The organism is Streptomyces sp. NPDC085946 (genome assembly GCF_044540485.1).
GTDB lineage: Bacteria > Actinomycetota > Actinomycetes > Streptomycetales > Streptomycetaceae > Streptomyces.
This window is the reverse complement of sequence record NZ_JBITSF010000007.1, coordinates 236,058-351,400: the sequence shown is the minus strand read 5'-3', so window position 1 is coordinate 351,400 and position 115,343 is coordinate 236,058. Positions and strand designations below refer to the sequence as shown.

At 73.7% G+C, this 115,343-nt stretch carries 90 protein-coding genes, 2 pseudogenes and 1 riboswitch (1 of these 93 only partly in view); of the genes and pseudogenes, 59 read left to right on the top strand and 33 right to left on the bottom strand.

Annotation, left to right across the window (positions count from 1 at the left end; genetic code table 11):
• The first annotated feature begins 520 nt into the window (after nucleotides 1-520).
• The gene (locus tag ACIF8T_RS17435; RefSeq protein ID WP_400035853.1) at nucleotides 521-3,139 is read left to right on the top strand and encodes a glycosyltransferase family 1 protein; all 2,619 of its coding nucleotides are present in this window, start codon (nucleotides 521-523) and stop codon (nucleotides 3,137-3,139) included.
• A 3-nt stretch (nucleotides 3,140-3,142) separates the two neighbouring features.
• Here the strand turns inward: ACIF8T_RS17435 and ACIF8T_RS17430 are convergent, their stop codons facing one another.
• From ACIF8T_RS17430 to ACIF8T_RS17390, 9 genes are all read right to left on the bottom strand, one after another.
• Entirely contained in the window at nucleotides 3,143-3,661 is a 519-nt protein-coding gene (locus tag ACIF8T_RS17430; protein WP_400035851.1) for a DUF1990 family protein, read from the bottom strand.
• Nucleotides 3,662-3,731: 70 nt separating this feature from the next.
• Complete coding sequence (locus tag ACIF8T_RS17425) at nucleotides 3,732-5,387, bottom strand: M4 family metallopeptidase (RefSeq protein WP_400035849.1); 1,656 nt, start codon at nucleotides 5,385-5,387, stop codon at nucleotides 3,732-3,734.
• A 200-nt stretch (nucleotides 5,388-5,587) separates the two neighbouring features.
• Nucleotides 5,588-7,642, bottom strand: a complete 2,055-nt coding sequence (locus tag ACIF8T_RS17420) for a M4 family metallopeptidase (protein WP_400035847.1) — start codon at nucleotides 7,640-7,642, stop codon at nucleotides 5,588-5,590.
• A 376-nt stretch (nucleotides 7,643-8,018) separates the two neighbouring features.
• Nucleotides 8,019-9,866 carry an ABC transporter ATP-binding protein gene (locus tag ACIF8T_RS17415; protein WP_400035845.1) on the bottom strand — a complete coding sequence of 616 codons (1,848 nt, stop codon included), beginning with the start codon at nucleotides 9,864-9,866 and terminating at the stop codon, nucleotides 8,019-8,021.
• Nucleotides 9,863-11,665: an ABC transporter ATP-binding protein gene (locus tag ACIF8T_RS17410; RefSeq protein WP_400035843.1), complete on the bottom strand. Its 1,803-nt coding sequence runs from the start codon at nucleotides 11,663-11,665 to the stop codon at nucleotides 9,863-9,865. Before ACIF8T_RS17410 ends, ACIF8T_RS17415 begins: the two co-directional genes overlap by 4 nt.
• Before the next feature lie 152 nt (nucleotides 11,666-11,817).
• Nucleotides 11,818-12,321, bottom strand: a complete 504-nt coding sequence (locus tag ACIF8T_RS17405; protein WP_400035841.1) for an ATP-binding protein — start codon at nucleotides 12,319-12,321, stop codon at nucleotides 11,818-11,820.
• Nucleotides 12,322-12,608: 287 nt separating this feature from the next.
• Nucleotides 12,609-13,376 carry an enoyl-CoA hydratase/isomerase family protein gene (locus ACIF8T_RS17400; protein WP_400035839.1) on the bottom strand — a complete coding sequence of 256 codons (768 nt, stop codon included), beginning with the start codon at nucleotides 13,374-13,376 and terminating at the stop codon, nucleotides 12,609-12,611.
• Nucleotides 13,377-13,453: 77 nt separating this feature from the next.
• Nucleotides 13,454-14,701, bottom strand: a complete 1,248-nt coding sequence (locus ACIF8T_RS17395) for an Ig-like domain-containing protein (protein ID WP_400035837.1) — start codon at nucleotides 14,699-14,701, stop codon at nucleotides 13,454-13,456.
• A gap of 163 nt (nucleotides 14,702-14,864) precedes the next feature.
• Nucleotides 14,865-16,112 (bottom strand): Ig-like domain-containing protein, encoded by a 1,248-nt coding sequence (locus tag ACIF8T_RS17390; protein ID WP_400035835.1) that lies wholly within the window; start codon nucleotides 16,110-16,112, stop codon nucleotides 14,865-14,867.
• A gap of 188 nt (nucleotides 16,113-16,300) precedes the next feature.
• On the opposite strand from ACIF8T_RS17390, the gene glgX reads away from it, so the two are divergent.
• The 3 genes from glgX (at nucleotide 16,301) to ACIF8T_RS17375 (ending at nucleotide 20,937) form a co-directional block, all read left to right on the top strand.
• Nucleotides 16,301-18,553 (top strand): glycogen debranching protein GlgX, encoded by a 2,253-nt coding sequence (gene glgX / locus ACIF8T_RS17385; RefSeq protein WP_400035833.1) that lies wholly within the window; start codon nucleotides 16,301-16,303, stop codon nucleotides 18,551-18,553.
• A 120-nt stretch (nucleotides 18,554-18,673) separates the two neighbouring features.
• A complete protein-coding gene (locus ACIF8T_RS17380) occupies nucleotides 18,674-20,083 on the top strand; it encodes a sulfatase (protein ID WP_400035831.1) in 1,410 nt (469 codons plus the stop codon).
• 230 nt (nucleotides 20,084-20,313) lie between these two features.
• On the top strand, nucleotides 20,314-20,937 hold the full coding sequence (locus tag ACIF8T_RS17375) for an ADP-ribosyltransferase (RefSeq protein WP_400035829.1): 624 nt from the start codon (nucleotides 20,314-20,316) through the stop codon (nucleotides 20,935-20,937).
• Here ACIF8T_RS17375 and ACIF8T_RS17370 read toward each other — a convergent pair.
• Nucleotides 20,891-21,553, bottom strand: coding sequence for a GNAT family N-acetyltransferase (locus ACIF8T_RS17370; protein ID WP_400035827.1), 663 nt, complete (start codon nucleotides 21,551-21,553; stop codon nucleotides 20,891-20,893). The two genes, ACIF8T_RS17375 and ACIF8T_RS17370, sit on opposite strands and share 47 nt — an antisense overlap.
• 48 nt (nucleotides 21,554-21,601) lie before the next feature.
• Between ACIF8T_RS17370 and ACIF8T_RS17365 the strand changes: the two are divergent.
• From ACIF8T_RS17365 to ACIF8T_RS17355, 3 genes and pseudogenes are all read left to right on the top strand, one after another.
• Nucleotides 21,602-22,508: pseudogene (locus tag ACIF8T_RS17365) on the top strand (MerR family transcriptional regulator).
• Nucleotides 22,509-22,575: 67 nt separating this feature from the next.
• A complete protein-coding gene (locus ACIF8T_RS17360) occupies nucleotides 22,576-22,788 on the top strand; it encodes an EF-hand domain-containing protein (protein ID WP_400035878.1) in 213 nt (70 codons plus the stop codon).
• 156 nt (nucleotides 22,789-22,944) lie between these two features.
• Nucleotides 22,945-23,607: an NADPH-dependent F420 reductase gene (locus ACIF8T_RS17355; protein WP_400035825.1), complete on the top strand. Its 663-nt coding sequence runs from the start codon at nucleotides 22,945-22,947 to the stop codon at nucleotides 23,605-23,607.
• A 131-nt stretch (nucleotides 23,608-23,738) separates the two neighbouring features.
• Here ACIF8T_RS17355 and ACIF8T_RS17350 read toward each other — a convergent pair whose 3' ends face one another.
• The 5 genes from ACIF8T_RS17350 to gcvT all read right to left on the bottom strand — a co-directional run bounded on the left by ACIF8T_RS17350 (nucleotide 23,739) and on the right by gcvT (nucleotide 28,746).
• A complete protein-coding gene (locus ACIF8T_RS17350; RefSeq protein ID WP_400035824.1) occupies nucleotides 23,739-24,296 on the bottom strand; it encodes a glycoside hydrolase family 25 protein in 558 nt (185 codons plus the stop codon).
• A gap of 87 nt (nucleotides 24,297-24,383) precedes the next feature.
• Complete coding sequence (locus ACIF8T_RS17345; protein ID WP_400035822.1) at nucleotides 24,384-25,751, bottom strand: L-serine ammonia-lyase; 1,368 nt, start codon at nucleotides 25,749-25,751, stop codon at nucleotides 24,384-24,386.
• Between the two features lie 104 nt (nucleotides 25,752-25,855).
• Nucleotides 25,856-27,118, bottom strand: a complete 1,263-nt coding sequence (gene glyA, locus ACIF8T_RS17340; protein ID WP_400035820.1) for a serine hydroxymethyltransferase — start codon at nucleotides 27,116-27,118, stop codon at nucleotides 25,856-25,858.
• A gap of 14 nt (nucleotides 27,119-27,132) precedes the next feature.
• Nucleotides 27,133-27,510, bottom strand: a complete 378-nt coding sequence (gene gcvH / locus ACIF8T_RS17335; protein ID WP_400035818.1) for a glycine cleavage system protein GcvH — start codon at nucleotides 27,508-27,510, stop codon at nucleotides 27,133-27,135.
• A 117-nt stretch (nucleotides 27,511-27,627) separates the two neighbouring features.
• Nucleotides 27,628-28,746: a glycine cleavage system aminomethyltransferase GcvT gene (gene gcvT / locus ACIF8T_RS17330; protein ID WP_400035816.1), complete on the bottom strand. Its 1,119-nt coding sequence runs from the start codon at nucleotides 28,744-28,746 to the stop codon at nucleotides 27,628-27,630.
• 159 nt (nucleotides 28,747-28,905) lie between these two features.
• A riboswitch (glycine riboswitch) is annotated at nucleotides 28,906-29,005 on the bottom strand.
• Nucleotides 29,006-29,224: 219 nt separating this feature from the next.
• Here gcvT and ACIF8T_RS17325 point away from each other — a divergent pair.
• The 10 genes from ACIF8T_RS17325 (at nucleotide 29,225) to ACIF8T_RS17280 (ending at nucleotide 40,524) form a co-directional block, all read left to right on the top strand.
• Nucleotides 29,225-29,893 (top strand): AAA family ATPase, encoded by a 669-nt coding sequence (locus tag ACIF8T_RS17325; protein ID WP_400035814.1) that lies wholly within the window; start codon nucleotides 29,225-29,227, stop codon nucleotides 29,891-29,893.
• Nucleotides 29,894-30,128: 235 nt separating this feature from the next.
• Nucleotides 30,129-30,923: an enhanced serine sensitivity protein SseB gene (locus ACIF8T_RS17320; protein ID WP_400035812.1), complete on the top strand. Its 795-nt coding sequence runs from the start codon at nucleotides 30,129-30,131 to the stop codon at nucleotides 30,921-30,923.
• A gap of 178 nt (nucleotides 30,924-31,101) precedes the next feature.
• Nucleotides 31,102-31,857, top strand: coding sequence for an enhanced serine sensitivity protein SseB C-terminal domain-containing protein (locus ACIF8T_RS17315; RefSeq protein WP_400035876.1), 756 nt, complete (start codon nucleotides 31,102-31,104; stop codon nucleotides 31,855-31,857).
• 386 nt (nucleotides 31,858-32,243) lie between these two features.
• On the top strand, nucleotides 32,244-33,242 hold the full coding sequence (locus ACIF8T_RS17310; RefSeq protein ID WP_400035810.1) for an ABC transporter permease: 999 nt from the start codon (nucleotides 32,244-32,246) through the stop codon (nucleotides 33,240-33,242).
• An 83-nt stretch (nucleotides 33,243-33,325) separates the two neighbouring features.
• Nucleotides 33,326-35,065: an ABC transporter substrate-binding protein gene (locus ACIF8T_RS17305; RefSeq protein ID WP_400035808.1), complete on the top strand. Its 1,740-nt coding sequence runs from the start codon at nucleotides 33,326-33,328 to the stop codon at nucleotides 35,063-35,065.
• 82 nt (nucleotides 35,066-35,147) lie between these two features.
• On the top strand, nucleotides 35,148-36,155 hold the full coding sequence (locus ACIF8T_RS17300) for an ABC transporter permease (protein ID WP_400035806.1): 1,008 nt from the start codon (nucleotides 35,148-35,150) through the stop codon (nucleotides 36,153-36,155).
• Nucleotides 36,152-37,246 (top strand): ABC transporter ATP-binding protein, encoded by a 1,095-nt coding sequence (locus ACIF8T_RS17295; protein ID WP_400035804.1) that lies wholly within the window; start codon nucleotides 36,152-36,154, stop codon nucleotides 37,244-37,246. The genes ACIF8T_RS17300 and ACIF8T_RS17295 overlap by 4 nt, the downstream gene beginning before the upstream one ends.
• Nucleotides 37,243-38,745, top strand: coding sequence for a dipeptide ABC transporter ATP-binding protein (locus ACIF8T_RS17290; protein WP_400035803.1), 1,503 nt, complete (start codon nucleotides 37,243-37,245; stop codon nucleotides 38,743-38,745). The genes ACIF8T_RS17295 and ACIF8T_RS17290 overlap by 4 nt, the downstream gene beginning before the upstream one ends.
• Nucleotides 38,746-38,808: 63 nt before the next feature.
• Complete coding sequence (locus tag ACIF8T_RS17285) at nucleotides 38,809-39,465, top strand: trimeric intracellular cation channel family protein (RefSeq protein WP_400035801.1); 657 nt, start codon at nucleotides 38,809-38,811, stop codon at nucleotides 39,463-39,465.
• Between the two features lie 198 nt (nucleotides 39,466-39,663).
• A complete protein-coding gene (locus tag ACIF8T_RS17280) occupies nucleotides 39,664-40,524 on the top strand; it encodes a thioesterase family protein (protein ID WP_400035799.1) in 861 nt (286 codons plus the stop codon).
• 114 nt (nucleotides 40,525-40,638) lie between these two features.
• Here the strand turns inward: ACIF8T_RS17280 and ACIF8T_RS17275 are convergent, their stop codons facing one another.
• A complete protein-coding gene (locus tag ACIF8T_RS17275; protein ID WP_400035797.1) occupies nucleotides 40,639-41,265 on the bottom strand; it encodes a TetR family transcriptional regulator in 627 nt (208 codons plus the stop codon).
• A gap of 116 nt (nucleotides 41,266-41,381) precedes the next feature.
• Between ACIF8T_RS17275 and ACIF8T_RS17270 the strand changes: the two genes are divergently transcribed.
• The 3 genes from ACIF8T_RS17270 (at nucleotide 41,382) to ACIF8T_RS17260 (ending at nucleotide 43,169) form a co-directional block, all read left to right on the top strand.
• On the top strand, nucleotides 41,382-41,549 hold the full coding sequence (locus tag ACIF8T_RS17270) for a hypothetical protein (RefSeq protein ID WP_400035795.1): 168 nt from the start codon (nucleotides 41,382-41,384) through the stop codon (nucleotides 41,547-41,549).
• Between the two features lie 79 nt (nucleotides 41,550-41,628).
• Nucleotides 41,629-41,895: a DUF4190 domain-containing protein gene (locus ACIF8T_RS17265; protein ID WP_400035793.1), complete on the top strand. Its 267-nt coding sequence runs from the start codon at nucleotides 41,629-41,631 to the stop codon at nucleotides 41,893-41,895.
• Between the two features lie 110 nt (nucleotides 41,896-42,005).
• Nucleotides 42,006-43,169, top strand: a complete 1,164-nt coding sequence (locus ACIF8T_RS17260) for a cysteine desulfurase family protein (RefSeq protein WP_400035791.1) — start codon at nucleotides 42,006-42,008, stop codon at nucleotides 43,167-43,169.
• Nucleotides 43,170-43,476: 307 nt separating this feature from the next.
• Here ACIF8T_RS17260 and ACIF8T_RS17255 read toward each other — a convergent pair whose 3' ends face one another.
• Nucleotides 43,477-44,142: an N-acetylmuramoyl-L-alanine amidase gene (locus ACIF8T_RS17255; protein ID WP_400035789.1), complete on the bottom strand. Its 666-nt coding sequence runs from the start codon at nucleotides 44,140-44,142 to the stop codon at nucleotides 43,477-43,479.
• A gap of 60 nt (nucleotides 44,143-44,202) precedes the next feature.
• On the opposite strand from ACIF8T_RS17255, the gene mnmA reads away from it, so the two are divergent.
• A complete protein-coding gene (mnmA, locus tag ACIF8T_RS17250; protein WP_400035787.1) occupies nucleotides 44,203-45,333 on the top strand; it encodes a tRNA 2-thiouridine(34) synthase MnmA in 1,131 nt (376 codons plus the stop codon).
• A gap of 132 nt (nucleotides 45,334-45,465) precedes the next feature.
• Here the strand turns inward: mnmA and ACIF8T_RS17245 are convergent, their stop codons facing one another.
• Both ACIF8T_RS17245 and ACIF8T_RS17240 read right to left on the bottom strand, forming a co-directional pair.
• The gene (locus ACIF8T_RS17245) at nucleotides 45,466-46,245 is read right to left on the bottom strand and encodes an alpha/beta fold hydrolase (RefSeq protein WP_400035785.1); all 780 of its coding nucleotides are present in this window, start codon (nucleotides 46,243-46,245) and stop codon (nucleotides 45,466-45,468) included.
• A gap of 53 nt (nucleotides 46,246-46,298) precedes the next feature.
• Nucleotides 46,299-46,622: a DUF427 domain-containing protein gene (locus ACIF8T_RS17240; RefSeq protein WP_400035783.1), complete on the bottom strand. Its 324-nt coding sequence runs from the start codon at nucleotides 46,620-46,622 to the stop codon at nucleotides 46,299-46,301.
• Nucleotides 46,623-46,713: 91 nt separating this feature from the next.
• Here ACIF8T_RS17240 and ACIF8T_RS17235 point away from each other — a divergent pair, with 91 nt between their 5' ends.
• From ACIF8T_RS17235 to gatB, 10 genes are all read left to right on the top strand, one after another.
• Nucleotides 46,714-47,517, top strand: a complete 804-nt coding sequence (locus ACIF8T_RS17235) for a class I SAM-dependent DNA methyltransferase (RefSeq protein WP_400035781.1) — start codon at nucleotides 46,714-46,716, stop codon at nucleotides 47,515-47,517.
• Nucleotides 47,514-48,053 carry a TIGR00730 family Rossman fold protein gene (locus tag ACIF8T_RS17230; protein WP_400035779.1) on the top strand — a complete coding sequence of 180 codons (540 nt, stop codon included), beginning with the start codon at nucleotides 47,514-47,516 and terminating at the stop codon, nucleotides 48,051-48,053. Before ACIF8T_RS17235 ends, ACIF8T_RS17230 begins: the two co-directional genes overlap by 4 nt.
• An 18-nt stretch (nucleotides 48,054-48,071) precedes the next feature.
• Nucleotides 48,072-48,770, top strand: a complete 699-nt coding sequence (locus ACIF8T_RS17225; RefSeq protein WP_400035777.1) for an SDR family oxidoreductase — start codon at nucleotides 48,072-48,074, stop codon at nucleotides 48,768-48,770.
• A gap of 29 nt (nucleotides 48,771-48,799) precedes the next feature.
• On the top strand, nucleotides 48,800-49,807 hold the full coding sequence (locus tag ACIF8T_RS17220) for a methionine synthase (protein WP_400035775.1): 1,008 nt from the start codon (nucleotides 48,800-48,802) through the stop codon (nucleotides 49,805-49,807).
• A 15-nt stretch (nucleotides 49,808-49,822) separates the two neighbouring features.
• Nucleotides 49,823-52,021 (top strand): NAD-dependent DNA ligase LigA, encoded by a 2,199-nt coding sequence (gene ligA, locus ACIF8T_RS17215; RefSeq protein WP_400035773.1) that lies wholly within the window; start codon nucleotides 49,823-49,825, stop codon nucleotides 52,019-52,021.
• Between the two features lie 260 nt (nucleotides 52,022-52,281).
• A complete protein-coding gene (locus ACIF8T_RS17210) occupies nucleotides 52,282-54,576 on the top strand; it encodes a putative bifunctional diguanylate cyclase/phosphodiesterase (RefSeq protein WP_400035771.1) in 2,295 nt (764 codons plus the stop codon).
• A 567-nt stretch (nucleotides 54,577-55,143) separates the two neighbouring features.
• On the top strand, nucleotides 55,144-55,440 hold the full coding sequence (gatC, locus tag ACIF8T_RS17205; RefSeq protein ID WP_018531282.1) for an Asp-tRNA(Asn)/Glu-tRNA(Gln) amidotransferase subunit GatC: 297 nt from the start codon (nucleotides 55,144-55,146) through the stop codon (nucleotides 55,438-55,440).
• Between the two features lie 7 nt (nucleotides 55,441-55,447).
• The gene (gatA, locus tag ACIF8T_RS17200; RefSeq protein WP_400035769.1) at nucleotides 55,448-56,941 is read left to right on the top strand and encodes an Asp-tRNA(Asn)/Glu-tRNA(Gln) amidotransferase subunit GatA; all 1,494 of its coding nucleotides are present in this window, start codon (nucleotides 55,448-55,450) and stop codon (nucleotides 56,939-56,941) included.
• Nucleotides 56,938-57,177: a hypothetical protein gene (locus ACIF8T_RS17195; RefSeq protein WP_400035767.1), complete on the top strand. Its 240-nt coding sequence runs from the start codon at nucleotides 56,938-56,940 to the stop codon at nucleotides 57,175-57,177. The genes gatA and ACIF8T_RS17195 overlap by 4 nt, the downstream gene beginning before the upstream one ends.
• A gap of 13 nt (nucleotides 57,178-57,190) precedes the next feature.
• Nucleotides 57,191-58,702, top strand: coding sequence for an Asp-tRNA(Asn)/Glu-tRNA(Gln) amidotransferase subunit GatB (gene gatB / locus ACIF8T_RS17190; RefSeq protein WP_400035765.1), 1,512 nt, complete (start codon nucleotides 57,191-57,193; stop codon nucleotides 58,700-58,702).
• A 62-nt stretch (nucleotides 58,703-58,764) separates the two neighbouring features.
• Here the strand turns inward: gatB and ACIF8T_RS17185 are convergent, their stop codons facing one another.
• Entirely contained in the window at nucleotides 58,765-59,568 is an 804-nt protein-coding gene (locus ACIF8T_RS17185) for an SAM-dependent methyltransferase (protein ID WP_400035763.1), read from the bottom strand.
• 188 nt (nucleotides 59,569-59,756) lie between these two features.
• Here ACIF8T_RS17185 and ACIF8T_RS17180 point away from each other — a divergent pair, with 188 nt between their 5' ends.
• From ACIF8T_RS17180 to ACIF8T_RS17155, 6 genes are all read left to right on the top strand, one after another.
• A complete protein-coding gene (locus ACIF8T_RS17180; RefSeq protein ID WP_400035761.1) occupies nucleotides 59,757-60,173 on the top strand; it encodes a hypothetical protein in 417 nt (138 codons plus the stop codon).
• Nucleotides 60,174-60,375: 202 nt separating this feature from the next.
• The gene (locus ACIF8T_RS17175; RefSeq protein ID WP_400035759.1) at nucleotides 60,376-62,622 is read left to right on the top strand and encodes an MMPL family transporter; all 2,247 of its coding nucleotides are present in this window, start codon (nucleotides 60,376-60,378) and stop codon (nucleotides 62,620-62,622) included.
• Nucleotides 62,600-63,175, top strand: a complete 576-nt coding sequence (locus ACIF8T_RS17170; protein WP_400035757.1) for a GNAT family N-acetyltransferase — start codon at nucleotides 62,600-62,602, stop codon at nucleotides 63,173-63,175. The genes ACIF8T_RS17175 and ACIF8T_RS17170 overlap by 23 nt, the downstream gene beginning before the upstream one ends.
• 35 nt (nucleotides 63,176-63,210) lie before the next feature.
• Nucleotides 63,211-63,768, top strand: coding sequence for a hypothetical protein (locus tag ACIF8T_RS17165; RefSeq protein ID WP_400035755.1), 558 nt, complete (start codon nucleotides 63,211-63,213; stop codon nucleotides 63,766-63,768).
• 205 nt (nucleotides 63,769-63,973) lie between these two features.
• A complete protein-coding gene (locus ACIF8T_RS17160; protein ID WP_400035753.1) occupies nucleotides 63,974-64,147 on the top strand; it encodes a hypothetical protein in 174 nt (57 codons plus the stop codon).
• A gap of 122 nt (nucleotides 64,148-64,269) precedes the next feature.
• Nucleotides 64,270-67,326: an AAA family ATPase gene (locus ACIF8T_RS17155; RefSeq protein ID WP_400035751.1), complete on the top strand. Its 3,057-nt coding sequence runs from the start codon at nucleotides 64,270-64,272 to the stop codon at nucleotides 67,324-67,326.
• 225 nt (nucleotides 67,327-67,551) lie between these two features.
• Here ACIF8T_RS17155 and ACIF8T_RS17150 read toward each other — a convergent pair whose 3' ends face one another.
• Nucleotides 67,552-68,721 carry a PQQ-dependent sugar dehydrogenase gene (locus tag ACIF8T_RS17150; RefSeq protein ID WP_400035749.1) on the bottom strand — a complete coding sequence of 390 codons (1,170 nt, stop codon included), beginning with the start codon at nucleotides 68,719-68,721 and terminating at the stop codon, nucleotides 67,552-67,554.
• A 107-nt stretch (nucleotides 68,722-68,828) separates the two neighbouring features.
• Entirely contained in the window at nucleotides 68,829-69,827 is a 999-nt protein-coding gene (locus ACIF8T_RS17145) for an aldo/keto reductase (RefSeq protein ID WP_400035747.1), read from the bottom strand.
• A gap of 77 nt (nucleotides 69,828-69,904) precedes the next feature.
• On the opposite strand from ACIF8T_RS17145, the gene ACIF8T_RS17140 reads away from it, so the two are divergent.
• The 6 genes from ACIF8T_RS17140 (at nucleotide 69,905) to serA (ending at nucleotide 79,871) form a co-directional block, all read left to right on the top strand.
• Nucleotides 69,905-70,855 (top strand): 2-hydroxyacid dehydrogenase, encoded by a 951-nt coding sequence (locus tag ACIF8T_RS17140; RefSeq protein WP_400035745.1) that lies wholly within the window; start codon nucleotides 69,905-69,907, stop codon nucleotides 70,853-70,855.
• 421 nt (nucleotides 70,856-71,276) lie between these two features.
• Nucleotides 71,277-74,282 (top strand): putative bifunctional diguanylate cyclase/phosphodiesterase, encoded by a 3,006-nt coding sequence (locus tag ACIF8T_RS17135; protein ID WP_400035743.1) that lies wholly within the window; start codon nucleotides 71,277-71,279, stop codon nucleotides 74,280-74,282.
• 213 nt (nucleotides 74,283-74,495) lie between these two features.
• Nucleotides 74,496-76,352: an acetolactate synthase large subunit gene (locus tag ACIF8T_RS17130; RefSeq protein WP_400035741.1), complete on the top strand. Its 1,857-nt coding sequence runs from the start codon at nucleotides 74,496-74,498 to the stop codon at nucleotides 76,350-76,352.
• 20 nt (nucleotides 76,353-76,372) lie between these two features.
• On the top strand, nucleotides 76,373-76,897 hold the full coding sequence (gene ilvN / locus ACIF8T_RS17125) for an acetolactate synthase small subunit (RefSeq protein ID WP_400035739.1): 525 nt from the start codon (nucleotides 76,373-76,375) through the stop codon (nucleotides 76,895-76,897).
• Between the two features lie 119 nt (nucleotides 76,898-77,016).
• A complete protein-coding gene (gene ilvC / locus ACIF8T_RS17120; RefSeq protein WP_400035737.1) occupies nucleotides 77,017-78,015 on the top strand; it encodes a ketol-acid reductoisomerase in 999 nt (332 codons plus the stop codon).
• Nucleotides 78,016-78,281: 266 nt separating this feature from the next.
• Nucleotides 78,282-79,871: a phosphoglycerate dehydrogenase gene (serA, locus tag ACIF8T_RS17115; protein ID WP_400035735.1), complete on the top strand. Its 1,590-nt coding sequence runs from the start codon at nucleotides 78,282-78,284 to the stop codon at nucleotides 79,869-79,871.
• Nucleotides 79,872-80,327: 456 nt separating this feature from the next.
• On the opposite strand, the gene ACIF8T_RS17110 is transcribed toward serA, so the two are convergent.
• From ACIF8T_RS17110 to ACIF8T_RS17090, 5 genes are all read right to left on the bottom strand, one after another.
• Nucleotides 80,328-81,017: an ATP-binding cassette domain-containing protein gene (locus tag ACIF8T_RS17110; RefSeq protein ID WP_400035733.1), complete on the bottom strand. Its 690-nt coding sequence runs from the start codon at nucleotides 81,015-81,017 to the stop codon at nucleotides 80,328-80,330.
• Nucleotides 81,014-81,982, bottom strand: coding sequence for an ABC transporter ATP-binding protein (locus ACIF8T_RS17105; protein WP_400035731.1), 969 nt, complete (start codon nucleotides 81,980-81,982; stop codon nucleotides 81,014-81,016). The genes ACIF8T_RS17110 and ACIF8T_RS17105 overlap by 4 nt, the downstream gene beginning before the upstream one ends.
• The gene (locus ACIF8T_RS17100) at nucleotides 81,972-83,708 is read right to left on the bottom strand and encodes an ABC transporter permease subunit (RefSeq protein ID WP_400035729.1); all 1,737 of its coding nucleotides are present in this window, start codon (nucleotides 83,706-83,708) and stop codon (nucleotides 81,972-81,974) included. Before ACIF8T_RS17100 ends, ACIF8T_RS17105 begins: the two co-directional genes overlap by 11 nt.
• Nucleotides 83,705-85,195 carry an ABC transporter substrate-binding protein gene (locus ACIF8T_RS17095; protein WP_400035727.1) on the bottom strand — a complete coding sequence of 497 codons (1,491 nt, stop codon included), beginning with the start codon at nucleotides 85,193-85,195 and terminating at the stop codon, nucleotides 83,705-83,707. The genes ACIF8T_RS17100 and ACIF8T_RS17095 overlap by 4 nt, the downstream gene beginning before the upstream one ends.
• Before the next feature lie 151 nt (nucleotides 85,196-85,346).
• Nucleotides 85,347-86,618 (bottom strand): PucR family transcriptional regulator, encoded by a 1,272-nt coding sequence (locus ACIF8T_RS17090; RefSeq protein ID WP_400035726.1) that lies wholly within the window; start codon nucleotides 86,616-86,618, stop codon nucleotides 85,347-85,349.
• Between the two features lie 145 nt (nucleotides 86,619-86,763).
• Here ACIF8T_RS17090 and ACIF8T_RS17085 point away from each other — a divergent pair, with 145 nt between their 5' ends.
• On the top strand, nucleotides 86,764-87,690 hold the full coding sequence (locus tag ACIF8T_RS17085; protein ID WP_400035724.1) for a proline dehydrogenase family protein: 927 nt from the start codon (nucleotides 86,764-86,766) through the stop codon (nucleotides 87,688-87,690).
• Nucleotides 87,691-87,740: 50 nt separating this feature from the next.
• A complete protein-coding gene (gene pruA / locus ACIF8T_RS17080) occupies nucleotides 87,741-89,372 on the top strand; it encodes an L-glutamate gamma-semialdehyde dehydrogenase (protein ID WP_400035722.1) in 1,632 nt (543 codons plus the stop codon).
• Between the two features lie 94 nt (nucleotides 89,373-89,466).
• Here pruA and ACIF8T_RS17075 read toward each other — a convergent pair whose 3' ends face one another.
• Nucleotides 89,467-90,414: an NADP-dependent oxidoreductase gene (locus ACIF8T_RS17075; protein WP_400035720.1), complete on the bottom strand. Its 948-nt coding sequence runs from the start codon at nucleotides 90,412-90,414 to the stop codon at nucleotides 89,467-89,469.
• A 52-nt stretch (nucleotides 90,415-90,466) separates the two neighbouring features.
• Here ACIF8T_RS17075 and ACIF8T_RS17070 point away from each other — a divergent pair, with 52 nt between their 5' ends.
• Nucleotides 90,467-90,997: a GNAT family N-acetyltransferase gene (locus ACIF8T_RS17070; RefSeq protein ID WP_400035718.1), complete on the top strand. Its 531-nt coding sequence runs from the start codon at nucleotides 90,467-90,469 to the stop codon at nucleotides 90,995-90,997.
• Nucleotides 90,998-91,260: 263 nt separating this feature from the next.
• Nucleotides 91,261-91,392 carry a hypothetical protein gene (locus tag ACIF8T_RS17065; protein ID WP_086014670.1) on the top strand — a complete coding sequence of 44 codons (132 nt, stop codon included), beginning with the start codon at nucleotides 91,261-91,263 and terminating at the stop codon, nucleotides 91,390-91,392.
• Between the two features lie 52 nt (nucleotides 91,393-91,444).
• Here the strand turns inward: ACIF8T_RS17065 and ACIF8T_RS17060 are convergent, their stop codons facing one another.
• The gene (locus ACIF8T_RS17060; RefSeq protein WP_400035716.1) at nucleotides 91,445-93,007 is read right to left on the bottom strand and encodes a purple acid phosphatase family protein; all 1,563 of its coding nucleotides are present in this window, start codon (nucleotides 93,005-93,007) and stop codon (nucleotides 91,445-91,447) included.
• Nucleotides 93,008-93,139: 132 nt separating this feature from the next.
• On the opposite strand from ACIF8T_RS17060, the gene ACIF8T_RS17055 reads away from it, so the two are divergent.
• On the top strand, nucleotides 93,140-94,183 hold the full coding sequence (locus ACIF8T_RS17055; protein ID WP_400035714.1) for a 3-isopropylmalate dehydrogenase: 1,044 nt from the start codon (nucleotides 93,140-93,142) through the stop codon (nucleotides 94,181-94,183).
• A gap of 251 nt (nucleotides 94,184-94,434) precedes the next feature.
• Nucleotides 94,435-95,523: a branched-chain amino acid aminotransferase gene (locus ACIF8T_RS17050; RefSeq protein ID WP_400035712.1), complete on the top strand. Its 1,089-nt coding sequence runs from the start codon at nucleotides 94,435-94,437 to the stop codon at nucleotides 95,521-95,523.
• Between the two features lie 198 nt (nucleotides 95,524-95,721).
• Here the strand turns inward: ACIF8T_RS17050 and ACIF8T_RS17045 are convergent, their stop codons facing one another.
• Nucleotides 95,722-97,167: a cytosine permease gene (locus ACIF8T_RS17045; protein ID WP_400035710.1), complete on the bottom strand. Its 1,446-nt coding sequence runs from the start codon at nucleotides 97,165-97,167 to the stop codon at nucleotides 95,722-95,724.
• 144 nt (nucleotides 97,168-97,311) lie between these two features.
• On the opposite strand from ACIF8T_RS17045, the gene ureA reads away from it, so the two are divergent.
• From ureA to cimA, 5 genes are all read left to right on the top strand, one after another.
• Nucleotides 97,312-98,007 carry an urease subunit gamma gene (ureA, locus tag ACIF8T_RS17040; RefSeq protein WP_400035708.1) on the top strand — a complete coding sequence of 232 codons (696 nt, stop codon included), beginning with the start codon at nucleotides 97,312-97,314 and terminating at the stop codon, nucleotides 98,005-98,007.
• On the top strand, nucleotides 98,004-99,716 hold the full coding sequence (locus ACIF8T_RS17035; protein WP_400035706.1) for an urease subunit alpha: 1,713 nt from the start codon (nucleotides 98,004-98,006) through the stop codon (nucleotides 99,714-99,716). The genes ureA and ACIF8T_RS17035 overlap by 4 nt, the downstream gene beginning before the upstream one ends.
• Before the next feature lie 11 nt (nucleotides 99,717-99,727).
• Nucleotides 99,728-100,777, top strand: coding sequence for an agmatine/peptidylarginine deiminase (locus ACIF8T_RS17030; protein ID WP_400035704.1), 1,050 nt, complete (start codon nucleotides 99,728-99,730; stop codon nucleotides 100,775-100,777).
• A gap of 62 nt (nucleotides 100,778-100,839) precedes the next feature.
• Nucleotides 100,840-101,442: a TetR/AcrR family transcriptional regulator gene (locus ACIF8T_RS17025; protein WP_400035702.1), complete on the top strand. Its 603-nt coding sequence runs from the start codon at nucleotides 100,840-100,842 to the stop codon at nucleotides 101,440-101,442.
• 389 nt (nucleotides 101,443-101,831) lie between these two features.
• Complete coding sequence (gene cimA / locus ACIF8T_RS17020; RefSeq protein ID WP_400035700.1) at nucleotides 101,832-103,436, top strand: citramalate synthase; 1,605 nt, start codon at nucleotides 101,832-101,834, stop codon at nucleotides 103,434-103,436.
• 63 nt (nucleotides 103,437-103,499) lie between these two features.
• On the opposite strand, the gene ACIF8T_RS17015 is transcribed toward cimA, so the two are convergent.
• Nucleotides 103,500-105,377, bottom strand: coding sequence for a ricin-type beta-trefoil lectin domain protein (locus ACIF8T_RS17015; RefSeq protein ID WP_400035698.1), 1,878 nt, complete (start codon nucleotides 105,375-105,377; stop codon nucleotides 103,500-103,502).
• 239 nt (nucleotides 105,378-105,616) lie between these two features.
• Here ACIF8T_RS17015 and ACIF8T_RS17010 point away from each other — a divergent pair, with 239 nt between their 5' ends.
• Nucleotides 105,617-108,634, top strand: a complete 3,018-nt coding sequence (locus ACIF8T_RS17010; protein WP_400035696.1) for a glycoside hydrolase family 3 N-terminal domain-containing protein — start codon at nucleotides 105,617-105,619, stop codon at nucleotides 108,632-108,634.
• Between the two features lie 116 nt (nucleotides 108,635-108,750).
• Nucleotides 108,751-110,124, top strand: a complete 1,374-nt coding sequence (locus ACIF8T_RS17005; protein WP_400035694.1) for a hypothetical protein — start codon at nucleotides 108,751-108,753, stop codon at nucleotides 110,122-110,124.
• 26 nt (nucleotides 110,125-110,150) lie between these two features.
• On the opposite strand, the gene ACIF8T_RS17000 is transcribed toward ACIF8T_RS17005, so the two are convergent.
• Nucleotides 110,151-111,386, bottom strand: a complete 1,236-nt coding sequence (locus ACIF8T_RS17000) for an HNH endonuclease signature motif containing protein (RefSeq protein WP_400035692.1) — start codon at nucleotides 111,384-111,386, stop codon at nucleotides 110,151-110,153.
• A 103-nt stretch (nucleotides 111,387-111,489) separates the two neighbouring features.
• Between ACIF8T_RS17000 and ACIF8T_RS16995 the strand changes: the two are divergent.
• A pseudogene (locus ACIF8T_RS16995) lies at nucleotides 111,490-112,074 on the top strand (YdeI family protein).
• A 144-nt stretch (nucleotides 112,075-112,218) separates the two neighbouring features.
• On the opposite strand, the gene ACIF8T_RS16990 reads toward ACIF8T_RS16995, so the two are convergent.
• Entirely contained in the window at nucleotides 112,219-112,776 is a 558-nt protein-coding gene (locus ACIF8T_RS16990; protein WP_400035690.1) for a YceI family protein, read from the bottom strand.
• A 742-nt stretch (nucleotides 112,777-113,518) separates the two neighbouring features.
• Between ACIF8T_RS16990 and ACIF8T_RS16985 the strand changes: the two genes are divergently transcribed.
• Both ACIF8T_RS16985 and ACIF8T_RS16980 read left to right on the top strand, forming a co-directional pair.
• Entirely contained in the window at nucleotides 113,519-114,373 is an 855-nt protein-coding gene (locus ACIF8T_RS16985; RefSeq protein ID WP_400035688.1) for an SDR family NAD(P)-dependent oxidoreductase, read from the top strand.
• Nucleotides 114,374-114,564: 191 nt separating this feature from the next.
• Nucleotides 114,565-115,343, top strand: partial view of a polysaccharide lyase 8 family protein gene (locus tag ACIF8T_RS16980; protein WP_400035686.1) — the beginning only. 1,654 nt of this gene lie beyond the right edge of the window; the window shows 779 of its 2,433 coding nt (coding positions 1-779); it begins with the start codon at nucleotides 114,565-114,567; its stop codon lies beyond the right edge, outside the window.

Sequence of the window (115,343 nt, the reverse complement as noted above, 5' to 3'; positions counted from 1 at the left end):
CCGGCGCGGCGCCGCGGTGGCCGCCCGGGCGGAGACCGGCGACCGCGGGCCGCTGCACCCGGCGGGCCGCCCGGTCGATCCCGGCGGTCCCCGGGCCGCGGCGCCCGCGGCACCGGGGACGCGGGCGACACGGGTGATGCGGGTGATGCGGGTGACGCGGGTGCCCCGGGCGGCCGGGGCGACACGCGGGCCGGCGGAGAGCCGCCTCGCCCGCCCTTCGGTCGCCCCGATCGCGCGGCCGTCCGGAACCGTGCCGCGGATATGGCCGATTCTCGCCCGTACCGCCCGTGAGGTCGGTGCGCCGCGGGGCGGACTCCCGTGGGCGTGAAGCGCCGCAAGAGCGTCCATGGGGGCGGAATCGGCCATATCGTTTATGGGTGACACGGGGTGGGCGCGGGTACTGACGGTGCCGAGGACGACAAGCTCCCCGCATCGGGTACTCCTGCACCGGTACCGTCGACAGACAGGACGCGACGCACACTGCCGTGCCGTCGTACAGCGACTCGCGCCGAGGTGGAATGTGAAGGCGATCCGTCGATTCACCGTCCGACCCGTTCTCCCCGACCCCCTCAGGCCGCTCAGCGATCTGGCCCGCAATCTGCGCTGGTCCTGGCACGCGGAGACCCGGGACCTGTTCCAGGCCGTCGACCCCGAACGCTGGGCCGCCTCGGGCGGTGACCCCGTACGCCTGCTGGGCAGCGTCCCTCCCGCGCGGCTGGAGGAACTGGCCGTGGACCGCCGCTTCCTGCGCCGCCTCGCCGCGGCCGAGGGGGACCTGCACGACTATCTGACCGGAGACCGCTGGTACCAGACCCAGTCCGACGAACTGCCCGCCGCGGTGGCCTACTTCTCGCCCGAGTTCGGCGTCACCGCCGCCCTGCCGCAGTACTCCGGCGGCCTCGGCATCCTGGCCGGCGACCACCTGAAGGCGGCCAGCGACCTCGGCGTCCCGCTGATCGGCGTGGGACTGCTCTACCGCCACGGCTACTTCCGCCAGACCCTGTCCCGGGACGGCTGGCAGCAGGAGCACTACCCGGTCCTCGACCCGCACGAGCTGCCCGTGGCCCTGCTCAAGGAGGCCGACGGCACGCCCGCCCAGGTCAGCCTCGCGCTGCCCGGCGGGAAGTCGCTGCACGCCCGTATCTGGCTGGCCCAGGTCGGCCGGGTCCCGCTGCTGATGCTGGACTCGGACGTCGAGGAGAACGACCTCGGCGAGCGCGGCGTCACCGACCGGCTCTACGGCGGCGGCAGCGAGCACCGGCTGCTCCAGGAGATGCTGCTCGGCATAGGGGGTGTGCGGGCGGTGCGGACGTACTGCCGGCTGACCGGCCACCCCGAGCCGGAGGTGTTCCACACCAACGAGGGGCACGCCGGGTTCCTCGGACTGGAGCGGATCGCCGAGCTGTGCGCCGAGGGGCTGGAGTTCGACTCCGCGCTGGAGGCGGTCCGGGCCGGGACCGTCTTCACCACGCACACGCCCGTCCCGGCCGGCATCGACCGCTTCGACCGGGAGCTGGTCGCCCGGCACTTCGGCCCCGGGGCGGAGCTGCCGGGGATCGACGTCGAGCGGGTGCTCCGGCTCGGCACGGAGTCCTACCCCGGCGGCGAGCCGAACCTGTTCAACATGGCGGTGATGGGGCTGCGCCTGGCCCAGCGCGCCAACGGCGTCTCGCTGCTGCACGGGCAGGTCAGCCGGGGGATGTTCGCCGGGCTGTGGCCGGGCTTCGACGCCGAGGAGGTGCCGATCACCTCGGTGACGAACGGGGTGCACGCCCCGACCTGGGTCGCCCCCGAGGTGTTCCGGCTCGGCGCCCGGCAGATCGGGTCCCAGCGCACCGAGGACGCCCTGACGGTGGGCGGCTCGCAGCGGTGGGACGCCGTCGCGGACATCCCCGACCAGGACATCTGGGAGCTGCGGCGGTCGCTGCGCGAACAGCTGGTCATGGAGGTGCGGCAGCGGCTGCGGGCCTCCTGGCGGCAGCGCGGCGCGGGGACGGCCGAGCTGGGCTGGATCGACGGCGTCCTCGACCCGGACGTGCTGACGATCGGGTTCGCGCGGCGGGTGCCGTCGTACAAGCGGCTGACGCTGATGCTGCGGGACCGCGACCGGCTGACGGAGCTGCTGCTGCACCCCGAGCGGCCCGTGCAGGTGGTCGTCGCGGGCAAGGCCCACCCGGCCGACGACGGGGGCAAGCGGCTCATCCAGGAGCTGGTCCGGTTCGCCGACGACCCGCGGGTGCGGCACCGGATCGTGTTCCTGCCGGACTACGGCATGGCCATGGCGCAGAAGCTGTACACCGGCTGCGACGTCTGGCTGAACAACCCGCTGCGGCCGCTGGAGGCGTGCGGGACCAGCGGGATGAAGGCGGCGCTCAACGGCTGCCTCAACCTCTCCGTGCGCGACGGGTGGTGGGACGAGTGGTTCGACCCCGACTTCGGCTGGGAGATCCCCACCGCCGACGGCGTGGGCACCGACCCCGACCGGCGTGACGACATAGAGGCCGCCGCCCTCTACGACCTGCTGGAGAAGCGGGTCACGCCCCGCTTCTACGAACGCGGGCCGCGCGGGCTGCCCGACCGGTGGATCGAGATGGTCCGCCAGACGCTGAGCCGGCTGGGACCGAAGGTGCTGGCGGGGCGCATGGTGCGCGAGTACGTGGAGCGGCTGTACGTGCCCGCGGCCCACGCGCACCGGACCATGGGCCCGGACGCGGCGCGCGCCCTCGCCGAGTGGAAGACCCGGGTGCGGGCGGCCTGGCCGGGCGTCGCCGTCGACCACGTCGAGACGTCCGCCTCGACGGCCACCGCCGAGCTCGGCACGACCCTCGGGCTCCGGGTGCGGGTGGCGCTCGGCGCGCTCGGCCCGGACGACGTCGAGGTGCAGGCGGTGTCCGGGCGGGTGGACGAGGAGGACCGCATCGCCGACGCGACCGCCGTGCCGCTGAAGCCGGTGGGCGCGCCGGACCAGGAGGGGCGCTGGGTGTACGAGGGCCCGCTCTCCCTGGACCGCACCGGCCCGTTCGGCTACACGGTCCGCATCCTGCCCGCCCACCCGCTGCTCGCCTCCGGCGCCGAACCGGGGCTGGTCGCGGTGCCGTCGGAGGAGCTGGTCGAGGCGGCGGGGCTGCTCATGCGGTGAGGGTCAGTCCGTCGCGTCCCGGGTGCTCAGGCGCTGGAGCACGGCCCCGCACCGCCGCGCGTAGGCGTGCTGCAGCCCCCGGGTCGCCGGTCCGCCCGCCTTGGCGTACCACCGGGCGGGCCGGCTGAAGGCCGACACGGTCAGCCAGACCGTGCCGTCGCCGGTGCGGTCCACCACGAAGGACTCCTCGCCGGACTCGGGGTGGCCGGCCAGCGTGCCGTACGCCCACCCGGCCCGGCGGGGTTCCTCCGCCGTCCACACCACCCGGCAGGGCGCCCTGATCACCCCGGCGAGGGTGACGGTGACGTCGACGCCGGGTGCCGCCCGCTCGGCGCTCACGTCGAGGCCGACGCCCAGCCCGCGGTGCATCTCCCAGGTGAGGACCGCCTCGGACGCCCGGCGGAAGACCTCCTCGCCCTCGCCGAGGCGGGTGCGCACGTGCAGGGGGTGGAAGCCCGGCGGGCAGAAACCCGCCCGGCGGGTCGCGCCGACGTCGGCGTAGGTGAAGTCCTCCGAAGACATGGGACCCAAGAGTAGGGCGGCGCCCGGGACGCCTTCCTCCCGGGTGCCGCCCGTCTCGTCAGGCGGTCGGTCAGGCCACGTTGACCGCGGTCCAGGCCGCCGCCACCGCCTTGTACTCGGCGCTGGTGGAGCCGTACAGGGCGGACGCCGCGTTCAGCGTCGCCGTACGGGCACCGGAGTACTTGGTCGTCGACGTCATGTACGTGGTCAGCGCCTTGTACCAGATCTGCAGCGCCTTGGTGCGGCCGATGCCGGTGACCGCGGAGCCGTTGTACGTCGGCGAGTTGTAGGTGACGCCGTTGACGGTCTTGCTGCCGCTGCCCTCGCTCAGCAGGTAGAAGAAGTGGTTCGCGGGGCCGGACGAGTAGTGCACGTCGACGCTGCCGAGGCCGGAGGACCAGTAGTCCTTGGACGAGCCGTCCTTGCTGGGCTTGTCCATGTAGCGCAGCGGGGTGCCGTTGCCGTTGATGTCGATCTTCTCGCCGACGAGGTAGTCGCCCGGGTCGCTCGCGTTGTTCGCGTAGAACTCCACGCCCGTGCCGAAGATGTCGGAGGTGGCCTCGTTCAGGCCGCCGGACTCGCCGCTGTAGTTGAGGCCCGCGGTGTTGGAGGTGACGCCGTGGGTCATCTCGTGACCGGCCACGTCCAGCGAGGTCAGCGGGTGGGTGTTGCCCGAGCCGTCGCCGTAGGTCATGCAGAAGCAGCTGTCCGACCAGAAGGCGTTGACGTAGTTGTTGCCGTAGTGGACGCGGGAGTAGGCCGCCTTGCCGTCGTTCTTGATGCCGCTGCGGCCGAAGGTGTTCTTGTAGAAGTCCCAGGTCGTCTGGGCGCCGTAGGCGGCGTCCACGGCCGCGGTCTGGTCGCTGGAGGAGCTGGAGGCCACGCCGGTGCCCCAGACGTCGTCGGCGTCGGTGAACAGGGTGCCGGTGCCGGAGGTGCCGCGCGCCAGGTTGTACGTCCGGTGGCCGCCGCGCCCGGTGTCGTACAGCTGGTACGACGAGCCCGACAGGGTGGTGCCGAGGGTGACGGTGCCGGAGTACAGGCTCTTGCCGCTGCCGGTCTCGATGCCCTGGTACTCGTACAGCTTCTCGCCGGTGGCCGCGTCCGTGATGACGTGCAGCTCGTTCGGGGTGCCGTCGTGCTGGAGGCCGCCGACGACCGTCTCGTAGGCGAGGACCGGCTTGCCGCCGGCCGCCCAGATCACCTTGCGGGGCGCCGCGTCGGCCTCGGTCTTCTCCGAGCCGGCCGCCTCGGCGAGGGTCACGGCCTGCTTCTCGGCCTTGGCGGCGGTGATCTCCGGCGTCAGGTCCGCGACCTTCAGGGCGGCCTTGACCGCCTTGGTCACGCCTCTGGTCTCGCCGGACGCCGACTCGTGGACGACGAGGTCGCCGCCGAGGACGGGCAGGCCCGCGTAGGTGCGCTCGTAGCGGGTGTGGACGGTGCCGTCGGCGTCCTTCACGACGTCCTTGACGAGCAGCTTCTCCTGCGCGCCGAGGCCTATCTCCCGGGCGGTCCCGGCCGCGTCCGCCTGCTGCTCGCGGATCAGGGCGGTGCGGGCGGGGGCGGAGAGCAGCACGGGGGCGGCGGCGAGCGCGGGCCGTCCGGCCGGGGCCGAGTCGGCCGCGGCGCTGCCGGTGCTCAGGCCGGTGGTGAGCAGGGCGCCGGCGGCGACGGCGGTGGCGACGGCCAGGGTGGTGCGCTGGTGACGCGCGTAGCGGGGGGTCACACGAGCTCCTTTGTGGGGAAGTGGGGGTGCTGGTGCGGCGGGTGGTGGAAGAGTGGCACTTAGGACGCGTACATGTCAGGAGCCCCACGTGATGTTGGCCGAAAGCCGACTGTCCGGTAAATGTTTCGGGGCCGTGAACGGGCGCCGCCCCGGCGGGAGCTCACCCGCCGGGGCGGCGCTGGGCCGTCGGTCGTGACGGCTTACGGGAAGGTCAGCTTCCAGCCGTTGATGTAGCCGGTGTCGGCGGCCGCGTTGTCCTGGACCCGCAGCTGCCAGACGCCGTCGGCCACCTCCGAGGAGGCGTTGACGGTGTACGTGGTGCTGAGGTTGTCCGCGCTGCCGCCGGTGCCGTAGGCCTTCAGCGTGTACGCCGTGCCGTCGGGGGCGATCAGCTGGACGCGCAGGTCACCGATGTAGGTGTGGACGATGTCCACCGCCACCGCGAGGTTCGACGGCGCGTTGCCCGTCCGGCCGGAGACGGTGATCGAGGAGTTGACCGCCGCGCCGTTGTCCGGAATCGCCACGTCGGCCGTGTTCTCGAAGGACGTGCCGCCACCGCCTCCGCCGCCGGAGCGCGGGCCGACGTTGACGCCGGCCCAGGCGTCCTGCACCGCCTTGTACTCGGCGCTGTCCGCGCCGTACAGCTCACCGGCCGCCGCGAGGGTGCCGGTGCGGGCGCCCGCGTAGTTGGTGGTCGAGGTGAACTTCGTGGTCAGCGCGCGGAACCAGATCTTCTCCGCCTTGGCCCGCCCGATGCCCGTGACGGGGAGCCCGTCGGAGGTGGGCGAGTCGTAGGTGACGCCGTTGACGGTCTTGCTGCCGCTGCCCTCGCTCAGCAGGTAGAAGAAGTGGTTCGCGGGGCCCGACGAGTAGTGCACGTCGATCGAGCCGATGCCCGAGTACCAGGCGTCCTTGGACGAGCCGTCCCGGCTGGGCCTGTCCATGTAGCGCAGCGGGGTGCCGTCGCCGTTGATGTCGATCTCCTCGCCGATGAGGTAGTCACCGACGTCGGAGGAGTTGTTCGCGAAGAACTCGACCGTCGAACCGAAGATGTCGGAGGTGGCCTCGTTCAGGCCGCCGGACTCGCCGCTGTAGTTGAGGCCCGCGGTGTTGGAGGTGAGCCCGTGGGTCATCTCGTGCGCGGCCACGTCGATGGAGGTCAGCGGGTTGGCGTTGCCCGAGCCGTCGCCGTAGGTCATGCAGAAGCAGCTGTCCGACCAGAACGCGTTGACGTAGTTGTTGCCGTAGTGGACCCGCGAGTAGGCGCCCACGCCGTCGCCGCGGATGCCGCTGCGGCCGTGCACGTTCTTGTAGTAGTCCCAGGTCAGCGCGGCTCCGTAGTGGGCGTCGGCGGCGGCCGACTCCAGGTTGGACGGGCTGCCGTTGCCCCACACGTCGTCGGGGCCGGAGAAGAGCGTGCCGGTGCCGGACGTACCGCGGTTCAGGTTGTACGTCCGGTGGTTCCCGCGCGCGCCGTCGGTCAGGTTGTACGCCGACCCGGACTGCGTGGTGGTGAGCGGGACCGTGCCGGAGTACACCGTGTTCCCGGTGCCGGTCTCGACGGCCTCCCACTCGTACAGCTTCGCGCCGGTCGTGGCGTCCGTGACGACGTGCAGCTCCCGCGGGGTGCCGTCGTGCTGGAAGCCGCCGACGACCGTCTCGTAGGCGAGGACCGGCCGCCCGTCCGCCGCCCAGATCACCTTGCGCGGCTCCCGGTCGACGGCCGGGTCGGAGGCCCGCTCCGCCCGCGCGGCGGACAGGGCCTGCCGCTCGGCCGACGCGGCGGGCACGGCGGCCTTCGTCGTGGCCGGCCGGACGGCGGCGCGGGTCGCCCTGACGACCGACGCGGTGGCGTCGGCCGCCGTGCTCTCGACGACCAGGTCGCCGCCGAGGACGGGCAGGCCGTCGTAGGTGCGCTCGTAGCGGGTGTGCAGGGTGCCGTCGCGGTCCTTGAGGACGTCGCGGACGACGAGCTTCTCCTTGGCGCCGAGACCCAGTTCCCTGGCCGTTCCCTCCTTGGCGGCGTCCGCCGCGCGGATCAGCGCGGCACGCTGGGCGGGGGAGAGGCGGACCGACTCCGAGCCCGGGGCCGCCTCGCCCGCGGCCCGCGGCGCCCGCTCCGGGGCGGCGGTGGCGGTGCCGGACTGGACGGCCGCGGCGATCAGCGCGGCGACACCGGCGAGGGCGACGGCCGCGGCGCGGCGGTGCGGGGTGCGGGAGCGCGGGGTGCGTCTGTGGGAGGGGCTGCTGCTCAACACTGACTCCTTCTGCGCGGCCGCGGATCGCGCGGCCAGGGGAGACCGGGCGGCGGATGAGCCGGCCGGGCGGAGCGAGGCGGTACGCAGAACCACGTGCGGGCGGAGCGGTGGCCGTGCGGCAACGGCGGGGCGAACCTGTGGGGTTGCTGTGTGCGGGCCGTGGGAAGCGTGGCAGGCGACGGCGGTTTCTGTCAGGAGCGCGTCAGAACATTGGCCGGAAACGGTCCGTTGTCCGGGAGTTCATGTCCGCTATACGGACGTGAGGCCTCAGGGGGAGCGGCCCGGACCACGGTCGTGCGGGCGGCCCGGGCCGTACGGGGGTCCGGACGGCCCGGCCCCCCGTACGCGCCGGTCGTCCCGGGGAGGGCGCCACTCAGGCCAGGCTGTCCCGCCACGCCCGGTGCAGGTCCGCGAAGCGGCCCGTGCCCGCCACCAGGTCGGCCGGGCTGCCGTCCTCCACGATCCGGCCGTGCTCCATCACCAGCACCCGGTCCGCGATCTCCACGGTCGACAGCCGGTGCGCGATGACGACCGCGGTGCGGCCCCTCAGCACGGTGGCCATCGCCCGCTGCACGGCCCGCTCGCCGGGGATGTCCAGCGAGCTGGTCGCCTCGTCCAGGATCAGCACGGCCGGGTCGGCGAGCAGCGCCCGCGCGAAGGCGACGAGCTGCCGCTGACCGGCCGAGATGCGGCCGCCCCGCTTGCGGACGTCGGTGTCGTACCCGTCGGGCAGGGCGCTGATGAAGTCGTGCGCGCCGATCTCCTTGGCGGCCCGCTCGACCTCCTCGCGGGGGGCGTCCGGCCGGCCGAGGGCGATGTTGTCGGCGACCGTGCCGGAGAACAGGAACGCCTCCTGCGTCACCATCACCACGCCGCGCCGCAGTTCGGGCACGGGCAGGTCGCGCAGGTCCACGCCGTCCAGCAGCACCCGCCCCTCGGTGGGGTCGTAGAAGCGGGCGAGCAGCTTGGCCAGCGTCGACTTGCCGGCGCCGGTCGTGCCGACCACCGCGACCGTCTGCCCGGCCGGAAGCGTCAGGTCGAAACGGGGCAGCACCTCGCCGCCGGTGCGGTAGGCGAACCGGACGCCGTCGAAGACCACCTCGCGCCCGGGCCGGTCGCCCGCGAGCTCCGGGAGCCGCCGGGGCACGGCCGGCTCCGGCACCGACGGGGTCTGGGCGAGCAGCCCGGCGATCTTCTCCAGCGAGGCCGCCGCCGAGTGGTAGGAGTTGAGGAACATGCCGAGCCGGTCGATCGGGTCGTACAGCCGCCGCAGGTAGAGCACCGCCGCGGCCAGCACCCCGAGGGCCAGGGTGTCGTCCGCCACCCGGGCCGCGCCCCACAGCACGATCGCCGCGACGGCGGTGTTGGCGACCAGGCGCGACCCCGTCACGTACCGGGCCATCTCCAGCAGCGCGTCGCCGTTGGAGCGCTCGTGGCGCCGGTTCAGGACGCGGAAGTCGGCGTCGTTGGCCGCCTCGCGCCGGAAGGCGCGCACCGGCCGGATGCCGTTCATCGTCTCCACGAACTTCACGATCACGGCGGCGATGGCCGTGGACTTCCGCCGGTACACCCGCTGCGCGCGCCGCCGGTAGGTGCGGACGAGCAGGTACAGCGGCACGAACGACGCCACCGCGACGGCACCGAGCCCCAGGTCCAGCCAGAGCAGCAGCGCCGAGATGTAGACGAACGACAGCACGACCGTGACCAGCTCCTGCAGGCCCTCGTCGAGCAGCTCGCGCAGCGACTCGACGTCGGTCGTGGAGCGGGAGATCAGCCGGCCCGAGGTGTAGCGTTCGTGGAAGTCGACGCTCAGCGCCTGGGCGTGGCGGAAGATCCGGCCGCGCAGGTCCAGCAGCACGTCCTGGCTGACCCGGGCCGACGCGGCGACGAACGCGTACTGCAGCCCGCCCGAGGCCAGCGCGCACCCCAGGTAGCCCAGGCCCACCCCGAGCAGCGGCCCGTGGTCGCCGGCGCGGAACGCGGGCACGGCGCGGTCGATGGCGTACGCCACCAGCAGCGGGCCCGCCTGCACCGCCGCCTGCTGGAGCAGCAGCAGGAGCGTGGTGAGGGCCACGCGGGGCTTCATCGGGGCGAGCAGGGAGCGCAGCAGGGCGGCGGTGGCGCCCGGAGGAGTGGGCAGGACGTCGCGGTCGAAGGGGTCGCCGTCCGCGGGCCGCTCGTCCGGCTGGTCCTGGGCGGGCGCGGTCGTGGGCGCCGTCATCGGCCGTCCTCCTGTGCTCCGACGGGTTCCCCGGACATCAGATGCGCGTACTCGGCGCTGGTGCGCAGCAGTTCGTGGTGGGTGCCGACGGCGGCGATGCGGCCGCCCGAGAGCAGGGCGACGCGGTCGGCGAGCAGCACCGTGGAGGGGCGGTGCGCCACGATCAGCGCGGTCGTGTCCGCCAGGACCTGCCGCAGGGCGGTCTCGACGGCGGCCTCCGTGTGCACGTCCAGGGCGGACAGCGGGTCGTCCAGGACCAGGAAGTCCGGGCGGCCGACCACCGCCCGGGCCAGCGCCAGGCGCTGGCGCTGCCCGCCGGACAGGCTCAGCCCCTGCTCGCCGACCTGGGTGCGGGTGCCCTGCGGCAGGGCGTGCACGAAGTCGGCCTGCGCGACGGCCAGCGCCCGCTCCAGCTCCGCCTCGCCCGCGGCCCGGCCCGCCCCCATCAGCACGTTCTCCCCGACGCTCGCCGAGAAGAGGGTGGGCTCCTCGAAGGCGACGGCGACCCGGGCGCGCAGCTCCTCGCGGGGCAGGGCGGTGATGTCGACGCCGTCGAGGGTGATCCGGCCGGAGGTCACCTCGTGCAGGCGGGGGACGAGCGCGGTCAGCGTCGTCTTGCCGCTGCCGGTGGCGCCGACCAGGGCCATGGACTCGCCGGGGCGGATGTGCAGGTCGACGCGGTCCAGGACGGGCGGGGAGCCGGGCGGGGCGTCGGGGTAGCGGAAGGTGACGCCGTGGAACCGCAGCCCGCCGTCCCCCGGGGCGTCCCCGGGCCCCGCCGGGACCGGCGCGCGGCCTCCGGCGTCCTCCGGCTCCTCGTCCATCACCTCGAAGTACCGCGCGGTGGCCGTCGCCGCCTCCTGGCTCATCGCCAGCAGGAACCCGATCGACTCCACCGGCCAGCGCAGCGCGAGCGCCGTCGACAGGAACGCCACCAGCGTCCCCGCGGACAGCGCCCCGTCGGCCACCTGCACGGTCCCCACCACCAGCGCCCCGGCGATGGCCAGCTCGGGCAGCGTCACGATGACGCCCCAGATCACCGCCAGCAGCCGGGCCTTGCGCAGCTCCGTCCCGCGCAGCGTCCCGGACAGCTCGCGGAAGGCCCGGGCCTGGCTGCGGTGCCGGCCGAACCCCTTGATGACGCGGATGCCGAGCACGCTCTCCTCGACGACCGTCGTCAGGTCCCCCACCTGGTCCTGCGCGCGCCGCGCCACCGTGGCGTACCGCTTCTCGAAGACCACCAGCAGCACGAGCAGGGGCACGGCCGGGCCCAGGATCACCAGGCCCAGCGTCCAGTCCTGCGCCAGCATGATGATCACGCCGACGAGGATCGTCACCCCGTTGACCAGCAGGAACGTCAGCGGGAAGGCGAGGAACATGCGCAGCAGCATCAGGTCGGTCGTCCCGCGCGACAGCAGCTGCCCGGAGGCCCACCGGTCGTGGAAGGCGACCGGCAGCCGCTGGAGGCGCCGGTACAGGTCCGCCCGCATCTCCGCCTCGACGTGCGACAGCGGACGGGCCACGAGCCACCGCCGCAGCCCGAACAGCAGGGCCTCGCCGACCCCGAGCAGCAGCAGCCACAGCGCCCCCAGCCACACGCCCGCCGGGTCCCGCTCGGCGATCGGGCCGTCCACCATCCACTTCAGGACGAGCGGGATCACCAGCCCCACGCAGGAGGCGAGGACCGCGACGAACGCGGCGGTGAACAGCCGGGCCCGCACGGGCCGCACGTACGGCCACAGTCGCAGCAGCGTCCGGACGGAGGAACGGTCCTCGGCGGAGGTGGGTGTCGTGGGCATCAGCAGTGAGCCTACGGATTGCCACTGACACTGCCCACCGGGTTTCGGTCCGAGTGGGGTCAGCCGTCCGACCTAGGACCCGCCGGCGCGAGCCGTCCGGCCGCACGCGCGCCGCGCGCCCCCGGCCGCGCCGGCCGGCGGCCGGCCACCGGTCAGCGGTCGGCCACCCGCATCTCGAACCACGTCGTCTTGCCGCGCGGCAGCAGGTCGACGCCCCACCGGTCGGACAGCTTGTCGACCAGGAAGAGCCCTCGGCCGCTGACGTCCGTCTCCTGCACCGGCATCAGACAGGGCAGCCCCCGGGAGGGGTCGCGGACCTCGACGCGGATCCAGCCGCGGCGGTGCCGCATGCGCAGTCCGAAGACGCGGGCGCCGGTGTGCCGCACGGCGTTGCCCACCAGCTCCGACACGAGCAGGACGGCGTCCTCCGCCGTCCGCGGGCCGAGCCGCCACTCGCGCAGGACCACCACCTGGACCAGCCGGCGGGCGGTGGCCGCGGACTCGGGGCGGGACGGCAGCGGAACCTCCGCCTCCGTCGGGTTGCCGTACCGTTCCAGCGCCTTCAGCGCCCGCTCGTCCTCGACCGCCGGCGACCAGCGCGCCGCGGTCGCACGTCCGTCTCCCCGCGGCTGTCCCGTACCCTCCAGCCCCGCCATGCCCTCATGATGGCCGCCCCGCGCGCCCTCCGGGGCCGTTCCCGGTGAATGCGCCCTGCGCGCGCCCCTGCCGTGCCGCGACCGCCCGGCATATGCCGTCGGTATGAACGCGTCGGCCGTGTCCCGTCCGACCTGCGGTGACGGCTCGCTGGGCGGCAATCGACGGGCTCCCTCGACACGGCGGGCTTCAGGTCGGGCCAAGGCTGCCACAGACCGCCCCATCGAGGGACCCGGATATCAGACATCGCGTCAAGGACAAGCGGCCGGAGGGCCTCTTCGGGTGAGGTTCAGAGGAACTTGGCCTTGCCCGGGCCCTCTTCCACGAAGCTGCGCATCCCCCGCTCCCGGTCCTCGGTGGCGAACAGGCCCGCGAACCAGTTCCGTTCCACGGCCAGGCCCGTCTCGATGTCCGTCTCCAGGCCCGTGTCGACGGACTCCTTGGCCGCGCGCAGCGCGAGCGCCGGACCCTGGGCCAGCTTCGCCGCCCACGCGTGCGCCTGCTCGTACACCTCGGCGGCCGGGACCACGCGGTCCACCAGGCCGAGCGCCAGCGCCTCGTCGGCCCGCACCTGGCGGCCCGTGAAGATGAGGTCCTTGGCCTTGGAGGGGCCGATCAGACGGGAGAGGCGCTGGGTGCCGCCCGCGCCCGGGATCAGGCCGAGCAGGATCTCCGGCTGGCCCAGCTTGGCGTTCTCCCCGGCGATGCGGTAGTCCGCGCACAGTGCCAGCTCGCAGCCGCCGCCCAGCGCGTAGCCGGTGACGGCCGCGACGACCGGCTTGGGGATGCGGGCCACCGCCGTGAAGGAGTCCTGCAGGGCGCGGGCGCGCAGGACCATCGCGGTGTGGTCCATCGCCTGCATCTCCTTGATGTCCGCGCCCGCCGCGAACACCTTCTCGCCGCCGTAGATCACCACGGCGCGCACGTCCTCGCGGCGCGCGGCCTCCTCGGCGAGCTCCTTGAGCCGGTCCTGCGTCGCGACGTCCAGCGCGTTCATGGGCGGGCGGTCCAGGCGCAGCGTGCCGACGCCCTCGGCCACTTCGAGATGTACGGTCATGCCCAGCAGGTTAACGGGCACTAACGACAACGGGCCCGGTGCGGTCGGTCACACCGGGCCCTCGCGTCGGGGACGCCCTACTTCTTCCACTTCTCCCACGACATGTTCCAGCCGTTGAGCCCGTTGTCCGGGTCGACGGTCCGGTCCTCGGAGTTCTTCACGACCACCACGTCGCCGATGAGCGAGTTGTCGAAGAACCACGCCGCCGGGGCCTTCTTGTCCCAGCCGCCGCGCACGTCGCGCAGGCCGATGCAGCCGTGGCTGGCGTTGTACTCGCCGAAGGCGCCGCTCGCCCAGTAGTTGCCGTGCAGGAAGGTGCCGGAGGTGGTCAGGCGCATGGCGTGCGGCACGTCCTTGATGTCGTACTCGCCGCCGTAGCCGACCGTCTCGCCGTTCATCCGGGTCACGGTCAGCCTCTCGCTGATGACCATCTGGCCGTTCCAGGTCTCCATGCCGGGCTTGCCGGTGGTGACGGGGATCGTCCTGACCACCTTGCCGTCCCGCATGACCTTCATCGTGAGCTTCTTGGCGTCGACGACGGAGACCTGGTTGCGGCCGATGGTGAAGGAGACGGTCTTGTCCTGCTCGCCGTAGACGCCCGGGCGGCCCTCGACGCCGTCCAGGCCGAGGTCGACGGTGACCTTGGTGCCGGCTTTCCAGTACTTCTCCGGGCGGAAGTCGAGGCGGTCGTTGCCGAACCAGTGGCCCTCCACCTCGACGGGCGGCTCGGTCCTGATGCGGATGGCCTTCTCGACGGCCCCGGGGTCGGTGATGCCCCGGCTGAAGCGGATCGAGAACGGCATGCCCACGCCCACCTCGGAGCCGTCCTCGGGGGTGAAGGTTCCGATGAAGGTGTTCTCGGGCGTCAGGGTGGTGAAGCTCGTGTCCTCCGCGGCCGTGCGGCCCGCGGAGTCCTCGGCGACCGCGTGCACGGTGTACTTCGTGGCGGCGGCCAGGTGGGCGGACGGCGTCCAGGAGGCGCCGTCCCCGGCTATCTTCCCGTCGATCTTCCTGCCCTTGGCGTCCTTGACCACGACCTCGGTCAGCTTCCCCCCGGCGGCGCCGACCTTCAGGACCCCGCTGGTGTCGACGGAGGTCGCGCCGTCCTTCGGGGCGATCGTGACGACCGCCTCGGACTGCCCGCTCCGCGCGGCGGCCGACTCCCCGGCGCCCTTGCCCTTGCCCTTGCCGTCCCCGGAGTCCGGCCCCCCGCCGCCGCACGCGGTGACGGCGAGCAGCAGCGCCCCGCACAGCAGCGCCGACACCCTCCTGCCGCCCCGTGTCCGCGTGTGGGCCGGTGCCCCCGATATCGGCCGCTCGTTCAATTCCGCTCCCCTCGCGGGGCCTGGTCAGGCCCGCACCCCTGCGCGTCCCGCGCGCGCACCGGCGCATCGTAACCACAGGTCAGGGAGATTCAGCGCGCCGCGAATGTCACCGTTCAGTCCCAACTTCAACGGAACGTCAGGTCACGTTCGCCTCCCGGCCGGCTCACCGTGCCGCACTGCCCGCCTTCCACTCCTGCCAGCTCATGTTCCACCCCCCGAGCCCGTTGTCGGCGGCGACCTCCTTGTCGTTGCTGTTCACCACTTCGACGACGTCCCCGATGAGGCTCCGGTCGAAGAACCAGCCCGCCGGGGTGTCCGCGCCCCCGCCCTTGACGTCGCGCAGCCCCACGCAGCCGTGGCTGACGTTGCTGCGGCCGAAGACGGACTCCGGCGCCCAGTAGTTGCCGTGCAGGAAGGTGCCCGACGCGGTCAGGCGCATGGCGTGCGGCACGTCCGGGATGTCGTACTCGCCCTTGCCGTTCGCCTTCTTGAAGCCGACCGTGGCGCCGTTCATCCGGGTCAGCTCCAGCATCTCGGTGACCACCATCTTCCCGTTGTACGTGGTGGTCTTCGGCGCCCCGGCCGTGATCGGCACGGTGGCCAGCAGCTCGCCGTCCCGCCGCACCTGCATGGTGTGCCTGGACGCGTCGACCAGGGAGACCTGGCTGCGGCCGACGGTGAACGAGAACTTCTTGTGCTGGAGCCCGTACACCCCGGGCGCCCCCTCGACGTCCCGCAGGCGCAGGTCGACGGTGACCTTGGTGCCGGGTTTCCAGTACGCGCGCGGACGGAAGTCCAGCCGGGAGCGGCCGAACCAGTGCGGGCGGATCTCCACGGCCGGCTCCGCGGTCACGCGCACCGCGCGCTCCACCGCCGCCCGGTGCCGGATCTCCCGGTTGAACTCCAGCGACACGATCATGCCCGTGCCGACCGTGGCGCGGTCCTCCGGGGAGACGTACCCGATGAACCGCTCCTCGGGGACGTGCGTCGTGAACGTCGTGTGCCGGGCCGAGCGGCGCCCGCTGCCGTCCAGGGCGACGACGTCGACCGTGTAGCGGGCCGCGAGGGCCAGCCGGTCGTCGTCGGGCGCCCAGCTCGTCCCGTCGGCGGAGACGCGCCCCGGCACCGGGGAGTCCTGCGCGTCCTGCGACCTGACGACCTTCACCGACTCCAGCCGCCCGCCCGGCACCCGCACCCGCAGCTTCGCGCCGGGGCGCACCTCCCTGCTGCCGTCGTCGGGAGTGACCCGGATGACGTCCTCGGGCGCCGGCGGCGCGCCGAACGCCCCGCCGATCCCGCCTCCACCGCCGTCCGAGGTGCAGCCGGCGACCCCGGCGAGCAGTCCTGCCCATGTCATTACGGCGGCCAGCGTGGCCCTCGCGCGCCGTGCGCGCCCTTCTACGTGCCTCACGAGGAGCCCAACGACGGGGCTCGTCCCCGGGAAACGACCATGCCGCCCCCCGGGGAAACGTGAGTGCGAGCCGCCCCCTGGGCAGAACAGTGGGGAGGACGACGCGCGGGGGAGCCGCGGCCGGAGCCGTGGGATGCGGCCGCACACCCCTGTCCCCCGTCGTTCCACGAGCCGCAGGAGGCTGACAGGTGTCCAGCGCAGCCGAGCAGGAGGCGGTGGCCGGCGATCAGGTCACCGAGGACGGGCGCCCAGCCGCCGTCGTGAACGGTGCGCGGCGTGCCGCGCCGCTGCCCGCCGTGCCCGTGTGGCCGGGCGCGGCGACGCCGCTGGGCGCCCGGTTCCGGGCCGGCCCGGACGGCGTGGCCGGCACCAACTTCGCGTTGTGGGCCGGCGGGGCCGAGGGCGTCGAACTGTGTCTCTTCGACGACCGGGGGAAGGAGACACGCGTCCGGCTGACCGAACTGACGCACGAGATCTGGCACGGCTTCGTGCCCGGCGTGCTGCCCGGACAGCGCTACGGCTACCGGGTGCACGGCCGCTGGGACCCGTGGACCGGCGCCCGCTGGAACCCGGCCAAGCTGCTCCTCGACCCGTACGCGCGTGCGGTGGACGGCGACTTCAGCCTCCCGCCGGAGGTGTACGGGCACGTCCGGGACTGGCCGCAGCAGCACGTCGCCGACACCGTCCGCGACGACCGGGACTCCGCGCCCCTCGTCCCCAAGGGCGTCGTGGTCCACGACGACGACGACTGGTCCGACGACCGCCGCCCCAAGACGCCGTGGGCCGACTCGGTCATCTACGAGCTGCACGTGCGCGGCTTCACCCGGCTGCACCCCGGCATCCCCGAGGAACTGCGCGGCACCTACGCCGGTCTCGCGCACCCCGCGGCGATCGAGCACCTGGTGAAGCTCGGCGTGACGGCCGTGGAACTGCTGCCCGTGCACCAGTTCGCCCACGAGGACCACCTGCTGCGCCGCGGCCTGAAGAACTACTGGGGCTACAACTCCATCGGCTACTTCGCCCCGCACGCCGCCTACGCCGCCTCCGGCACCACCGGCCAGCAGGTCGGCGAGTTCAAGCGGATGGTGCGCGCCCTGCACGCGGCCGGCATCGAGGTCGTCCTCGACGTCGTCTACAACCACACCGCCGAGGCCGGCGAGTACGGCCCCACCCTCTCCCTGAAGGGCATCGACAACCGCCGCTACTACCGCCTCCAGCCCGACGCCCGCCGCTACGCCGACTACACCGGCTGCGGCAACACCCTGCACGTCGTCCAGCCGCACGTGCTGCGCCTGATCACCGACTCGCTGCGCTACTGGGTGACCGAGATGGGCGTGGACGGCTTCCGCTTCGACCTGGCGGCGGCGCTCGCCCGCTCCATGCACGACGTCGACATGCTCTCCCCGTTCCTCGCGGTCATCGCCCAGGACCCGGTGCTGCGCCGGGTCAAGCTGATCGCCGAGCCGTGGGACATCGGCTCCGGCGGCTACCAGGTGGGCGCCTTCCCGCCGCTGTGGACGGAGTGGAACGACCGCTACCGCGACGCCGTGCGGGACTTCTGGCGGCACGCCCTGCCGGACGTCCGGGAGATGGGCTACCGCCTGTCCGGCTCCAGCGACCTGTACGCCTGGGGCGGACGCAGGCCCTACGCCTCGGTCAACTTCGTCACCGCCCACGACGGCTTCACCCTGCGCGACCTCGTCTCCTACGAGCGCAAGCACAACGAGGCCAACGGCGAGGGCAACCGGGACGGCACGAACGACAACCGGGCCTGGAACTGCGGCGCCGAGGGCGAGACCGGCGACGAGGACGTGAACGCGCTCCGGCGGCGCCAGCTGCGCAACCTGCTCACCACCCTGCTGCTGTCGACGGGCGTCCCCATGCTGGTCGCCGGCGACGAACTCGGCCGCACCCAGCGCGGCAACAACAACGCCTACTGCCAGGACAACGAGATCAGCTGGGTCGACTGGAGCCTGCTGGAGGAGCCCGGCTGGAAGGCCCTGTTCGACCTGACCGCCCGCCTGATCGGCCTGCGCCACCGCCACCCGGTGCTGCGGCGCCGGGCGTTCTTCTCCGGCCGGGCGCACTCCGCGGACGGACTGCGGGACCTGGCCTGGTTCACCACCCGGGGCACCGAGATGACCGAGCAGGACTGGTACGCGCCCGCCGCCACCCTCGGCATGTACCTCTCCGGGCGGGACATCCCGGGCCGCGACGAACGCGGCGCGAAGGTCCTCGACGACAGCTTCCTCGCCGTGCTGCACGCCGGTGAGGGGCCGGTGGACTTCGTGCTGCCGGGACCGCCGTGGGCGGAGCGCTACGAGGTGGTCGTCGACACCGGCCGGGAGGAGCAGGCCGAGGCACCGGACGAGGAGCACCCGGCGGGCGGGGCGGTCCGGGTGCCGGCGCGGTCGGTGCTGCTGCTGAAGGTGGTTGGCTGAGGCAACGTTGCAGGCCCGTGAACTCCCGGGCGCAGGCCTGGCCCCGGGGCCGGACGGTGATCAGACTGAAGGCGCCCCTCACCCCCCGCCCCCGGCTCCTCCTCCGCCCAAGGATTTCGCATGCCCGACATATCCCGCCGTGTCTTCGGCGGCCTGCTCGGCGGCGGCGCGGTCACGGCCGTCGCCGGCCCGGCCGCCGCCGCCGAGGCGGCCCCCGCCGAGCCCGCCGCCGGCGAACGGCCGTTCGCCGCCCGCACCGCGGGCTCCGGGTCCGCCCGCCCCAACATCCTGGTGATCCTCGGCGACGACCTCGGCTGGGCCGACCTCTCCTCGTACGGCTCCCCGCACATCGAGACCCCCCACCTGGACCGGCTCGCCCGGCAGGGCGTGCGCTTCACCGACGCGTACTCCGGCTCGGCGACCTGCTCCCCGACCCGCTTCAGCCTCTACACCGGGCGGTACCCGGGCCGCACCGAGGGCGGTCTGGCGGAGCCGATCGGCAACCGCACCCAGGGCCTGGACCCCGGCCACCCCACCCTGGCCTCCCTGCTGAAGAAGGCCGGCTACGCCACCGCCCTGATCGGCAAGTGGCACTGCGGCTTCCTGCCCGACTACAGCCCCACCAAGTCCGGCTGGGACGAGTTCTTCGGCAACTTCGGCGGCGCGCTGGAGTACTTCTCCAAACTGGGCCAGCTCGGCGAGTACGACCTGTACGAAGGCGACGCCACCTACCAGGACCTGCGGTACTACACGACCGTCCTGACCGAGCGGGCCGTCGAGTACGTCGGCCGCGACCACGACCGGCCCTGGCTGCTCAACCTCAACTTCACCACCCCGCACTGGCCGTGGCTCGCCGAGGGCGACGAGGAGGCCGGCGCGGAGATCGCCGCCCGGATCAGGGCCGGCGAGGGGCTCGGCGCGCTGCTGCACCACGACGGCGGCTCGGTGGAGAAGTACAAGGAGATGGTGGAGTCCCTGGACGCCGCCGTCGGGAAGGTGCTGGCCGCACTGCGCCGCTCGGGCCGGGAGCGCGACACCGTCGTCCTCTTCGCCAGCGACAACGGCGGCGAGCGGTTCTCCTACCAGTGGCCGCTCAGCGGCCAGAAGTCCGAGCTGCTGGAGGGCGGCATCCGCGTGCCGACCATCCTGCGCTGGCCGGCCCGGATCGACGGACGCCAGGTCAGCCACGAGCCCGTCTACACGCCGGACTGGACGGCGACGCTGCTGGAGGTGGCCGGGGCGCGGCCGGACCCCGCCCACCCGCTGGACGGCACCAGCCTGGCCGGATACCTGCTGCGCGGCGAGAAGCCGCCGGAGCGGGACCTGTTCTGGCGGGTGCGGCGCAACCGGGCGCTGCGGCGCGGGGACTGGAAGTACTACCAGGACGCCGAGGGCCGGGACCACCTCTTCCACCTCGCCCGGGACGCCCGTGAACAGGCCGACCTCGCCGCGGCCCGCCCCGAGCTGCTCGCCGAGCTGAAGGCGGCCTGGGAGAAGACCGCGGCCGGGCTGCTGCCGTATCCCGGCTGAGACCGGCTCGGACCGGCTGAGACCGGCTCGGACCGGCCGACTCCGCCTCGGACCGGCCGAGTCCGGCTGGGACCGGCCGAGTCCGGCTGGGACCGGCCGAGTCCGGTGGGACGTCCGCGGGCCGGGCCCGCGGACGCCCCGGCACCCCGCGCTGACCGCAGGTCAGCTGACACGCCGCCGTACGGGTGAGGAACCACCGCGTGCCGCGGCGGACCGGCCAGGGTGCCTGCATGATCCTCACTCGCCTGCGGCGGCGCGCCGCCGCCGCCGTCCTGTCCCTGTCCGCCGTCCTCGCCACGACCGCCGCCGCCTCCCCGGCCACCGCCCCCGGCGCCGTGCCCGCCTTCGTGCGGGCCGCCGAGGCCGCCGCCTGCCCGGTCCGCTACGACGACCGGATCAAGGCCGCCGCCGACCGCCGCGTCGCCGTCGACCGCATCACCCCGGAGCCGGTCTGGCGCGAGAGCTGCGGCACCCTCTACCGCGCCGACGGCCGGGGCCCCGCGGTCGTCTTCGAGGAGGGCTTCCGCCCCAGGGACGTGACCGACGGCCAGTACGACCTGGAGCAGTACGTCCTCGTCAACCAGCCCTCCCCGTACGTCTCCACGACGTACGACCACGACCTGTACAAGAAGTGGTGGAAGTCCGGCTGGAACTACTACATCGACGCCCCCGGCGGCATCGACGTCAACCGGACCATCGGCGACACCCACAAGTGGGCCGACCAGGCCGAGGTGGCCTTCCCCGGCGGCATCGACCGCAAGTACGTCATCGGCGTCTGCCCCGTGAACAAGACGACCAAGGTCGAGATCATGAGCGGCTGCCAGAGCAACCCGCACTACGAGGCCTGGCACTGAGCAGCACCTCCGCCCCCACCGGCCGGTAGCCGGCCGCCTGGAACGCCCGCAGGCTGCGGGCGTTTCCCGGCGCCACCTGGGCCCACACCGGCTCCCCGGCCAGGTGCCGGGCGGCCGCGGCGAGCCGGCGCCCCAGCCCCCGCACCGGCTCGTCCACCTCCACGGACACCTCCAGCCGCCCGGCGACCCCGCGCCCCGTCACCAGCACGCCGCCCTCCGCCTCCCAGGCCCGCACGCCGTCGCGGCGCGTGCGGGCGTAGCGGACGCGCGGGTGCGCCGCGTCCTCGGTCTCCCGCAGCGCCACGGGCGGCCTGCCCGGCAGGGGAGCCGCGACCAGCAGCGCGTCCACGGTCTCGGACGTGCGCCCCGTGCGGTCCATGAAGGCCGTGAGGAAACGGGCGTTCAGCGGGGCGGCGAGCGCGTCGCACTCCAGCGCCTCCAGCGTGCCGTGCACCCAGCGCGGGTCCTCGTCGGTGAACACCACCGAGTGCGCGGTGAGGGCGAGGACCCCCGCGTCCCGCGCCGAGGGCTGCGGCACCACCGTCGTACGGCCGTCCGCCGGCGGGAAGACGCCGCGCGCCGCCGCGTCCAGAATGTCACGCAGGGTCCGCCCCACCGCTCGCTCCTCGAGTCTCCGCCCACGGGAAGGTCCAGACTCCCAGACATGACCGACGACGGCACCGGACTCCTCACCGTCGGCGAACCGGCCCGCGCCACCGGGCTGACCGTGCGCACCGTCCGCTCCTGGTCCGACGAGGGCGCCCTGCCCCGGTGACCCGCTCCGCGGGCGGCTACCGGCTGTACGGCGCCGCGTCCGTCGCCCGCCTGGAACTGGTCCGCACGCTGCGGGAACCGGGCCTCGGCCTGCACGACGTCCGCGAGGTGCCGGCCGGGCAGCGGACGGCCGCCGAGGCCGCCGCCGCGCACGTGGCGGCGCTGGACGCGCGGATCAGGTCGCTGAAGGTGACCCGGGCGGTGCTGTCGACCGTGGCGCGACGCGGCTCGACCGCGCAGGGGACGACCCTGACGAACAAACTGGCGCGGCTGTCCGCCGCCGAACGCAGACGCGTCGTCGAGGAGTTCGTGGACGAGATGTTCCGGGGACCGGACACCGCCGACGCGGCGATCCTGGAACGGATGCGCCGCACCGCCGCCCTGCCGGACGACCCGACGCCCGAGCAGGTGGACGCCCGGGTGGAGCTGGCCGAGATGCTCCAGGACCCGCGGTTCCGGGCGCAGATGCGGTCGGCCGCGGAGTTCAGCGCGGCCGACCGGGGACAGGACGCCGCCGGCGGGGCGTCCCGGTGGTTCGCCCGCCGCCCGGTCCGGCTGGCCGCCGAGGCCCGGGAACGGGGGATCGCCCCGCAGGCCCCGGAGGCCGGCGAGGTGCTGCGGGACCTGTTCGGCGACGCCGACCGGGCGGCCGTGCTGAACGCCTGGAGGCGGTCTCCCAGGACCGGCCGGCCCGCTGCCGGGAACTGATCGGCGTGCTCAAGGGCGAACCCGTGCCACCGCACCGCGAGGCGTTCGCGTGGGTGGTCGCCGCACTGCGGGCCGGCCCGGGCGGTTAATCTGACCTGCGTCAGCACGGCGGCCAGGACGGCCGAGGCAGAAGAGCACGAGATGAGGGGCGGACCGGTGGCGGACATCGAGGAAGCGCGCAAGCAGTTCGAGCGGATCGATACGGACGGGGACGGACGCATCACCGCCGCCGAGTTCAAGACCGCCCTGGCGCAGGGAGGCGACTGGCACGTCACCGAGGCGGTGGCCGAGGCGATCATCGCCAGCCGCGACCTGGACGGCGACAAGCTGCTGTCGTTCGACGAGTTCTGGGCGCACCTGAACAAGTGACGCCGTACGCGAAGGGGCCCGGTCCGGTGACGGAACGGGCCCCTTCGCCGTGCCGCCGCCCCGGACCGCGCGGGGAGGCGGAATAGCCCGCGCGCCCCCCGGGTTGACGCCGCCGACGGAAAAATATGCAGGCGCATCGATCTCGAAGGGTTCGTCATGAAGATCGGCATCATCGGCGCGGGCAACATCGGCGGCAACCTCACCCGCCGGCTCACCGCCCTCGGTCACGACGTCTCCGTGGCCAACTCCCGTGGTCCGCACACCCTCACGGCCCTGGCCGAGGAGACCGGCGCCACCCCGGTACGGGTGGAGGACGCGGCGCGCGGCGCGGAGGTCGTGGTCGTCACGGTCCCGGTCAAGGCGGTCCCCGACCTGCCCGACGGCCTCCTCGACGAGGCGGCCGACGGCGTGGCCGTCATCGACACCGGCAACTACTACCCCCGCGAGCGCGACGGCCGCATCGCGGAGATCGAGGACGAGGGCATCACCGAGAGCCGCTGGACCGAACGGCGGATCGGCCACCCGGTGATCAAGGCCTTCAACGGCACCTACGCCCAGGACATCCTCGACCGCCACCGCCCCGCGGGCGACCCCGACCGCCTGGCCCTGCCGGTGGCCGGCGACGACGCGGCGGCCAAGGCCAAGGTCCGCGCCCTGATCGACGAGCTCGGCTTCGACACGGTCGACGCGGGCGGCATCGACGACTCCTGGCGCCAGCAGCCCGCCACCCCGGTCTACGGCCTGCGCGCCGGCGTCGAGGCCGTCACCGCGGCCCTGGCGGAGGCGTCCCCGGAGCGCAAGCCGGAGTTCCGCGGGTAGTTCTGCCGCTCGGGCGACGCCGAGAGCGCGGTGCGGCCCGTCCGGCGGCACGACGCCGACCGGATCCCCGGCCGCACCGCGCCCCCGCGCACGACGGTCCCCATCGCCCCCGCCCGCAGGCCGGGGCACGGTCAGGCACCCCCGGCCCACGTCTGCAGCGCCGCCCTGCTCGCGAAGGCGGCCACGTTCGTGTCCACCGGGTCGTCGGTGTACTGGTGGAAGCGCCAGGCCGCCTCGATGCGGGGCTTGCCCGCGGCGACGTAGTCGGCGATCCACAGGCCGTCGCCCGCGTAGGACGTCGTGTCGACGTCGAGCCAGAAGTGCCGGTTGCAGTAGAGCACGACCCGGTGGCCCGGGCGCAGCTCCTTCACCTTCCGGATGAAGCGGTCCTTCTCCGCGTTGCTCGCGTGGGTGCCGTCGCCGGTGGTCTCCCAGTCGACGGCGAGGATGTCGCCCGGCCGCTCCGGTGCCTTGGCGACGAAGTACTCCGCCTGGGCCGTGAGGTTGCCGGGCCACAGGAAGTGGTAGAAGCCGACGACCAGCCCGGCGTCGCGGGCGGTCCTGGTCTGGGCGGCCAGCCGGGGGTTGACGTAGGAGCGGCCCTCCGTCGCCTTGACGAAGACGAAGGACAGGCCGTCCGTGTCGTACGAAGCGGGCTGGTACGAGCTGACGTCGATGCCGCGGAGCATGCGCACTCCCTGAAGTTCCGTCCGGGGTACGGGAGTCCGATGATGCCCGCGGGCCGCCGGATCACACGCCGGGGCGCGGGAGACCGTTCAGCACTCGATGATGTTCACGGCCAGGCCGCCCCGTGCCGTCTCCTTGTACTTCACCGACATGTCGGCTCCGGTGTCCTTCATCGTCTTGATGACCTTGTCCAGGGACACCTTGTGCGAGCCGTCGCCGCGCATGGCCATCCGGGCGGCCGTGACGGCCTTCACCGCCGCCATGCCGTTGCGCTCGATGCACGGGATCTGCACCAGACCGCCCACCGGGTCGCAGGTCAGGCCGAGGTTGTGCTCCATGCCGATCTCGGCGGCGTTCTCCACCTGCTCGGGCGTGCCGCCCAGCACCTCGGCGAGGGCGCCCGCCGCCATCGAGCAGGCCGAGCCGACCTCGCCCTGGCAGCCGACCTCGGCGCCGGAGATGGAGGCGTTCTCCTTGAACAGCATGCCGATCGCGCCGGCGGCGAGGAGGAAGCGGACCACGCCGTCCTCGTCCGCGCCGGGGACGAAGTTGATGTAGTAGTGCAGGACCGCGGGGATGATGCCGGCGGCGCCGTTGGTGGGGGCCGTGACGACACGTCCGCCGGCGGCGTTCTCCTCGTTCACGGCCATCGCGTAGAGGGTGATCCACTCCATGGCGAGGGCCTTGGGGTCGCCCTCCGAGCGCAGTTTGCGCGCGGTGTTCGCGGCCCGGCGGCGCACCTTCAGCCCGCCCGGCAGGATGCCCTCGCGGGACATGCCGCGCGCCACGCACTCCCGCATCACCCGCCAGATCTCCAGCAGGCCCGCGCGGATCTCCTCCTCGGTGCGCCAGGCCCGCTCGTTCTCCAGCATCAGCGAGGAGATCGACAGGCCGGTCTCCTTCGTCAGCCGCAGCAGCTCGTCGCCCGTGCGGAAGGGGTACTTCAGGACGGTGTCGTCCAGTTTGATGCGGTCGGCGCCCACCGCGTCCTCGTCGACGACGAAGCCGCCGCCCACCGAGTAGTACGTCTTGGCCAGCAGCTCGGTCCCGGCGGCGTCGTACGCCCGCAGGGTCATGCCGTTCGCGTGGTAGGGGAGGGCCTTGCGGCGGTGCAGCTTCAGGTCCGCGTCGAAGTCGAACGCGATCTCCCGCTCGCCGAGCAGGTTCAGCCGGCCGCCGGCCTTGACGGCCTCCACCCGCTCGTCGGCGGTCTCCACGTCCACCGTGCGCGGCGAGTCGCCCTCCAGGCCGAGCAGCACCGCCTTGGGCGTGCCGTGCCCGTGGCCGGTCGCGCCGAGGGAGCCGTACAGCTCGGAGCGCACGGAGGCGACCGAGTCCAGCACGCCCTCGCTGCGCAGCCGGCGGGCGAACATGCGGGCCGCCCGCATCGGGCCCACCGTGTGGGAGCTGGACGGGCCGATGCCGATCGAGAACAGGTCGAAGACCGAGATGGCCACGGTCACTCCTCACTACGGGCCGGCGGGGCACCCGGTCGGGGCGCCCCCACCGGGGACTTCCTGGTCCGGCGGGGCGCCCGGTCGGGGCGCCCCCACCGGGGGACTTACTTGGTCAGCGCGGGGTACAGCGGGTGCTTGTCGGCCAGCGCCTTCACCCGCGCCTTGAGCGCCTCGGCGTCGTACGACGGCTTCAGCGCCTCGGCGATGACGTCCGCGACCTCGGCGAAGTCCTCGGCGGTGAAGCCGCGGGTCGCCAGGGCCGGGGTGCCGATCCGCAGGCCCGACGTCACCATCGGCGGACGCGGGTCGTTCGGGATCGCGTTGCGGTTGACGGTGATGCCGATCTCGTGGAGCCGGTCCTCGGCCTGCTGCCCGTCCAGCTCGGAGTTCCGCAGGTCGACCAGGACCAGGTGCACGTCCGTGCCGCCGGACAGCACGTCCACGCCCACGGCCCTGACGTCGTCCCGCACCAGGCGCTCGGCGAGGAGCCGCGCGCCCTCCAGGGTACGGCGCTGCCGCTCCTTGAAGTCCTCGCTCGCGGCGACCTTGAAGGCGACGGCCTTGGCGGCGACCACGTGCTCCAGCGGGCCGCCCTGCTGACCGGGGAAGACCGCCGAGTTGATCTTCTTGGCGAGGTCGGCCGTGGAGAGGATCACACCGCCGCGCGGGCCGCCCAGCGTCTTGTGGGTCGTGGTGGTGACCACGTGCGCGTGCGGCACCGGGTTGGGGTGCAGCCCCGCGGCGACCAGACCGGCGAAGTGCGCCATGTCGACCATGAGGTACGCGCCGACCTCGTCGGCGATCCGGCGGAACGCGGCGAAGTCCAGCTGCCGCGGGTAGGCCGACCAGCCGGCCACGATCAGCTTCGGCCTGGCCTCCTTGGCGAGGCGCTCGACCTCGGCCATGTCGACCCGGCCGTCCTCGCCCACGTGGTAGGCGACGACGTCGTACAGCTTGCCGGAGAAGTTGATCTTCATGCCGTGGGTCAGGTGCCCGCCGTGCGCGAGGTTCAGACCCATGATCGTGTCGCCGGGCTTGAGCAGCGCGAACATCGCGGCCGCGTTGGCCTGGGCGCCCGAGTGCGGCTGGACGTTGGCGTGCTCCGCGCCGAAGAGCTCCTTGACGCGGTCGATGGCGATCTGCTCGACGACGTCGACGTGCTCGCAGCCGCCGTAGTAGCGGCGGCCCGGGTAGCCCTCGGCGTACTTGTTGGTGAGGACCGAGCCCTGCGCCTCCATGACCGCGACCGGGGCGAAGTTCTCCGAGGCGATCATCTCGAGGGTGGACTGCTGGCGGTGCAGCTCGGCGTCGACCGCGGCGGCGACGGCCGGGTCGAGCTCGTGCAGGGGCGTGTTCAGGACGGACATACGGCTACGACTCCTCAGCCGGCGATGTGGGTGTCGTACTCGTCGGCGGAGAGCAGGTCGGCCGGCTCGTCCGTGACGCGTACCTTGAACAGCCAGCCGCCCTCGAAGGGGGCGGAGTTCACCAGCGACGGGTCGTTCACCACGTCCTCGTTGACCTCGGTGATCTCGCCGGAGACGGGGGAGTACAGGTCGGACACCGACTTGGTGGACTCCAGTTCGCCGCAGGTCTCGCCCGCGGTCACGGTGTCGCCGACCTCCGGGAGCTGGACGAAGACGACGTCACCGAGCGCGTTGGCCGCGTGCTCCGTGATGCCGACCGTCGAGACGCCGTCCTCGGCGGCCGACAGCCACTCGTGCTCCTTGCTGTAGCGCAGCTGCTGGGGGTTGCTCATGGCCTGGATTCTCCTGTACGCGGGACATGCTGTTGCCTGGGGGACTGCGGAAACCGCCGGTGAGCGGTGTGAAGGCGCGCGGGGCCGCCCCGGACCGGGCGACCGGGCGTCCAGTGTCTACTTCTGCCGCTGGTAGAACGGCAGCGCCACGACCTCGTACGGCTCGTGGGTGCCCCGGATGTCCACGCCGACGCCCGGCGTGCCCGGTGCCGCGTGCGCCGCGTCGACGTACGCCATCGCGATCGGCTTGCCGAGCGTGGGGGAGGGGGCCCCGGAGGTCACCTCGCCGATCACCTCGCCGCCGGCGACGACCGCGTACCCGGCGCGCGGGACGCGGCGGCCCTGGGCGACCAGGCCGACGAGCACGCGCGGCGGGTTCTGGGCGGAGCGGGCGGCGGCCTCCTCCAGCGCCGCGCGGCCCACGAAGTCGCCCTCCTTCTCGAACTTCACCACCCGGCCGAGCCCGGCGTCGAACGGCGTCAGTTCGGTGGTCAGCTCGTGCCCGTACAGCGGCATGCCCGCCTCCAGGCGCAGCGTGTCGCGGCAGGACAGGCCGCACGGGACCAGGCCGTCGCCCTCGCCGGCCTCGGTCAGCGCCTGCCACAGCTCCACGGCGTGCTCCGGCTTCACGAACAGCTCGAAGCCGTCCTCGCCGGTGTAGCCGGTGCGGGCGATCAGCGCCGGGACCCCGGCGACGGTGCCGGGCAGGCCGGCGTAGTACTTCAGGCCGTCGAGGTCGGCGTCGGTGAGGCTCTTCAGGATGCCGGGGGACGCGGGGCCCTGGACGGCGATCAGCGCGTAGGCGTCCCGGTCGTCGCGGACCTCGGCGTCGAAGCCGGCGGCGCGCTCCACCAGCGCGTCCAGCACCACCTGGGCGTTGGAGGCGTTGGCGACGACCATGTACTCGGTCTCGCCGAGCCGGTAGACGATCAGGTCGTCCAGGATGCCGCCGTCCTCGCGGCAGATCATGGTGTAGCGGGCGCGGCCGGGCCGGACGGCGCCGATGTTGCCGACCAGCGCGTGGTCGAGGAGGGCGGCGGCCTGCGGGCCGGTGACGGTGATCTCGCCCATGTGCGAGAGGTCGAACAGTCCGGCCCTGGTGCGGACGGCGGTGTGCTCGTCGCGCTCGGAGCCGTAGCGCAGGGGCATGTCCCAGCCGGCGAAGTCGGTCATCGTCGCGCCGAGCGAGCGATGCAGGGCATCGAGCGCGGTGTGACGGAGTGCGGTGCTGCTCATCGGTCGGTCGTCTCCCGGGGCGTGGACGCAGGACGGGCGAGGGAAGGTCCTCCCCATCTGTCATCGGAACCTGAGAGGTTCGCCGCGACCGCCACAGGGACGACCTGGCTTGCACCGTGGGTGGGGCCGCTGCGGCAGCGGCCCGCTTTTCAGATGTGCCTCGCCCGCGCGGTAACGGGGCCTGAGAGATTCAAGGGAGGGACTTGCTCCTTCGGCGCCCCAGCTCAGTCGGTGCTGGGGACTCTCCCGCGCGGATTCAAACGGCCGGTATGCAGTTGGCGGGCTCATCATTGCACGCATCGGTCCGGGGCGGCAGGGGGACCTTCCCCAGGAGGAGGGCGGAGCACGCGGGCGGACACAGCGGTCTGTAGCAGCCCTGTTGCAGAAAGCGCACGAAAATGCGAGGCCTGCGGTATTACCTTCTCTTTACACTCGGCGGGGATGGGACTCGTACCTGGCCCCAGGGGAGGACATCACGGTGAACAGGACCACGGCGTACGCCACGACCACGGGCATGGCGGTGCCCGGCCAGCACGCCGCCCAGGCCCGGGAGGCGTGCGGCCCACTGCGGTCACCCGTCGTCCGCGACCTGCGCGAGCGGGGCGGCCGCAGCCCGCGCGCCCTGCTCTTCGGCCCCCGGGACCTCGTCGTCATCACCGGCCTGCCCGGCAGCGGCAAGTCCACCCTGATGCGGCGCGCCGTCCGGGCCACCCGCATCGACTCCCAGGACACCCGCGACCGCTGGGAGCGGCGCATGCCGCGCCTGGTGCCGTACGGGGCCTACCGCCCGCTCGTCCGCCTCGCCCACTACGCCGGGCTGCGCCGCGCCCTGCGCACCGGCGAGGGCGTCGTCGTGCACGACTGCGGCACCCAGGCCTGGGTGCGCCGCTGGCTGGCCCGCGAGGCCCGCCGCCGGGGCGGCACGCTCCACCTGCTCCTGCTCGACGTCGCCCCCGAGCAGGCGCTGGCCGGCCAGCGCGCCCGCGGCCGGGGCGTCTCGCGCTACGCCTTCCTGCGCCACCGCGCGGCCACCACCCGCCTGCTGCGCGCGGTGGAGCGCGGCGAGCTGCCCGCGGGCTGCGGCTCGGCGGTCCTCGCGGACCGCGACGCGGCGAACACCCTCCGCAGGATCGGCTTCATGGGCTGAGCGCCGGCGCCGGGGGCACGGCGCCCACCCGGACGGGGCAACGCCCGCCACCGCGTGCCGGCGGCCCGCCCCGCGCGTCCGTCCGGCCCGGTCGCGGAGGCCGGGGGCGTACCCGCGCACCCGCACGGCGGGTGCGTCTCCCGGCGGCTTCCCCCGCCCTGGCCGGGCCCGTCCTCCCGGGGGCACCCGTTAGCCTTTCCTGCCACAGCAGTGGCTTCAGGCAGGCGGTAGGCAGATGGACTTCCCGGCGGACTTCTCCGCGGACTTCCCGGCGCAGGCGCACCCCCACCCGCACGGCGGGTGGCCCGGCAACGAGCTGGAGGAGGTGCTCTCGGCGTCCCTCGGCGCCGGACCGGCGGCGGCCGGCCGGATCGTCGAGGTGCTGGGACGCAGCTTCGTGTGGGTCCCGCTGCCCAACGGCGGCGGCCCGGACAGCGGCCCCCTCGACCTGCCCGCGCTGGAGATCGAGGGCCAGGCGTACGTGCCGGTGTTCAGCTCCGAGGAGCAGTTCCGCCAGGTCGTCGGCTCCCACATGTCGTACACCATCGCGCCGGCCGTGGAGTTCGCCCGCGGGCTGCCGCCGCAGGCCGGGATCGCGGTGAACCCGGGCGGGGTGGTCGGCGTCCCGCTGCCGCCGCCCGCCGTGGCCGAGCTGTGCCGGGCCGGGCGCACCCCGCTCGACGGCCCCGCCAGTGGCGGCCGGGTCCGCCTGTTCGAACCCGACTGGCAGGACGACCCGGTGGACTTCCTGTCCGCCGCGTCGGCCGAGTTCGACGGCATCGGCGTCGTGCTGTCCGCCCGCCGCTGCCTGGCCGCCATCGAGACCGCCGAGCCGGTGATGTTCGTGGGCGTCGAGCTGTCCGAGTGGGAGGGCGACCTGCGGGCGCTGCCCCTGGAGGCCCTCGGCCGGGCCCTGGCGAAGGTCCCGGTGCGGTGGCCCGTCAACCTGGTCCTCCTCGACGTGGCCCAGGATCCGGTGGCCGACTGGATGCGCGAGCGGGCACGGCCCTTCTATACGCGGGGCCTGTGAGCCAACCTGGAAGGGCGCGGACCGCCGCGCGGCCGGCCACGGACGACCCGCGGCGCACCACGGCGGCGAGTCCCGGGCTCCCGGGCGGGCCTTAAGCTAGGTTCACCGGGTCGAGGCGTTGTACGGAGGGCGATACGAAGTGAGCGCTGGCACCGCCGCGGCCGGCCAGGTCGAGCACATGCTGCGCCAGGTCACGCCCGGGCGTTACGACGCCTACGAGGCGCTCCTGCGCGCGCTCGCGACGCCCGCCACCGGCCAGGTCTGGATGCTGCTCTGGCACGGCCAGGCAGGCTCCCCGGACGCCCAGTACGGCACCATGGAGGTCGACGGCTACGGGTACGCCCCGTGCGTCACCTCCGCCCAGGAGCTCTCGGCCAGCGGCTGGAACCGCTCGTACGAGGTGGTCGACGGCCTGGACGTGGCCCGCGCCCTCTACCCCGACCACTACGGCCTCTGGCTCAACCCGCACGCCCCCGGCGGCGGCGTCGGCATCCCCTGGCTCGACCTGCGCCGCATCGCCACCGGCCTGGACCGGCAGCCCGCGGGCCCGCTGCGGCTGTCCGAACCCGCCATCGAGATCCCGCAGTTCTACGCCCTGCTCGCGCAGAACGCCCACCGCACCCCGGCGGTGCGCTCGTTGCGCCGCGCCTGGGTGCAGCCCGCGCTCGGGGCGCCGTACCTGGCCATCGGCCTCGACGTGTACGACACCTCGCCGCCGGCCGTCGACGCGGTGCGCGCGATGATGCAGCAGTCCATCGGCGCCGTCCCGGACGGACTGCCGGTGTCGACGGTGGCGATGTCCGACGCGCACGACCCGGTCGCCATGTGGCTGCGCGCCCACACCCGCCCCTTCTACGACCGCGAGGCGCACGCCGCTCCCGCGCAGGCTCCGGCGGCGGGGTACGGGTACCCGCCGGCCCAGGGCGGTATCTGATCCTGCGTCAGCGTCCGGGGTCCGCCGGTGAGGCGGTCCCGGACGCTCTTCGCGCGTAGATCGGGGCGGAAGGCACCGCTCCGTCCGTAATGCCCCAACTCGCAGGTGTCCGACCCCCGTTACCCACTGTTCGGATAACGGAATCCCCCAGACAGCATCACGGTTGCGCATACTTTTTCGGTGGGATCTGGCGGGTGATCGTGAAGACGTTGAAGACTCCCCACTCAAGCAGGGGGTCCATCGATCCTGTGAGTGATTTCGACGCGATGCTTTCGACGCACGAGATGCCACCTCACCCGGGGCCCGCCGTGCGGAAGCAGCGAACCAGGCCGTGGACCGCGGCATGTGAAGGCCGGTGACCACCGGCGAGAAGGGGCAGGGCACTTGTGACGGCACCGATCGAGACCACCGGATCGCAGGCCGAGGCCCAGCCGGAGGCCGTGCTGGCGGGCGTCGAGTCCAAGCAGATCGAGGGCCGGTCTCTGGGGCAGATCGCCTGGACCCGCTTCAAGCGCGACAAGATGGCGGTGGCGGGCGGCGTCGTGGTCGTGCTGCTCATCCTGACCGCCGCCCTCTCGCGCCCCCTGCAGTCGCTGCTGGGCCTGGACCCCAACGCCTTCCACCAGGACCTGATCGACCCCAACACCACCCTCCCCAAGGGCGACTTCGGCGGCATGAGCTGGGACCACCCGCTCGGCGTCGAGCCGAAGTTCGGGCGCGACATCTTCGCCCGCATCCTGGAGGGCTCCTGGGTCTCCCTGGTCGTCGCCTTCGGCGCGACCCTCCTGTCCAACGTGATCGGCACCGTGCTGGGCCTGGTCGCGGGCTACTACGGCGGCCGGGTCGACGCGGTCATCAGCCGCCTCATGGACACCTTCCTCGCCTTCCCGCTGCTGCTCTTCGCCATCGCCATCTCGGCGACGCTGCAGGGCGGCGCGTTCGGGCTGGAGGGCCTGCCGCTGCACATCCTCGTGCTGATCTTCGTCATCGGGTTCTTCAACTGGCCCTACATGGGCCGCATCGTGCGCGGCCAGACGCTGGCGCTGCGCGAGCGCGAGTTCGTCGACGCCTCGCGGGGCATGGGCGCCGGCGGTCCCTACATCCTCTTCAAGGAACTCCTGCCGAACCTCGTCGCCCCGATCATCGTCTACTCGACGCTGCTCATCCCGACCAACATCCTCTTCGAGGCCTCGCTCAGCTTCCTCGGCGTCGGCATCCAGCCGCCGCAGGCGTCGTGGGGCGGGATGCTCAACCAGGCCGTCGACTTCTTCGAGGTCGATCCGCAGTACATGATCGTCCCCGGTCTCGCCATCTTCATCACCGTACTGGCCTTCAACCTCCTCGGTGACGGCCTCCGGGACGCACTCGACCCCCGCAGCCGCTGACGTCTGCGGTCGCGGACGGAGTCCGCGTCCAGCCCAAGTGTTCAACTACGAAGGGGAACCCGACCATCATGCGAAGGTCAGTGATGGCCGCAGTGGCGGCCGTGAGCAGCGCCGGTCTGCTCCTGGCAGGCTGCAGCAAGGCCGAAGACAACAGCGACAACGAGGGCAGCAAGGCCAAGGCCAACGCCGCCACCACGTCGGTCGTGAACGCCTCCACGAAGAAGGGCGGCACGGTCACCTACGCGATGTCCGACGTCCCGGACTCCTTCGACCCGGGCAACACGTACTACGCGTACATGTACAACTTCAGCCGTCTCTACGCGCGTCCCCTGCTCACCTTCACCCCGGCCCCGGGCGAGAAGGGCAACGAGATCGTCCCGGACCTCGCCGAGGGCAAGGGCCAGCAGTCCGACGGCGGCAAGACCTGGACGTACAAGATCCGTCAGGGCGTGAAGTACGAGGACGGCACCGAGATCACCTCGGCGGACGTCAAGTACGCGGTGGAGCGCTCCAACTTCGCCCGTGACGTGCTCTCCCTCGGTCCCAACTACTTCTCCCAGTTCCTCGCGGGCGGCGACAAGTACAAGGGCCCCTACAAGGACAAGAGCGAGAAGGGCCTGGCGTCCATCGAGACGCCCGACAAGTACACGATCACCTTCAAGCTCAAGCAGCCGTTCGCCGACTTCGACTACCTGGTCACCGCGCCGCAGACCGCCCCGGTGCCGCGCGCGAAGGACACCGGCGTCGACTACACCAAGAAGATCGTCTCCTCCGGCTCGTACAAGTTCGAGAGCTACGAGGAGGGCAAGCGCGTCGTCCTGGTGCGCAACGACCAGTGGAGCGCCAAGACCGACCCGCTGCGCAAGCAGTACCCGGACAAGATCGTGGTCAACCTGAAGGTCAGCCAGGCCACGATCGACAAGGACCTGATGGCCGGCACCACGACCGTCGACCTCGCCGGCCGCGGTGTGGACACCCAGACCCAGGCCCAGCTGCTGAACAGCGCGGACAAGAAGGCCAACACCGACAACACCTACGGTGGCCGTCTCGTCTACACGGCGATCAACACCAAGGTCAAGCCGTTCAACAACGTCGAGTGCCGCAAGGCCGTGCAGTACGCCATCGACAAGGTGGCCGTGCAGACCGCGCAGGGCGGCCCGGTCCGCGGTGACATCGCCTCCACGGTGATCCCGCCGGACGTGATCGGCTACCAGAAGTTCGACACGTACGCCACCAGCGGCAACAAGGGCGACGCGGCCAAGGCCAAGGAGCACCTGAAGGCCTGCGGCAAGGAGAAGGGCTTCAAGACCTACATCGCCGCGCGCAGCGACCGCCAGCAGGAGGTCGACGCCGCCACCGCGATCATCGACTCGCTGAAGAAGGTCGGCATCAACGCCGAGATGAAGCAGTACCCGTCCGGCAAGTACTTCACCGACTACGCGGGCGTGCCGAAGTTCACCGAGAAGCAGAACATCGGCCTGATCATGATGCAGTGGGGCGCCGACTGGCCGACCGGCTACGGCTTCCTGAACCAGATCCTCAACGGCAAGGCCATCAGCGACTCCGGCAACACCAACCTCTCCCAGTTCGACGACCCCGAGGTCAACAAGCTGCTGGACGAGGCCATCAAGAACAGCGACGAGTCGGCGCGCAACGCCGCCTACGCCGAGGTCGACAAGAAGACGATGGACCAGGCCGTCATCGTGCCGCTGACCTACTTCAAGGTCCTGCTGTACCGCTCGCCGTACGCCACCAACGTGGTGTCGTCGGCCGCCTGGAGCGGTCAGTACGACGCTCTGAACCTCGGCACGACCAAGAAGTAGCGCGAAGAAGCAGCCCCGGAAGGCAGGTGAAGGCATTGGCGCCCGCGGGCCCTTGGACCCGCGGGCGCCGGCGCCGGTCCCCGTGATCTCGTACATCATCCGCCGGACGATCGCGGCAGTGATCTTGCTGCTCGTGGTCACCGCGGTCACCTTCGGCATCTTCTTCCTGCTGCCGAGACTGGCCGGGCAGACCCCCGATCAGCTGGCCGCGCAATACATCGGCAAGAACCCCTCGCCGGAGGACATCCTGGCGGTCAAGCAGAACCTCGGGCTCGACAAGCCGGTCTACGAGCAGTACTGGGAGTTCGTCAAGGGGATCGTCTCCGGTGCCACGTACGACCTCGGCCCCACGACGGCCAAGTGCGAGGTGCCCTGCTTCGGCTACTCCTTCAAGAACCACATCGAGGTCTGGCCGCAGCTCGTCGACCGCCTTCCGGTGACCATCTCCCTGGCCGCGGGCGCCGCCGTCCTGTGGCTGCTGTCCGGTGTCGCCGCCGGTGTGATCTCCGCCCTCAAGCCCGGCTCGGTCTTCGACCGCGCCGCGATGGGCGTGGCCCTCGCCGGCGTGTCGCTGCCCATGTTCTTCACCGGCCAGCTCGCCCTGCTCGTCTTCAGCTACCAGCTGGAGATCTTCGGACGGACCTACGTGCCGTTCACGGAGAATCCGTCCCAGTGGGCCAACACCCTGTTCCTGCCGTGGTGTTCGCTGGCCCTGCTGTACTCCGCCATCTACGCACGGCTCACCCGCTCCGGCATGCTCGAAACCATGAGCGAGGACTTCATCCGCACCGCCCGGGCCAAGGGCCTCAGGGAGCGCAAGGTCGTCCTCAAGCACGGGCTGCGGGCGGCGCTCACCCCGATCGTCACCGTGTTCGGCATGGACATCGGCCTGCTGCTCGGCGGCGCGGTGATCACCGAGTCGGTGTTCTCGCTGCCCGGCATCGGCCAGTACGCCGTCCAGGCCATCACCGACAACGACCTGCCGCCGATCCTGGGCGTCACCCTGCTGGCCGCCTTCTTCGTCGTGCTCTGCAACCTGGTGGTGGACGTGCTGTACGCCACCGTCGACCCGCGGGTGAGGCTCTCGTGACCGAACTGTCCAAGACCGAGGCCGCCGTCGGCGAGCCCGTGCGCACCGGCGCGGCCCCCGGGGCCTTCCTCGACGTGCGCGACCTGAAGGTGCACTTCCCGACCGACGACGGCCTGGTGAAGTCCGTCGACGGCCTCTCCTTCCAGCTGGAGAAGGGCAAGACCCTCGGCATCGTGGGCGAGTCCGGCTCCGGCAAGTCCGTCACCTCGCTCGCCATCATGGGCCTGCACCGGCTCGGCAACCGGGGCAAGAACGTGCAGATGTCCGGCGAGATCTGGCTCGACGGCAAGGAGCTGGTCGGGGCGAGCCCCGACGAGGTGCGCCGGCTGCGCGGCCGCGAGATGGCGATGATCTTCCAGGACCCGCTGTCCGCGATGCACCCGTACTACACGGTCGGCAGCCAGATCGTGGAGGCGTACCGCGTCCACCACGACGTCGACAAGAAGACCGCCCGCAGGCGCGCCGTCGAACTGCTGGACCGCGTCGGCATCCCCGAGCCGCACAAGCGGGTCGACAACTACCCGCACGAGTTCTCCGGCGGCATGCGCCAGCGCGCCATGATCGCCATGGCCCTGGTCAACAACCCCGAGCTGCTCATCGCGGACGAGCCGACCACCGCGCTCGACGTGACCGTGCAGGCGCAGATCCTCGACCTCATCCGGGACCTGCAGAAGGAGTTCGGCTCGGCCGTCATCATCATCACGCACGACCTCGGCGTGGTCGCCGAGATCGCCGACGACATCCTCGTGATGTACGGCGGACGCTGCGTGGAGCGCGGCCCGGTCGACCGGATCTTCTACGAGCCCCAGCACCCCTACACCTGGGGCCTGCTCGGCTCGATGCCGCGCATCGACCGCGAGCACACCGACCGGCTCATCCCGGTCAAGGGCCAGCCGCCCAGCCTCATCAACGTCCCCTCGGGCTGCGCCTTCAACCCGCGCTGCCCCTACGCGGACGTCCCCAAGGGCGGGATCACCCGCACCGAGCGCCCCGAGCTGCGCGAGGTGGGCAGCAGGCACCACGTCGCCTGCCACCTGTCGCAGGAGGACCGCAGCCGGATCTGGACCGAAGAGATTGCGCCGAAGCTGTGAGCGAGACCGACACCCGGGCCGGGACGACGGCCGCGACCCCCGACGACGAGGCACCGCTGCTCAGGGTCGAGGGCCTGGTCAAGCACTTCCCGATCAAGAAGGGCCTGCTGCGCCGGCAGGTCGGCGCGGTCAAGGCCGTCGACGGCATCGACTTCGAGGTGCGCCGCGGTGAGACCCTCGGCGTCGTCGGCGAGTCCGGCTGCGGCAAGTCGACCATGGGCCGGCTCATCACCCGCCTGCTGGAGCCGACCGGCGGCAGGGTCGAGTTCGACGGCACGGACATCACCCACCTCGGCACCGGCGGCATGCGCCCGCTGCGCCGGGACATCCAGATGATCTTCCAGGACCCGTACGGGTCGCTGAACCCCCGGCACACCATCGGCACCATCGTCTCGGCGCCGTTCCGGCTCCAGGGCGTCGAGCCGGAGGGCGGGGTCAAGAAGGAGGTCCAGCGCCTCCTGGAACTGGTGGGTCTGAGCCCCGAGCACTACAACCGCTACCCGCACGAGTTCTCCGGCGGCCAGCGCCAGCGCATCGGCATCGCCCGGGCGCTCGCGCTCAAGCCGCGCATGGTCGTGGCCGACGAGCCGGTCTCCGCGCTCGACGTGTCGATCCAGGCGCAGGTCGTCAACCTGATGGACGACCTCCAGGAGGAGCTCGGCCTGACGTACGTGATCATCGCGCACGACCTGTCGGTCGTCCGGCACGTGTCGGACCGGATCGCGGTGATGTACCTGGGCAAGATCGTCGAACTCGCCGACCGGGACAAGCTGTACCAGTCGCCGATGCACCCCTACACCAAGGCGCTGCTGTCGGCCGTCCCGATCCCCGACCCGAGGCGGCGGCAGGCCAAGAGCGAGCGGATCCTGCTCGAGGGCGACGTGCCCTCGCCGATCGCCCCGCCGAGCGGCTGCCGGTTCCACACCCGCTGCTGGAAGGCGACGCAGATCTGCCGGACGACCGAGCCGCCGCTGAAGGAGCTGCGGGCCGGGCAGCGGGTGGCGTGCCACCACCCGGAGAACTTCGAGGACCAGGCCCCGCACGACACCGTCCTGCTGTCCTCCCTGAAGGACACGGACCGGCCGGCGGAGGACGAGGCCCCGGCCGGGTCCGGGGAGGCCGTCTCCAAGGACGCCGGGGTGTCCGAGGGGGCCGTCTCCAAGGACGCCGGGTCCGGGGAGCCGGTGGCGAAGGAAGCCGTCGCGAAGGACGCTGCGACCGAGGGACCGGTGTCCGGGGACGCCGTGACCGAGGACGCCGTGACCGAGGACGCCGTGTCCGAGGACGCCGGCTCGAAGGACACCGTCTCGAAGGACGCCGGCTCGAAGGACGCCGTGACCGAGGACGTCGGCTCGAAGGACACCGTCTCGAAGGACACCGGCTCGAAGGACGCCGTGACCGAGGACGTCGGCTCGAAGGACACCGTCTCGAAGGACACCGGCTCGAAGGACGCCGTGGCGGCCGGAGGCAAGGCCGACGACGGCGCCGAAGACAAGTAACCCAGTCCCAGCCCCCGCCTTGCTTTGCAAGGCGGGGGCTGACTGCTGGGTGAGAATGGCAGGGTGCTCCAGCAACTGTTCAGCCCGTCCGTCCAGCACACGCTCGACCTGATCGGCATCTTCGTCTTCGCGATCTCCGGCGCCCTGCTGGCCGTCCGCAAGAACTTCGACGTCTTCGGCATCGCCGTCCTCGCCGAGGTCACCGCCCTGGGCGGCGGGCTGTTCCGCGACCTGGTCATCGGGGCCGTACCGCCCGCCGCCTTCACGGACCTCGGGTACTTCGTGACCCCGCTGCTCGCCACCCTGCTGGTCTTCTTCCTCCATCCCCAGGTGGAGCGCATCCAGTCCGCCGTGAACGTCTTCGACGCGGCCGGCCTCGGGCTGTTCTGCGTCGCCGGGACCATCAAGGCGTACGAGTACGGGCTGGGCCTGACCGCCTCCGCCTGCCTGGGCCTGGCGACCGCGGTGGGCGGCGGCGTGCTGCGCGACGTGCTGGCCAACGAGGTGCCCTCCCTGCTGCGCTGGGACCGCGACCTGTACGCCGTGCCCGCGATGGTCGGCGCCGCGATGGCCGCCCTGTGCATCCGCTACGACGCCCTGACCCCGTTGACCACCTCCCTGGCGGTGGCCACCGGGTTCGTGCTGCGGCTGCTCGCGATGCGGTTCCACTGGCGGGCGCCGCGGGCCTGGCACCGGCGTTCCACGGTCCGGGAGGAGTAGGCCGGCCGTGCGCACGCGGCCCGTCCCCCCGGCCGGCCGGCGGAAGGCCCGAACCACCTGCGGCCGCACGGCCGGGTCCGCGGACGGGTGCGGACCCGCCGGGCGACCGGGGAGCCGCGGCGGGACTCCGGACTTCTCGCCCCGGTCCGCCCCAACCCAAAGCTACCGCTTAGTAGTTTGTTGTTGTAGCGTTCAGCCATGCCAGAAGCAGCTTCCGCACCGGCCGCACGGGCCACGATCGGCGACAGCGAGTTCGACCGCGACACGGCGGTCACCCTGCGCGAACCCGGCGTCTACGACATCGACCTCTCCGCCGGATGGACGATCATCAACGCCGTCAACGGCGGCTACCTCCTGGCCGTCCTGGGCCGCGCGCTCGGGGACGCCCTGCCGCACCCCGACCCGTTCACCATCTCGGCGCACTACCTGACCGCCTCCCAGCCGGGACCGGCGGTCGTGCGCACCGAGACGGTCCGCACCGGCCGGACCCTGTCGACCGGCCAGGCCTCGCTCTTCCAGTACGACGACGAGGGGCGCGAGGTCGAGCGCATCCGCGTCCTGGCCTCCTACGGCGACCTCGACTCCCTGCCCGACGACGTCCGGACGACGGCGAAGCCGCCCGCGATCCCGCCGGTGGAGCAGTGCTTCGGCCCGGAGGACGGGCCCGCGCCCGTCTCCGGCAGTTCCGCCATCGCCGACCGCCTGATGCTCAAGCTCGACCCGGCGACCCTGGGCTGGGCCCTCGGGCAGCCCTCCGGCCGGGGGGAGTCGCGGGGCTGGTTCGGGCTCGCGGACGGCCGGGACGCCGATCCGTTCTCGCTGCTGCTGGCGGTGGACGCCCTGCCGCCCACCGCCTTCGAGATGGGGCTGACCGGCTGGGTCCCCACGGTCGAGCTCACCGCGCACGTCCGGTGCCGTCCGGCCCCCGGCCCGTTGCGGGTGGCGATCACCACCCGCAACCTCGCCGGCGGCTTCCTGGAAGAGGACGCCGAGGTCTGGGACAGTGCGGACCGGCTGGTGGCCCAGTCCCGGCAGCTGGCCCGCGTCAGGCTCGGCTGAAACGCCCCAAAGGCGCGGCTCTTCGAGACGCCCTGTGCCGGACCGGCCGGTCCGGCACAGGGCGTCTCGGCGTCGGGCCGGGCGCTCGCTTCGGCGGCGGGGCCCGGCCGGCCGTCAGTCCAGCCAGTGGAGCCGGCCGACGCCGATCAGCCGCAGCTGACGGGCCGCCACCCGGGTGACCCGCTCCCGCTCCTCCGGTGACGCCTCCAGGGCCTCCAGGAAGAGCGAGGCGGTGATCAGCATCTGGTCGACGTAGAGGTTCGCGAGCATCAGCAGGTCGTCGTCGCTCCAGCCCGCCGAGACCGGGTCCTTGGCCAGCTCGTCCCTCACCTCCTCGGCGAACCGCGTCAGTTGGGAGCGGATCGCCTCCCGCACCGGCTGGACCCCGCCATGGCGCTCCCGGGCGATGAAACGGACGTGTGCGGGGTACGCGTCCACGTGACGGGCGATCAACTCAAGGGTGCGCGTGATGCGTTCGTCGCCGTCGCCCGCCGCGGACACCGTGGTCCGGATCATCGGGTGCAGGCTGCCGAGCGCCTCCTCGACCAGCGCCACGCCGAGATCGGCCGTGGACCGGAAGTGCCGGTAGAAGGCGGTCGGCGCGACGCCGACGGCGCGGGTGACCTCCCGCAGGCCCAGGCTGCTCAGGCTCTGCTCCTCCAGCAGTCCGAGCGCCGCGTCCAGGAGCGCCTGCCTGGTCTTCTGCTTCTGGGCCTGCCGGATGCCGAGGGTGTGACTCATGCCATGCAGTTAACAACTGTTCTCCGGAATTGGAAAGCCATGGAGCGCGCTAGACTGGGAAGTCAGTGAACAAGTGTAACTACAACCGTTCACCGAATCGTTGGGGGATCTCGCTCATGCTGTTCCTCGTCGCGGCCCTCCTGCTGCTGGGCGTCGTGCTGGGCACCGTGGCCCACGCCCCGCTCGGCTTCTCCCTCGCCCTCGGGGCCGTCATCGCCGTCTGGCTCGGCGTCTTCGCGCTCCGCGAGCGCCACGGCCGCCGGCGCGGCCCGCAGACCCGCTGAGCGCGGCCCGCAGACCCGCTGACCCGGGCCGCAGAACCCGACCATCCGTACCGCCGACCCGACCGTGGGAGCTGACACCATGCATCTCACCGCACCGGCGTCCCGCCGTACCGGTATCCGCGACACCGACGGCATGGCCGTCGCGTCCTTCGTCCTGGGCCTGCTGGGCCTGCTCGTCCTCAACGTCTTCCTCGGCCCGATCGCCATCGCGCTGGCGAGCGTGGCGCTGTGGCGGGGCACCGGGCGTCCGGGCCGCGCCTACCTGGGCCTCGGCCTGGGCGTCGCCGACCTGGTGGTCCTGGTCGCGTTCATGCAGGCGGACAACACGGTCTCGTGGAGCTTCTAGCGGCCGCGCGGCGGGCCGGGAACGGGCCGCGGGCGCACCGCCGCACCGTCGGTATCCGGCCGACCTTGATCTGAGGTCCGGCGGCGGGTCCCCGTAGAATCGGCCTCACCATGGCTTACCTCGACCACGCCGCGACCACCCCGATGCTTCCCGAGGCAGTCGAGGCACTCACCGCGCACCTGAGCGTCACCGGCAACGCCTCCTCCCTCCACGCGTCCGGCCGCCGCGCCCGCCGCACCGTCGAGGAGGCCCGCGAAACGCTCGCGGAGGCGCTCGGCGCCCGCCCCAGCGAGGTCGTCTTCACCTCGGGCGGCACCGAGGCCGACAACCTCGCCGTCAAGGGCCTGTACTGGTCCCGCCGCGACGCCGACCCGGCCCGCACCCGCGTCCTCGCCAGCCCCGTCGAGCACCACGCGGTCCTGGACGCCGTGCACTGGCTCGGCGAGCACGAGGGCGCCACCGTCGAGTACCTCCCGGTCGACGCCCACGGCCGCGTGCACCCCGACGCCCTGCGCGAGGCGATCGCCCGCAACCCCGACGACGTGGCCCTGGCCACCGTCATGTGGGCGAACAACGAGATCGGCACGGTGCTGCCGGTGCACGAACTGGCCGAGACGGCCCGCGAGTTCGGCGTCCCCCTGCACGCCGACGCCGTCCAGGCCTTCGGTCAGGTCCCGGTCGACTTCGCCGCCTCCGGGCTCGCCGCGATGACGGTGTCCGGCCACAAGATCGGCGGCCCGTACGGCATCGGCGCGCTGCTCCTCGGCCGCGAGCACAGCCCCGTCCCCGTCCTGCACGGCGGCGGCCAGGAGCGCCACGTGCGCTCGGGCACCCTCGACGTGCCCGCCGTCGCCTCCTTCGCCGTCGCCGGCCGGCTGGCGGCCGAGCAGCGCGAGTGGTTCGCGCGGGAGATCGGCGCCCTGCGCGACGCCCTGATCGAGGCGGTCCGCGCGGCGGTCCCGGACGCGGTCCTCGGTGGCGATCCGGTCGACCGCCTCCCGGCCAACGCCCACTTCTCCTTCCCCGGCTGCGAGGGCGACTCCCTGCTGCTCCTCCTGGACGCCCAGGGCATCGAGTGCTCCACCGGCTCCGCCTGCACCGCGGGCGTCGCCCAGCCCAGCCACGTCCTGCTGGCCACCGGCGTCGATCCCGACCTGGCCCGCGGCACCCTGCGCTTCTCCCTCGGCCACACCTCGACGGAGGCGGACGTGGAGGCCCTGGCGAAGGCCATCGGGCCGGCGGTGGAGCGCGCGCGGGCGGCGGGGCTGACCTGACCGCGTCCCGGCCGGGGCGCGGAAGGAACGCCGGGCGCGCGAAAGGACCTACGAGACGGGTTCCCTTCGCCGGCATTGTCCGGATCAGGTGATGGGGGTCGCCTTCCGGTCCCGAAGGACTTTCCGGCCTCTCAGCCCGACCGTCGACGTCGGCAGCGGCGGAAGCCGAGACTTCGCGCCCTTGTCGGCATCTCCGGTTGTGGCTCCCTCGCTCGCCCCGTAGGCCTGAGTCCAGGATAAAACGCCCATCCCGGGATGAAACCCCCTGGTCGAAGATTTTTTCGGCCCAAGTCGGCGGAGGGACCGCTCAGGCCGGTGTCGAGCGCGCCTCCCGCACCAGACGCAGGTAGCGGTCCCAGTCCCAGTGCGGTCCGGGGTCCGTGTGGTCGGTGCCCGGCACCTCCACGTGCCCGATGATGTGCTCGCGGTCCACGGGGATGTCGTAGCGCGCGCAGATGCCCGCCGTCAGCCGCGCCGACGCCTCGTACATCGCGTCGGTGAGGTCCTGCGGCCGGTCCACGAACCCCTCGTGCTCGATGCCGATGCTGCGCTCGTTGTAGGCCCGGTTGCCCGCGTGGTACGCCACGTCCAGTTCGCGGATCATCTGCGTGACCCGCCCGTCCTGGCGGACGATGTAGTGCGTGGCGGCCCGGTGCCCGGGATCCCGGAACGCCTGCACCGCGCTCGCGTAGCTGCCCTGCGTGACATGGACGACGACCATGTCTATCCCGTAGTCGTCGGGCCGGTCCGCGCGCCGCCAGTTCGCGTCCGACGCCGCCACCCAGCGGGCTGCCCGGTGGTCGACCTCGCCCTCCTTGCGCGGCTTCTCGACGCCGGGCGCGCGCCACCACAGCCGGGCCAGCTCGTCACGGGCCAGCACCGCCGACCCCACGGCGGCCGCCGCCCCGCCGGCGAGCAGCGCCCGCCGCCCGATGTGCCGGTCCCCGTCCCTGGATGCTCGTCTCCCGCCCATGTGATCGACAACGGATACCCGGCGGCCCGGGTTCCCGCGCCCCCGTACCCTGGAGGGGCTATGACTGAGACCCCGCAGCGCTCCCGCCCCCTCCGCGTCCTGGCCGCCATGTCCGGCGGAGTGGACTCCGCCGTCGCCGCCGCCCGCGCGGCCGAGGCCGGCCACGACGTCACCGGCGTCCACCTCGCGCTCTCCGCGAACCCGCAGTCGTTCCGCACGGGCGCGCGCGGCTGCTGCACCATCGAGGACTCGCGCGACGCCCGCCGCGCCGCGGACGTCATCGGCATCCCCTTCTACGTGTGGGACCTCGCCGACCGCTTCCGCGAGGACGTCGTCGAGGACTTCGTCGCCGAGTACGAGGCCGGCCGCACCCCGAACCCGTGCCTGCGCTGCAACGAGAAGATCAAGTTCGCGGCCCTGCTGGACAAGGCGCTCGCCCTCGGCTTCGACGCGGTCTGCACGGGCCACTACGCGAAGATCGTCACCCTCCCCGACGGCTCCCGCGAACTGCACCGCGCCTCCGACATGGCCAAGGACCAGTCGTACGTCCTGGGCGTGCTGGACGAGAAGCAGCTCGCCCACGCGATGTTCCCGCTCGGCGACACGGTCACCACCAAGGAGGAGATCCGCGCGGAGGCCGAGCGGCGCGGGCTGGCGGTCGCCAAGAAGCCGGACTCCCACGACATCTGCTTCATCGCCGACGGCGACACCCAGGGCTTCCTGGCGCAGCGGCTCGGCCGGGCCGAGGGCGACATCGTCGACGAGTCCGGCACCCGGCTCGGCACGCACGACGGGGCGTACGGCTTCACCATCGGCCAGCGCAAGGGCCTGCGGATCGGCACCCCGGCCCCCGACGGCAAGCCGCGCTACGTCCTGGACATCTCCCCGGTCACCAACACGGTCACGGTCGGCCCGGCGTCCGCCCTGGACGTCAGCGGCCTGACCGCGGTCAAGCCGCGCTGGTGCGGCGCGGCCCCCGCCGGCCCCGCCACCTACACGGCCCAGCTGCGCGCCCACGGCGGCGAGACCGAGGTGAGCGCCGAGGTCGTCGACGGCGAGCTGCACGTGCGCTTCACCGAGCCGGTCCGCGGGGTCGCCCCCGGCCAGGCGATCGTGCTGTACGACGGCACGCGCGTCGTCGGCTCGGCGACCATCGCCTCGACGCGGCGGGTGACGGCGGGCGTGGCCTGAGCCGCCCGCCGGGCCGGCCGCCCCGGGAACGGCACGCGCGCGTGCCGCCCGCACCCGGGCCGGGCGGCCGGTGCGGACGCGCGCGGGCTCCGCGGCGGCGGGGCGGTGACCCGTACGCGCCGGCGGGTCCCGTCACCCCGCGAAGAACTCCGCCAGCACCGGCGCCAGCACGTTCGGGTCCACCACGTGGGTCTGGCCCTCCAGCACCCGGTACGTCCCCTCCGGGGCCGCCTGCGCGACCGCCCGGGCCGCCTCCCGCATCCAGGCCGGGCTCTCGCCGCCCGCCAGGGCCAGCACGGGCACGGTGAGCGAGGCCAGCCGCTCCCGCGGCGGCCGTCCGTCGCCCATCACGGCGTCGTCGTGGGCGAGGCTCGGCGCGAGCGCCTCCATGTCGGCCCACATGGGGGACTGGCGGGCGCCCTGGATGACCGCCTCGGCCAGGCCCGTCAGGCGCAGGAACAGCTCGACCGCGTCCCCGCGCCGGTCCTGCCCGAGCGCCTCGGTCAGCCGCTCGGTGTAGCGGGCGCGCTCCGCGGCGTCCTCCTCGCTCATCGCGAACGGCACCTCGTACACCGCGACCCGGCGCACCGGCAGCCCGCTCGCCGCCGCCCGCAGGGCCAGCGCGCCGCCCGAGGAGACGCCGTACAGGGCCGCCTCGCCGCCCGCCGCCTCGATCAGCGCCGCCAGGTCCTCCACCTCGCGCTCCACCGCGTACGGCGCCGTGTCCCCGCTCCCGCCCCGGCCCCGGCGGTCGTACACGACGACCTGGAAACGCCGCGCCAGCGGCCCGGCCAGCGGTGCCACCGTGGCCCCCGTCGACATCGCGCCGCTGATCAGGACGACCGCGGGCCCCCGTCCGGTGCTCCGGTACGCCAGGGAGGTGCCGTCACGCGAAAGGATCTTCTTGTCCATGCCAGTGCAGACTGCCGCACGGCACGCGGCCTACCCGCTCGCGACACCGCCGCTCACGCGACTTCCACCTCGTAGAAGCACAGGTGGTCCTTGATCGGCGCCACGTCCGGCTCGGGGTCCGGGTACGCCCAGACCAGGTCCGCCGCGTCCGGCAGGGACCAGTAGGAGGCGGTGCCTTTGAAGGGGCAGTACGTCTGCGTCCCGGACGGGGTCAGCAGGTCCAGGCGCACGTCCTGCGGCGGGATGTAGTACCGCACGGGACAACCGGTCTCCCTCAGGACCAGCGGCCGGTCCGTCTGCGCGAGGACCCGGCCGCCGTGCACGACCCGGACGCGCTGTGTGCCCTGCTCGATGGTGATGCGGTGCCCTGCGGTCACGCCGGTGCCTCCCTGAGGTAGCCGTCCATGCCGGGTACAGCGCACGCTGGAGCGGAGTTCTTCCCGGCACCCCCGCCCTCAGGAGGTCCTCATGGGACCCGCAGATCCGTCCGTGAACCGCCGGCGCCTCGCCCACCAGGTCCGCTACGCCCTCCGGCACCCGGACCGGGTGCCCGCCCACCTCCGCCGCGCCGCGCGCGACACCTGGCTGCGGCTGCGCCACCGCGACCACATCGCGTACTACCGGGCGGTCATGGCCTCCGACACGGCCCGCGGCGCCGAGGCCGCGGTGGGGCACAACCCGTCGCGGCAGAGCTGGGAGCGGATCGGCCGGATGCAGTTCGACTACCTGGTGCGGCACGGCCTGCGGCCCGGGCACCGGATGCTGGACATCGGCTGCGGCAACCTGCGCGCCGGACGGCTGTTCATCGACCACCTCGACACCGGCCACTACTACGGCATCGACATCTCGCCGCACATCCTGCTCGCCGCCCAGGACACCCTCGTCCGCGAGGGGCTCCAGGCCAAACTGCCCTACCTGTCCCTCGCCGACGACCTCACCTTCGCCTTCCTGCCCGACCGGCACTTCGACGTCGTGCACGCGCACAGCGTCTTCTCGCACTCGCCCCTGCACGTCATCGAGGAGTGCTTCGCGCACGTCGGCCGGATCCTGGCGCCCGGCGGGTTCTTCGACTTCACGTACGACCGCACGGAGGGCGCCGAGCACCAGGTGCTCCACGAGGACTTCTACTACCGGACGCGGACCCTGGCCGACCTGGCCGCGCGGCACGGCCTGTCCGCCCGCTTCATGGACGACTGGGAGGAGCTCCCGCACCGCCAGTCCAAGATGCGGGTGACGGTGACGTCCGAGCCGGCCCGTACGGTGGGGGGATGAACATCTGCGTCTTCCTCTCCGCCGCCGACCTCGACGAGCGCTACACCCGCCCCGCGCGGGAGTTCGCCGAACTGCTGGGCAAGGGCGGCCACACCCTCGTGTGGGGCGGCTCGGACGTCGGGCTGATGAAGGTGGTCGCCGACGGCGTGCAGGAGGCGGGCGGCCGGCTGGTGGGCGTCTCCGTCGCGTTCCTGGCCGCCAAGGCGCGCGAGGGCGTCGACGAGATGGTGATCGCCCGGGACCTCGCCGAACGCAAGAGGCTCCTGCTGGAGAAGGCCGACGCCGTGGTCGTCATGGTGGGCGGCACCGGCACCCTCGACGAGGCCACCGAGATCCTGGAGCTCAAGAAGCACGGCCACACCGACAAGCCGGTGGTCCTGCTCAACACCGCCGGCTTCTACGACGGCCTCGAGCAGCAGTTCCGCCGCATGGAGGACGAGGGCTTCCTGCCCCGGCCGCTGACCGAGCTGGTGTTCTTCGCGGAGGAGCCGGCGAGGGCGCTCGCCTACCTGGAGGAGAGCCAGGGGACCGAGTGACCCCGGGATGATGCGAGCATGGCGGGCATGGCTACACATGTGATCACCGGAGCGGGCTCCGGCATCGGCGCGGCCGTGGCCCGCCGGCTGCACGCGCGCGGGGACGACCTCGTGCTGCACGCGCGCGACGCCGCCCGCGCCAAGGAACTGGCGGCCGCCTTCCCCGGCGCCCGCACCCTGGTCGGCGACCTGGCGGACCCCGACCGGCTCAGCTGGGCCTTCTCCCACCAGACCCTCCCCGAGCAGGTCGACTCGCTGCTGCACATCGCCGGCGTGGTCGACCTCGGCCCGGTCGGCGACCTGACCCCGAAGACCTGGCGCCACCAGCTCAACGTCAACCTGATCGCGCCCGCCGAGCTGACCCGCCACTTCCTGCCCCAACTGCGCGCCGCCCGCGGCCAGGTGCTGTTCGTGAACTCGGGCGCGGGCCTCAACGCGCACGCCGAGTGGTCCGCGTACGCCGCCTCCAAGCACGGCCTGAAGGCCCTCGCCGACTCCCTGCGCCACGAGGAGCACGCCAACGGCGTCCGCGTCACCTCCGTCTACCCGGGCCGCACCGCGAGCCCCATGCAGGCCAAGGTGCACCAGCAGGAGGGCAAGGAGTACGACCCGGCGCGCTGGATCGACCCCGAGTCGGTGGCCACCACGATCCTGATGGCCCTGGACCTGCCCCGGGACGCGGAGGTCAACGACCTCACGGTGCGGCCGGGGCGCTGACCTCCCGCGCGGTTCCGTAGGCTGCTCCGGTGAGCGAAAACAGCCAGTTCAGTTTCGGTGCCGCCACCGGCGTCGGCTCCCTGCCGGGCGGCGACGCCCGCGAGGCCGCCAAGACCGTCACCGGGACGTTCGAGGACTTCCCGTTCCTGCCCGAGCTGCCCGCCCGCGGGCCCGGCGCGGACATGATCGGGCGGACCGCCGGGATGCTCGTCGAGCTCTACGCGCGCGTGGAGCCCAGCGGGTGGCGGCTCGGGGACCGGCCGGGGCGGGACACCAGACGGGCCCGCGCCTGGCTCGGCGAGGACCTCGACGCGATCGAGGAGTTCCTCCAGGGGTACGAGGGGCCGCTGAAGGTGCAGGCGGTCGGCCCGTGGACGCTCGCCGCGAACCTGGAGCTGCGCAACGGCGAGGCGGCCCTCTCCGACGCCGGCGCCTGCCGCGACCTCGCCGCCTCGCTCGCCGAGGGGCTGCGCCTGCACCTGGCGGAGGTCGCCCGGCGGGTGCCCGGCGCCCGGCTCGTCCTCCAGCTCGACGAGCCGTCCCTCACCGCCGTCCTGCGCGGCCACGTCAGGACCGCCAGCGGCTACCGCACCCACCGGGCCGTGGACCGGCAGGTCGTCGAGGCCGCCCTGCGGGACGTCCTGGGCGTGCACGCCGGCGGCCCGGCCGTGGTGCACTCCTGCGCGCCGGACGTGCCCTTCGCCCTGCTGCGCCGGGCCGGCGCGGCCGGGATCTCCTTCGACCTCTCCCTCCTCACCGAGCGTGACGACGAGGCGATCGGCGAGGCGGTGGAGGGCGGCACCCGGCTGTTCGCCGGCGTCGTGCCGGGCACGGACGGCCCGTTGTCGGACCCTGCCGGTAGCGTCATGGGTGTCAGGACGCTGTGGCGCAGGCTGGGGCTGTCACCGGGGCTTCTCGCGGAGGCGGTCACGGTCACCCCGGCGTGCGGGCTCGCGGGGGCGTCCCCGGAGTACGCGCGCCGGGCGCTCGCCCACTGCGTCCGGGCGGCGAGATCCCTTGCGGACAACCCAGAGTAACGGGAGGACAACACGGTGGCCGGCGACAAGCAAGCGGAGACCACGAACGTGCCCGCCGAGGCGCGGGAGAAGCACGTGCAGCTCGCTGAGCAGATCGAGGAGCACCGCTTCCGGTACTACGTGAAGGACGCTCCCGTCATCAGCGACGCCGAGTTCGACCGGCTGCTGCGGACCCTGGAGGAGCTGGAGGAGGAGTTCCCCGAGCTGCGCACACCGGACTCGCCGACGCAGAAGGTCGCCGGGTCCTACGAGACGGAGTTCACCGCCGTCGAGCACCGCTCGCGCATGCTCTCCCTGGACAACACCTTCAACGACGACGAGCTCGCCGCCTGGGCCGACCGCATCGCCCGCGAACTGGGCGACCAGGCCTACCACTTCCTGTGCGAGCTGAAGGTCGACGGCCTCGCCGTGAACCTCACCTACGAGCGGGGCCGCCTGGTCCGCGCCGCCACCCGCGGCGACGGCCGCACGGGCGAGGACATCACCCCCAACGTCCGCACCATCGCGGAGATCCCGGACCGCCTCAAGGGCGACCGCGTCCCCGACCTCGTCGAGATCCGCGGCGAGGTGTACTTCCCGATGGAGAAGTTCGAGGAGCTGAACGCCCGTCTGGTCGCGGCCGGCGACAAGCCGTTCGCCAACCCGCGCAACGCGGCGGCCGGTTCGCTGCGCCAGAAGGACCCGCGGGTCACCGCCACCCGGCCGCTGCACATGGTGGTGCACGGCATCGGCGCCCTGGAGGGCTACGCGGGCATGACCCGCCTGTCCCAGGCGTACGGACTGCTGGCCGAATGGGGCCTGCCCACCTCCCCGCACAACCGGGTGGTCGACGGCCTCGACGGGGTCCGCGCGTTCATCGCGCACTACGGCGAGCACCGGCACTCCGTGGCCCACGAGATCGACGGCGTGGTCGTCAAGCTCGACGAGATCCGCCTCCAGGGGCGCCTCGGCTCCACCGCACGCGCGCCGCGCTGGGCGATCGCCTACAAGTACGCGCCGGAGGAGGTCAACACCAAGCTCATCGACATCAAGGTGGCCGTCGGCCGCACCGGCCGCGTCACCCCCTACGCCCAGGTCGAACCGGTCACGGTGGCCGGCTCCGAGGTGGAGTTCGCCACCCTGCACAACCAGGAGGTCGTCAAGGCCAAGGGCGTGCTCATCGGGGACACCGTGGTGCTGCGCAAGGCCGGTGACGTCATCCCGGAGATCCTCGGGCCGGTCATCGACCTGCGCGACGAGGACGCGGTGCGCCCCTTCGTGATGCCCTCGGAGTGCCCCGAGTGCGGGACCCCGCTGCGCCCCATGAAGGAGGGCGACATCGACCTGCGCTGCCCCAACGCCCGCACCTGCCCGGCGCAGTTGCGCGGCCGCGTCTCCTACCTCGCGGGCCGGGAGTGCCTGGACATCGAGCACTTCGGCGACGTCGCCGCGGCCGCGCTGACCCGGCCGCTGGAGCCCGCCGACCCGCCGCTGGTGGACGAGGGCGACCTGTTCGACCTGACCGTCGAGAAGCTGCTGCCCATCAAGGCGTACGTCCTCGACCCGGACAGCGGGCTGCCCAAGCGCGACCCCAAGACCGGTGAGGAGAAGGTCGCCACGGTCTTCGCCAACCGGGAGGGCGAGCCGAAGAAGAACGCGCTGGCCCTGCTGCGCAACATCGAGGCCGCCAAGGACCGCCCGCTCGCCCGCTTCCTCAACGGGCTCTCCATCCGCCACGTCGGCCCGGTCGCCGCCGAGGCGCTCGCCCGCGAGTTCCGCTCCATCGACCGCATCGAACAGGCCGAGGAGAAGGAGCTCGCCGCCACCGCCGGCGTCGGGCCCATCATCGCCGCGTCCCTCAAGGAGTGGTTCGCCGAGGAGTGGCACCGCGAGATCATCCGCAAGTGGAAGGCCGCCGGCGTACGCCTGGAGGACGAGGCGTCCGGGGAGGACGAGGGACCGCGCCCGCTGGAAGGGCTCACTGTCGTCGTCACCGGCACGCTGGAGCGCTTCACCCGGGACGGCGCCAAGGAAGCGCTGCAGAGCCGGGGCGCGAAAGTCACCGGTTCGGTCTCGAAGAAGACCTCGTTCGTCGTCGTGGGTGACAACCCCGGCTCCAAGTACGACAAGGCGATGCAGCTGAAGGTGCCGGTCCTGAACGAGGAAGGCTTCGAAGTCCTGCTGGAACAGGGCCCGGAGGCCGCGGCCGAAGTCGCCCTTTCGGCCGAGGAATAGCGGTTGAAGGCCACCCGATCGGCGCATACCAGATGCATACGGGTGGCCGGGGCGCATTCGGGCAACCGTCGGCGACCGCTGCCCGTGGAAGCCGTCCGCGGCCTACTGTTGAGATGTGCGCCTGCCGTGCCCAGCTGCGGTCGGGGCATTCCTCTGCTCCCGTGGAGCGGTAGGAAGGGTTTTCCAACGCGGAGCCGTTGATGGTTGTCGGGCACCGGGCCGCGTGGCGTGGGCACCGCCGGCTGTGAGAGGGACGGGTAATGGAACCGACCGAGAGCGCCGCTCCGGACCCACGGCTGCGCCTGCGCCGCATGGCGGTGGCATGGCGCGCGGTCCGTGGGGCCGGGCGGCCCCCGGGGCGTCCGGGCGCGGAGGGGCGCGCCGCCGGACGGCGCCCCGGGGACGGACGCGCCGCGGGACAGCGCGCCGTCCCGGACGGCCGCGCCGCCGGACAGTCCCGGCCGGCCGACCACGCCGGCGGTCTGCCCGGCGCGGACAGCGAACGGCACCTGTCCTGGCCCGCGTTGCCCGCGGCGGTCGTCGCGGCGGCCGGGTTCGTCCTGGGCGCCGGGTTCTACCGGGCGTTCACCGGCGGCCACGCGCTCTTCCCCGCCGGCACCGCCGGCTGGTCGCTGGCCGTGCTGACCGGCATCATCGTCGGCCACCTCGTCATGCTGGGCCGCGCCCGCTGGTGGGGCGGCACCGGCTCGGGCGCCGCCCTCACCCTCGCCGTGCTGCTGATGTACGGCTGGGTGCCGGCCGGCCTGGTCAGCCTCACCGTCGTCGTCCTGGTCGGCATAGCCCGGCGGGGCCGCTGGCGGCAGGGCGTGCTGCACGGGGCGGTCGACCTCCTCGGCATCGGCGCCGGCGCCCTGGTGCTGGGCGTCTTCGGCTCCGTCCCGTCCGTCGAGCGCCCCTCCGACCCGGAGACCTGGACGGCGTACACCGCGGCCGAGGTGCTGCTGGTCGCCGTCGCCTACCTCGCGGTCAGCCGCGTCCTGCTGTGGCACCTGCAGGCCCCGCGCGCCGGGCTGCCCACCGTCGCCCGCACCGCCCTGGTCCGGCAAGGGCTGGTCGCGGTCGCGCTGCTCGGCATCGCGCCGCTGATCTGCGTGGTCGCCTTCGCCCAGCCCGTCCTGCTGCCGCTGTTCGCCATCCCGCTGATCGCGCTCGACTCCACCCTGTGGATAGCCCGGGCCCGGGCGGAGGAGCAGCTGCGCGACCCGCTGACCGGGCTTCCCAACCGCCAGTGGCTGCTGGAGCGCATCTGGACCGCGCTGGACGACGCCGAGCGCATCGACGCCCGCGCCGCGCTGATGCTGATCGACCTCGACCGGTTCCGGTCGGTCAACGACACCCTCGGCCACCTCGCCGGTGACCGGCTGCTGCTCCAGATCGCCGACCGGCTGCGGCTGGCGCTGCCGCGCGGCGCGGAGGTCGCCCGGCTCGGCGGCGACGAGTTCGCCGTCTTACTGCCGGTCGCCGACTCCACCACCTCGGCGACCCGCATCGCCCGCGGCCTGGTCGCCGCGCTCAGCTCCCCGCTCGACCTCGACGGGCTCACCCTCGTGCTGGAGGCCAGCGCCGGCGTCGCCGTCTTCCCGGACCACGCACTGGACGCCGAAGGGCTGCTGCGCCGGGCGGACGTGGCGATGTACCAGGCGAAGCGGGACCGCACGGGCGTCGAGGTCTACGAGTCCAAGCGCGACTCCAACACCCCGGACCGGCTCGGACTGCTCGGCGATCTGCGCCGGGCCCTGGACGCGCACGAGGTCCAGCTGCACTACCAGCCCAAGGTCCGCTTCGACGGGCAGGTCGCCGGCCTGGAGGCCCTGGTCCGCTGGGTGCACCCCGAGCGGGGGAAGGTGCCGCCGGACGAGTTCATAGCCATCGCCGAGTCCTCGGGGCTGATGCCCCACCTCACCGAGTACGTGCTGGAGACGGCCCTCGCGCAGGTCGCCGAGTGGCGGACGCAGGGGCTGTTCGTACCGGTCGCCGTCAACGTCTCCCCGCGCGACGTGCACACCCCCGGCTTCGCCGGCTCCGTTGCCGCCCGGCTGGCCCGCCACGGCGTCCCGGCCGGCTCGCTCCAGCTGGAGATCACCGAGCACGTCCTCCTGGAGGACCCGCAGCGCGCCGCCGACACGCTCAACGCGCTCACCGGCCACGGCGTGAAGATGTCCCTGGACGACTTCGGCACCGGCTACTCGTCGCTGGTGCACCTGCGGCGGCTCCCGGTGAGCGAGCTGAAGATCGACCGTTCCTTCGTGGCCCGGCTGGCCGTCGACACCGAGGACGCCGAGATCGTGCGCTGCACCGTCGACCTCGCCCACTCCCTCGGCCTGCTCGTCGTCGCCGAGGGCGTCGAGGACGACGAGACCTGGGAACGCCTGCGCGACCTCGGCTGCGACGCCGTCCAGGGCTGGCTGGTCGCGGCCGCGATGCCCGCCGACGAGACCACGGCATGGCTGCGCGCCCGCGGCTCGCGGGGCTGGCAGCGCCCGGCCGCCGCCCTGCCCGCGGCGACGGTGGACGACCCGGGGCGGGTCGGCTAGCCACCCGCCGCGCCCCCACCCGGTCCCGGCCGGGACGCCCGGCCCGCTGCCCGTCCGGCGACCGCCGGCGCTCGGGCCGTAAGGCCCGGCCGGCAGGCATGCCCGGTCTGGGAAGCTCGGCCAGCAGGCACGCGCGGTCAGGGAGGCCCGGGAAGCCCGGTCAGCAGGCACGCCCGGTTCGGGAGGCCAGGCCGGCAGGCATGCCCGGTCCGGGAGGCCTGTTGGTAGGCATGCTCGGCCCGGGAGGCCCGGGAGGCCCGGGAGGCCCGGGAGGCCCGGGAGGCCCGGGAGGCCAGGCTGGCAGGCACGCCCGGTCAGGGAGACCCGGTCGGCAGGCACCCGCCACCCCTCTCAGGCGTCCGCCGCCCCCGCCGTGAAGTGGCCGGTCTGCTGTTCGCCGTCTGATCACGGGCCCGCGGCCGTCCGGGCGCCGGCCGCGGGATCCGTCCGGCCGCCGCCCGGGGAAACCGTCCGGCCGGCGGCCGGACGAACCGTTTCACGGGCACGGGCCCCCGCCCCCTAGGATTGGCGGCAAACACACACACACTCACCCCAGAGGATCGCTGCATGCCTGGCATCACGCGCGAGGAGGTCGCCCACCTCGCCCGGCTGGCGCGTCTGGAGCTGAAGCCCGAAGAGCTTGACCACTTCGCCGGCCAGCTGGACGACATCATCGGCGCGGTGGCCCGCGTCAGCGAGGTCGCCGACCAAGACGTACCGCCGACCTCCCACCCGCTGCCGCTGACGAACGTCATGCGCGCGGACGAGGTCCGTCCGTCGCTCACCCCCGAGCAGGCGCTCTCCGGCGCCCCGGCCCAGGAGCAGCAGCGTTTCAAGGTGCCGCAGATCCTGGGGGAGGACTAAGACCACCATGACGGACATCATCAAGCTCACCGCGGCCGAGACCGCCGCGAAGATCGCCTCCGGCGAGCTGACCGCGGTCGAGGTCACCGAGGCCCACCTGGCCCGGATCGAGGCCGTCGACGAGAAGGTGCACGCCTTCCTGTACGTGGACCGCGAGGGCGCGCTCGCGCAGGCCCGCGCCGTCGACGAGAAGCGGGAGCGCGGCGAGAAGCTGGGCCCGCTGGCCGGCGTCCCGCTCGCCCTGAAGGACATCTTCACCACCGAGGGCGTGCCCACGACCGTCGGTTCGAAGATCCTGGAGGGCTGGATCCCGCCGTACGACGCGACCCTCACCAAGAGGCTGAAGGCCGCCGACGTCGTCATCCTCGGCAAGACCAACATGGACGAGTTCGCCATGGGGTCCTCGACCGAGAACAGCGCGTACGGCCCGACCGGCAACCCGTGGGACCTCACCCGGATCCCCGGCGGCTCCGGCGGCGGTTCCTCCGCGGCGCTCGCCTCCTACCAGGCCCCGCTCGCCATCGGCACCGACACCGGCGGCTCCATCCGCCAGCCCGCCGCCGTCACCGGCACGGTCGGCGTCAAGCCGACGTACGGCGCGGTGTCGCGCTACGGCATGGTCGCCTTCTCCTCCTCCCTCGACCAGGGCGGCCCCTGCGCCCGCACGGTCCTGGACGCGGCCCTGCTGCACGAGGTCATCGCCGGGCACGACCCGCTGGACTCCACCTCCATCGACGCCCCGGTCCCGCCGGTCGTCGAGGCCGCCCGCAACGGCTCGGTGGAGGGCATGCGCGTCGGCGTCGTCAAGCAGTTCCGCGGCGAGGGCTACCAGGCCGGCGTCATCCAGCGGTTCGACGAGTCCGTCGCGCTGCTGAAGGAGCTGGGCGCCGAGATCGTCGAACTGGACTGCCCGTCCTTCGACCTGGCGCTGTCGGCGTACTACCTGATCGCCCCGTCCGAGTGCTCCTCCAACCTCGCCCGCTTCGACGGCCTGCGCTACGGCCTGCGCACCGGCGACGACGGCACGCACTCCGCGGAGGAGGTCACCTCCCTGACCCGCGAGGCCGGCTTCGGCCCCGAGGTCAAGCGCCGCATCATGCTCGGCACGTACGCGCTCAGCTCCGGCTACTACGACGCGTACTACGGCAGCGCCCAGAAGGTCCGCACGCTGATCAAACAGGACTTCGACAAGGCGTTCGAGCAGGTGGACGTGATCGTCTCCCCGACGACCCCGACCACCGCCTTCCCGATCGGCGAGCGCGCCGACGACCCGATGGCGATGTACCTCGCCGACCTGTGCACCATCCCGACCAACCTGGCGGGCAACGCGGCCATGTCGCTGCCGTGCGGCCTCGCGCCGGAGGACAACCTCCCGGTCGGTCTGCAGATCATCGCCCCGGTCATGAAGGACGACCGCCTGTACAAGGTGGGCGCCGCCGTCGAGGCGGCCTTCGTGGAAAAGTGGGGCCACCCGCTGCTCGAGGAGGCTCCGTCGCTGTGAGCGCACTGTCCAAGGCCAAGGGCTTCAAGAAGTCCAAGTCCGGTCTGTACGTGTCGATGGCCACCTCGGCCTTCGGCGTGATCGGTGTCGTCAAGCAGATCAAGAAGGCCCGCACCGACAACGACACGCTGCGGCTGCTCGACGCCGTGGTGACCGGTGCCGCTGTCGTCACCAACCTCGCCATCATGTACCGCGAGCTGAAGCGTCTCGGCGACGACGACGTCCTGCTGGGCTGAGAGGGAACTTCCAGTGACCACCACGACCGACCTGGTGTCGTACGAGGACGCGCTCGCGTCCTACGACCCCGTCATGGGCCTCGAGGTCCATGTCGAACTCGGCACCAAGACCAAGATGTTCTGCGGCTGTTCGACGGCGCTGGGCGCCGAGCCGAACACCCAGACCTGCCCCGTCTGCCTCGGCCTGCCCGGCGCGCTCCCGGTCGTCAACGCGACCGGCGTCGAGTCCGCCATCAAGATCGGTCTCGCGCTGAACTGCGAGATCGCCGAGTGGTGCCGCTTCGCCCGGAAGAACTACTTCTATCCGGACATGCCGAAGAACTTCCAGACCTCCCAGTACGACGAGCCGATCGCCTTCGACGGCTGGCTCGACGTGCAGCTGGAGGACGGCGAGACCTTCCGCGTGGAGATCGAGCGCGCCCACATGGAGGAGGACACCGGCAAGTCGACCCACGTCGGCGGCGCCACCGGCCGTATCCACGGCGCGTCCCACTCCCTGCTGGACTACAACCGCGCCGGCATCCCGCTCATCGAGATCGTCACCAAGCCGATCGAGGGCGCCGGCGAGCGCGCCCCCGAGGTCGCCCGGGCGTACGTCCGTGAGCTGCGCGAGCTCATCCGGGCGCTCGGCGTGTCCGAGGCCCGCATGGAGATGGGCCAGATGCGCTGCGACGTGAACCTGTCGCTGCGCCCGAACGGCACCGAGAAGTTCGGCACCCGCTCGGAGACGAAGAACGTCAACTCGCTGCGGTCCGTGGAGCGCGCGGCCCGGTACGAGATCCAGCGGCACGCGGCCGTGCTCTCCTCGGGCGGCACCATCGTCCAGGAGACCCGCCACTTCCACGAGGACACCGGGTCGACGACCTCGGGCCGCGTGAAGGAGGAGGCCGAGGACTACCGGTACTTCCCGGAGCCCGACCTCGTCCCGGTCGCCCCCTCGCGCGAGTGGGTCGAGGAGCTGCGGGCCACGCTGCCCGAGCTGCCGCTGGTGCGCCGCAACCGGCTCCGCGAGGAGTGGGGCGTCTCCGGCACCGACATGCAGGCGATCCTCAACGCTGGCGCGCTGGACCTGATCGTCGCCACGATCGACGCCGGTGCCGACGCGGCCGCCGCCCGCAAGTGGTGGATGGGCGAACTGGCGCGCAGCGCCAACGAGTCGGGCAAGGCGCTGGACGAGCTGGCGATCACGCCGCAGCAGGTGGCCCGGGTCACCGAGCTGGTGGCGAAGGGCGACCTGAACGACAAGCTGGCCCGCCAGGTCATCGAGGGCGTCCTCGCGGGCGAGGGCACCCCGGACGAGGTCGTCGAGAAGCGCGGCCTGAAGGTCGTCTCCGACGAGGGCGCGCTGACCGCCGCCGTCGACGAGGCCATCGCCGGCAACCCGGCCGTCGCGGACAAGATCCGCGGCGGCAAGGTGGCCGCGGCCGGCGCCCTGGTCGGCGCGGTCATGAAGGCCACCCGCGGCCAGGCCGACGCGGCCCGCGTGAAGGAACTGATCCTTCAGAAGCTGGGCGTCGAGGGCTGACCCCCGCACCCGCCGCAGGGGGACGCGCCGCAGGCCGGTGCGTCCCCCTGCGGCGTGCCGGGTCAGAGGCGGCGCCCCACGACCCGGGCGAAGCCCAGCGTGCGGCCCCGGTCGGCCCGCAGCATCCCGGCGCACCGGCCGGCCGCCTCGACGTGCCACCGGTCCGTGCTGTGCTCGGCCACGACCTCGCACCACAGCAGCCACTCGCGCCAGCCGTCGGTCAGCCAGTCGGCCGTCTCGACCTCCACGGCCCCGCTGCGCGTCCAGTGGCGCCGCCACCAGCCGGCGGTGTGGAAGCACCAGTAGCCGGGCTCCCAGAACGGCTTCAGGTGCTCCGGCGGCTCCACGCCGTCGATCTCCTCCCGCAGCGCCGGTACGACGATCCCGATCCGCCCGCCCGGCTTCAGCAGCCGGGTCAGCGTGGGCAGGTACAGGTCGTCGGTGCCGAAGTACTGGTAGGCGTCGATGGAGACGACCGTGTCGAAGCTGCCCTCGCCGAAGGGCAGGTCGTGCGCCTCGGCGGACACGGGCAGCACCCGGTCCGCGACACCCGCCTCGGCGAGGCGCGCGGCGTTGTCGTCCGGCCCGATCCACAGGTCGGCGGCGGTGACCTGGGCGCCGTACTCCCGCGCGAGGAAGACGGAGGTCATGGCGCGGCCGCAGCCCAGGTCGAGCACGCGCGCCCCGGGGGGCGCGGTGTCGAGGCCGAGGGCGGGGGCCAGCCACTCCAGCAGCCACAGCGCGTGCGGGCCCATCTGGTTGTCGACGGTCCAGCGGACGTCGTAGGCGGCGCTGCGCGGGTAGCGGGCGAGGGTCAGGCGGCTAGCGAGGTCATCGGACGGGGTCCTCGGGGTGATGCCGGACATCGGTGAACGGGCTCCTCGGGTTCTGGGGGGAGAACGGGATCGCGTCGGAGCTCGGTCGGACCGTCAAACAACACACCTGCTTCGGCCGGGCGGCGGTGGGCCGCGGGGGGCTGACCCGCGGGAAGCTAGCAGCCGCGGCCCGACCCCGCACCCCGGTTTCCCCGCCCCGGGCGCTACGCTCCCGCGCCATGAGGGGACGCGCCGATTCCGAGATGTCCGGACCGCTGGAGGAGCGGCACCGGGAGCAGCCCGACGACGGCCACGACGACATCCCCCACGGCGAGGACGACGTCCCCCACGGCGAGGACGACGTCCCCCACGGCGAGGACGACGTCCCCCATGGCGAGGACGGCGGGGCGCACGACGCGCGGCGGGCGCGCTGGACGGCGGCCGTCACCGGGGCGGTCCTCGCCGTCGCCGGCCTCGCCGCGGCACTGCTCCGCCTCACCGGCTCCGCGCCGGCCCTCGTCCCGGCCGCCTACGCCCTCGGCGCCGCCGGATGCGCCGGCGCGACGCTCCTCGGTTCGCGGGGACACACCCGCCGGGCGCTGTGGCTGATGGTCGGCGGGGTGATGGTGATGGCACTGGGGGACCAGTTCGACTGAGCGGAGCGGGGCGGTGACCCGGTGAGCAGGGCGCCTGTGAATTCCCTCCCCATCCTGTGAAAAAGCCCACGAACACGGCCGAACCGTCACCGTCGCCTGCAAGAGTGGCCGGACATCGCTCATGCGTTCTTTGCGGGCTGTTCTCTTCATGAACGACTGTTCCCGGCCAAAGATCCACGAAAGCAACTCTGGGAGCTCGTCCGTGGCAGCTCTTGCACGCTGGTGCGTCCAGCACCGCCTGGTCGCCGTCCTGCTGTGGCTCGCCGCCTTCGGCGGGGCCGCGGCCGCCGCCGCCGTCGCCGGGGCCGCGTACTCGAACGACTACGACGTGCCCGGCACCGAGTCCGGCCGGGCCGCCCGGCTGCTGCACGACGGCTTCCCCGGCCTGGGCGGCGACAGCGTCACCGTCGTGTGGCACACCCCGTCCGGCACGGTCCGCGCCGCCGACGTCGAACAGGACATGGGCCGCGCCCTGGACCGGGTGCGGGACCTGCCCGGCGTGGCCGCCGTGACCGGCCCCCACGGCCACCGGGGCGCCGGCCGGATCAGCGAGGACGGCCGGACCGCGTACGCCACGGTCACCTTCGCCGAGCGGGCCGGGGACGTCTCCGAGCGCGAGGCCGCCGCCGTCGTCGGCGCCGCCCGGGCCGCCGCGGGCGACGGCCTGCGGGTCGAGGTGGGCGGCGCCGCCGTCGCGGGCAGCCCCACCTCCGGCGGGCACCTCGCCGAGGCCGTCGGCGTGGCCGCCGCCGCGGTCGTGCTCTTCCTGGCCTTCGGCTCCCTGGCGGCCTCGCTGCTGCCCATCGCCACCGCGCTGGTCGGCGTCGGCACCGCCTACGCCGGGATCGTGCTGCTCGGCCACGCCATGACCGTGGCCGACTTCGCGCCCATGCTCGGCATGCTCATCGGGCTGGGCGTGGGCATCGACTACGCGCTGTTCATCGTCACCCGGCACCGGCGCGGACTCAAACGCGGCCTGCCGGTCGCCGAGGCCGCCACCCACGCCGTGGCGACCACCGGACGCGCGGTGGTGTTCGCGGGCGCCACCGTGTGCATCGCCCTGCTGGGCATGCTGATCCTGCGGCTGGGCTTCCTCGACGGCGTGGCCGTCGCCGCCTGCCTGACCGTGGTCCTGACGGTCGCGGCCTCCGTCACCCTGCTGCCCGCCCTGCTCTCCCTCATCGGCATGCGCGCCCTGAACCGGCGCGAGCGGCGGCGGCTCGCGCGGCACGGGCCCGAGCCCGAGCTCCCGACCGGGTTCGCCGCCCGCTGGTCGGCGTTCGTGGAGCGCCGCCCCAAGGCGCTCGGCGCGCTCGCCCTGGCCGTCATGACCGTCCTCGCGCTGCCCGCCTTCTCCCTGCACCTGGGCACCTCCGACCAGGGCAACGACCCCGGGACGTCCACCACCCGCCGGGCCTACGACCTCCTCGCCGACGGCTTCGGCCCCGGGGTCAACGGCCCCCTCACCCTCGTCACGAAGGTGCACGGCGCCGAGGACCGGCTCGCCCTCGACAACCTCGACAGCGCGCTGCGCGCCACCGGCGACGTCGCGTCGGTGACACCGGCGACGTACGGCTCGGGCGGCCGCACCGCGTACCTCACCGTCGTACCGGAGTCCGCCCCGCAGTCCGAGCGGACCAGCGAGCTCGTCGACCGGCTGCGCGCCGAGGTGCTGCCGCGCGCCGAGGCCGGCACCTCGCTCGACGTGCAGGTCGGCGGCGTGACGGCCGGCTACGACGACTTCGCCGCCGTCATCGTGGACAAGCTGCCCGTCTTCGTCGGCGTCGTCATCGGCCTGGGCTGCCTGCTGCTCCTGCTCGCCTTCCGGTCCGTCGGCATCCCGCTGAAGGCCGCCGCGATGAACGTCGCCGCCGTGGCCGCCGCCTTCGGCGTCGTCGTCGCGGTCTTCCAGTGGGGCTGGGGCAGCGAACCGCTCGGCCTGGGCAGCGCCGGGCCGATCGAGCCCTTCCTGCCCGTGATCATGGTGTCGGTCCTGTTCGGCCTGTCCATGGACTACCAGGTGTTCCTGGTCAGCCGGATGTACGAGGAGTGGCTGGAGACCGGCGACAACCGGCGCGCGGTGCGGGTCGGCCTCGCCGAGACCAGCCGCGTGATCAACTCCGCGGCCGTCATCATGATCGCGGTCTTCCTCGCCTTCGTCCTCAGCGGGGACCGCGTGATCGCCATGTTCGGCATCGCGCTGGCCTCCGCCGTCGCCCTGGACGCCTTCGTCCTGCGCACCCTCCTCGTGCCCGCCCTGATGCACCTGCTCGGCGGCGCCAACTGGTGGCTGCCCCGCTGGCTCGACCGGCGCCTGCCGCGCATCAGCATCGAACCGCCCGAGGCCCGGACCGCCCATGAGAGGCTGGCCGCCGCGGCGGACGCCGAGGTGGCGGACGTCCTGGCGGAAGAGGAGCGCACGCGCGATGTACGCGATACCCCTGGGTGACGACGGCGCCGAACTGCGGCCCCTGGAGCCCTGGCGGGCCGAGGAGTTCCTGGCGCACCTGGAGCGGGGCCGGGAGTTCATCAACCAGTACGTGCCGTTCGGCTCCCGGGCCACGGACGTGGCCGGCGCGCGGGAGGTCCTCCAGCGGTACGCCGACATGCGCGCGGCCGACACCGGCTCCCTGCACGGCCTGTGGCTGGAGGGCACACTGGTGGGAGGAGTGCTGTTCCTCAACTTCGACGCGGCGCAGCGCACCTGCGAGGTCGGCTGCTGGCTGGAGCCCGCCGCCACCGGGCGCGGCCTGGTCACACGGGCCATGCGGGTGCTCCTGGACTGGGCGGTCGAGGGACGCGGCATCCACCGCGTCGAATGGGTCGCCGCCTCCGGCAACCGGCCCAGCCTCGACGTGGCCCGGCGGCTCGGCATGACCCGGGACGGGGTGCGGCGCGAGGCCCATCTCCACCACGGCGTGCGGCACGACCTCGAGGTGTGGTCGGTCCTCGCGCCGGAGTGGCGGGCGGCCCGCGCGCGTGCCGCTCACAACGACCGTTAAGCAACCTCTCAGAGAGCGTCCGTACGGTGCGAGACATGGGAACGAAGACAGTGGACGAGACCGAGGCCGGCAAGGCCGCCCAGTCCGACGAGGTGACCGGCGCCGACGAGGCGACCACGGCCGACGAGGCGACGGAGTCCGGGGAACCGGCCGAGGCCGCCGACGGGGACGGCGAGCGGGCCGGACGTGAGGAGGGGGCCCCCGGAGTCGGGCAGGGCGCCGGCGCGATCCTGTCCGTGGCGCTCGGCGTCGTCTCGCTGACCGGCAGCTGGATCGGCACGGTGGCCGCCGCGCGCGAGACCCTGATCGGCCAGCTGGAGACCTCGTCCTCCGCGGGCGTCGCCCAGCAGATCAAGGAGGTCTACGGCGACGCCTGGAAGACCTCCGCGCTGTGGGCCGGCCTGTTCGCGCTGGTCGCGCTGGTCGTCGCCGCCGTGGTGCTGGCCCGGCCCGCCTTCGGAGCGCCCGGCCGGCCGCAGGCCGCCTGGATCAAGTCGGTCGCCTGGGCCGGTCTCACGCTCGGGGTGATCGGCCTGTTCCTGGCCGTCCTGAAGTACACCGACGTCCTGCTGGGTCTGCCGTCGGCGAGCTGAGCCGGCCGTGACCGAGGGGTCCGCGGTCTCCGTAAGCACCTTACGGAGACCGCGAGGCCCCTTACGCGTGTCCGAGGCCCCGGTAAGGCCCCCGGCCCGGGCGAAGATGCGGAACCCTCCCGATGCGGCGGCCCCGCCCGTACGACGAAGGTGGAGGCACCACCGCCGGCCACGGCCGGCACCCGCCGTCACCAGGGGAGACACCGTGTACGACTACGAGCTGCACCAGCTCCGCTCCGCCGACCTCGTCCGCCGCGCCGAGCGGCAGCGGCTGGTCCGGCAGGCCCTCCTCGCCCGCCGGGACGCCGCCCCGCACGCCGCCGAGGCGGAGAGCCATACCCGCCGCTCCCGCCGCCACCGGTTCGCCCGCGCGGCGTGACCGGCGGGCCGGGGGCGCGGGACGCCGGGCGGAGCACGGGAGCCGCTGCCGTGCTCCGCCCGCGCACGCCCGCGGCGGCCCCCGCGCCGAAAAGCAGTGCCGGGCCGTCGGCGTCGCGTGCGATGCTCGGGGCCGTGGAGACCAGGTCCGTCAGTCCCGTGTTCGTCGGCCGCGCCGGCGAACTGGACACGCTGAACGACGCGCTCACCCGGGCGGCGGCGGGCGAGCCGCAGGCGCTGCTGCTCGGCGGGGAGGCCGGCGTCGGCAAGACCCGCCTCGTCGAGGAGTTCGCCGACGCCGCCCGCCGCCGCGGCGCGGTCGTCGCGCTCGGCGGCTGCGTCGAGATCGGCGCCGACGGGCTGCCCTTCGCGCCCTTCTCCACCGCCCTGCGCGCCCTGCGCCGCGAGCTGCCCGGCCTGCTCGCCACCGAGGCCGCCGGGCAGGAGGAGGAACTCGCCCGCCTGCTGCCCGAACTCGGCTCCGCCGCGGTCCGCGGCGGGGCCCGGGACGACGAGGAGGGCATGGCCCGCCTCTTCGAGCTGACCGCCCGGCTGCTGGAGCACGTCGCCGCCGACCGCCCCGTGCTGCTGGTCCTGGAGGACCTGCACTGGGCCGACGCCTCCACCCGCCACCTGCTCGCCTACCTCTTCCGCACACTGCGCACCGGACGCCTCGTCGTCCTCGCCACCTACCGCTCCGACGACATCCACCGCCGCCATCCGCTGCGCCCCCTGCTCGCCGAACTCGACCGGCTGCGCACGGTCCGCCGCATCGAACTCGGCCGCTTCACCCGCGACGAGGTCGGCCGCCAGATCGCCGGCATCCTCGCCCGGGAACCCCGGCCCGAGCAGGTCGACGAGATCTTCGAACGCTCCGACGGCAACGCCTTCTTCGTGGAGGAACTCGCCGTCGCCGCCCGCCAGGGCTGTTCCACCGGTCTCACCGACTCCCTGCGCGACCTGCTGCTGGTCCGCGTGGAGGCCCTGCCGGAGAGCGCCCAGCGGGTCGCCCGGATCGTCGCCGAGGGCGGCTCCACCGTCGAGTACCGGCTGCTGGCCGCCGTCGCCCGGCTCGCCGAGGACGACCTCATCGAGGCGCTGCGGGCCGCCGTCAACGCCAACATCCTGCTCGCCGCGCCCGGCGGCGACGGCTACCGCTTCCGCCACTCCCTGGTCCGCGAGGCCGTCAGCGACGACCTGCTGCCCGGCGAACGCTCCCGCCTCAACCGCCGCTACGCCGAGGCCCTGGAGGCCGACCCGACGCTCGTGCCCGCCGACGAGCGGGCGATGCGCCTGGCCAGCTACTGGTACCACGCCCACGACGCCGCCAAGGCCCTGCCCGCCGTCCTGGACGCCTCCGTCGAGGCCCGCCGCCGCCACGCCTACACCGAGCAACTGCGGCTGCTGGAGAGGGCCATGGACCTGTGGGACGCGGCCCCCGCCGACGTGCGGGGGACCCTGCGCCCGGCCGACTACACCGAGGCCTACCCGCCCAGCGGCGGCGACCCGGCCACCACCCCGCTGCGCTACCTGGACCTGATGGCCGAGGCCGCCGTCGCCGGACGGCTGTGCGCGGAGCGCGAGCGCGCCCTGAAGATCACCAAGCGGGCGCTGCGGCTCCTGGACGAGGAACCGGACCCGGTGCGCGCCGCCTGGTTCTGGAGCCAGCGCTCCCGGCTGGTGCAGGGCCTGGCCCGCGGCGACGGCTGGGCGGAACTCGCCACCGCCCAGGACCTGGTGCGCGGGCTGCCCCCGTCCGAGGTGCACGCCGAGGTGCTCGCCATGGTCGCGACCTGGTCGATGCTGCACGAGCCGGGCGGCGCCACCATGGCCGCCGCCGAACGCGCCGTCGAGTACGCCCGCATGGTCGGCGCCCACCACACCGAGCTGAACGCCCGGCTCACCCTCGGCGGCCTGATCGTCGACGCCGGCGACATCGAGGCCGGGCTCGCCGAGATGTACCGGGTCAAGGACCGGGCCGCGGATCTGGGCGCGACCGGGGTGCTGAGCCGCGCCTACATCAACCTCCCCTCGATCCTGGAGGGCGTCGGCCGCTCGGAGGAGGCCGTCGGCATCCTGCGGGAGGGCGTGGCGTTCACCCGCCGGCTGGGCCGGCTGGACTCCGACGGGTGGGTGTGGGGCAACCTCGCCGAATCGCTGCACGTGCTCGGCCGCTGGGACGAGGCGGCCGAGGCCGCGGCCCACGCGCAGCGCGCCGAGCACAGCGCCAAGCCGCGCACCGGGGGACTGCTGCGCCTGGCCCACCTCGCCCTCGACCGGGGCGACCTCGCGGCGGCCGCCCGCCACCTGGGCGCCGCCCGCTCCTGCTTCGGCACCCACGACCCCATGCCGCAGTACACCCTGCCGATGAGCTGCCTCGCCATCGGCCTGGCCGCCGCCGAGGGCCGCCTGCCCGACGCCCGCGCCGAACTGCTCGCCGTCCTGGACGCCGGTTTCCCGCCCGGCACCCAGCGCTACGGCTGGCCGCTGCTGCTCACCGCCGCGACCGCCGAGGCCGACGGCTTCGGGAACCCGGCCACCGAGCCCGGCCGCCCGGAGACCGTGCGCCGCCTGCGCGCGGCCGCGAAGACCCTCACCACGGGCGTCCCCGTATGGAAGGCATACGACCAGTGGCTGCGCGCGGAGCTCCTGCGCGCCGAGGGCCGCGTCCCGCCGGACGAGTGGAGCGCGGCCGTCGCCGCGGTGGAACCCCTGGAGCGGCCCTACGACCTCGCCCGCGTCCGGCTGCGCCTGGCCGAGGCGCTGCTGGTCCGCGGAGCCGGGGAGGACGAGCGGGCCCGGGCCACGGAACTGCTCCGCCTCGCCCACGCGGTCGCCGGCCACCTCGGCGCCCGGCCGCTCGCCGACGCCGCCGCGCTGCTCGCCCGGCGCGCCCGCCTCCCGCTCGGCCGCGCGTCCGGCCGCTCCCCGGCCCCCGCCGACCCCGCCGAGGCCCTCGGCCTGACCAGCCGGGAACGCGACGTCCTGCGCCTGGTCGCCGCCGGCCGCACCAACCGCCAGATCGCCGAGGAGCTCTTCATCTCGCCGAAGACGGCGAGCGTCCACGTCTCCCGCATCCTCGCCAAGCTGGGCGTCTCGGGCCGGGGCGAGGCGGCGGCGGTGGCCCACCGGCGGGGACTGTTCCCGGCCGGAACGCTCACCGCGCGGACGGCGGGCTGAGGACCGCGCCGCGAGGGACGCCGCGGCCCGGGGGCTTTCGTGTCCGCCGGCCCGGAAGACCCGCTCGCACCGGGCCGCGGGCACACCCCCGACGGGCGGAACCGGCCGGAGCCGGCCCGCGGGGACGCCGGGGACGGTGATCCGGGACGCGGGCCGCACGTCCGGGAAGGCCGCCGTCCGCCCGCCCGGAGACCGGGCCCGGCGGCCGGGCGGGCGACGGGCCGGCTACCTCACCCGCACCTCCAGGACGCGGTCGTCCGCCTCCCCGGGGTCGCCGCGGCCGTCGGTGTTGCTGGTCGTGACCCACAGCCGGTCGCCGCCCGCCGCGGCCACCGACCGCAGCCGGCCGTACTCGCCCTCCAGGAAGGCCTGCGGCTCCGCCGACGCCCGCGTGCCGTCCAGGGGCACGCGCCACAGGCGCTGGCCGCGCAGACCGGCCATCCAGACCGAGCCCTCGGCGTAGGCGATGCCGCTGGGGGAGGCCTCGTCGGTGCTCCACTGCGCCACCGGGTCGCGCAGGCCCTCGTCGCCGGACCGGCCCTCGGTCCGCGGCCAGCCGTAGTTGCCGCCCGGCTCGATCGCGTTCAGCTCGTCCCAGGTGTCCTGGCCGAACTCCGCGGCGAAGAGCCGCTGTTTCGCGTCCCAGTCCAGGCCCTGCACGTTGCGGTGGCCGTAGGAGAGGACAGGGGAGTCCGGGAACGGGTTGCCGGGGGCCGGGTCGCCGTCCGGGGTGAGGCGCAGGATCTTGCCGCCGGTGGACTCCTTGTCCTGGGACAGCCCGGTGTCGCCGCTCTCGCCGGTGCCCACGTACAGCATCCGGTCCGGGCCGAAGGCGATCCGGCCGCCGTTGTGGATCACGCCCTTGGGGATGCCCCTGAAGACCGTGTCGGGCGCGCCGAGCTGCTCGCCGGGGGGCTTGTCCTCGTCGTGGAGCATGCGGACGACGCGGTTGTCCGAGGCGGAGGTGAAGTAGGCGTAGACCATGTGGTCCGAGGCGTAGTCGGGGGAGAGGGCGATGCCGAGCAGGCCGCCCTCGCCGGCCGGGGAGACCCCCGGCACCTCGCCCAGTTCGGTCTTCTTCCCGGTCTTCTCGTCGATCCGGACGATCGTCCCGTCGTCCCGGGAGGAGACCAGCAGGCCGCCGCCCGGCAGCGGGGCGAGGCCCCACGGCGTCCGCAGGCCCGTGGCGACGGTCCGGACCACCTCCGCCGAGCCCTTGGCGGGCGGGGTCTCCTCGGCGGCCTGCCGCGGCGGGGACGACGGCGGTGCCGTACGGCTGGGGGAGGCGCTCCGCTCGCCGCCCGCCGCTCCTCCGCCGTCGGAGGAGCAGCCGGCCGTCAGCAGGAGCGCGGCGACGGCCATCGCGGCCGGCACGGCTCGACGTTGCACGATCATGGTCCCTTCGACGCGGGCGGGTTCTCCCTGTCTTACACCGCCCGCGCCCCACAGGTTCCCGGTCGGCGGAAAACCGAACCGCCGGCCCCCGCACCGGCGCGGGCCCCTCAGTCCCACGACCCCTGCGCCGCCGGCAGCTCCGCCACCTCGGCCAGGTCCTCGGCCGTCAGCCGCAGTTCCGCCGCGGCCGCGTTCTGCGCGACCCACCGCTCCTGCTTGGTCCCGGGCACCGGGACCACGTGCGGACCCTGCGCGAGCACCCACGCCAGCGCCACCTGGGCCGGGGTGACGTGCGCGCCGTGCCGGGCGGCGATCCGCCGCAGCCCCACCACGATCGGCTGGTTGGCGGCCATCATCTCGGCCGTGAACCGCGGGTGCCGGGCCCGCGGGTCGTCCGCCTCGAAGCCCTCGCCCGGGGTCAGCGTGCCCGTCAGGAAGCCGTTGCCGAGGGGCATCGCGGCGAGGAAGCCGACCCCGCGCGCCTCGCACCACGGCAGCAGCGCCTCCAGGGCCTCCGGCGACCACACCGACAGCTCCGCCTCCACCGCGGTCACCGGGAAGACCTGCTGCACCCGTTCCAGCTGGCGGATCGTCGCGTCGTGCAGCCGGGCCCCCGGCCGCCGCGCCGACCGCGCGCCCACCGCGCACAGCCCCAGCGCCCGCACCTTCCCGGCCCGGACCAGCTCCGCCATCGCGCCCCAGGTCTCCTCGACCGGCACCTCGGGATCGGCGCGGTGCAGCTGGTAGAGGTCGATGACGTCGGTCTGGAGCCGGCGCAGGGAGGCGTCGCAGGCCCGTCTGACGTATCCCGGGCGGCCGTTGGCCACGATGTGCTGGTCGCCGACCAGCAGCCCGACCTTGGTCGACACGAAGGCGTCGGCCCGCCGCTCCTTCACGGCCCGCCCCACCAGCAGCTCGTTGGTGAACGGCCCGTACATGTCCGCGGTGTCCAGCAGGGACGCACCCAGGTCGAGGGCCCGGTGCACCGCCCTGAGCGACTCGTCGCCGCGCCGGCGCGACGCGCTGTACGCCCAGCTCATCGGCATGCACCCGAGTCCGACGGCCCCCACCGCGAGCGCCCCCGCGCCGATCGTCCTGCGCTCCACCTGGTCGTGACCCTCCCTCGTACGGCCACCCCAACCTAACCTCTGCCGTCATACGCTCCTGACATAGCCTCCGGAGCATGACTGCTGACGTGTGGCTGCCCATCCCGCCGGACGAGATCGAAGGGCTCCCCGAGGGGCCGGCGTACCGCTTCTGGGACGGGTCCGGGGACTTCCCCGCGGACCCGGCCGACTGCGCCTTCTACGTCGTCCCCTACATGAAGCCCAGCCCGCTGTGCGTACGGCCGCTCCCCCTGATGAGCTCGGTGCAGGTCGTGCAGACCCTGTCGGCCGGCATAGACCACGTGGAGCCCGGCTTGCGGGACCTGCGCGACGGGGTGCGGCTGTGCAACGCCCGCGGGGTCCACGAGGCGAGCACCGCCGAGCTCACCCTCGCGCTCGTCCTGGCGTCGCTGCGCGGCATCCCGGACTTCGTCCGCGCGCAGGACCGGGGGGAGTGGCTGGGCGGGTTCCGGCCGGCCCTGGCCGACAAGAACGTGCTCATCGTCGGGTACGGCTCCATCGGCGCGGCGATCGAGGACCGGCTCGTTCCCTTCGAGGTGGCGCGGGTGGCGCGCGTCGCGCGCTCCGAGCGCACCACGGCGCGCGGTCCGGTGCATCCGCTCACCGCCCTGCCCTCCCTGCTCCCGGAGGCGGACGTCGTCATCCTCTCCACGCCGCTGACCGAGGACACCCGTGGCCTGGTCGACTCCGGTTTCCTGGCGCGGATGAAGGACGGCGCGCTGCTGGTGAACGTCGCCCGCGGGCCCGTCGTCGACACCAAGGCCCTGCTCGCGGAGGTGGAGAGCGGCCGGCTCACCGCGGCCCTCGACGTCACCGACCCCGAGCCGCTGCCCCGCGACCACCCCCTGTGGCGGGCGCCGGGCGTGCTCGTCAGCCCGCACGCGGGCGGTCCCACCTCGGCCTTCCCGCCGCGTGCCGCGCGGCTGCTGGCGGACCAGCTGTCCCGGTTCGTGAACCGGGAGCCGCTGCGGAACGTGATCCTGACGACGGGTGCGCCCCGCGCGTGACGCGCTTCGAGTACCGTCCGCGACCTTCCGGACGCGGCGGGTACTCGCATATCAGCTGATCGTCACGGAGAGTAGAGAACCTATGTCCCTGAGTGACGAGACTGGTGTATCGTCCCGACAGGGGCTGCGCCGCGCACCGTTCGGCGCCGGGGACGGACTTCAGACTGTGAGGGGGGCGACGGGCGATGCACGGTCAAGGGACGAGCGATCCGACGCGGCGGAGTCACCGGCTGCGAACCTGGCGCACCGCCGCGCGCAGACGCGGTCGTCACGGCACCGTCGGCGGCCGCCACACGCACCACGACGGCCACCACACCAACCACGGCCACCACCACCGCAGGCACGGCAGCCGCAAGCGGCAGGCCCAGCCGGCGCACCGGGACCCGCGGGGCCCGGGTGCGACGCGGAGCGGGAGGGACCGGTGAGCGCGCCCTCCCCCACCCCGACCCTCGACGGAACGCTGCGGACGCAGCCTTCGCCGAAGACGCTGCTGCCCCTGCCGCCGGCCTCCGGCCCCCGGCCGGGCCCGGTCCCCCAGCTCGTCCTGGCCCTGGTCTGCGGGGCCTACGCCGTCGGCTCCGCGCTCGGCTGGGGCTCCCGGCAACTCGCGCTGGTCATGGGCGACTTCGGGCTGAGCGCCGCGGCGGGCACCGCCGCCGTCTCCTGCGCCCTGTACGCCCGCAGGCGCCGCACCCGCTTCCGCTCCGCCTGGCTGCTGTTCGGCCTCTCCTCGGCGATGGCGGCCCTGGGCAACCTGGTCTGGGGCTGGTACGAGGTGGTCCTCGGGCAGCCCGTGCCCAGCCCCAGCTACGCCGACCTGTTCTTCCTCTGCTTCGCGCCGCCCGCCATCGTGGGACTCCTGGTGCTCGCCAAGCGGCCGGTGACGAAGGCCGGCTGGGGCTGCCTCGCCCTGGACGCGTGGCTGATCGGCGGCTCGCTGCTCACCCTCGCCTGGAGCCTGGCGCTCGCCCAGGCGGCCAAGTCGGAGGGGCCCGGCGTGGCGCACACCGCGCTGTCGCTGGCCTACCCGCTGCTCGACATCGCCCTGGTCAGCATGGTGCTCGCGCTGCACTTCCGGCGTTCGGCGGTGAACCGCTCGGCGGTCAACACCGCGATCGGCGCCCTGGCGCTGACCGTGATGTGCGACGCCCTGTTCACCTCGCCCCTGCTGCACAACGACTACCGCTCCGGGCAGCTGCTGGACGCGGGCTGGTTCGCCGGCTCGCTGCTGCTGGCGTACGCCCCGTGGGCGGGGTCCCGCGGCGGGCAGCCGGAGGACGAGGGCCACACCCGCGTGGTGCACGAGCACGTGCCCGGGCAGCGCAGCGGACCGCACCCCCAGCAGCCCGGACCGGGCGCCGACCCGATCCGCTACCCGGCCGCCCGGCCCATCGCCGGCTCCCTGGCCGCCCTCACGCCGTACCTCGCGGCCGCGGTGTGCACCCTGGGGATCCTCTACAACGTCCTCAACGGACGCAGCGTCGACCGCGTGGTGCTCATCACCGGGGGCACGGTGGTGCTCGCCCTGGTCGTGCGGCAGGGCATCATGCTGCTCGACAACATCACCCTCACCCAGGAACTGGCGCAGAAGGAGAACCACTTCCGCTCCCTGGTGCAGGGCTCCAGCGACGTCATCATGATCGCCGCGCCCAACGGCATCCTCCGCTACGTCTCCCCGGCCGCCGCCGGCGTCTACGGCCGCCCCGCGGAGGACCTGGTGGGCACGGAACTGGCCAACCTGATCCACCCGGAGGACCTGGGCTGCGTCGTGCACGAGGTGCGCCGCTTCCTCGCCGCCGACCCGGTCGAGGAGCCCACCACGCGCATCGAGTGCCGCTTCCGGTCCGGCGCGGGCGGCTGGCTCAACGTCGAGTCGACCGTCAACCGCCACCAGGGCGGCCTGATCTTCAACAGCCGGGACGTCACCGAACGGGTGCGGCTGCAGGCGCAGTTGCAGCACAACGCCGAGCACGACCCGCTCACCGACCTGCCCAACCGGGCGCTGTTCACCCGGCGCGTGCAGCAGGCGCTGTCCGGCCGCCGCGCCTCCGACCGGGGCGTGGCCCTGCGCAACACGGCCGTGCTCTTCATCGACCTCGACGGCTTCAAGGCCGTCAACGACACGATCGGGCACCAGGCCGGCGACGAACTGCTGGTGCAGGCCGCCCGCAGGCTCCAGGACGCCGTCCGGCAGGGCGACACCGCCTCCCGGCTCGGCGGCGACGAGTTCGCCGCCCTGATCGTCGGGGACAACACCCGCGACCGCGCCGCCCGGGAGCGGCACATCCTGGAGCTCGCCGACCGGCTCCGCGGGACGCTGTCGCAGCCGTACCTCATCGACGGCAACGATGTCCGGGTCAACGCCTCCATCGGCGTCGCCTTCGCCGAGCAGGGCCTGGGCGCGGGCGAGCTGCTGCGCAACGCCGACCTCGCCATGTACCGCGCCAAGGCCGGCGGCAAGGGCCGCGTCGAGCTGTACAAGCCGCAGATGCAGCAGGACGTCGTCCGCAAGGCGGAGCTGGCCACGCGCCTGCGGGCCGCGCTGCACGACGGCGAGTTCGCCCTGCTCCACCAGCCGGTGGTGTCCCTGGAGGACGGCCGGATCACGTCGGTCTGCGCCCACCCGCGCTGGCGCTCCGCCCAAGGGGTGCTCTTCACCCCCGCGGAGTTCCTGCGGGCGTCCGACGACGGCGGCAGGACCGCCGAGCTGGGCCGCTGGATGCTGGAGGCGGCCGTGGAGCAGGCCGCCGAACGGCACGCGGCGGGCCTCTCGGTCCCCGTGGCCGTCCGCACCGGCGCCCGGGCGCTGCTGGACCGGTCCCTGCCGCCCGGCTCGATCGAGGCGCTGCTGACCCGGCACGGGCTGCCGTCCGGCTCGCTGGTCGTCGAGCTGACCGACATCGACCACCGGGTCCCCCTGGAGGAGCTGGAGCGCCGCCTGAACGCGCTGCGGCGGGTCGGCGTCCGGATCGCGCTCGACGGGTTCGGCAACGGCTGCGCGGCGATCACGGCCCTGCGGCGGCTCCCCGTCGACGTGCTCAAGCTCGACCGCGGCCTGGTCGAGGGCGTCGTCGAGTCCGCCCGGCTGCACAAGATCACCAGCGGGCTGCTGCGCATCGCCGGCGACCTGGGCCTGCAGTCCGTGGCCGAAGGCGTGGACCTGCCCGAGCAGGTCGTCGCGCTGCGCGCGATGGGCTGCACCCACGGGCAGGGCATGGCGTTCTCCGGGCCGCTGGACGAGTACCGGCTGCGCCGGGCGCTCGGCACCGGGCACTACCCGGTGCCGCACGAACCGGCCGAACCCGCGTTCGCCGGGGGCTCCCCGCGGGTGTACACCGGAGGGGCGACCGGCGCGAACGTGTCCACCGTCTTCGGAGGCGGCACGGCCCTGCGCTCACATAATGAGACTCCTGTCCCACCCACTTGACAGTGAGTGCGCGCCGGGGGGAGGGTCAATGCCATGCGCACCCGAATTCTCGTACTTGGACAGCGCGTCGGCTGACGCTGAGCCCTCGATCGCTCAGCGACCCCACCCGGCGCGCTCCCCTCGCTTGCCCTACGGCACGAGGGGTTTTTTGTTGCACACGCAGCAGACGCACTTCGCCCAAACTTCGCAAAAACCCTCAGCATCGAGAAGAGAATGCCGATGACCGAGCAGGCCACCGGGGCCCATCACCCGCAGCCGCGGCCCCGATCCTCAGGACAGCACTCCGCCCCCGAGCACGTCACGGGTGCGCAGTCCCTCATCCGCTCTCTCGAGGAGGTCGGCGCCGACACGGTATTCGGTATCCCCGGCGGTGCGATCCTCCCGGCGTACGACCCGCTGATGGACTCGACCCGGGTGCGCCACGTCCTGGTCCGCCACGAGCAGGGCGCCGGCCACGCGGCCGAGGGCTACGCGCTGGCCACCGGCAAGGTCGGCGTCTGCATGGCGACCTCCGGACCGGGTGCGACCAACCTGGTCACGCCGATCGCCAACGCCCACATGGACTCGGTGCCGCTGGTCGCGATCACCGGCCAGGTCGCCTCCGCGTCGATCGGCACGGACGCCTTCCAGGAGGCGGACATCGTCGGCATCACCATGCCGATCACCAAGCACAACTTCCTCGTCACCCAGGCCGAGGACATCCCCCGGGTGATCGCGCAGGCGTTCCACATCGCCTCCACCGGCCGCCCCGGCCCGGTGCTGGTCGACATCGCCAAGGACGCCCTCCAGGCGCAGACCACCTTCTCCTGGCCGCCCACCATGGACCTGCCCGGCTACCGGCCCGTCATCAAGCCGCACGCCAAGCAGATCCGCGAGGCCGCCAAGCTGATCACCGCCGCCAAGCGGCCCGTCCTGTACGTCGGCGGCGGCGTCCTCAAGGCCGGCGCCACCGCCGAGCTGAAGGTGCTCGCCGAGCTCACCGGCGCGCCCGTCACCACCACCCTGATGGCGCTCGGCGCGTTCCCCGACAGCCACCCGCTGCACGTGGGGATGCCGGGCATGCACGGGGCGGTCACCGCCGTCACCGCGCTGCAGAAGGCCGACCTGATCGTCGCCCTCGGCGCCCGCTTCGACGACCGCGTCACCGGCAAGCTGGACAGCTTCGCCCCGTACGCCAAGATCGTCCACGCCGACATCGACCCGGCCGAGATCGGCAAGAACCGCGCCGCCGACGTGCCGATCGTCGGCGACGCCCGCGAGGTCATCGCCGACCTGATCCAGGCCGTGCAGAAGGAGCACAGCGAGGGCCACACGGGCGACTACACCGCCTGGTGGAACGACCTGAACCGCTGGCGCGAGACCTACCCGCTCGGCTACGACCAGCCCGGGGACGGCTCGCTCTCCCCGCAGCAGGTCATCGAGCGCATCGGGCAGCTCGCCCCCGAGGGCACGGTCTTCGCGGCGGGCGTCGGCCAGCACCAGATGTGGGCCGCGCACTTCATCCAGTACGACAAGCCCGCCACCTGGCTGAACTCCGGCGGCGCGGGCACGATGGGCTACGGGGTCCCGGCCGCGATGGGCGCCAAGGCCGGCGCGCCGGACCGCACCGTCTGGGCGATCGACGGCGACGGCTGCTTCCAGATGACCAACCAGGAGCTCACCACCTGCGCCCTGAACAACATCCCGATCAAGGTCGCCATCATCAACAACGGCGCCCTCGGGATGGTCCGCCAGTGGCAGACCCTGTTCTACAACCAGCGGTACTCCAACACCGTGCTGCACTCCGGCCCCGAGGCCGACGGCAGGTCGCCGAGCGCCGGCACCCGCGTCCCCGACTTCGTGAAGCTGGCCGAGGCCATGGGCTGCTACGCCATCCGCTGCGAGGACCCGGCCGACCTCGACAAGGTCATCGAGGAGGCGAACTCCATCAACGACCGCCCCGTCGTCGTCGACTTCATCGTCCACGAGGACGCCATGGTCTGGCCGATGGTCGCCGCCGGCACCTCCAACGACGAGATCATGGCCGCCCGGGACGTCCGCCCCGACTTCGGCGACAACGAAGACGACTGAGCGAGAGAGACGAACGAGACATGTCCAAGCACACGCTCTCCGTGCTGGTGGAGAACACGCCCGGCATCCTCGCCCGGATCGCCGCCCTGTTCTCCCGCCGCGGCTTCAACATCGACTCGCTCGCGGTCGGCGTCACCGAGCACCCCGACATCTCCCGCATCACCATCGTGGTGAACGTCGAGGACCTGCCGCTGGAGCAGGTGACCAAGCAGCTCAACAAGCTCGTCAACGTGCTGAAGATCGTCGAGCTGGAGCCCGCCCAGGCCGTGCAGCGCGAACTCGTCCTGGTGAAGGTGCGCGCCGACAACGAGACGCGCGGCCAGATCGTCGAGATCGTCCAGCTGTTCCGCGCCAAGACCGTCGACGTCTCCCCGGAGGCCGTGACCATCGAGGCCACCGGCTCCGGCGACAAGCTGTCCGCGATGCTGAAGATGCTGGAGCCGTACGGCATCAAGGAACTCGTGCAGTCCGGCACCATCGCGATCGGCCGCGGCGCCCGTTCGATCACGGACCGGTCGCTGCGCGCCCTCGACCGGTCGGCCTGACGACACGTCCGGGCGGCCGGGGACACACCGGCCGCCCGCATACCGAGACCCCGAGCCTTCCCTTCCGCCCGCCGTCATACGGTGGGACGCAACACCTGCACTCAAGGAGAGAACCCAAAGTGGCCGAGCTGTTCTACGACGCCGACGCCGACCTGTCCATCATCCAGGGCCGCAAGGTCGCGGTCATCGGGTACGGCAGCCAGGGCCACGCCCACGCGCTGTCGCTGCGCGACTCGGGCGTCGACGTGCGTGTCGGTCTGCACGAGGGCTCCAAGTCCAAGGCCAAGGCCGAGGAGCAGGGCCTGCGCGTGGTGAGCCCGTCCGAGGCCGCCGCCGAGGCCGACGTCGTGATGATCCTGGTGCCGGACCCCATCCAGGCCCAGGTCTACGAGGAGCACATCGCCCCGCACCTGAAGGACGGCGACGCGCTGTTCTTCGGCCACGGCTTCAACATCCGCTTCGGCTTCATCAAGCCCCCGGCCGGCGTGGACGTCTGCATGGTCGCTCCGAAGGGCCCGGGCCACCTGGTGCGCCGTCAGTACGAGGAGGGCCGCGGCGTTCCCTGCATCGCCGCCGTCGAGCAGGACGCCACCGGAGGCGCCTTCGAGCTGGCCCTGTCGTACGCCAAGGGCATCGGCGGCACCCGCGCCGGCGTCATCAAGACGACCTTCACCGAGGAGACCGAGACCGACCTGTTCGGTGAGCAGGCCGTCCTGTGCGGTGGCACCGCGGCGCTGGTCAAGGCGGGCTTCGAGACGCTGACCGAGGCCGGCTACCAGCCGGAGATCGCCTACTTCGAGTGCCTGCACGAGCTGAAGCTGATCGTCGACCTCATGTACGAGGGCGGCCTGGAGAAGATGCGCTGGTCGGTCTCCGAGACCGCCGAGTGGGGCGACTACGTCACCGGCCCGCGGATCATCACCGACGCCACCAAGGCCGAGATGAAGAAGGTCCTCGCCGAGATCCAGGACGGCACGTTCGCCCGGCAGTGGATGGACGAGTACCACGGTGGCCTGAAGAAGTACAACGAGTACAAGCAGCAGGACTCCGAGCACCTGCTGGAGACCACCGGCAAGGAGCTGCGCAAGCTCATGAGCTGGGTCGACGAGGAGGCGTGAGCCGACCGCCCGAGGGGCCGGAGCACCGCGCTCCGGCCCCTTCGGCGAACCCCGGGTAACGTCGGTGGTACGGCGTTGTCCACCCCGTCCAGCCACGGACGGGTGATCCTTCCGCAGAGGCGTAAGACGACCCGCGCCGCGCCACTACACTGCTGCACAACATACGCGTCAGGCCCACAGCGTCGTGCGTCTTCCACGCGGCCACCACCCCTCCACCGCCTGCGGCCGTCGGGACGGCCGTCCGCAATGGACATGCGAGGACTCACGTGAGCTCGAAACCCGTCGTACTCATCGCCGAAGAGCTGTCGCCCGCCACCGTCGACGCACTGGGGCCGGACTTCGAGATCCGCCACTGCAACGGAGCGGACCGGGCCGAGCTGCTCCCGGCCATCGCCGACGTGGACGCGATCCTGATCCGTTCGGCCACCAAGGTCGACGCCGAGGCGATCGCCGCCGCGCACAAGCTCAAGGTCGTCGCACGAGCCGGCGTCGGCCTGGACAACGTGGACGTCTCCGCCGCCACCAAGGCCGGCGTGATGGTCGTCAACGCCCCGACCTCCAACATCGTGACCGCCGCCGAGCTCGCCTGCGGCCTGATCCTCGCCACGGCCCGCAACATCCCGCAGGCCAACGCCGCGCTGAAGAACGGCGAGTGGAAGCGCAGCAAGTACACGGGCGTCGAACTGGCCGAGAAGACCCTGGGTGTCGTGGGTCTGGGCCGGATCGGCGCCCTCGTCGCACAGCGCATGTCCGCCTTCGGCATGAAGGTCGTCGCCTACGACCCCTACGTGCAGCCCGCGCGCGCCGCGCAGATGGGCGTCAAGGTGCTGTCGCTGGACGAGCTGCTGGAGGTCTCCGACTTCATCACCGTGCACCTGCCCAAGACCCCCGAGACGCTGGGTCTGATCGGCGAGGAGGCGCTGCGCAAGGTCAAGCCGGGCGTGCGCGTCATCAACGCCGCGCGCGGCGGGATCGTCGACGAGGAGGCGCTGTACTCCGCCCTCAAGGAGGGCCGGGTCGCCGGCGCCGGCCTCGACGTGTACGCCAAGGAGCCGTGCACGGACTCGCCGCTGTTCGAATTCGACCAGGTGGTGTGCACCCCGCACCTCGGCGCGTCGACCGACGAGGCGCAGGAGAAGGCCGGCATCGCCGTCGCCAAGTCGGTGCGGCTCGCGCTCGCCGGCGAGCTCGTGCCGGACGCGGTCAACGTCCAGGGCGGTGTCATCGCCGAGGACGTCAAGCCGGGCCTGCCGCTCGCCGAGCGCCTGGGCCGGATCTTCACCGCGCTCGCCGGCGAGGTCGCGGTCCGCCTCGACGTCGAGGTGTACGGCGAGATCACCCAGCACGACGTGAAGGTGCTGGAGCTGTCCGCGCTCAAGGGCGTCTTCGAGGACGTCGTCGACGAGACGGTGTCCTACGTCAACGCCCCGCTGTTCGCGCAGGAGCGCGGCGTCGAGGTGCGGCTGACCACCAGCTCCGAGTCGCCCGACCACCGCAACGTCGTCACCGTGCGCGGCACCCTCGCGGACGGCGAGGAGGTGTCGGTCTCCGGCACGCTGGCCGGTCCGAAGCACCTGCAGAAGATCGTCGCGGTCGGCGACTACGACGTCGACCTCGCGCTCGCCGACCACATGGTGGTGCTGAAGTACGAGGACCGCCCGGGTGTCGTCGGCACCGTCGGCCGCATCCTCGGCGAGGCGGGCATCAACATCGCCGGCATGCAGGTCGCCCGCGCGGCCGTGGGCGGCGAGGCGCTGGCCGTGCTGACCGTGGACGACACGGTGGCGGCCGGGGTGCTGGCCGAGCTCGCCGAGGAGATCGGCGCCACCTCCGCCCGGTCGGTCAACCTGGTCTGATCTGAGCCGAGCCGACGCCGGACGGGCCGAGTGCCCGTCCGGCGTTTCTCGTGCGCGGCGCCGTGCCGGGGAGGCGGTGCCCCGCGCACGGGTCGCACGGGCCCCTTCGCCGGACCCGTGCCTTTCTCCGCGGCCGCCCGCCGCAGGGTGACCGCCGCCGGCACCGCGGCCCCCGCGAGAACCGCCGCCCCGCGAGCGAGGCACCCCGCATCCCGCCGGTGGACGCCTCCCGCGCCGCCGTCGCCGGGGTGTCCCCGCTCGGCCCGGGCGCGGCGCGGGGCCGGGCGGGGACCGGTCCCGCCGCTCACGGGCGGACGGGAGGAGGACGTGTCCGACGGGACCGCCGGCACCCTCGGCGCCTTCTGCGTGATCCCGATAACGGGCCTGATCGCCCGGTGGTCCTTCGACCCGGGGACCGCCCCGGGGCCGGCCGGCTCACCGCGGGACCGCGCCGGGCTACCGGGGCCGCCACTCGGCGGTGAGCCGCCCGTCGCGCATCTCCAGCACCCGGTCCGCGACGTGCCTCAGGACCGCCCGGTCGTGGCAGATGAACAGGTAGCCGAGGCCGAGGTCGTCCTGGAGGTCGGCGAGCAGGTTGAGCACCCCCGCCCGCACCGACGGGTCGAGGGACGAGACCGGTTCGTCGAGGACCAGCAGGCGCGGCTCGGAGGCCAGCGCGCGGGCGATGCCGGCGCGCTGGCACTGGCCGCCGGACAGCTCGTGCGGACGGCGGTCGCCGCAGGACGGGTCCAGCCCGACCCGGTCCAGGAGCGCGGCGACGCGCGCCGGGCCGTCGGCGTCCCAGCGGCCCTGGACCTTCAGCGGTTCCGCGAGCGCGTCCCGGATGCGGTGGCGCGGGCTCAGCGACCCGTACGGGTCCTGGAAGACCGGCTGCATGCGCGGGCGCAGCGGGCGCAGCGCGCGCTCGGGCAGCGCCGTCAGCTCGCGGCCCTCGAAGCGGACCTCGCCGGCGTCGGGGCGGCGCAGCTGGAGCACCGCCAGGGCCGTGGAGGTCTTGCCGCAGCCGGACGGGCCGTTCAGGGCGAGGGTCTCGCCGGCGGCCAGGGTGAACGAGACGCGGTCCACGGCGGTGCGCCGGCCGTGGCGGACGACGAGGTCGCGGACGTCGAGCAGGGGACCGGTCATGCGGACGGCCGCTCCCGGAGGAACAGCCCGGTCGCCGGGTGGGGGATCTCCTCCCGGCGGTGGCACGCCACCAGGCGTCCGTCCGCCTCCCGCGGCTCCGGGTCCGTCTCGTGGCACACGTCCGCCGCGAGCGGGCAGCGCGGGGCGAACGCGCAGCCCGGCGGCAGGGCGTCCGGGGCGGGCGGCGTGCCGCGCAGGGCGGGCAGGCGCCGTCCGCGCGGCGCGTGCCGCGGGAGGGAGGCGAGCAGGCCCGCCGTGTAGGGGGCACGGGGACGGTCCAGGACGGCGGCGGCCGGGCCGAGTTCGGCGAGCCGCCCGGCGTACAGGACCAGTACGCGGTCCGCGTGCCGCCGTACGGCGTCCATGTCGTGGGTGACCAGGACGAGCGCGGCGCCGGTCGCCTCGCGCCGCTCGGCGAGGACCCGCAGCACCTGGTCGCGGTGGTCCTCGTCGAGCGCGGTGGTGGGTTCGTCGGCGACCACGATCTCCGGTTCGTTCACCGTCGCCATGGCGATGACCGCCCGCTGCCGCATGCCGCCGGAGTACTCGTGCGGGTAGGCCCGCGCCCGGCGGGCGGCGTCCGGGATGCCGACGCGCTCCAGGGCCGCGACCGCCCGGGCCCTGGCCTCCCGCCGGGAGACCCGCGCCACCGACCGTACGGCGGCGGCCAGTTGGTCGCCCACCGGGTGCACGGGGGAGAGGGCGGACAGGGCGTCCTGCGGGATCAGGGAGATGTGGCGGCCGCGGTGGGCGGCCAGGTCCGGGCGGATCCCGCCGCCGCGCACCGCGCCGCGCGGCAGCATCCCGAGCAGGGCGCGGGCGGTGAGGGACTTGCCCGCGCCCGACTCGCCGACCAGCGCGAGCACTTCGCGCGGGCGCACGTCGAAGGAGAGGCCGCGCACGGTCTCCACGCCGTCGAAGGCGATACGCAGATCGCGGACCGAGAGCAGGACGTCAGACGCCAACGGTGGCCTCCTTCGGGTGGGGGACGTGCCGTGCGGCGCGGCCCCGCGCGAGGGACGCGGCGGACACCGCCAGCCCCGTCAGCAGGGCCAGCGCCACCGCCGGGGCGAGCGCGGCCCACGGCGCCCGCTCCACGTAGGCGCGGGACTCGTCCAGGAGCAGGCCCCACTCGGGGGCGGGCGGCCGGGCGCCCAGGCCGAGGAAGCCCAGCGAGGCCAGCGCGAGGGCGATGCCGGGCAGCCGCAGCAGGGCGTGCCGGGCGACGGGCGCGGCGACGGACGGCAGGACGTGCCGGGTGAGGATCCACCACGGCGGGGCGCCGATGGCCCGCTGGGCGGTCAGGAACGCCGACGCCCGCACCTCCTGGGTGAGCGCCGCCGTGTGCGCGGCCAGCGGCGGCCAGGAGACCAGCGCGACCGCGAGGGCCGCGCCGCCGGTGCCGGGCCCGGCGGCGGCCGCGACCAGGATGCCGACGATGACCGGGGGCAGCGCGTTGGCGATGTCCGCCGCGCCCGCCGCGACGCCCGGCAGGAAGCCGAGCGCCAGACCGGCCACCAGGCTGAGCAGGCAGACGGCGGCGGCCGTGCCGACCGTCGACGCGGCGCCGTGCCCGAGCCGGGCCAGCACGTCACGGCCGAGGCCGTCGGTGCCCAGCGGGTGCGCCCAGGACGGCGCGGCCAGCCGCAGCGCGGTGTCGACCGTGTACGGGTCGCGCAGCAGGCCCCAGCCGACGGCCCCGGCGAGCGCGGCGAGCAGCGCCGCCGGGACCGCCGGATGGGTGCGGACCGGGCGGGCCGGGGGCAGGGCGAGCCCGGCGGCGTCCAGGGCGGGACCCAGCAGCCGGCGGCGGACGACCGCGGCGGCGGCGCCGGTGACCAGGCCGAGCAGCAGCAGCGCCAGGACCGCGCCCTGGAGCAGCGGCAGGTCCTGCGCCTTGGCCGCGCCGAGCGCCGTACGCCCGATGCCGGGCACGGCGAACACGGTCTCGACGGCGACCGCGCCGCCGGCCAGCCCGACGGCGGCCATCGCGCACTGCGGGGCCAGCGACGGCAGGACGCGGCGCAGCGCGGCGCCCGCGATCCGGGCCCGGCCCACCCCCGCGCCCCGCCAGAGCTGGGCCCACCGCTCGTCGAGCACGGCGGGCAGCGCGTCCGCGACCAGACGGCCGAGCAGCCCGCCCGCGGGGACGCCGAGGGCGAGGGCGGGCAGCACCAGGTGCGACGGGCCCTGCCAGCCGGACGTCGGCAGCCACCCCAGCCAGACACCGCAGACCAGCAGCGCGACGGTGGCCAGCAGGAACTCCGGCACGGCGGCCGGCATCGCGGCGAGGGCCCCGGCCGAGCCCCGCCCCCGCACCAGCACGGGCGCGACCAGCGCGCACGCCAGCAGCACCGCCACGGCCAGCGCGGCGCCCATCAGCGTCAGCGACACCTGGAGCCCGGAGATCACCGAGGGCAGGACGTCGGTGCCCGACACCCAGGAGGTGCCGAGGTCGCCGCGCACCAGGCCGGACGCCCACCCGCCCAGCAGCCCCACGGGCCCGGCGTCCAGGCCGAGGTCGCGCCGTACGGCGTCCAGGGCCTCCCGGGTCGGCTCCTGCTCGGCGGAGCGGGCGCGCAGCACCGTCAGGGCGGGGTCCCGGCCGGAGAGCCAGGGCAGCAGGCCGACGGCGGCCAGGACGGCGAGGAGGGACAGGGCGCGGGTCGTCCCCGCGGCGGTGGGCCTCACCTGACGTAGGTGTCCGCCGTGACGAGCTCGCGCTCGCGGGGGTCGTGGGCCGCGCCGACGACCCCGGCGGCGTCGCCCTGGATCACGCGCTCGTGGAGCAGGGGGACGGCCGCGTCGGTGGCGAGCACGGCGGCCTCGGCCTCGACGACCGCCCGGCGCCGGGCGTCCCCGGTCGGCGTCCCGCCCGCCTTCTCCAGGGCCTTGTCCACCCGCGGGTCCGCCAGCCGGGAGATGTTGAAGGAGCCGTCGGAGGCGAAGTCGCTGTAGAGGTAGGCGGCCGGGTCGCCGGAGTCCAGCACGGTGGCGCGGGAGAGGACGAAGGCGTCGAACGCGCCCGCCAGCGCGTCGGACTCGATCGCGGCGTACTCGCGCACGTCCAGCTTCACCTCGAACCCGGCCTTCTGGAGCTGCTGTTGCAGGGCGGCGGCGACCTCGGGCAGTTCGGCGCGGTCGGTGAAGGTGCCGATGGTGATGGTCCTCCCGGCCGGGTCGCCGGCCTCCGCCGTGCGCCGGACCGGCTCGCGCAGTCCGGCCGCCCAGGGCAGCGCGGGCCCGAGCAGCCCCTCCGCGACGTCGGCGCGGCCCTCGTACACGCCCGTCACGATCGACTCCGCGTCGACGGCCTCGCGGGCGGCCGCGCGCAGGGCGGGGTCCTCGAAGGCGCCCTTCCCGGTGTTGAGGTAGAGGGTGTTGGTGCGCGGCATGGGGACCTCGGTGACCAGGTCGCGGTCGAGGACGGCGGCCTGCGAGACCGGCACCGCCTCGACGATGTCGGCCTCGCCGCTGCGCAGGGCGGCGGCGCGTGCCGTGCCGTCCGGCACGAACCGCACGTCGATGCCGGGCGCCTTGGCCCTGCCGCCCCAGTAGGCGTCGTAGCGGTCCAGGCGGGCGGCGGAGGTGCCGTCGACCTCCACCAGTTCGAAGGGGCCGGTGCCGGCGCCGACGGGGTCGACCGTCTTCCCCCGGTACGCCTTCGCCGCGAGGACCGCCAGCTGCGGGGAGCTCAGCCGCTGCGGGAGCAGGGGGTCCTCGGCGGCGGTGGTGACGGTGACCTCGTCGCCGTCGGCCCGCGCGGTCAGGTCGACGCCGTCGAGGATGCGGGGCTTGGGGGAGGCGCCGGCGGCCCGGGTGAGGGAGGCGACGACCGCGTCGGCGGTCAGCCGCGTGCCGTCGTGGAAGGTGACCCCGTCGCGGATCGTGAAGGTCCAGCTCCGGCCGGACCGCCGCCACCCGGTGGCCAGCGCCGGCCGCGCGTCGCCCTCGGCGTCCAGCTTCACCAGCGTCTCGGCGGTGGCCCAGCGGGACAGCTTGAACGCGTCGTCGGAGAGCGGGGAGAGGCCGGAGCGCGGGGGCTGCATCATCGCGACGCGGATCCGCTTGCCCCCGGTGCCGGTGTCCGACGGGCCGGCCGGCGCGAAGCATCCGGTGAGCAGGACGCAGGCCGCGGCGGTCGCGGGCAGCGGGACGAGACGGGCGGGGACGCGCACGGAACACTCCGGTCAGGGGCGGGGCGAGGGGCGATGAGGGGGGCGCGGTGATTGAGCGCGCAACGACCGTAGCACGATGACAATCGTTTTCAATACCGGGCCCGATCGCGCCCCTGCCGCCCGGCGGCCGGCCCGCGGAGGCCGGCGCCCCTCACAGGCGGGCGGTCTTGAGCGCCATGTGCAGCAGCAGCCGGTCCTCGCCGTCGTCCAGGTCCAGGCCGGTCAGCTTCTCGACGCGGGACAGCCGGTAGTAGAGGGTCTGGCGGTGGATGCCCAGCTCGGCGGCCGTGCGGGCGGCCTGGCCGGCGCAGTCGAGGTAGACCTCGGCGGTACGGGCGAGGTCGCGGTGGACGGCGGAGAGCAGGGGGCGGACGGCGGGGTCGTGGGCCGCCTCCGCCGGAAGGGCGGTGAGCAGCCGGAACGGACCGATCGACGCCCACCGGGCGACCGGGCCGAAGCGGGGCTCGGCCAGCGCCGCGCGAGCCGCCGCCGACGCCTCCCGCCAGGCCGCGCCCAGGTCCGCGAGCCCGCTGCGCGGGGTGGCGACCCCGGCGGCCGGGCCGGACGCCCGCGCGGGACCCGGTGCCGTTCCGGCGCGGGGCGCCGCGCCCGGCTCCCGCGTCCCGCCCCCGGCCCGCTCCAGCAGCCGCGTGGCCGCCGCCGTCGCCGGGGCCAGGACGTCCGCCGAGCGCAGCCGGAGCAGCAGGGCCAGGCTCTGGCCGGTGGCGCCCCACGGCACCGTGCACAGCGCCGTCGCTCCCGGCACGGTCCGCACCGAGGGGGCGTCGTCGGGGTCGGCCGAGGGCCAGGGCGCCACGCACACCACCGTGTGGAGGGCGTCGGCGCGCACGCCCAGGGCCGTGCGCAGCTCCGCCACCGCCATGTCGCGCTGCCAGTCCCGCTCGGCGGTCAGCACCGCCCGCAGCTCCCGGCTGAGGTCCGCGCCGTGCTGGGCCTCGTCCGCGAGCAGCGCGCCGATCCGGGCCGCGACCCCCATGGCCGCCGCCAGCTGCGCCGCGCCCGGCCCCGGGTCGTCGTCCAGCAGCCAGACGTAGCCGAGGACCACGCCCCGGTGGCGCACCGGCAGGCAGACCCGGCCCCGGTACACCCCGGCCTCCGGGGACGGCGGGATGCGGACCGGGCCGGTGGCCCGGGTGATGCCGAAGCCCTCGAACCAGGCGCGGACGGCGGGCGTCGAACGGCGGGTGAGGATCGAGCGGGTGCGCACCGGGTCCAGGGCGGACGGGTCGAGGTCGCCCTCGCTGTCGTACGCGCCGAAGGCGATCAGCTCGAAGTCGCGGTTCTCCAGTGTCGCCGGCGCGCCGAGCAGCTCCGAGATCTCGTCGACCAGCTCCTGGTAGGCACCCCTGAAATCCGACGTCACCCCGCCATTGTCCCGTACGGCCGCCGGGCCTTCATACATCTGTCTGAGATCCGCGGCACGGATGCGTGACAGCTGTCGATGGCCGACGATCGGAGGGATCCTTAGGTTTCACGGTGGTTCTCCGTGCCGTACCCGAATGGTCGGGCAACGGCCCCTTCGGTGCTTGTGTCTGTGGAGGTGCCCCGTGCTGGGTCCCGTGATTCTCGCCGCGTCGCGCAGCGACCGGATGCGCCGTCTGATCTCGGCGGCTCCCGGGACCAGGCAGGTCGTCGACCGGTTCATCCCCGGCGAGACGGTCGACGACATCCTGCCGGTCGTCGAGGAGCTCACCGGCAAGGGCCTGGAGCTGACGATGGACGTCGTCGGCGAGGACATCACCACCCCCGAGCAGGCCGCCGCCGCCCGCGACGCCTACCTGGAGCTGATCGACCGGCTCAAGCCGCTGGAGCTCGGCACCCGCGCCGAGATGTCGGTGAAGCTGTCGATGTTCGGGCAGGCCCTGCCGGGCGGCCACGAGCTGGCCCTCGCCAACGTGCGCCCGGTCGTCGAGGCCGCCGCCGCGATCGGCACCACGGTCACCCTCGACGCCGAGGACCACACCACCCTCGACTCGATGTTCGCCATCCACGAGGAGCTGCGCAGGGACGTCCCGCAGACCGGCTGCGTCATCCAGGCCTACCTCTTCCGCACTGAGGCCGACGCCCGCCGCCTCGCCGACAGCGGCAGCCGCGTCCGCCTGGTCAAGGGCGCCTACAAGGAGCCCGCCTCCGTCGCGTACCAGGACAAGCACGAGATCGACAAGGCGTACGTCCGCGTCCTGCGGACCCTGATGGACGGCGACGGCTACCCGATGATCGGCTCGCACGACCCGCGCCTGATCGCCGTCGCCCAGGAGCTCGCCCACCGCGCCGGACGCAAGCTCGACGAGTACGAGTTCCAGATGCTGTACGGCATCCGCTCCGAGGAGCACCTGCGGCTGGCCGCCGAGGGCCACCGCATGCGCGTCTACACCGCCTACGGCACCGACTGGTACGGCTACTTCATGCGGCGCCTCGCGGAGAAGCCGGCGAACCTGCGCTTCTTCGCCCGCTCGCTCGTCACCAAGGGCTGAACCACCGGCCGAGCCCGCCCCACCGCTCACCTCAAGGAGTTACGGAAAACATGGACGCTGTGACCCAGGTCCCCACCCCCGTCAACGAGCCGGTGCACGGCTACGCGCCCGGCTCGCCCGAGCGCTCCCGGCTGGAGGCCAAGCTCAAGGAGCTGGCCGACAACCCCATCGACCTGCCCTGCACCATCGGCGGCGAGCAGCGGATGGGCGGCGGCGAGGCCTTCCAGGTCGTCCAGCCGCACAACCACCGGGCCGTCCTCGGCACCTACCGCAACGCCACCCAGCAGGACGCCCGGGACGCCGTCGACGCGGCCCTGGCCGCCGCGCCCGCCTGGCGCGCGATGTCCTTCGACGACCGCGCCGCGATCATCCTGCGCGCCGCCGAGCTGCTGGCCGGCCCCTGGCGCGAGACCCTGGCCGCCTCCACCATGCTCGGCCAGGGCAAGACCGCCCAGCAGGCCGAGATCGACACCCCCTGCGAGCTCGTCGACTTCTGGCGCTTCAACGTCCACTACGCCCGCCAGATCCTGGCCGAGCAGCCCCCGGCCAACGCGCCGGGCGTGTGGAACCGCCTCGACCACCGCCCGCTGGAGGGCTTCGTCTACGCGATCACGCCGTTCAACTTCACGGCGATCGCCGGCAACCTGCCGACCGCGCCCGCGCTCATGGGCAACGTCGTGGTGTGGAAGCCGTCCCCCACCCAGACCCACGCCGCCGTGCTGCTGATGCGGCTGCTGGAGGAGGCCGGTCTGCCCAAGGGCGTCATCAACCTCGTCACCGGCGACGGCATCGCGGTCTCCGAGGTCGCCCTGAACCACCGCGACCTGGCCGGCATCCACTTCACCGGCTCGACCAAGACCTTCCAGTACCTGTGGAAGACGGTCGGCGCCAACATCGAGAAGTACCGCGCCTACCCGCGCCTGGTCGGCGAGACCGGCGGCAAGGACTTCGTGGTGGCCCACCCGTCGGCCGACCGCGCGGTGCTGAAGACCGCCCTGACCCGCGGCGCCTTCGAGTACCAGGGCCAGAAGTGCAGCGCCACCTCCCGCGCCTACATCCCGGCCTCCCTGTGGAACTCCGGCTTCAAGGAGGAGTTCGCGGCCGAGGTCGACGGCATCAAGATGGGTGACGTCACCGACCTGTCCAACTTCATGGGCGCCGTCATCGACGAGCGCGCCTTCGCCAAGAACAAGGCCGCCATCGACCGCGCCCAGGAGGACCCCGCCTGCACGATCGTCGCGGGCGGCACCTACGACGACTCGACCGGCTGGTTCGTCCGCCCGACCGTCATCGAGTGCACCGACCCGGAGAACGAGGTCTTCCGCACCGAGTACTTCGGCCCGATCCTCGCCGTGCACGTCTACGAGGACGACCGTTACGACGAGATGCTGACCCAGATGGAGTCGGTCTCCGACTACGCCCTGACCGGCTCGGTCATCGCGAACGACCGCGCGGCGGCGGCGTACACCATGGAGAAGCTGCGCTACGCCGCCGGCAACTTCTACATCAACGACAAGTCGACCGGCGCCGTGGTCGGCCAGCAGCCCTTCGGCGGCGGCCGCGCCTCGGGCACCAACGACAAGGCCGGCGCCCCGCAGAACCTCACGCGCTGGACCCTGACCCGCGCCATCAAGGAGACGCTGGTCCCGCCGACCGACTACACCTACCCGCACATGGGCTGACCCCCCACGGCGCCGACGGGCCGGGCCGCACGGGCCCGGCCCGCCGTCGTGTCCGCCCGGCGAGCGGCCGGACCGGGTCCCGCACCGGGGAGGGTCAGCCGGCCGGGACGAGCACGATGCCGCCCCGCGCGCGTCCCGTCTCGCCCAGCTCGTGGGCCCTGGCCGGGTCGGTGAAGGGAGGGGTCGCCGCCACGTGGAGCCGGATCCGCTGGTCGGCGAGCAGGGCGGCGACCCGGGGCAGGCGCTCGTCCGGGGCGTCCGCCTCCACGACCGCGCACCGCATGCCGCGGGCCTCGGCGTCCTCGGGCGCCAGGCCCAGGTCGGCGGGTACGGCGCAGAGCAGCAGGCCGCCCGGGTGCAGGGTGTCGAGGGCGCGGGGGCCGTGGTCGCCGCCGGCCAGGTCGAGGGCCGCGTCCAGGCCGTGGACGGTCTCCGTGAAGTCGGTGTCCGTGTCGTCGACGAGCGCGTCGGCGCCCAGTTCCCGCACGAAGCCGTGGTCCTCGGCGCGGGCGGCGCCGACGACGTACGCGCCCTCCGCCTTGGCCAGTTGGACCGCCACGTGCCCCGCGCCGCCCGCCGCCGCGTCGATCAGGACGCGGCTGCCCGGGCCGACCCGGGCGGTCTCGACCAGGGCCTGCCAGGCGAGCAGCGCCGCGGTCGGCGCGGCGGCGGCGTGCACGTGGTCCAGCCCGTGCGGCTTGGCGGCGAAGCGCCCGGCGGGCGCCGTGACGTACGTGGCGTGGCCGCCGCCGTCGACCCGGCCGAAGACCTCGTCGCCGGGCCGGAACCGGGTGACGCCCGCCCCGGTCTCCACCACCTCCCCGGACACGTCCTGCCCGGCCGTGAACGGCGGCTCCCCGTAGCGCGGCACCGCCCCCGAACGCGCCAGCCAGTCCGCCGGGTTGACGCCCGCCGCACGGACCCGGACCAGGACCTCGCCGGGAGCGGGCGCGGGGCACGGGCGCTCCTCGATCTCCAGCACGTCCGGTCCGCCGAAGCGGTGCTGGGTGATCACCTGCGCGCGGGGCTGCTGCGCCGACATCGGGTCTCCCTCCGCAAGCCGGACCCTTCCATCGTGCTCGCATACTGAGGTGATGACCACCCGACTGCGCACGGCCCACACCGCGGACCTCGCCCCGGCGCAACTCCGCGCCGTCCGCGCCCTGTTGCACGACGCCTTCGACGGCGACCTCTCCGACGACGACTGGGACCACACCCTGGGCGGCGTGCACGCCCTGGTGGACGACGAGCACGGGCTCGCCGCGCACGGCGCGGTGGTCATGCGGCGCGTGCGGTACGGGGGCCGCTGGCTGCGGACCGGATACGTCGAGGGCGTCGCCGTCCGGCGCGACGTGCGGCGCACCGGACTGGGCGGCCGGGTCATGGACGCCCTGGAAGGGATCGTCGCCCGGGCCTACGCGTTCGGGGCGCTCTCCGCGAGCGACGAGGGCGCCCGGCTGTACGAGGCGCGGGGCTGGCGGGCGTGGGACGGGCGGGTCCTCGCCCTCGGCCCGGACGGGGTGGTGCGGCTGCCGGAGGAGGAGGGCTCCACCTACCTGTGGGCCGCGCCCGCCGGGGCCGACGACGAGCTGGTCTTCGACTGGCGGGACGGCGACGTGCTCTAGGCGTCACCGCAGGTCAGGGCGGTACGGGCCGCCGCCCCGTCTCAGATAGTAGGAAGTCCGAGTAATTGTGGAGACAGATGCCTTTCCCTCGCCTACGTTTGTAGGAGCCGAACGTCTCGCCGACCCAGCGAACGGCGGTCGTGAGCCGGACCCCGTCAGGCAACCCCTGCGGCACCGCTCCCCGCCCATCTGGGGGCCCGCCCACGCCCATGAGGCGGTGGGGGAGTCTCGCACCTCCCTTTCCTCGAAGGAGCCGATCTCCCATGGCCGAGACGACCGTCCGCCGCCGCGTGCGCCACGCCTCCCGCACGACCGAGTCCGACCGCAAGAACGCCGCCGCCGCCCTCCAGCGCGCCCTCGACCGCCGGGACAACGGCGGCTCGACCGGCCACTGAGCCGCCCCCCAATACCGGGAGCCGCACCCGCGCTTCGGGGTGCGGCCCGGCCTCACCCGCCGCGCCGCACCTCGAAGTGGTCGATCCGCTCGCCGCTCTGCGCGAGCGCCGACACCTTCAGCCGCGGGGCCGCACCGCTCACCGCCTCCACCGCGAGGAACGAGAAGCCGGTGTAGCGCACCCGCGACCACCCCACCGTCTCGTCCCTGCGGTCCCTCGACCGGGTCCACGCGAAGGACGCGACCGACTCGCGGTCCCTGACGTGTCCCTCGTAGCTGTCCTCGACGCCCGCGGGGAAGCCGTAGAGGGTCTTGCCGCCCCCGCCGGCGGTGACGTACACGGTCCCGTCCCGCCGCGGGTCCGTCGACGCGCCGATCGGCACCGGCTTGCCGACCTCGCCGTTCCTGACGGCGTCGGTCCGCTCGTACACGTGGTTGTGCCCGTTGATCACCAGGTCCACCTGGTGCCGGGCGAACAGCGGCACCCACTCGGCGCGCACCCCGCCGTCGGAGGCGTGCGTCGACGTGGAGTAGGCGCAGTGGTGGAAGAAGACGACCACGAAGTCGACGTCCCGCGCCGCCCGCAGCTCGCCGAGCGTGCGGTCCAGCCACCGCGTCTGCCGGCCGCCCGAGCAGCCGAGGTTGGCGGGGATCTCGTACGACACGTCGTTCGCGTCCAGCGCGACCACGCCGACGTTGCCGTAGGTGAACGCGTACACGCCCGGCGCGGTGCGCGGGTCGAAGCCGCTGTCCGGCAGGGCGAAGCGGGCGTACTGGCCGCCGTAGCCGTCCGGGGAGTACCAGGCCTCCATGTCGTGGTTGCCGGTCGTCACCATCCACGGCACCGACCGCGCCACCGGCTCGGTCTGCTTCAGGAACAGGTCCCACTGGGTGGCGTCGAAGGCGTCCGCGTCCTTGCCCCGGCCGGTGGGGTTCGCGTAGCAGATGTCCCCGGCGTGCAGGTGGAAGGCGGGGTTCTGGCGCAGCAGCACCGGGTTGTTGGCCGCCGCGTCCCCGCTCACCCCCTGGTCGCCGAAGGCGGTGAACACGAAGCTCTCCGGCGGGGCCGCGGGCGCGGTGCGGAAGGAGTGCACGGTCGACCGGCGCCCGGACGAGGCCGGGTCGAAGCCCTCGTGGCCGACGCCGTAGTAGTACGTCGTGCCCGGCCGCAGGCCGTCCAGGGCCGCGTGCACGTAGTACTGCTCCACCGCCGGCCGCGTCCCCCGCACCCCGGGCGTGTACAGGTCGCGCAGCTCCGCCTCCACCCTGGCGCCCAGGTCGTCGGGGCGCAGCCCGACGCGCACGAACGGCGCGCGCACCGCGAGCGGCACCTGCCAGGAGACGCGCATCTGCGTCCTGGGGTCGGCGCCGAAGGCGAGGTGGCGGCCGAACGGGGTGACGACGGAACCCGGGGCCCTGGAGGTGGCGGGCGCGGGGCGGGTGCCGGCCGTCGCCGGGCCCGGCCCCGAGCACCCCGTGAGCAGTCCGCTCGCCACCGCCCCCGCCGTCACCAGCGTGCGGCGCCGGGACAGCCGTGTCCGCAGGTACTCGTGCTGCTCCGCCATGCTCATCCGCTGCGCGAGCCGGGGCGGGATGCCGAAGTCGGGTATCTCCATGACGGCGAATGTCCCAGCACCGGCCGACGCCCGCCCCACCCCTGGGTGAACGGCGGCCGACACCCTGGCGCGGCCTGTCCGTATGACGGACGGTGCGTGTCATCCCATGGGACGAGGAGTAGGGTGCCCCGCATGTCTCGCAGCATCAATCTCGCAGTGATCCCCGGTGACGGCATCGGCCAGGAGGTCGTGGCCGAAGGCCTCAAGGTCCTCTCCGCCGTCCTTCCGCAGGATGTGAAGCTGGAGACCAAGGAGTACGACTTCGGCGCCCGGCGCTACCACGCCACCGGTGAGACCCTCACCGACGCCGACCTCGACGCCCTGAAGAAGCACGACGCCATCCTGCTCGGCGCGATCGGCGACCCGAGCGTCCCCTCCGGCGTCCTGGAGCGCGGCTTCCTGCTCAAGCTCCGCTTCGCCTTCGACCACCACGTCAACCTGCGGCCCTCCAAGCTGCTCCCGGGGGTGGACACGCCGCTGAAGGGCGAGCCGTCCATCGACTTCGTGGTGGTCCGCGAGGGCACCGAGGGCCCGTACACCGGCAACGGCGGTACCATCCGCAAGGGCACGCCCCACGAGGTCGCCACCGAGGTCTCCGTGAACACGGCCTTCGGTGTCGAGCGCGTGGTCCGCGACGCCTTCGCCCGGGCCCAGGCCCGCCCGCGCAAGAAGATCGCGCTCATCCACAAGAACAACGTGCTGACCTTCGCCGGCCACCTGTGGACGGACGTCTTCACCAAGGTGGCCGCGGAGTACCCCGACGTCACCACCGAGTACATGCACGTGGACGCGGCGACCATCTACCTGGTCACGCAGCCCGAGCGCTTCGACGTGATCGTCACCGACAACCTCTTCGGCGACATCGTCACCGACCTCGCCGCGGCCGTCTCCGGCGGCATCGGCGTCGCCGCGAGCGGCAACATCAACCCCTCCGGCGAGTACCCCTCGATGTTCGAGCCCGTGCACGGCTCGGCCCCGGACATCGCGGGCCAGGGCAAGGCCGACCCGACCGCCACCGTGCTGTCCGTCGCCCTGCTGCTGCGCCACCTCGGCCACGAGGCCGAGGCCGCCCGCATCGAGGACGCGGTCGCCGCCGACCTCGCCGAACGCGTCGGCAAGCCCGCCCGCAGCACCTCGCAGATCGGCGACGCGCTCGCCGTACGAGTAGCCGGCTGACCCGCCGCGCTTCTCCTCCAGCACACGAAGCCGCCGGGTCCCTTCCGCGCCCGGCGGCTTCCCCCTGTCCCCGCCGGGTGCCACCATCGACCCCCGGGCCGCGTTCACACCGATTTCTTCCGCCGACTCCGCTTGCGATAATCGAACGCGGAGCCGCCGAATGAGGGAATGCTCGGACGTCCTAGCACTGGCCACCGGCCGTACGGGCGTGGACGCGGCCCGTCACTACAACCGGTGAAGGACATCAATCCATGACGACGCCCACGATCGAGCTCAAGCCCTCCGCCAGCCCCCTCGCCGACGCCGAGCGCGAGGCGATCCTGGCCGCCCCCGGGTTCGGCCGCCACTTCACCGACCACATGGTGACGATCAAGTGGACCGAGGGCCGCGGCTGGCACGACGGCCAGCTCGTGCCGTACGCGCCGATCTCCCTGGACCCGGCCACCACCGTCCTGCACTACGCGCAGGAGATCTTCGAGGGGCTGAAGGCCTACCGCCAGCCCGACGGCTCGGTCGCCACCTTCCGCCCGGAGAAGAACGCCGAGCGCTTCCGGAGCTCCGCCCGGCGCCTGGCGATGCCCGAGCTGCCGGTCGAGACGTTCATCGAGGCGTGCGACGCGCTGGTGCAGCAGGACAAGGCGTGGGTGCCGGCGCACGGCGGCGAGGAGTCGCTCTACCTGCGCCCGTTCATGATCGCCACCGAGGTCGGGCTGGGCGTCAAGCCCGCCAACGAGTACCTGTTCCTCGTCATCGCCTCCCCGGCCGGCGCCTACTTCCCCGGCGGCGTCAAGCCGGTCTCCATCTGGGTCTCCGAGGACCGCGTCCGCGCCGTCCCCGGCGGCATGGGCGACGCCAAGACGGGCGGCAACTACGCGGCCTCCCTGCTCGCCCAGGCCGAGGCCGCCAAGCAGGGCTGCGACCAGGTCTGCTACCTCGACGCGGTCGAGCACCAGTGGGTCGAGGAGCTCGGCGGCATGAACCTGTACTTCGTGTACGGCGACCGGATCGTCACGCCGTCCCTCACCGGTTCCATCCTGGAGGGCGTCACCCGCGACTCGCTGCTCACCGTCGCCCGCGACCTCGGCTACACGGCCGAGGAGGGCCGGATCTCCGTCGACCAGTGGCAGCGGGACGCGGAGGACGGCTCCCTGACCGAGGTCTTCGCCTGCGGCACGGCGGCCGTCATCACCCCGGTCGGCACCGTCAAGCGCGCGGGCGCCGAGTGGCACCAGAGCGGCGGCGAGCCCGGCGAGGTCACCCTCCGCCTGCGTCAGGCCCTCCTGGACATCCAGCGCGGCACGGCCGAGGACCGGCACGGCTGGATGCACAAGCTGGGCTGACCGGGAGACCCGGCCGGCTCCGGCCGGCCGGGCCCTCGTCCTCCGTCGCGGGCGGGACGCCCCCGCCCGTCGAGCGGCTCGCCCCCGGTGCTCCGGCCGGGCTCGTGACGCGTCCGCCTCCCGGGCGGGACGCGGACGGTGAGGCCCGGGCCGGACGGCCGTCCCCGTCCGGCCCGGGCCGCTCGTGTGCCGGGCCGTCTAGCGTCCGGCGGTTCCCGCCGCGGCGGGGGCGGTGTCCGGGGCCGTCGCCGCGGGCGCCGGGCCGGCCTCCCGGGCCGTCCAGGCGAGGTAGACGACGCCCCCGACCAGCCCCGACAGCAGGAAGCTGCAGTCCACCCCGCCGGTGTACGCCAGCAGCGGGCCCTCGTACGAGGGCAGGGCCACCGCGAGCAGGCCGACGGCCGCGCCCAGGGCCCAGGACACCGTGGCGGGGACGTGCCAGCCGGCCGTGTACCAGTAGGTCCCGCCCCGGGCGCGGCGGTTGAAGACCTGGAGGGCGTCGGGGTCGTACACCCCGCGGCAGCGGGCGAAGCCGATGAGGGTGATGACCGCCCACGGCGTGCCGATCGCCGTCAGCAGCAGGACGAAGGACGTCATCGCGTCCTGCGCGGTCGAGGCGTAGTGGCCCGTGAAGACGCAGGCCGTGGCGATGACGGCGACGACGTGGGTGGCCGTGGCGCGGGAGGCGCGCGGCACGATGGCGTCCAGGTCCAGGCCCATCGAGTACAGCATCAGGCCCGCGTTGCCGACCGATCCGGCGGAGGCGGCCAGCAGCAGCGGGACCAGGTACCAGGTGGGCGCGGCGTCGACCAGCGGGCCCGCGTAGTCGAGCGCGGCGCGGGCCGCGTACGAGGTGAAGGTGCCGAACAGCTGCGGCACCAGCAGGCCCAGCATCAGGCCCAGCCAGGTCGCGTGCAGGACGCGCCGGGAGGAGTGGCGGGCCGGGGAGATGTAGCGGGTGTAGTCGCCGAGCAGGGTGATGAAGGCGATCGGGCCGGACAGGCCGGCGGCCACCGCCGCCAGCAGCCAGGTCGGCCAGAAGGAGCCCAGCAGGTAGCCGCCCGCCTCCGGCAGGGCGGCCGTCGTGAAGTCCGGGGCGTACGCGACCAGGCCCAGCACCAGCAGGGCCGTCATGCCGACCGCCAGGACCCGGGACATCGCGAGCAGCACCCGGTAGCCGTACACCGCGCCCGCGACCGTGGCCGCCGCGAGGAGCCCGTAGACGACGGCGTACGACGCGTCGCCCGTCGGCAGCCCCGTCAGCCGGCCGAGCACGCCCACCACCACGTCGCCGCCGATCCACACGGTCAGCGCGGTGTAGCCGAGGGCCAGCAGCAGGCCGACCACCGAGCCGACGAGCCGGCCGCGCACGCCGAACTGGGCGCCGGAGGAGGTGGAGAGGTTGGTCGCGGTGCGCAGCGAGATCAGCGCCAGCGGGGCGGTGAGGGCGGTGCCGACGACCGTACCGGCCACGACCGAGCCGACCGACGCCCACCAGCCCAGGCCGAAGGAGGGCGGCAGCCAGCCGAAGACGATCACGCCCAGGCAGAGGTTGGAGCCGAGCAGGATCGACACGAGGTCGCGCGGCCCGCTGGTCCGCTCCTCCTCGGGGATGGTGTCGACCCCGTGCTGTTCGATCGGCATGACTGGTCTCCTTCGGCGGCCGCGCTGTGCTTTGAACGCCGCTCAATGTGACGTGCCCCTTGTCCACCCGTCAATGGTTGGCTTGCGGGAACCTGATGTTTAGAGTGATGCTCTAAACCCCGGAAGGCAAGGAGGTGCCGGGACGTGAGACTGACCCCCACGGAGCGCGACCGGCTGCTGCTGTTCTCGGCGGCGGAGCTGGCCCGGGCCCGCAAGGCCCGCGGCCTGCGGCTCAACGTGCCGGAGGCGACCGCGCTGATCGCCGACACCGTGTGCGAGGCGGCCCGTGACGGCGCCCGGCTCGCCGAGGCCGTGGCACGGGCCCGCGCGGTCCTCGGCCCGGACGACGTGCTGCCGGGCGTCGCCGACGTCGTCACCGAGGTGCACGTGGAGGCCGTCTTCGACGACGGCTCACGGCTCGCGGTCGTCTCCGACCCGATCGGGGGCGGGCTGGGAGAGCGGGCGCCGGGCGCCCTGCTGCCGGGACCGCAGCACGCCGACCCCGAGGCCGTGGTGCGGCTGACGGTCACCAACACCGCGGCCGTACCCGTCTCCGTCACCTCCCACTTCCACTTCTTCGAGGCCAACCCGCGCCTGGACTTCCCGCGCGCCCGGGCCTACGGCATGCGGCTCGCGGTCCCCGCCGGATCGTCCGTCCGCTTCGGGCCGGGCGAGAGCGCGGAGGTCGGGCTCGTGCCGATCGGCGGCGAGCGGATCGCCGTCGGCTTCGCCGGACTCGTCGACGGGCCGCTGGACGCCCCGGGGGCGAAGGAGGAGGCCCTGCGGCGGGCCGCGGCCTGCGGATACCTGGGCGTCGCACCGGAAGGAGACGGGCGATGAGCCGCTCGAAGGGCCGGGAGATCAGCGAGTCGGTCCGCATCGACCCGTACGCCTACGCCGCCACCCACGGCCCCCGCGCCGGCGACCGGATCCGGCTCGGCGACTCCGGGCTGGTGATCCGCGTCGAGTCCGACTCCCAGCGCCCCGGCGACGAGTTCCTCGCCGGGTTCGGCAAGACCGCCCGCGACGGGCTGCACCTGAAGGCGGCGGCGGTCCGGGAGACCTGCGACGCCGTCATCAGCAACGTCGTCGTGATCGACGCCGTGCAGGGCGTGCGCAAGGTGTCCATCGGCATCCGGGAGGGCCGGATCCACTCGATCGGGCGGGCCGGCAACCCCGACACCCTCGACGGCGTCGACGTCGTGGTCGGCACCGGCACCTCGATCGTCTCCGGCGAAGGGCTCATCGCCACCGCCGGGGCCGTCGACACCCACGTCCACCTGCTGTCGCCGCGCATCATGGAGGCCTCGCTCGCCTCCGGCGTGACCACGGTCATCGGGCAGGAGTTCGGCCCGGTGTGGGGCGTCGGCGTCAATTCCCCGTGGGCGCTGCGGCACGCGTTCGGCGCCTTCGACGCCTGGCCGGTCAACATCGGCTTCCTCGGCCGCGGTTCGTCCTCCCACCCCGCCCCGCTGATCGAGGCGCTGGCCGAGGGCGGCGCGTCCGGCTTCAAGGTCCACGAGGACATGGGCGCCCACACCCGCGCGCTGGACACCGCGCTGCGGGTCGCCGAGGAGCACGACGTGCAGGTCGCCCTGCACAGCGACGGCCTCAACGAGTGCCTGTCGGTGGAGGACACCCTGCGCGTCCTGGAAGGCCGCACCATCCACGCCTTCCACATCGAGGGCTGCGGCGGCGGGCACGTCCCCAACGTCCTGAAGATGGCGGGCGTCCCGAACGTCATCGGCTCCTCCACCAACCCCACCCTGCCCTTCGGCCGGGACGCCGTCGCCGAGCACTACGGCATGATCGTCTCCGTCCACGACCTCAAGACCGACCTGCCCGGCGACGCCGCCATGGCCCGCGACCGGATCCGCGCCGGGACCATGGGCGCCGAGGACGTCCTGCACGACCTGGGCGCCATCGGCATCACCTCCTCCGACGCGCAGGGCATGGGCCGCGCCGGCGAGACGGTCCGCCGCACCTTCGCCATGGCCGGGAAGATGAAGGCCGAGCTCGGCGCCCCCGAGGACCACGACAACGAGCGGGTCCTGCGCTACATCGCCAAGCTCACCATCAACCCCGCCATCGCCCACGGCCTCTCCCACGAGGTCGGCTCGATCGAGACCGGCAAGCTCGCCGACATCGTGCTGTGGCGGCCGGAGTACTTCGGTGCCAAGCCGCAGCTCGTCCTCAAGGCCGGCTTCCCCGCCTACGGCGTGGTCGGCGACCCGGGCGCGGCCACCGACACCTGCGAACCCCTCGTCCTGGGACCGCAGTTCGGCGCGCACGGCGCGGCCCCGGCCGACCTCTCGGTCGCGTTCGTCGCGCAGGCCGCCCTCGACCAGGGCCACGACAGCCTGCCGACCCGCCGCCGCCGGGTCGCGGTGCGCGGCACCCGCGGCATCGGCCCGGCCGACCTGCGGCTGAACTCCCGTACCGGCAGCGTCGACGTCGACCAGCGCACCGGCCTGGTCACCCTCGACGGCGCACCGCTGCGCTCCGAGCCCGCCGACTCCGTCTCCCTCAACCGCCTGTACTTCCTGTGAGGACCCGCCCGATGACCACGCCTGCCGCCGACGGCTTCCGCATGCCCGCCGAGTGGGCCCCGCACGAACGGACCTGGATGGCCTGGCCGGGCGCCAACGCCACCTTCGACGACGCCGGGGACCTGGCCGCCGCCCGCGCCGCCTGGGCGTCGGTCGCCCGCGCGGTGCGCCGCTTCGAACCGGTGACGGTGGTGTGCGGGCCGGGGCAGTCCCCGCAGGCGCGGGCCCTGCTCGGCGAGGGCGTCGAGACGGTGGAGCGCGAGCTCGACGACGCCTGGATGCGCGACATCGGCCCCACCTTCCTCACCGACGCCGCGGGCCGGCTGGCCGCCGTCGACTGGACGTTCAACGGCTGGGGCGCCCAGGACTGGGCGAGCTGGGAGCACGACGCGAAGATCGCCGCGTACGTCTCCGACCTCGCGGGGGCGCGGACGTACACCTCGCGGCTCGTCAACGAGGGCGGCGGCCTCCACGTCGACGGCGAGGGGACCGTGCTGCTCACCGAGACCGTGCAGCTGGGTCCCGAGCGCAACCCCGGCTGGACGAAGGAGGAGGTCGAGGCGGAGATCCACGCCCACCTCGGCACCCGCAAGGCGATCTGGCTGCCGCGCGGCCTGACCGGCGACTACCCCCCGTACGGCTACGGCACCCTCGGCCACGTCGACATCGTCGCCGCCTTCGCCCGGCCCGGCGTCGTCGTGGCCCACGTGCAGCCCGACCCGGCGCACCCCGACCACGAGGTGACGAAGGAGACCGTCGGGCTGCTGAAGGCGCAGACGGACGCGCGGGGCCGCCGCCTGGAGGTCGTCGAGGTGCCCGCCCCGACCGTCCTGGAGGCCGACGGCCACTGGGCCGACTACTCCTACATCAACCACTACCTGTGCAACGGCGGCGTCGTCCTGTGCGCCTTCGACGACCCGCGCGACGAGCTCGCGGCGGACATCTTCCGCCAGCTCTTCCCCGGGCGGACGGTGACGCCGGTGGACGCCCGCACGATCTTCGCGGGCGGCGGAGGCATCCACTGCATCACCCAGCAGCAGCCGAAGACGGCGGTCCGGTAGAACGTACGGGTGAACGAACGCCACGGGACCCCCCTCCTGCCCGCGGCGGGGCGGGCCGCCGGATGAGCCCGCCCCGGCGCACCCCCGCCCCGCCGCGCGAGCAGGTCCTCGCCGCCGCCATGGAGATGATCGCCGGGCGCGGCCTGGAGAAGCTCACCATGGCCGCGCTCGGCCGCGAGGTCGGCATGAGCAGCGGCCACCTCCTGTACTACTTCCACTCCAAGGACGAGCTGCTGCTACGGACCCTGGAGTGGAGCGAGGGCCGCCTCGGCGCCGAACGGGCCCGCCTGCTCGCCCGCCCCGCCACGGCCCGCGAACGCCTCGACGCCTACGTCGACCTGTACGTGCCCGACGGCCACGGCGACCCGCACTGGACGCTGTGGATGGAGGTCTGGAACCGTTCGAGGAACGCCGGCGACGACGCCCGCGACCGGCAGGCCGCCATCGAGGGCGCCTGGCACCGCGACCTGGTCGCCCTCCTCGCCGAGGGCGTCTCCCGCGGCGAGTTCCGGACCGTCGACCCCGACCGCTTCGCGTCCCGGCTGCGCGCCCTCCTCGACGGCTTCTCCATCCACGTGGCGATCGGCCTGCGCGGCACCGACCGCGCGCAGGTCCTCGGCCACGTCGGGGAGTTCCTCGCGGAGAGCCTCCTCGCGGACGCGTGAGCGCACGCCCGGGCCGCACCCGCCACGTCGGACCGGCCCGGGCCGGCGGCGCCCGCGACGGGTCCGCCGCCGGCCCGCGCCGGCCGGCCCTCCGCCCGCATCCTGAGACGGACGGCGAGCACGGGGACGGGGTGTGCCAGACTGCCCCCGTGCTCTCGTTCGCCACGATTATTGGCAGCAGGCGCGCCGGTCCGCAGTGACCGCCCAGCACGAACCGGTGCGGGCGGACACCGTCGTCCTCGACCCGCGCGCAAACCTCTCGCACCCGCGAGAGGTTTTTCGCTTTTCTGGCCCACCCACAGCCGGAGGCGAAGGCGCGAGGGATCATGGGGGGATGGTGGAGCCGGTCATTCCGGTAGACCGAGATCCCATACAGGAGCCTTCAGATCATGACCGCAACCAGCGAGCTCGACGATTCCTTCCACGTCTTCGACACGACGCTGCGCGACGGCGCGCAGCGCGAGGGCATCAACCTCACCGTCGCGGACAAGCTGGCCATCGCTCGGCACCTGGACGACTTCGGCGTGGGCTTCATCGAAGGCGGCTGGCCCGGCGCGAACCCGCGGGACACCGAGTTCTTCGCCCGCGCCCGGCAGGAGATCGAGTTCCGGCACGCCCAGCTGGTCGCCTTCGGCGCCACCCGCCGCGCCGGTGCCACCGCCGCCGAGGACCCGCAGGTCAAGGCGCTCCTCGACTCCGGCGCCCAGGTGATCACCCTGGTCGCCAAGTCCCACGACCGGCACGTCGAGCTCGCCCTGCGCACCACCCTCGACGAGAACCTGGCGATGGTCCGCGACACCGTGTCGTTCCTCAAGCACCAGGGCCGCCGGGTCTTCGTCGACTGCGAGCACTTCTTCGACGGCTACCGCGCCGACGCCGAGTACGCCAAGGCCGTCGTACGGGCCGCCTCGGAGGCCGGCGCGGACGTGGTCGTGCTGTGCGACACCAACGGCGGCATGCTGCCCGCGCAGATCCAGGCGGTCGTCTCCACCGTCCTCGCCGACACCGGCGCCCGGCTCGGCATCCACGCCCAGGACGACACCGGCTGCGCGGTCGCCAACACCCTCGCCGCCGTCGACGCGGGCGCCACCCACGTGCAGTGCACGGCCAACGGCTACGGCGAGCGCGTCGGCAACGCCAACCTCTTCCCGGTCGTCGCCGCCCTGGAACTGAAGTACGGCAAGCGGGTCCTGCCCGAGGGCCGGCTGCGCGAGATGACCCGCATCTCGCACGCCATCGCCGAGGTCGTCAACCTCACCCCCTCCACGCACCAGCCCTACGTCGGCGTCTCCGCCTTCGCCCACAAGGCCGGCCTGCACGCCTCCGCCATCAAGGTCGACCCGGACCTGTACCAGCACATCGACCCCGAGCTGGTCGGCAACACCATGCGGATGCTGGTCTCCGACATGGCCGGCCGCGCCTCCGTCGAGCTCAAGGGCAAGGAGCTCGGCATCGACCTCGGCGGCGACCGCGAGCTGGTCGGCCGGGTCGTGGAGCGCGTCAAGGAGCGCGAACTGCAGGGCTACACCTACGAGGCCGCCGACGCCTCCTTCGAGCTGCTGCTGCGCGCCGAGGCCGAGGGCCGGCCGCTGAAGTACTTCGAGGTGGAGTCCTGGCGGGCGATCGTCGAGGACCGCCCCGACGGCACCCACGCCAACGAGGCCACCGTCAAGCTGTGGGCCAAGGGCGAGCGCATCGTCGCCACCGCGGAGGGCAACGGCCCGGTCAACGCCCTGGACCGGGCGCTGCGCGTGGCGCTGGAGAAGATCTACCCGCAGCTCGCCGCGCTGGAGCTGGTGGACTACAAGGTCCGCATCCTGGAGGGCAAGCACGGCACCCAGTCCACGACCCGGGTGCTGATCGCCACGTCCGACGGGACGGGGGAGTGGTCCACCGTGGGTGTCGCCGAGAACGTCATCGCGGCGTCCTGGCAGGCCCTGGAGGACGCGTACACCTACGGGCTGCTGCGGGCGGGCGTCCAGCCCGCGGAGTAGGCGCGTCCGGCACGAGCCCCGGCGAGCCGCTCGGACTCGCCGGGGCAGGCCGCCCGCCGGGGGCTACTGCTGCAGCCGCCACTTCTGGTTGGCGGCCCCGGTGCACGACCAGATCTGCGCCCGGGCCCCGTTCGCCGAGGAGTTGTCGGTCACGTCCAGGCACTTGTCCGCCGCAGTGTTGACCACGTCACCGGTCGCCGCGTCGTACGACCACTGCTGCGCGCCGGTGCCGTTGCAGCCGTACAGCTGCGTCTTCGCCCCGTCCGCCGTCGAACCCGAGGCGACGTCCAGGCACTTGCCCAGTGCCCGGACCGTGCCGTCCGCCCCGACGGTCCAGCGCTGGGCCGCCGAGCCGTTGCAGTCGTGGAGCTGCACCGCGGTGCCGTCGGCGGCCGAACCGCCCGCCACGTCCAGGCACTTGCCGGCCAGTCCGGTGAACGACCCGGTGCGGTCCCCGCCGCCCGACGGCGTCCCCGACCAGACGAAGGTCGCCGACGTCCGGCCCGGCAGGGAGTAAGTGGCGTTCTGGCCGCCCCAGTTGACGGTGACCGTGCGCGCGGACGCGGAGTCGTTGTACGCGATCAGCGCCTTGGAGCCGTCCGGGTTGCGCCAGGCCACGTTCGGCACCGCCGAGGACGCCGTGGAGGCGATCCGGTGCGCGCCGGGCTTCACGAACTTCGTCAGGTGGCCCATCGTGTAGTACTCGACGGTGTAGTCGACCTGCCCGTGCCGCGCGTCGCCGTTGTGCACGGTGATCAGCCCGCTGCACGTGCCGCACCCGCCGTTGTGCGGGCCGCGGTCCTGGTCCACGGCCAGGGACCACTTCGTCACCGACTTCGCCCAGTTCCGGGTGTAGTCGATGATGTTCATCATGTCCTCGCGCTGCTGGTGGGCGATCCAGGTGCCGCCCGAGTGCTCGGTGCCGAAGGCGTCCAGCTGCGGGTACCGGTCGTGCACCGCCGTCTGCTTGGCCACGTCGCCGCCGTAGCCGTGCCAGGCGATGCCGCCGAAGTTGGGGTGCGCGCGGACCGCCGCGTCGTCCACGGTCGGGGCGGCGTAGGCGTCGTAGGTGTCCCAGTTCCAGTCGTGCGCCAGGACCTTGGCCGGCAGGCCCGCCGCCTGCAGCTTGGGCAGCAGCTCGTTCTTGGTGAAGTAGGCCAGCCCGGAGGCGTTCCAGCTCATCGACGGGTACCCCGCGCAGCACGTCGGCTCGTTCTGCGCCGTGACGTAGGCGACCGGGATGCCCTGGTCGCGGTAGCCCTGGAGGTACTTCACGAAGTACGAGGCGTACGCCCCGTAGTACTCGGCCTTCAGCCAGCCGCCGTCGAGCCGCCCGCTGTCCTTCATCCAGGCCGGTGCCGTCCACGGCGAGGCCATCACCGTCAGCGCCGGGTTCAGCTGCCGGGCCCGGCGGGTCAGCGGCACCACGTCGGCCAGGTCGTGCGCGAGGGAGAACCGGGTCAGGCCGGGGTCGGTCTGCCCGGCGGGCAGGTCGTCGTAGGTGTAGCCGAAGCGGGCCAGGTCCGAGCCGCCCATCGGATTGCGCAGGAACGACAGGCCGATGCCGTCCGTGGGGGAGAACAGCTTGCGCATGGTCTCGTCGCGGGTGGCCTGGTCGAGCGCCCCGCTGCTGTTCATCAGCCAGGCCGCGGTGTCCGTGAAGGACGCGCCGCCGCCGGTGAAGGTCTGGTAGCGGGTGTTCTCGTCGACGGTGATGTTCTCGCCGCCGCCGCCGGTGCCGGACCGGAAGGCGAACGGGGCCTGCGCCTGCAGACCGCGCACCACGTGGCGTCCGGCGTCGTCGTCCGTGGTGGTGAGCCAGGCGGTGACCTGTTCGCCCGCGGCCTGCGCGGGGGTGGCCGCGGTGACCCCGGCGGCGGTGAGCAGCCCGGCCAGCAGCAGCCCGAGCGTCCGCCGCGCTCTCTTCGTCGGTCCCGTCATGGAGCGCCGCCCTTCTGGAGTGGGGGATGGAGGGGGCGTGCGAGGCGTGAGTAAAGGACTCCTTCGTGAACACGTCAAGGGGTTGTGCGTTCACCTTCCGAACGGACGGCCACCGGCGGGGCGCCGCCGGACGGCTGTGCACCGGTCCTGACGTGAAGTCTTGACGGCGCTGCGCGGCCCCAGTTAACTCACGCCGTGATCTAAGTCGTAAGTGGACTAAGAGAGTAGAGGGACGTTCCATGCGAAGAACCGCCCTGCTCGCCTGTGCCACCCTGCTCACCGGGCTGCTGCCGCTGGCCTCCGCCCGCGCGGCCCCGGCCGACGACCCGGCGCCCGTCCCCGTCGACCGGTTCGAGGGCGAGGTCCCCTTCGCCGGCCCGCCCGCCGGGGGCCTGTTCACCTGGGGCTCCGACACCGACGACCCGCCCGCCCTGGAACTGGCCGCCCGCGCCGACGCCCCGGAGGGCGACAAGGTCCTCACCGGCACCTACGACATCAGCGGCTACGGCGGTTTCACCCACGGCTTCGCCTCCGCCGAGCCCGCCCACGACTGGTCCGCCCACCGGGGCGTCCGCTTCTGGTGGGAGGGCCGCGGCAACGGCCGGAAGATCGCCTTCGAGATCAAGGACGGCGGCGCGCACGGCGAGGCCTCCGAGCTGTGGACGACCTCGTTCACCGACGACTTCACCGGCTGGAAGCGGATCGAGATCCCCTTCACCGACTTCACCTACCGCACCGACTACCAGCCCGTCGGCGGCATCGACCAGGTCCTGGGCCTGACCGCGATGTGGGGGTACGCCGTCACGCTGCCGGCCGGCACCCGGGGCGACTTCGCCCTGGACGGCGTCGAACTGTACGGCCGGGCCGACCAGTCCGCGCGCGCCGCCGTCACCACGGACGCCGCCGTGTACCCGGTGGCGGAGGGCGGCACGGCGGCCGTGGAGGTCACCGTCGCCACCACCGGCGCCGTCCCGCTGACCGAGCCCGTGACCGTCGCCTACGAGACGGCCGGCGGCACCGCCGACCCGGGCCGGGACTTCACCCCGGTCGCCGGGGAGATCACCTTCCCGGCGGGCACGGCCTCCGGCACCACCCGCACCCTGCGCGTCCCCACCCGGAAGGACCGGTCCGCCGAGGCGGCGGAGACCGTCCCGCTGAAGCTCGCCGTCACCGGCGCCAAGCCCCCGGCCGAGACCCCGCAGGTCGTCGTGGACGCGCACGGACTGCCGTACCTGGACAGCCGCCTGCCGGTCGCCCGGCGCGTCGCGGACCTGCTGGGACGCCTCTCCCTGGAGGAGAAGGCCGGCCAGATGACCCAGGCCGAGCGCGGCGCGCTCACCGCACCCGGTGACATCGCCTCCTACGCCCTCGGCTCGCTGCTGTCCGGCGGCGGCTCCACCCCGACGCCCAACACCGCCGAGGCGTGGGCCGAGATGACCGACTCCTTCCAGCTGCGGACCCGGGCCACCCGCTTCCAGATCCCGCTGATCTACGGCGTCGACGCGGTGCACGGCCACAACAACCTGGCCGGCGCCACGATCATGCCGCACAACATCGGCCTGGGCGCCACCCGCGATCCCCGGATCGCCGAGCGGGCGGGCGCGGTGACCGCCGCCGAGACCCGGGCCACCGGCGTCCCCTGGGACTTCGCGCCCTGCCTGTGCGTGACCCGCGACGAGCGGTGGGGCCGGACGTACGAGTCCTTCGGCGAGGACCCCGCCCTCGTCACCTCCATGGAGACGGTGATCCGGGGCCTGCAGGGCCGGGCCGACGGCAGCGACCTGGACCGCTCCGACAAGGTCCTCGCCACCGCCAAGCACTTCGTCGCCGACGGCGGCACCGCCTACGGCTCCTCCACCACCGGCACCTACACCATCGACCAGGGCGTCACCAGGGTCACCCGGCAGGAGCTGGAGGCCGTGCACCTGGCGCCGTACGCCGACGCCGTGCGGCGGGGCGTGGGCACGGTCATGCCGTCCTACTCCTCCCTCGACCTGATCGGCGACGGGCAGGGGCCGGTGAAGATGCACGCCCGCGCCGACATGATCAACGGGGTGCTCAAGGACCGCATGGGCTTCGACGGCTTCGTCATCAGCGACTGGCAGGCCATCGACCAGCTCCCCGGCGACTACGCCTCGGACGTCCGCACGTCGGTCAACGCGGGCCTCGACATGATCATGGTCCCGTACGCCTACCGGGACTTCCGCGCGACGCTGGCCGACGAGGTGCGGGCGGGCCGCGTCAGCGAGCGGCGGATCGACGACGCCGTCGCGCGCATCCTCACCCAGAAGTTCCGGCTGGGCCTGTTCGAGAAGCCGTACGCGGACACCCGCGGCATCGCCCGGATCGGCTCCGCCGCGCACCGGGCCGTCGCCCGGGACGCGGCCGCCGCCTCCCAGGTGCTGCTGAAGAACGCGGGCGGACTGCTGCCGCTGAAGAAGACGCAGAAGGTGTACGTCGCCGGCTCCAACGCCGACGACATCGGCAACCAGAGCGGCGGCTGGACCATCACCTGGCAGGGCGCGTCCGGGGACATCACCCCGGGCACCACGATCCTGGAGGCGATGCGCGGCGCCGGCGGCGACCTCACCTACTCCCGGGACGCCTCCGCGCCCCTGGCCGGCCACGACGTCGGGGTGGTCGTCGTCGGCGAGACCCCGTACGCCGAGGGCATGGGCGACGTCGGCAACGGCCACGACCTGGAGCTGTCCGCCGCCGACCGGGCGGCCGTGGACAAGGTGTGCGGCGCCGTGCGGTGCGTGGTGCTCGTCGTCTCCGGCCGCCCGCAGCTCCTCGGCGACCGGCTCGGCGACATCGACGCCCTGGTGGCGTCCTGGCTGCCGGGCACCGAGGGCGACGGCGTCGCCGACGTGCTCTACGGCCGCCGGCCCTTCACCGGGCAGCTCCCCCTGACCTGGCCGAGGACCGAGGCGCAGCTGCCGGTCAACGTCGGGGACGCCTCGTACGACCCGCAGTACCCGTACGGCTGGGGCCTCACCACGCTGACCGCGGTCCCCGAGGGCGGGGTGGCGACGCTGAAGGCGCTCGGGCGGGCGGCCGCCGCGGCGGAACGCGCGGGCGCCGACGCGACGGGCCGCGCGCTGGTCACCAAGGCCCGGCTCATCGTCCAGCGGCAGGCCGGGCAGGAGATCACGGCGGCGGTGGCCAAGCCGTTCGCCGACGCCGACCACCTGCTGCTGACCGGGAAGTACGGGAAGGCGGTGGCGAAGCTGACGGAGGCGTACCGGGCCGTCTGAGCCGGCCGGGTACGGATGTCGGTCCCGATCCGGGGTACCCCGTGGGAACGTCCCGCGGGAAAGTCCCGGTCGGGACCGATGTCCCTTTCTATGACGATTCGGGTAGTTTCGAACATATGAAGGCCAAGGCCGCATGGACGCGTACCGTGGTACGCCTGCTGATCGTGCCGGTCGCCGCCGTCCTGGCGGTGCTGCTGGCCGGTGCGCCCGGCGCGCACGCGGCCACCGACCTCTCGCGGATCGCCGCGGCGCTGCGCGAGAGTCCCGTCTACGTCGACCCGGCCGCGACGGACATCCTGTCCGAGGCGGACGCCGAGGCACTCGCCGACAAGATCGAGGACGCCGGTGAGCCCGTCTTCGTGGCGGTCCTCCCGGCCGACTACCCGACGCAGAACCTCTTCCGCAACCTGCGCACCGAGACCGGCATCACCGGCCTGTACGGCATCCGCCTCGGCGACCGCTTCGACGCGCGCGCCGACCGCGCGGTGCTGAGCAACCAGGGCGTGCGGAACCTGGTCACGTCCGCGCAGGGCGCGGGCGACGCCAAGGCCCAGCTGAACGACTTCGTCGACGACGCGCTGCGCAGCGGCCTGGGCGGCTCGGCGCCCGGCACCTGGAGCGAGGGCTCCGGCGATGCGGGCGTGCCGGCCGGGACGCTGATCACCGTCGGCGCGGTGCTGGCGGCCGGCGGCGCGGGCGCCTACGCGCTGGCGCGGCGCAACCGGCGCCGGCACGAGGAGGAGCAGCGGGCCGCGCTGGACAAGCTGCGGGTCGTCGTCGACGAGGACATCACCGCCTTCGGCGAGGAACTGGACCGCCTCGACTTCCACCCCGCCGAGCCCGGCGCCGACGACGCGATGCGCGCGGACTACGAACGCGCCCTGGACGCCTACGAGCAGGCGAAGTCCCTGATGGCGTCCGCGCAGCGGCCCGAGGACGTCAAGGCCGTCACCCAGGCCGTCGAGGACGGCCGCTTCTGCCTGGCGCAGCTCGCCGCCCGCCGCGAGGGCCGCCCGCTGCCCGACCGCCGCCCGCCGTGCTTCTTCGACCCGCGCCACGGCCCCTCGGTCGCCGACGCGACCTGGACCCCGCCGGGCGGCACCACGCGCGAGGTCCCGGTCTGCGCGGCCGACGCCACGCGCCTGGCCGACGGCCGCGACCCGATGATCCGCGAGGTCGACACCGAGTACGGCCGCCGCCCCTACTGGGAGGCGGGCCCCGCCTACGGCCCCTGGGCCGGCGGCTACTTCGGCGGCGGCCTCCTCCCCGGCCTCCTCGTCGGCACCATGCTCGGCAGCATGATGGCCGGCCCCGCCTACGCGGCCGACTACGGCGCCGGCTACGGCGACTTCGGCGGCTTCGAGGGCGGCGACGTCTCGGGGGCCGACTTCAACACCGACGACTTCTCGGGCGGCTTCGGCGGCGGAGACTTCGGCGGCGGCGGCGACTTCGGCGGGGGAGGGGGCGGGGACTTCGGCGGGGGCTTCTGACCGCCTGCCGGGGCCGGGGGCAGAGGTCACCCCGTCCGGGGCCCGGACAGCCCGGGCCCCGGACGTTCCGTGAACCTCCTGTGCCGCTCCGCGGCCACCCGGAGCAGTGCCTCCCGCAGGGCGTCCCGGGTGCTCCCGCGGGTCTTGACGGCATGGCAGTTGGGACAGAGCGCCACCATCTGGCTCGGGTGGTCCCGGCCGCCCAGGGCGAGGTCCACCACGTGATCGACCTCCAGTATCGGCTGTCCGCGGTCGGTCACGTCGGAGGGCTGACCCGCGCACCCCGGGTTCTCGCACCGGCCCCGGCTGCGGCTCAGCACCAGAAACCGGGCGGCACGGGAGCGTCCGCGGCTCCGGACGGTCCGCGCGACGCGCTCGCCACGGATCCGCTCCTCCCGCTGCTCGACCAGCAGACAGCCGCGCTCGTACTCGGCCGCGGTGACCAGCCACCGCTCCGGCGGCGCTGCCGACGAGCCGGGAGCGTCCGCCGGCATGACGTCCTCGTCCAGACCCGTGTCGCGCAGCAGCGGGGCGGCGTCGAGGCCTTCGAAGAAGGTGCCCAGCAGTTCGTCCAGCACGGCGAGACGGGTCACGGGGTCCCCGAACAGCGCGTACACCGGCTCGGCCGGGCCGCCGAGCGGCTGATGGGCGGCGAACCACCGGCGCAGCGCCGCGTCCCCGTGGGCGGTGGGCACGGGATCCGGGCACCCGTGCAACGCCCAGATCCCGTCCCGGTGCAACGACGCGACGGGGTAGTCCGGGCGAGGGCGCTCGCCCCGCATGCCGTGCCGGCGCAGGAGATCCGCGAGGGCCTCCTCGGTCGCCGCCCAGGGCAGCAGCCGCGGCTCACCGCGCAGCGCCCGGCCCATGGCCCAGAGCAGCACGATGGGCTTGTAGAGGGCGGGGTGGCCGCCGGAACGATTCACCTTGAGGTGGGTGACGAGGTGCAGCAGTGCGTCACGGCCGCCGGGGCCGTTCGGCTCGGAGTCCTCCGTGAGGGCGTAGCCGAGCTCGCGCAGCAGCCCCGCGGCGTGGGCCGCGCCCCCGGAGAACGCGCTCGCCGCCAGAGGGCTTCTGCCGGGCAGGAACCCGTGGGCGGCACCGACGATCGCCTTGGAGTCGTAGAGCTTCCCCCCGTGCGCCAGCAGGTAGCGACGGGCCCGCCGGAAACCGTAGCGCCGCAGGAAGGCCTCGCGGCCCAGCCGGTCGCACTCGTCGATCGCCTGTTCTATCTCGCGGCGTGTGATGTCGCTCAGCGCCATGGCGGAACCCTAAGGCACGCCACTGACAGCGCATCAGGCCGGGATTCCGGACCGCGTGGCTGCCAGGACGGCACCCGTCCTGCATCCCTCCTGCGGTGGTCCCATGACCTCATCCGGCGGCGCCCGCCCCCTCCCCCTCGCGCCCGTCGCCCGGCTGGACGCCAGGCTCTCCCGGCATCCCGCCCGGCGGTCCCGGTCCCTGGGTGAAGGTGGCCAGGAAGGGGGCGGGGATCGCGTCGGTCACCGCCGCGGAGGTCAATGACGTGGCTCTGTGCCACGGGTGGATCACCGGGCAGCGCAAGGGGCTCGACGGGTCGTTCCACCTGCGGCGGATCACTCCGCGGCGGCCGGGCGGCCGGGCGGCCTGTGGTCCGCGGCCAACGTGCGGCGGGTGGCGGAGCCGGCGGCGGACGGGCGGATGCGGCCGGCGGGGCTCGCCGAGGTGGCGGCCGCGCGGGCGGACGGGCGGTGGGAGGCGGCGTACGTGTCGCAGCAGGAGGCCGTCGTGCCGGACGACCTCGCGGCGGAGCCCGCCCGCCGTCCCGGGGCCCTGGCCCGCTTCGAGGCCCTGGGGCGTACGGACCGGTACCTCGTCATGCTCGGCGTGCTCCGCGCCCGGACCCCGGGGAGCCGGGCCGCCCGGGTCGGGGCCGCGATCGCGGGGCTGGAGGCGGAGAGGGCCGGCTGAAGCGGAGCGGGCGGAGGGCGGTCCCGGGCGGGCGCCGGCGCGGGCGGGCGTCCGCGGGGCGGATACGCCGAGCGCCCGCCTTCCCGTACGGGGGAGTGGAAGGCGGGCGCGCTCGGGGCGTGGCACCGGTCCGGCCGGACGCGGTCACGCGTTCTTGATCGCCGAGACGTCGAAGGCGAGCTTGATCTTGTCGGACACCAGGAAGCCGCCGGTCTCCAGCGCGGCGTTCCAGGTCAGGCCCCACTCGGAGCGCAGGATCGTGGCCCGGCCCTCGAAGCCGACGCGCTCGTTGCCGAAGGGGTCCTTGGCGACGCCGTTGAACTCCAGGTCGATGGTGATCGGCTTGGTCACGCCGAGGATGGAGAGGTCGCCGGTGACGCGGTAGTCGTCGCCCCCGAGCGCCTCCACCCCGGTCGAGCGGAACGTCATGGTCGGGAACTCGTCGGTCTTGAAGAAGTCCGCGCTCTTCAGGTGGCCGTCGCGGTCCGCGTTGCCCGTGTCGATGCTGTCCATCGCGACGTCGAGGGTGGCGGTGGACCGGGACGGGTCGGTGCCGTCCAGGTGCAGCGCGCCGGTGAAGTCGAGGAACTTGCCCTTGACGTTGGTGACCATGGCGTGGCGGGCGGTGAAGCCGATCGTGGTGTGCGCGGGGTCGATCGTGTAGTCGCCGGTCAGGGTGGCCAGGTTCGCGGTGGTGGTCATGGGGTGCTCCTGAGGGGTGAGGGCCGGTAGCCGTTTAAGATTCAACTACCTCAACGGGACCCACCGTAGACCTATTCCGTTCAGCGTTCAACATCTTTGGCGTCTTTGGCGGGGTCTCTCGCCCGGTTCACCGGTCCGGGTGACACCCGGCGCCCGGGCCCCCGGCCGCCGCCCTGGCCGGGCCGCTGCGCCGCGGCACGTCGAGGGGCCGCGGCGAGCGCCGGGAGCGCTTCGCGGGGAAGACCGCCCCGGCCGCGGTCGGCGGCCGCACGGGGCCCGGCGGCCCGCACGCCAGGTCCGGCGACCGGAACCCGCAGGCCAGGGCGGCCGGCCCGCCGCCCCGCCGCCCTGCCGGGTCCCGGACCGGCCGCCCGGTCCCGCCCCCGACCGGGCCGCCGCACGGCCCCGGTACCCGCGGGCGCCTCCCCGCCCTCCTTCGTCCCTCGCCCCGCCCGTACCGCCGCCTGGCCGCACCGGACGGCCCGCACGGGTGGTCTTGCGGCGCGCCGCGCGGGCGAGCGGTGCGGCGCCTTCCGCGCTGCCCGACGGGGCAGCGGCACACGCCGGTCCGGGTGAGCCCCGCTGCGGCGAACGGCCGCAGAACTGGCGCGGTGCGGGCAGGTGGCGGTGTCCTGGAAGACGAGGATCCGCACGACGGGGATCCGTGCCGCGGAACGGACCGGCGACGGTCCGCACCGCGCAGGACGAGACCACGGGACCGACAGCGCAGGGAGACCGACTCGTGACACACACCGGCCCCGGCCCCACCTACGACCCGCCGGCGCACCCCGCACGCCGTCCCGTGGACGCCGCCCCCGACAGGGCGCGGGGCCACGGACCGCGCCCGCGCACGGACCGGCCCGTGGTCCTCGTCACCGGGGCGTCCTCGGGCATCGGCGCCGCCACGGCGCGGCGCTTCGGCCGGCACGGCTGGCAGCTGCTCCTCAACGGACGGGACCGCCGCCGCCTGGAGGAGACCGCCGCCGGCTCCTCGGCCCTCGTGCTGCCCGCCGACCTCGCCGCCCCGGAGGGGCCCCGCCTGCTGGCCGAGTCCGCGCTGCGCGCGACCGGCCGGATCGACGTGCTGGTCGCCGGGGCGGGCATCGGCTGGTCGGGCCCCTTCGTCACCATGCCGCACACGGACATCGACCGGGTGCTGAGCCTGGACCTCAACGCCACGCTGCACCTCGTCCGCGAGGTCCTGCCGTCGATGGTGGCGGCCGGCCGGGGGCGCGTGGTGCTGCTCAGCTCGATCGCCGGGACCCTGGGCGTACGGGAGGAGGCGGTGTACTGCGCCGCCAAGGCCGGGCTGGCCGCCTTCGCCGAGGCGCTGCGGCAGGAACTGCGCGGCACGGGGGTGGGCGTGACGCTGATCGTGTCCGGACCCGTGAGGACGGCGTTCTTCACCCGCCGCGGCAGGCCCTACCAGCGCACCTTCCCGCGCCCCATGTCGGCCTCCCGCGTCGCGGGCGCGGTCTGGGACGCCGTGCGGCACGAGCGGAACGAGGCGTACGTGCCCGGGTGGACGACCCTGCTGGGCCGGGCGCGCGGCATCACGCCCCGGCTCTTCCGGCGCCTGCTCGACCGCTTCGGCTGACACCGCCCCACGGCCCCGACGGGCGGAACGGCGCCCGGCCCCGCCTCCGCCCGGCCCCGCCTCCGCCCCGTCCCGCCTCCGCCCGGCCCCGCCTCCGCCCCGTCCCCCGCTCGCCGCGGCGACCGCGACACCACCCGCCCCCCCGGCGCGGCCCGCCCGGCACCCTCCGCCGGCCCTGGTAGGCCAGGACCGTGACCGCCCAGCCCCCGACCCCCCGCCAGGGCCCGCCCCGCCGCGCCCTCCTGCTCACCGCGGCGGCCCTCGCGGCGGCCGGAGCCACCCGGCCCCAGGCCCTCGCCGCGCCCCGAACCCCCCGGCCCCACCCGACCACCACCGACCCCGCACCGGCCCCTTCGCCCCTCACCGGCCCACCCGCCGAGCTCCCCGCCCCCGACTCCGACCCCGACCCCTGCACCGCCCTGCGCCACCGCTGGCTCGCCCTCGCCCTCGGCACCGGCTACGACCCCGCCGCCGAGCCGTACGCCTCCCGCCTCGCCGAGACCGGCGCGCACGCCCGTGCCCTGCGCGCCGGCATGACCCCGACCCCCGCCTCCCTGTGGCCCGGCCACCCCTTCGACCCGCCCGCCGGCATCACCCTCGCGTACGGCCGCCTGTGGACCATGACCCGGGCGTACGTCCAGCCGGGCACCGGCTCGACCGGCGACCCGGACCTCCTCGCGGCCGTCCTGCGCGGCCTGGACCACCTCTCCGCCACCGTCTACCACCCGGCCACCACCCCCTACGGCAACTGGTGGGAATGGCGGATCGGCAGCCCGCGCCTGCTGATGGACATCACCGCCGCCCTCCACGACGACCTCGGCCCCGACCGCACCGCCGCCGCCTGCGCCGCCGTCCGGCACTTCGTCCCCGACTCCGCGCTCGGCGACCCCTCCGGCACGTCGACCGGCGCCAACCGCGTCGACCTGTGCCGCTCGGCCGCCCTGAGCGGCGTCCTCGGCCGCGACCCGGC

What these genes read in the sequence shown, in the direction of transcription:
- ACIF8T_RS17245 (WP_400035785.1), bottom strand. Translation starts at nt 46,245, where the DNA reads ATGGACAAGAAGATCCTTTCGCGTGACGGCACCTCCCTGGCGTACCGG.
- ACIF8T_RS16990 (WP_400035690.1), bottom strand. Translation starts at nt 112,776, where the DNA reads ATGACCACCACCGCGAACCTGGCCACCCTGACCGGCGACTACACGATC.
- mnmA (WP_400035787.1), top strand. Translation starts at nt 44,203, where the DNA reads ATGACTGAGACCCCGCAGCGCTCCCGCCCCCTCCGCGTCCTGGCCGCC.
- ACIF8T_RS17405 (WP_400035841.1), bottom strand. Translation starts at nt 12,321, where the DNA reads ATGGCGGGGCTGGAGGGTACGGGACAGCCGCGGGGAGACGGACGTGCG.
- glyA (WP_400035820.1), bottom strand. Translation starts at nt 27,118, where the DNA reads ATGTCCGTCCTGAACACGCCCCTGCACGAGCTCGACCCGGCCGTCGCC.
- gcvT (WP_400035816.1), bottom strand. Translation starts at nt 28,746, where the DNA reads ATGAGCAGCACCGCACTCCGTCACACCGCGCTCGATGCCCTGCATCGC.
- ACIF8T_RS17410 (WP_400035843.1), bottom strand. Translation starts at nt 11,665, where the DNA reads ATGCCCACGACACCCACCTCCGCCGAGGACCGTTCCTCCGTCCGGACG.
- ACIF8T_RS17065 (WP_086014670.1), top strand. Translation starts at nt 91,261, where the DNA reads ATGGCCGAGACGACCGTCCGCCGCCGCGTGCGCCACGCCTCCCGCACG.
- pruA (WP_400035722.1), top strand. Translation starts at nt 87,741, where the DNA reads ATGGACGCTGTGACCCAGGTCCCCACCCCCGTCAACGAGCCGGTGCAC.
- ACIF8T_RS17415 (WP_400035845.1), bottom strand. Translation starts at nt 9,866, where the DNA reads ATGACGGCGCCCACGACCGCGCCCGCCCAGGACCAGCCGGACGAGCGG.
- ACIF8T_RS17055 (WP_400035714.1), top strand. Translation starts at nt 93,140, where the DNA reads ATGTCTCGCAGCATCAATCTCGCAGTGATCCCCGGTGACGGCATCGGC.
- ACIF8T_RS17010 (WP_400035696.1), top strand. Translation starts at nt 105,617, where the DNA reads ATGCGAAGAACCGCCCTGCTCGCCTGTGCCACCCTGCTCACCGGGCTG.
- ACIF8T_RS17015 (WP_400035698.1), bottom strand. Translation starts at nt 105,377, where the DNA reads ATGACGGGACCGACGAAGAGAGCGCGGCGGACGCTCGGGCTGCTGCTG.
- cimA (WP_400035700.1), top strand. Translation starts at nt 101,832, where the DNA reads ATGACCGCAACCAGCGAGCTCGACGATTCCTTCCACGTCTTCGACACG.
- ACIF8T_RS17380 (WP_400035831.1), top strand. Translation starts at nt 18,674, where the DNA reads ATGCCCGACATATCCCGCCGTGTCTTCGGCGGCCTGCTCGGCGGCGGC.
- gatC (WP_018531282.1), top strand. Translation starts at nt 55,144, where the DNA reads ATGCCTGGCATCACGCGCGAGGAGGTCGCCCACCTCGCCCGGCTGGCG.
- ACIF8T_RS17005 (WP_400035694.1), top strand. Translation starts at nt 108,751, where the DNA reads ATGAAGGCCAAGGCCGCATGGACGCGTACCGTGGTACGCCTGCTGATC.
- ACIF8T_RS17430 (WP_400035851.1), bottom strand. Translation starts at nt 3,661, where the DNA reads ATGTCTTCGGAGGACTTCACCTACGCCGACGTCGGCGCGACCCGCCGG.
- gatA (WP_400035769.1), top strand. Translation starts at nt 55,448, where the DNA reads ATGACGGACATCATCAAGCTCACCGCGGCCGAGACCGCCGCGAAGATC.
- ACIF8T_RS17130 (WP_400035741.1), top strand. Translation starts at nt 74,496, where the DNA reads ATGCCGATGACCGAGCAGGCCACCGGGGCCCATCACCCGCAGCCGCGG.
- ACIF8T_RS17280 (WP_400035799.1), top strand. Translation starts at nt 39,664, where the DNA reads ATGCCAGAAGCAGCTTCCGCACCGGCCGCACGGGCCACGATCGGCGAC.
- ACIF8T_RS17070 (WP_400035718.1), top strand. Translation starts at nt 90,467, where the DNA reads ATGACCACCCGACTGCGCACGGCCCACACCGCGGACCTCGCCCCGGCG.
- ACIF8T_RS17350 (WP_400035824.1), bottom strand. Translation starts at nt 24,296, where the DNA reads ATGCTCCGCGGCATCGACGTCAGCTCGTACCAGCCCGCTTCGTACGAC.
- ACIF8T_RS17140 (WP_400035745.1), top strand. Translation starts at nt 69,905, where the DNA reads ATGACTGCTGACGTGTGGCTGCCCATCCCGCCGGACGAGATCGAAGGG.
- ACIF8T_RS17025 (WP_400035702.1), top strand. Translation starts at nt 100,840, where the DNA reads ATGAGCCCGCCCCGGCGCACCCCCGCCCCGCCGCGCGAGCAGGTCCTC.
- ACIF8T_RS17030 (WP_400035704.1), top strand. Translation starts at nt 99,728, where the DNA reads ATGACCACGCCTGCCGCCGACGGCTTCCGCATGCCCGCCGAGTGGGCC.
- ACIF8T_RS17355 (WP_400035825.1), top strand. Translation starts at nt 22,945, where the DNA reads ATGAAGATCGGCATCATCGGCGCGGGCAACATCGGCGGCAACCTCACC.
- ACIF8T_RS17075 (WP_400035720.1), bottom strand. Translation starts at nt 90,414, where the DNA reads ATGTCGGCGCAGCAGCCCCGCGCGCAGGTGATCACCCAGCACCGCTTC.
- ilvN (WP_400035739.1), top strand. Translation starts at nt 76,373, where the DNA reads ATGTCCAAGCACACGCTCTCCGTGCTGGTGGAGAACACGCCCGGCATC.
- ACIF8T_RS17035 (WP_400035706.1), top strand. Translation starts at nt 98,004, where the DNA reads ATGAGCCGCTCGAAGGGCCGGGAGATCAGCGAGTCGGTCCGCATCGAC.
- ACIF8T_RS17165 (WP_400035755.1), top strand. Translation starts at nt 63,211, where the DNA reads ATGGGAACGAAGACAGTGGACGAGACCGAGGCCGGCAAGGCCGCCCAG.
- ACIF8T_RS17400 (WP_400035839.1), bottom strand. Translation starts at nt 13,376, where the DNA reads ATGACCGTACATCTCGAAGTGGCCGAGGGCGTCGGCACGCTGCGCCTG.
- gcvH (WP_400035818.1), bottom strand. Translation starts at nt 27,510, where the DNA reads ATGAGCAACCCCCAGCAGCTGCGCTACAGCAAGGAGCACGAGTGGCTG.
- ACIF8T_RS17090 (WP_400035726.1), bottom strand. Translation starts at nt 86,618, where the DNA reads ATGTATGAAGGCCCGGCGGCCGTACGGGACAATGGCGGGGTGACGTCG.
- ACIF8T_RS17170 (WP_400035757.1), top strand. Translation starts at nt 62,600, where the DNA reads ATGTACGCGATACCCCTGGGTGACGACGGCGCCGAACTGCGGCCCCTG.
- ACIF8T_RS17270 (WP_400035795.1), top strand. Translation starts at nt 41,382, where the DNA reads ATGCTGTTCCTCGTCGCGGCCCTCCTGCTGCTGGGCGTCGTGCTGGGC.
- ACIF8T_RS17255 (WP_400035789.1), bottom strand. Translation starts at nt 44,142, where the DNA reads ATGGGCGGGAGACGAGCATCCAGGGACGGGGACCGGCACATCGGGCGG.
- ACIF8T_RS17375 (WP_400035829.1), top strand. Translation starts at nt 20,314, where the DNA reads ATGATCCTCACTCGCCTGCGGCGGCGCGCCGCCGCCGCCGTCCTGTCC.
- ACIF8T_RS17110 (WP_400035733.1), bottom strand. Translation starts at nt 81,017, where the DNA reads ATGACCGGTCCCCTGCTCGACGTCCGCGACCTCGTCGTCCGCCACGGC.
- ACIF8T_RS17155 (WP_400035751.1), top strand. Translation starts at nt 64,270, where the DNA reads ATGCTCGGGGCCGTGGAGACCAGGTCCGTCAGTCCCGTGTTCGTCGGC.
- ACIF8T_RS17185 (WP_400035763.1), bottom strand. Translation starts at nt 59,568, where the DNA reads ATGTCCGGCATCACCCCGAGGACCCCGTCCGATGACCTCGCTAGCCGC.
- ACIF8T_RS17260 (WP_400035791.1), top strand. Translation starts at nt 42,006, where the DNA reads ATGGCTTACCTCGACCACGCCGCGACCACCCCGATGCTTCCCGAGGCA.
- ACIF8T_RS17315 (WP_400035876.1), top strand. Translation starts at nt 31,102, where the DNA reads ATGCTGCGCCAGGTCACGCCCGGGCGTTACGACGCCTACGAGGCGCTC.
- ACIF8T_RS17060 (WP_400035716.1), bottom strand. Translation starts at nt 93,007, where the DNA reads ATGGAGATACCCGACTTCGGCATCCCGCCCCGGCTCGCGCAGCGGATG.
- ACIF8T_RS17210 (WP_400035771.1), top strand. Translation starts at nt 52,282, where the DNA reads ATGGAACCGACCGAGAGCGCCGCTCCGGACCCACGGCTGCGCCTGCGC.
- ACIF8T_RS17000 (WP_400035692.1), bottom strand. Translation starts at nt 111,386, where the DNA reads ATGGCGCTGAGCGACATCACACGCCGCGAGATAGAACAGGCGATCGAC.
- ACIF8T_RS17150 (WP_400035749.1), bottom strand. Translation starts at nt 68,721, where the DNA reads ATGATCGTGCAACGTCGAGCCGTGCCGGCCGCGATGGCCGTCGCCGCG.
- ACIF8T_RS17275 (WP_400035797.1), bottom strand. Translation starts at nt 41,265, where the DNA reads ATGAGTCACACCCTCGGCATCCGGCAGGCCCAGAAGCAGAAGACCAGG.
- ACIF8T_RS17265 (WP_400035793.1), top strand. Translation starts at nt 41,629, where the DNA reads ATGCATCTCACCGCACCGGCGTCCCGCCGTACCGGTATCCGCGACACC.
- ACIF8T_RS17320 (WP_400035812.1), top strand. Translation starts at nt 30,129, where the DNA reads ATGGACTTCCCGGCGGACTTCTCCGCGGACTTCCCGGCGCAGGCGCAC.
- ACIF8T_RS17050 (WP_400035712.1), top strand. Translation starts at nt 94,435, where the DNA reads ATGACGACGCCCACGATCGAGCTCAAGCCCTCCGCCAGCCCCCTCGCC.
- ACIF8T_RS17225 (WP_400035777.1), top strand. Translation starts at nt 48,072, where the DNA reads ATGGCGGGCATGGCTACACATGTGATCACCGGAGCGGGCTCCGGCATC.
- ACIF8T_RS17180 (WP_400035761.1), top strand. Translation starts at nt 59,757, where the DNA reads ATGAGGGGACGCGCCGATTCCGAGATGTCCGGACCGCTGGAGGAGCGG.
- ACIF8T_RS17235 (WP_400035781.1), top strand. Translation starts at nt 46,714, where the DNA reads ATGGGACCCGCAGATCCGTCCGTGAACCGCCGGCGCCTCGCCCACCAG.
- ACIF8T_RS17230 (WP_400035779.1), top strand. Translation starts at nt 47,514, where the DNA reads ATGAACATCTGCGTCTTCCTCTCCGCCGCCGACCTCGACGAGCGCTAC.
- ACIF8T_RS17045 (WP_400035710.1), bottom strand. Translation starts at nt 97,167, where the DNA reads ATGCCGATCGAACAGCACGGGGTCGACACCATCCCCGAGGAGGAGCGG.
- ACIF8T_RS17305 (WP_400035808.1), top strand. Translation starts at nt 33,326, where the DNA reads ATGGCCGCAGTGGCGGCCGTGAGCAGCGCCGGTCTGCTCCTGGCAGGC.